The sequence below is a fragment of the Paucibacter sp. DJ2R-2 genome (assembly GCF_025717675.1).
Taxonomy (GTDB): domain Bacteria; phylum Pseudomonadota; class Gammaproteobacteria; order Burkholderiales; family Burkholderiaceae_C; genus Paucibacter_A.
Genome location: NZ_JAJIRT010000004.1, coordinates 283,106 through 395,780 on the forward strand (window position 1 = coordinate 283,106; position 112,675 = coordinate 395,780).

General features: G+C 67.5%; 101 protein-coding genes (2 of these 101 cut by a window edge). 51 read left to right on the forward strand and 50 right to left on the reverse strand.

Features of this window, described 5'->3' with window-relative positions; genetic code table 11:
- A protein-coding gene (locus tag LNV28_RS12590) for a M16 family metallopeptidase (protein WP_263517891.1) crosses the window boundary here: on the reverse strand, window positions 1–658 show its 5' end (the start). 725 nt of this gene lie to the left of the window's left edge; 658 of the gene's 1,383 nt are visible here — the first part of the coding sequence; its start codon is at window positions 656–658; the stop codon falls past the left edge of the window.
- A gap of 260 nt (window positions 659–918) precedes the next feature.
- On the opposite strand from LNV28_RS12590, the gene LNV28_RS12595 reads away from it, so the two are divergent.
- The 3 genes from LNV28_RS12595 to LNV28_RS12605 are packed head-to-tail and all read left to right on the forward strand — an operon-like array spanning window position 919 to window position 2,176.
- On the forward strand, window positions 919–1,308 hold the full coding sequence (locus tag LNV28_RS12595) for a VOC family protein (RefSeq protein ID WP_263517892.1): 390 nt from the start codon (window positions 919–921) through the stop codon (window positions 1,306–1,308).
- Window positions 1,309–1,313: 5 nt separating this feature from the next.
- The gene (locus tag LNV28_RS12600) at window positions 1,314–1,562 is read left to right on the forward strand and encodes a TfoX/Sxy family DNA transformation protein (RefSeq protein ID WP_263517893.1); all 249 of its coding nucleotides are present in this window, start codon (window positions 1,314–1,316) and stop codon (window positions 1,560–1,562) included.
- Window positions 1,563–1,579: 17 nt separating this feature from the next.
- Window positions 1,580–2,176, forward strand: coding sequence for a DinB family protein (locus LNV28_RS12605; protein ID WP_263517894.1), 597 nt, complete (start codon window positions 1,580–1,582; stop codon window positions 2,174–2,176).
- A 12-nt stretch (window positions 2,177–2,188) separates the two neighbouring features.
- Here the strand turns inward: LNV28_RS12605 and LNV28_RS12610 are convergent, their stop codons facing one another.
- Window positions 2,189–3,766 carry a hypothetical protein gene (locus tag LNV28_RS12610; protein WP_263517895.1) on the reverse strand — a complete coding sequence of 526 codons (1,578 nt, stop codon included), beginning with the start codon at window positions 3,764–3,766 and terminating at the stop codon, window positions 2,189–2,191.
- A gap of 64 nt (window positions 3,767–3,830) precedes the next feature.
- On the reverse strand, window positions 3,831–4,526 hold the full coding sequence (locus LNV28_RS12615) for a glutathione S-transferase family protein (protein WP_263517896.1): 696 nt from the start codon (window positions 4,524–4,526) through the stop codon (window positions 3,831–3,833).
- Window positions 4,527–4,784: 258 nt separating this feature from the next.
- On the opposite strand from LNV28_RS12615, the gene LNV28_RS12620 reads away from it, so the two are divergent.
- Entirely contained in the window at window positions 4,785–6,863 is a 2,079-nt protein-coding gene (locus LNV28_RS12620; protein ID WP_263517897.1) for a S9 family peptidase, read from the forward strand.
- A gap of 739 nt (window positions 6,864–7,602) precedes the next feature.
- Here the strand turns inward: LNV28_RS12620 and ureG are convergent.
- The 8 genes from ureG to LNV28_RS12660 are packed head-to-tail and all read right to left on the reverse strand — an operon-like array spanning window position 7,603 to window position 12,956.
- Window positions 7,603–8,277: an urease accessory protein UreG gene (gene ureG, locus LNV28_RS12625; protein WP_263517898.1), complete on the reverse strand. Its 675-nt coding sequence runs from the start codon at window positions 8,275–8,277 to the stop codon at window positions 7,603–7,605.
- A complete protein-coding gene (locus LNV28_RS12630; RefSeq protein ID WP_263517899.1) occupies window positions 8,274–8,948 on the reverse strand; it encodes an urease accessory protein UreF in 675 nt (224 codons plus the stop codon). The genes ureG and LNV28_RS12630 overlap by 4 nt, the downstream gene beginning before the upstream one ends.
- The gene (ureE, locus tag LNV28_RS12635) at window positions 8,945–9,496 is read right to left on the reverse strand and encodes an urease accessory protein UreE (RefSeq protein WP_263517900.1); all 552 of its coding nucleotides are present in this window, start codon (window positions 9,494–9,496) and stop codon (window positions 8,945–8,947) included. Before ureE ends, LNV28_RS12630 begins: the two co-directional genes overlap by 4 nt.
- A complete protein-coding gene (locus LNV28_RS12640) occupies window positions 9,493–9,981 on the reverse strand; it encodes a GNAT family N-acetyltransferase (protein ID WP_263517901.1) in 489 nt (162 codons plus the stop codon). The genes ureE and LNV28_RS12640 overlap by 4 nt, the downstream gene beginning before the upstream one ends.
- 14 nt (window positions 9,982–9,995) lie before the next feature.
- On the reverse strand, window positions 9,996–11,726 hold the full coding sequence (ureC, locus tag LNV28_RS12645; protein ID WP_263517902.1) for an urease subunit alpha: 1,731 nt from the start codon (window positions 11,724–11,726) through the stop codon (window positions 9,996–9,998).
- A complete protein-coding gene (locus LNV28_RS12650) occupies window positions 11,726–12,031 on the reverse strand; it encodes an urease subunit beta (protein ID WP_171828416.1) in 306 nt (101 codons plus the stop codon). The genes ureC and LNV28_RS12650 overlap by 1 nt, the downstream gene beginning before the upstream one ends.
- Window positions 12,028–12,609, reverse strand: coding sequence for a HupE/UreJ family protein (locus LNV28_RS12655; protein WP_171828415.1), 582 nt, complete (start codon window positions 12,607–12,609; stop codon window positions 12,028–12,030). Before LNV28_RS12655 ends, LNV28_RS12650 begins: the two co-directional genes overlap by 4 nt.
- 44 nt (window positions 12,610–12,653) lie before the next feature.
- A complete protein-coding gene (locus LNV28_RS12660) occupies window positions 12,654–12,956 on the reverse strand; it encodes an urease subunit gamma (protein WP_102769195.1) in 303 nt (100 codons plus the stop codon).
- A gap of 98 nt (window positions 12,957–13,054) precedes the next feature.
- On the opposite strand from LNV28_RS12660, the gene LNV28_RS12665 reads away from it, so the two are divergent.
- Together LNV28_RS12665 and LNV28_RS12670 are read left to right on the forward strand one after the other, a co-directional pair.
- The gene (locus tag LNV28_RS12665) at window positions 13,055–16,537 is read left to right on the forward strand and encodes a hybrid sensor histidine kinase/response regulator (protein WP_263517903.1); all 3,483 of its coding nucleotides are present in this window, start codon (window positions 13,055–13,057) and stop codon (window positions 16,535–16,537) included.
- The gene (locus LNV28_RS12670) at window positions 16,531–17,520 is read left to right on the forward strand and encodes a response regulator (RefSeq protein ID WP_263517904.1); all 990 of its coding nucleotides are present in this window, start codon (window positions 16,531–16,533) and stop codon (window positions 17,518–17,520) included. The genes LNV28_RS12665 and LNV28_RS12670 overlap by 7 nt, the downstream gene beginning before the upstream one ends.
- A 22-nt stretch (window positions 17,521–17,542) precedes the next feature.
- On the opposite strand, the gene LNV28_RS12675 is transcribed toward LNV28_RS12670, so the two are convergent.
- The 3 genes from LNV28_RS12675 to LNV28_RS12685 form a co-directional block, all read right to left on the reverse strand.
- Window positions 17,543–19,699: a putative bifunctional diguanylate cyclase/phosphodiesterase gene (locus tag LNV28_RS12675; RefSeq protein ID WP_263517905.1), complete on the reverse strand. Its 2,157-nt coding sequence runs from the start codon at window positions 19,697–19,699 to the stop codon at window positions 17,543–17,545.
- Window positions 19,700–19,821: 122 nt separating this feature from the next.
- The gene (locus tag LNV28_RS12680) at window positions 19,822–20,763 is read right to left on the reverse strand and encodes a glucosamine inositolphosphorylceramide transferase family protein (RefSeq protein ID WP_263517906.1); all 942 of its coding nucleotides are present in this window, start codon (window positions 20,761–20,763) and stop codon (window positions 19,822–19,824) included.
- Window positions 20,756–21,856, reverse strand: coding sequence for a glycosyltransferase (locus tag LNV28_RS12685; protein ID WP_263517907.1), 1,101 nt, complete (start codon window positions 21,854–21,856; stop codon window positions 20,756–20,758). The genes LNV28_RS12680 and LNV28_RS12685 overlap by 8 nt, the downstream gene beginning before the upstream one ends.
- Window positions 21,857–22,175: 319 nt before the next feature.
- On the opposite strand from LNV28_RS12685, the gene LNV28_RS12690 reads away from it, so the two are divergent.
- The 5 genes from LNV28_RS12690 to gtfA all read left to right on the forward strand — a co-directional run bounded on the left by LNV28_RS12690 (window position 22,176) and on the right by gtfA (window position 29,661).
- Window positions 22,176–23,291 carry a LacI family DNA-binding transcriptional regulator gene (locus LNV28_RS12690; RefSeq protein WP_263517908.1) on the forward strand — a complete coding sequence of 372 codons (1,116 nt, stop codon included), beginning with the start codon at window positions 22,176–22,178 and terminating at the stop codon, window positions 23,289–23,291.
- A gap of 221 nt (window positions 23,292–23,512) precedes the next feature.
- Window positions 23,513–25,813: a TonB-dependent receptor gene (locus LNV28_RS12695; protein WP_263517909.1), complete on the forward strand. Its 2,301-nt coding sequence runs from the start codon at window positions 23,513–23,515 to the stop codon at window positions 25,811–25,813.
- Window positions 25,814–25,826: 13 nt separating this feature from the next.
- Entirely contained in the window at window positions 25,827–26,843 is a 1,017-nt protein-coding gene (locus LNV28_RS12700) for a PfkB family carbohydrate kinase (protein ID WP_263517910.1), read from the forward strand.
- A 5-nt stretch (window positions 26,844–26,848) separates the two neighbouring features.
- Complete coding sequence (locus tag LNV28_RS12705; RefSeq protein WP_263517911.1) at window positions 26,849–28,171, forward strand: MFS transporter; 1,323 nt, start codon at window positions 26,849–26,851, stop codon at window positions 28,169–28,171.
- Window positions 28,168–29,661: a sucrose phosphorylase gene (gtfA, locus tag LNV28_RS12710; protein WP_263517912.1), complete on the forward strand. Its 1,494-nt coding sequence runs from the start codon at window positions 28,168–28,170 to the stop codon at window positions 29,659–29,661. The genes LNV28_RS12705 and gtfA overlap by 4 nt, the downstream gene beginning before the upstream one ends.
- Before the next feature lie 214 nt (window positions 29,662–29,875).
- Here gtfA and LNV28_RS12715 read toward each other — a convergent pair whose 3' ends face one another.
- Window positions 29,876–30,667, reverse strand: coding sequence for an alpha/beta hydrolase (locus LNV28_RS12715; RefSeq protein ID WP_263568957.1), 792 nt, complete (start codon window positions 30,665–30,667; stop codon window positions 29,876–29,878).
- Window positions 30,668–31,115: 448 nt separating this feature from the next.
- Here LNV28_RS12715 and LNV28_RS12720 point away from each other — a divergent pair, with 448 nt between their 5' ends.
- A complete protein-coding gene (locus tag LNV28_RS12720; RefSeq protein ID WP_263517914.1) occupies window positions 31,116–31,268 on the forward strand; it encodes a DUF3149 domain-containing protein in 153 nt (50 codons plus the stop codon).
- A gap of 386 nt (window positions 31,269–31,654) precedes the next feature.
- Here the strand turns inward: LNV28_RS12720 and LNV28_RS12725 are convergent, their stop codons facing one another.
- Both LNV28_RS12725 and LNV28_RS12730 read right to left on the reverse strand, forming a co-directional pair.
- Window positions 31,655–33,112, reverse strand: coding sequence for a hypothetical protein (locus LNV28_RS12725; protein ID WP_263517915.1), 1,458 nt, complete (start codon window positions 33,110–33,112; stop codon window positions 31,655–31,657).
- 126 nt (window positions 33,113–33,238) lie between these two features.
- Window positions 33,239–33,718 carry an SRPBCC family protein gene (locus tag LNV28_RS12730; RefSeq protein ID WP_263517916.1) on the reverse strand — a complete coding sequence of 160 codons (480 nt, stop codon included), beginning with the start codon at window positions 33,716–33,718 and terminating at the stop codon, window positions 33,239–33,241.
- Between the two features lie 229 nt (window positions 33,719–33,947).
- Here LNV28_RS12730 and urtA point away from each other — a divergent pair, with 229 nt between their 5' ends.
- The 5 genes from urtA (at window position 33,948) to urtE (ending at window position 40,002) form a co-directional block, all read left to right on the forward strand.
- Window positions 33,948–35,240, forward strand: a complete 1,293-nt coding sequence (gene urtA / locus LNV28_RS12735; protein ID WP_263517917.1) for an urea ABC transporter substrate-binding protein — start codon at window positions 33,948–33,950, stop codon at window positions 35,238–35,240.
- A gap of 75 nt (window positions 35,241–35,315) precedes the next feature.
- Window positions 35,316–36,944 (forward strand): urea ABC transporter permease subunit UrtB, encoded by a 1,629-nt coding sequence (gene urtB, locus LNV28_RS12740; RefSeq protein ID WP_411969970.1) that lies wholly within the window; start codon window positions 35,316–35,318, stop codon window positions 36,942–36,944.
- A gap of 343 nt (window positions 36,945–37,287) precedes the next feature.
- Window positions 37,288–38,385 carry an urea ABC transporter permease subunit UrtC gene (gene urtC, locus LNV28_RS12745; RefSeq protein ID WP_263517918.1) on the forward strand — a complete coding sequence of 366 codons (1,098 nt, stop codon included), beginning with the start codon at window positions 37,288–37,290 and terminating at the stop codon, window positions 38,383–38,385.
- Window positions 38,382–39,239: an urea ABC transporter ATP-binding protein UrtD gene (gene urtD, locus LNV28_RS12750; RefSeq protein WP_102769179.1), complete on the forward strand. Its 858-nt coding sequence runs from the start codon at window positions 38,382–38,384 to the stop codon at window positions 39,237–39,239. The genes urtC and urtD overlap by 4 nt, the downstream gene beginning before the upstream one ends.
- Window positions 39,240–39,288: 49 nt before the next feature.
- Window positions 39,289–40,002 carry an urea ABC transporter ATP-binding subunit UrtE gene (gene urtE, locus LNV28_RS12755; protein WP_263517919.1) on the forward strand — a complete coding sequence of 238 codons (714 nt, stop codon included), beginning with the start codon at window positions 39,289–39,291 and terminating at the stop codon, window positions 40,000–40,002.
- Window positions 40,003–40,021: 19 nt separating this feature from the next.
- On the opposite strand, the gene LNV28_RS12760 is transcribed toward urtE, so the two are convergent.
- From LNV28_RS12760 to LNV28_RS12785, 6 genes are all read right to left on the reverse strand, one after another.
- Window positions 40,022–40,969 carry a hypothetical protein gene (locus tag LNV28_RS12760; RefSeq protein WP_263517920.1) on the reverse strand — a complete coding sequence of 316 codons (948 nt, stop codon included), beginning with the start codon at window positions 40,967–40,969 and terminating at the stop codon, window positions 40,022–40,024.
- Window positions 40,970–41,044: 75 nt separating this feature from the next.
- Window positions 41,045–41,878: an urease accessory protein UreD gene (locus LNV28_RS12765; protein ID WP_263518146.1), complete on the reverse strand. Its 834-nt coding sequence runs from the start codon at window positions 41,876–41,878 to the stop codon at window positions 41,045–41,047.
- 139 nt (window positions 41,879–42,017) lie between these two features.
- Window positions 42,018–42,701: a PEP-CTERM sorting domain-containing protein gene (locus LNV28_RS12770; protein WP_263517921.1), complete on the reverse strand. Its 684-nt coding sequence runs from the start codon at window positions 42,699–42,701 to the stop codon at window positions 42,018–42,020.
- Between the two features lie 184 nt (window positions 42,702–42,885).
- A complete protein-coding gene (locus tag LNV28_RS12775) occupies window positions 42,886–45,102 on the reverse strand; it encodes a phosphocholine-specific phospholipase C (RefSeq protein WP_263517922.1) in 2,217 nt (738 codons plus the stop codon).
- 40 nt (window positions 45,103–45,142) lie between these two features.
- Complete coding sequence (locus LNV28_RS12780; protein WP_263517923.1) at window positions 45,143–45,721, reverse strand: PEP-CTERM sorting domain-containing protein; 579 nt, start codon at window positions 45,719–45,721, stop codon at window positions 45,143–45,145.
- 347 nt (window positions 45,722–46,068) lie between these two features.
- Window positions 46,069–46,725: a GNAT family N-acetyltransferase gene (locus tag LNV28_RS12785; protein ID WP_263517924.1), complete on the reverse strand. Its 657-nt coding sequence runs from the start codon at window positions 46,723–46,725 to the stop codon at window positions 46,069–46,071.
- 153 nt (window positions 46,726–46,878) lie between these two features.
- Here LNV28_RS12785 and LNV28_RS12790 point away from each other — a divergent pair, with 153 nt between their 5' ends.
- From LNV28_RS12790 to LNV28_RS12800, 3 genes are all read left to right on the forward strand, one after another.
- On the forward strand, window positions 46,879–47,583 hold the full coding sequence (locus LNV28_RS12790; RefSeq protein ID WP_263517925.1) for a helix-turn-helix transcriptional regulator: 705 nt from the start codon (window positions 46,879–46,881) through the stop codon (window positions 47,581–47,583).
- Window positions 47,584–47,676: 93 nt separating this feature from the next.
- The gene (locus LNV28_RS12795; protein WP_263517926.1) at window positions 47,677–47,871 is read left to right on the forward strand and encodes a YgaP family membrane protein; all 195 of its coding nucleotides are present in this window, start codon (window positions 47,677–47,679) and stop codon (window positions 47,869–47,871) included.
- A gap of 61 nt (window positions 47,872–47,932) precedes the next feature.
- Window positions 47,933–48,481, forward strand: coding sequence for a lipocalin family protein (locus tag LNV28_RS12800; protein ID WP_263517927.1), 549 nt, complete (start codon window positions 47,933–47,935; stop codon window positions 48,479–48,481).
- Window positions 48,482–48,489: 8 nt separating this feature from the next.
- Here LNV28_RS12800 and LNV28_RS12805 read toward each other — a convergent pair whose 3' ends face one another.
- From LNV28_RS12805 to selD, 3 genes are all read right to left on the reverse strand, one after another.
- Window positions 48,490–49,602: an acyltransferase family protein gene (locus LNV28_RS12805; RefSeq protein WP_263517928.1), complete on the reverse strand. Its 1,113-nt coding sequence runs from the start codon at window positions 49,600–49,602 to the stop codon at window positions 48,490–48,492.
- 198 nt (window positions 49,603–49,800) lie between these two features.
- Window positions 49,801–51,672, reverse strand: coding sequence for a S8 family serine peptidase (locus LNV28_RS12810; RefSeq protein WP_263517929.1), 1,872 nt, complete (start codon window positions 51,670–51,672; stop codon window positions 49,801–49,803).
- Between the two features lie 151 nt (window positions 51,673–51,823).
- Window positions 51,824–52,912: a selenide, water dikinase SelD gene (gene selD / locus LNV28_RS12815; RefSeq protein ID WP_263517930.1), complete on the reverse strand. Its 1,089-nt coding sequence runs from the start codon at window positions 52,910–52,912 to the stop codon at window positions 51,824–51,826.
- A 145-nt stretch (window positions 52,913–53,057) separates the two neighbouring features.
- Between selD and LNV28_RS12820 the strand changes: the two genes are divergently transcribed.
- The 8 genes from LNV28_RS12820 (at window position 53,058) to LNV28_RS12855 (ending at window position 60,790) form a co-directional block, all read left to right on the forward strand.
- On the forward strand, window positions 53,058–53,933 hold the full coding sequence (locus LNV28_RS12820; protein ID WP_263517931.1) for a putative selenate ABC transporter substrate-binding protein: 876 nt from the start codon (window positions 53,058–53,060) through the stop codon (window positions 53,931–53,933).
- Window positions 53,930–54,766 carry a phosphonate ABC transporter ATP-binding protein gene (locus LNV28_RS12825; protein ID WP_263517932.1) on the forward strand — a complete coding sequence of 279 codons (837 nt, stop codon included), beginning with the start codon at window positions 53,930–53,932 and terminating at the stop codon, window positions 54,764–54,766. Before LNV28_RS12820 ends, LNV28_RS12825 begins: the two co-directional genes overlap by 4 nt.
- Entirely contained in the window at window positions 54,757–55,617 is an 861-nt protein-coding gene (locus LNV28_RS12830; protein ID WP_263517933.1) for a PhnE/PtxC family ABC transporter permease, read from the forward strand. The genes LNV28_RS12825 and LNV28_RS12830 overlap by 10 nt, the downstream gene beginning before the upstream one ends.
- Window positions 55,614–56,447, forward strand: coding sequence for a phosphonate ABC transporter, permease protein PhnE (gene phnE / locus LNV28_RS12835; protein WP_263517934.1), 834 nt, complete (start codon window positions 55,614–55,616; stop codon window positions 56,445–56,447). Before LNV28_RS12830 ends, phnE begins: the two co-directional genes overlap by 4 nt.
- Window positions 56,448–56,703: 256 nt before the next feature.
- Window positions 56,704–57,399 carry a tetratricopeptide repeat protein gene (locus LNV28_RS12840; protein ID WP_263517935.1) on the forward strand — a complete coding sequence of 232 codons (696 nt, stop codon included), beginning with the start codon at window positions 56,704–56,706 and terminating at the stop codon, window positions 57,397–57,399.
- Window positions 57,400–57,529: 130 nt separating this feature from the next.
- Window positions 57,530–57,841 (forward strand): hypothetical protein, encoded by a 312-nt coding sequence (locus LNV28_RS12845; protein ID WP_263517936.1) that lies wholly within the window; start codon window positions 57,530–57,532, stop codon window positions 57,839–57,841.
- Between the two features lie 331 nt (window positions 57,842–58,172).
- Window positions 58,173–58,724: a class I SAM-dependent methyltransferase gene (locus LNV28_RS12850; RefSeq protein WP_263517937.1), complete on the forward strand. Its 552-nt coding sequence runs from the start codon at window positions 58,173–58,175 to the stop codon at window positions 58,722–58,724.
- 1,325 nt (window positions 58,725–60,049) lie between these two features.
- Entirely contained in the window at window positions 60,050–60,790 is a 741-nt protein-coding gene (locus LNV28_RS12855; RefSeq protein ID WP_263517938.1) for a GAP family protein, read from the forward strand.
- Between the two features lie 216 nt (window positions 60,791–61,006).
- On the opposite strand, the gene LNV28_RS12860 is transcribed toward LNV28_RS12855, so the two are convergent.
- Window positions 61,007–63,136: a TonB-dependent receptor gene (locus tag LNV28_RS12860; RefSeq protein ID WP_263517939.1), complete on the reverse strand. Its 2,130-nt coding sequence runs from the start codon at window positions 63,134–63,136 to the stop codon at window positions 61,007–61,009.
- Window positions 63,137–63,523: 387 nt separating this feature from the next.
- Here LNV28_RS12860 and LNV28_RS12865 point away from each other — a divergent pair, with 387 nt between their 5' ends.
- From LNV28_RS12865 to LNV28_RS12905, 9 genes are all read left to right on the forward strand, one after another.
- Entirely contained in the window at window positions 63,524–64,882 is a 1,359-nt protein-coding gene (locus tag LNV28_RS12865; protein WP_263517940.1) for a cyanophycinase, read from the forward strand.
- A gap of 291 nt (window positions 64,883–65,173) precedes the next feature.
- Entirely contained in the window at window positions 65,174–65,908 is a 735-nt protein-coding gene (locus LNV28_RS12870; protein WP_263517941.1) for a DUF4386 domain-containing protein, read from the forward strand.
- Between the two features lie 310 nt (window positions 65,909–66,218).
- Window positions 66,219–66,644, forward strand: coding sequence for a Fur family transcriptional regulator (locus tag LNV28_RS12875; protein WP_263517942.1), 426 nt, complete (start codon window positions 66,219–66,221; stop codon window positions 66,642–66,644).
- Between the two features lie 10 nt (window positions 66,645–66,654).
- Window positions 66,655–67,080, forward strand: a complete 426-nt coding sequence (locus LNV28_RS12880; RefSeq protein WP_263517943.1) for a DUF2946 family protein — start codon at window positions 66,655–66,657, stop codon at window positions 67,078–67,080.
- Between the two features lie 154 nt (window positions 67,081–67,234).
- Window positions 67,235–69,367, forward strand: coding sequence for a TonB-dependent siderophore receptor (locus LNV28_RS12885; protein WP_263517944.1), 2,133 nt, complete (start codon window positions 67,235–67,237; stop codon window positions 69,365–69,367).
- 19 nt (window positions 69,368–69,386) lie between these two features.
- A complete protein-coding gene (locus LNV28_RS12890; RefSeq protein WP_263517945.1) occupies window positions 69,387–70,178 on the forward strand; it encodes an ABC transporter ATP-binding protein in 792 nt (263 codons plus the stop codon).
- Window positions 70,175–71,602, forward strand: coding sequence for an ABC transporter permease (locus LNV28_RS12895; protein WP_263517946.1), 1,428 nt, complete (start codon window positions 70,175–70,177; stop codon window positions 71,600–71,602). Before LNV28_RS12890 ends, LNV28_RS12895 begins: the two co-directional genes overlap by 4 nt.
- Window positions 71,599–72,963 carry an ABC transporter permease gene (locus LNV28_RS12900; RefSeq protein WP_263517947.1) on the forward strand — a complete coding sequence of 455 codons (1,365 nt, stop codon included), beginning with the start codon at window positions 71,599–71,601 and terminating at the stop codon, window positions 72,961–72,963. The genes LNV28_RS12895 and LNV28_RS12900 overlap by 4 nt, the downstream gene beginning before the upstream one ends.
- Before the next feature lie 629 nt (window positions 72,964–73,592).
- The gene (locus tag LNV28_RS12905) at window positions 73,593–73,802 is read left to right on the forward strand and encodes a hypothetical protein (protein WP_263517948.1); all 210 of its coding nucleotides are present in this window, start codon (window positions 73,593–73,595) and stop codon (window positions 73,800–73,802) included.
- A gap of 371 nt (window positions 73,803–74,173) precedes the next feature.
- Here the strand turns inward: LNV28_RS12905 and LNV28_RS12910 are convergent, their stop codons facing one another.
- On the reverse strand, window positions 74,174–75,175 hold the full coding sequence (locus LNV28_RS12910) for a LysR family transcriptional regulator (protein ID WP_263517949.1): 1,002 nt from the start codon (window positions 75,173–75,175) through the stop codon (window positions 74,174–74,176).
- 199 nt (window positions 75,176–75,374) lie between these two features.
- On the opposite strand from LNV28_RS12910, the gene LNV28_RS12915 reads away from it, so the two are divergent.
- The 4 genes from LNV28_RS12915 (at window position 75,375) to LNV28_RS12930 (ending at window position 78,854) form a co-directional block, all read left to right on the forward strand.
- Window positions 75,375–76,328 (forward strand): alpha/beta hydrolase family protein, encoded by a 954-nt coding sequence (locus LNV28_RS12915; protein ID WP_263517950.1) that lies wholly within the window; start codon window positions 75,375–75,377, stop codon window positions 76,326–76,328.
- Between the two features lie 73 nt (window positions 76,329–76,401).
- Window positions 76,402–76,965 (forward strand): DUF3617 domain-containing protein, encoded by a 564-nt coding sequence (locus LNV28_RS12920; protein WP_263517951.1) that lies wholly within the window; start codon window positions 76,402–76,404, stop codon window positions 76,963–76,965.
- Window positions 76,966–77,178: 213 nt separating this feature from the next.
- Window positions 77,179–78,183 (forward strand): XdhC family protein, encoded by a 1,005-nt coding sequence (locus tag LNV28_RS12925; RefSeq protein ID WP_263517952.1) that lies wholly within the window; start codon window positions 77,179–77,181, stop codon window positions 78,181–78,183.
- Window positions 78,171–78,854, forward strand: coding sequence for a hypothetical protein (locus tag LNV28_RS12930; RefSeq protein ID WP_263517953.1), 684 nt, complete (start codon window positions 78,171–78,173; stop codon window positions 78,852–78,854). Before LNV28_RS12925 ends, LNV28_RS12930 begins: the two co-directional genes overlap by 13 nt.
- 6 nt (window positions 78,855–78,860) lie before the next feature.
- Here LNV28_RS12930 and LNV28_RS12935 read toward each other — a convergent pair whose 3' ends face one another.
- The 7 genes from LNV28_RS12935 to LNV28_RS12965 all read right to left on the reverse strand — a co-directional run bounded on the left by LNV28_RS12935 (window position 78,861) and on the right by LNV28_RS12965 (window position 85,546).
- The gene (locus LNV28_RS12935; RefSeq protein ID WP_263517954.1) at window positions 78,861–79,565 is read right to left on the reverse strand and encodes a transporter substrate-binding domain-containing protein; all 705 of its coding nucleotides are present in this window, start codon (window positions 79,563–79,565) and stop codon (window positions 78,861–78,863) included.
- 130 nt (window positions 79,566–79,695) lie between these two features.
- A complete protein-coding gene (locus LNV28_RS12940; protein ID WP_263517955.1) occupies window positions 79,696–80,301 on the reverse strand; it encodes a GNAT family N-acetyltransferase in 606 nt (201 codons plus the stop codon).
- Window positions 80,302–80,312: 11 nt separating this feature from the next.
- The gene (locus LNV28_RS12945) at window positions 80,313–80,750 is read right to left on the reverse strand and encodes a GNAT family N-acetyltransferase (RefSeq protein ID WP_263517956.1); all 438 of its coding nucleotides are present in this window, start codon (window positions 80,748–80,750) and stop codon (window positions 80,313–80,315) included.
- A 71-nt stretch (window positions 80,751–80,821) separates the two neighbouring features.
- Complete coding sequence (locus LNV28_RS12950) at window positions 80,822–82,555, reverse strand: serine/threonine protein kinase (protein WP_263517957.1); 1,734 nt, start codon at window positions 82,553–82,555, stop codon at window positions 80,822–80,824.
- Between the two features lie 142 nt (window positions 82,556–82,697).
- Window positions 82,698–83,555 (reverse strand): cytochrome c, encoded by an 858-nt coding sequence (locus LNV28_RS12955; protein WP_263517958.1) that lies wholly within the window; start codon window positions 83,553–83,555, stop codon window positions 82,698–82,700.
- A 54-nt stretch (window positions 83,556–83,609) separates the two neighbouring features.
- A complete protein-coding gene (locus tag LNV28_RS12960; RefSeq protein ID WP_263517959.1) occupies window positions 83,610–84,635 on the reverse strand; it encodes a helix-turn-helix transcriptional regulator in 1,026 nt (341 codons plus the stop codon).
- Window positions 84,632–85,546, reverse strand: coding sequence for a GGDEF domain-containing protein (locus LNV28_RS12965; protein WP_263517960.1), 915 nt, complete (start codon window positions 85,544–85,546; stop codon window positions 84,632–84,634). Before LNV28_RS12965 ends, LNV28_RS12960 begins: the two co-directional genes overlap by 4 nt.
- Before the next feature lie 224 nt (window positions 85,547–85,770).
- Between LNV28_RS12965 and LNV28_RS12970 the strand changes: the two genes are divergently transcribed.
- Together LNV28_RS12970 and LNV28_RS12975 are read left to right on the forward strand one after the other, a co-directional pair.
- On the forward strand, window positions 85,771–88,359 hold the full coding sequence (locus LNV28_RS12970; protein ID WP_263517961.1) for a TonB-dependent receptor: 2,589 nt from the start codon (window positions 85,771–85,773) through the stop codon (window positions 88,357–88,359).
- Window positions 88,360–88,361: 2 nt separating this feature from the next.
- Window positions 88,362–89,951: a phytase gene (locus LNV28_RS12975; protein WP_263517962.1), complete on the forward strand. Its 1,590-nt coding sequence runs from the start codon at window positions 88,362–88,364 to the stop codon at window positions 89,949–89,951.
- On the opposite strand, the gene LNV28_RS12980 is transcribed toward LNV28_RS12975, so the two are convergent.
- From LNV28_RS12980 to LNV28_RS13010, 7 genes are all read right to left on the reverse strand, one after another.
- Complete coding sequence (locus tag LNV28_RS12980; RefSeq protein WP_263517963.1) at window positions 89,938–90,591, reverse strand: Vat family streptogramin A O-acetyltransferase; 654 nt, start codon at window positions 90,589–90,591, stop codon at window positions 89,938–89,940. The genes LNV28_RS12975 and LNV28_RS12980 overlap by 14 nt on opposite strands.
- Window positions 90,592–90,708: 117 nt before the next feature.
- Window positions 90,709–91,251 (reverse strand): porin family protein, encoded by a 543-nt coding sequence (locus LNV28_RS12985; protein ID WP_263517964.1) that lies wholly within the window; start codon window positions 91,249–91,251, stop codon window positions 90,709–90,711.
- An 85-nt stretch (window positions 91,252–91,336) separates the two neighbouring features.
- Window positions 91,337–93,094 carry an MFS transporter gene (locus LNV28_RS12990; protein WP_263517965.1) on the reverse strand — a complete coding sequence of 586 codons (1,758 nt, stop codon included), beginning with the start codon at window positions 93,092–93,094 and terminating at the stop codon, window positions 91,337–91,339.
- A 114-nt stretch (window positions 93,095–93,208) separates the two neighbouring features.
- Window positions 93,209–93,814, reverse strand: coding sequence for a response regulator (locus tag LNV28_RS12995; protein WP_263517966.1), 606 nt, complete (start codon window positions 93,812–93,814; stop codon window positions 93,209–93,211).
- 354 nt (window positions 93,815–94,168) lie between these two features.
- On the reverse strand, window positions 94,169–94,870 hold the full coding sequence (aqpZ, locus tag LNV28_RS13000) for an aquaporin Z (RefSeq protein ID WP_263517967.1): 702 nt from the start codon (window positions 94,868–94,870) through the stop codon (window positions 94,169–94,171).
- Window positions 94,871–95,018: 148 nt separating this feature from the next.
- Window positions 95,019–95,657 carry a glutathione S-transferase gene (locus LNV28_RS13005; RefSeq protein WP_263517968.1) on the reverse strand — a complete coding sequence of 213 codons (639 nt, stop codon included), beginning with the start codon at window positions 95,655–95,657 and terminating at the stop codon, window positions 95,019–95,021.
- Window positions 95,658–95,669: 12 nt separating this feature from the next.
- Window positions 95,670–97,091 (reverse strand): amidase, encoded by a 1,422-nt coding sequence (locus LNV28_RS13010; RefSeq protein WP_263517969.1) that lies wholly within the window; start codon window positions 97,089–97,091, stop codon window positions 95,670–95,672.
- A 265-nt stretch (window positions 97,092–97,356) separates the two neighbouring features.
- Between LNV28_RS13010 and LNV28_RS13015 the strand changes: the two genes are divergently transcribed.
- Window positions 97,357–98,247, forward strand: a complete 891-nt coding sequence (locus LNV28_RS13015; RefSeq protein WP_263517970.1) for a hypothetical protein — start codon at window positions 97,357–97,359, stop codon at window positions 98,245–98,247.
- A gap of 4 nt (window positions 98,248–98,251) precedes the next feature.
- Here LNV28_RS13015 and LNV28_RS13020 read toward each other — a convergent pair whose 3' ends face one another.
- Genes LNV28_RS13020 through bufA2 form a run of 3 tightly spaced genes read right to left on the reverse strand, consistent with a single transcriptional unit; the run spans window position 98,252 to window position 100,306 of the window.
- The gene (locus LNV28_RS13020; RefSeq protein WP_263517971.1) at window positions 98,252–99,118 is read right to left on the reverse strand and encodes an HvfC/BufC N-terminal domain-containing protein; all 867 of its coding nucleotides are present in this window, start codon (window positions 99,116–99,118) and stop codon (window positions 98,252–98,254) included.
- Window positions 99,115–100,002, reverse strand: coding sequence for an MNIO family bufferin maturase (gene bufB, locus LNV28_RS13025; RefSeq protein WP_263517972.1), 888 nt, complete (start codon window positions 100,000–100,002; stop codon window positions 99,115–99,117). Before bufB ends, LNV28_RS13020 begins: the two co-directional genes overlap by 4 nt.
- 40 nt (window positions 100,003–100,042) lie before the next feature.
- Window positions 100,043–100,306 carry a BufA2 family periplasmic bufferin-type metallophore gene (gene bufA2 / locus LNV28_RS13030; protein ID WP_263517973.1) on the reverse strand — a complete coding sequence of 88 codons (264 nt, stop codon included), beginning with the start codon at window positions 100,304–100,306 and terminating at the stop codon, window positions 100,043–100,045.
- Window positions 100,307–100,801: 495 nt separating this feature from the next.
- Here bufA2 and LNV28_RS13035 point away from each other — a divergent pair, with 495 nt between their 5' ends.
- Together LNV28_RS13035 and LNV28_RS13040 are read left to right on the forward strand one after the other, a co-directional pair.
- Complete coding sequence (locus LNV28_RS13035; RefSeq protein WP_263517974.1) at window positions 100,802–102,100, forward strand: AmpG family muropeptide MFS transporter; 1,299 nt, start codon at window positions 100,802–100,804, stop codon at window positions 102,098–102,100.
- On the forward strand, window positions 102,097–103,662 hold the full coding sequence (locus LNV28_RS13040) for a glycoside hydrolase family 10-like protein (protein ID WP_263517975.1): 1,566 nt from the start codon (window positions 102,097–102,099) through the stop codon (window positions 103,660–103,662). Before LNV28_RS13035 ends, LNV28_RS13040 begins: the two co-directional genes overlap by 4 nt.
- A 74-nt stretch (window positions 103,663–103,736) precedes the next feature.
- Here the strand turns inward: LNV28_RS13040 and LNV28_RS13045 are convergent, their stop codons facing one another.
- A complete protein-coding gene (locus LNV28_RS13045) occupies window positions 103,737–104,870 on the reverse strand; it encodes a DUF2332 domain-containing protein (protein ID WP_263517976.1) in 1,134 nt (377 codons plus the stop codon).
- Window positions 104,871–104,951: 81 nt separating this feature from the next.
- Between LNV28_RS13045 and LNV28_RS13050 the strand changes: the two genes are divergently transcribed.
- Window positions 104,952–105,650: a Crp/Fnr family transcriptional regulator gene (locus LNV28_RS13050; RefSeq protein ID WP_263517977.1), complete on the forward strand. Its 699-nt coding sequence runs from the start codon at window positions 104,952–104,954 to the stop codon at window positions 105,648–105,650.
- Here LNV28_RS13050 and LNV28_RS13055 read toward each other — a convergent pair.
- Window positions 105,647–106,507, reverse strand: coding sequence for a sterol desaturase family protein (locus LNV28_RS13055; protein WP_263517978.1), 861 nt, complete (start codon window positions 106,505–106,507; stop codon window positions 105,647–105,649). The two genes, LNV28_RS13050 and LNV28_RS13055, sit on opposite strands and share 4 nt — an antisense overlap.
- Before the next feature lie 47 nt (window positions 106,508–106,554).
- On the opposite strand from LNV28_RS13055, the gene LNV28_RS13060 reads away from it, so the two are divergent.
- Complete coding sequence (locus LNV28_RS13060) at window positions 106,555–107,160, forward strand: Crp/Fnr family transcriptional regulator (RefSeq protein WP_263517979.1); 606 nt, start codon at window positions 106,555–106,557, stop codon at window positions 107,158–107,160.
- Here the strand turns inward: LNV28_RS13060 and LNV28_RS13065 are convergent.
- Both LNV28_RS13065 and LNV28_RS13070 read right to left on the reverse strand, forming a co-directional pair.
- Entirely contained in the window at window positions 107,150–107,638 is a 489-nt protein-coding gene (locus LNV28_RS13065) for a glutathione peroxidase (RefSeq protein ID WP_263517980.1), read from the reverse strand. The genes LNV28_RS13060 and LNV28_RS13065 overlap by 11 nt on opposite strands.
- Window positions 107,639–107,660: 22 nt before the next feature.
- Window positions 107,661–108,536 carry a DMT family transporter gene (locus tag LNV28_RS13070; RefSeq protein ID WP_263517981.1) on the reverse strand — a complete coding sequence of 292 codons (876 nt, stop codon included), beginning with the start codon at window positions 108,534–108,536 and terminating at the stop codon, window positions 107,661–107,663.
- 305 nt (window positions 108,537–108,841) lie between these two features.
- Here LNV28_RS13070 and LNV28_RS13075 point away from each other — a divergent pair, with 305 nt between their 5' ends.
- Window positions 108,842–109,780 (forward strand): hypothetical protein, encoded by a 939-nt coding sequence (locus LNV28_RS13075; RefSeq protein ID WP_263517982.1) that lies wholly within the window; start codon window positions 108,842–108,844, stop codon window positions 109,778–109,780.
- 84 nt (window positions 109,781–109,864) lie between these two features.
- Here the strand turns inward: LNV28_RS13075 and lplT are convergent, their stop codons facing one another.
- The gene (gene lplT, locus LNV28_RS13080) at window positions 109,865–111,145 is read right to left on the reverse strand and encodes a lysophospholipid transporter LplT (RefSeq protein WP_263517983.1); all 1,281 of its coding nucleotides are present in this window, start codon (window positions 111,143–111,145) and stop codon (window positions 109,865–109,867) included.
- Between the two features lie 203 nt (window positions 111,146–111,348).
- On the opposite strand from lplT, the gene alr reads away from it, so the two are divergent.
- Together alr and arfB are read left to right on the forward strand one after the other, a co-directional pair.
- The gene (alr, locus tag LNV28_RS13085; RefSeq protein WP_263517984.1) at window positions 111,349–112,464 is read left to right on the forward strand and encodes an alanine racemase; all 1,116 of its coding nucleotides are present in this window, start codon (window positions 111,349–111,351) and stop codon (window positions 112,462–112,464) included.
- Window positions 112,465–112,488: 24 nt separating this feature from the next.
- A protein-coding gene (arfB, locus tag LNV28_RS13090) for an alternative ribosome rescue aminoacyl-tRNA hydrolase ArfB (RefSeq protein ID WP_411969972.1) crosses the window boundary here: on the forward strand, window positions 112,489–112,675 show its 5' end (the start). 212 nt of this gene lie beyond the right edge of the window; the window shows 187 of its 399 coding nt (coding positions 1–187); its start codon is at window positions 112,489–112,491; its stop codon lies beyond the right edge, outside the window.

Here is a 112,675-nt window from a genome sequence, read left to right on the forward strand (position 1 = left end):
TGTCCGGCCGGTAGTACTGGGCATGGAAGGCGCTGACGTCCTGCACGGTGGCGGCGTCCAGCTCCTCGATGCTGCCGATCACCGGGCGGCGGTAGGGATGTTGAAGATAGCCCAGGCGCGGCACGGCATTGAACAGGCGGCCATAGGGCTCGGCCAGCACGCGCTGGCGATACTCTTCCTTGACCACCGCGCGCTCGCTGTCGAAATTGGCCTGGTCCACGGTCAGATTGGACATGCGCTCGGCCTCGGCCCAGAGCAGAGGTTCCAGATGGTTGGCCGGCACGACGCTGTGGTAGGCCGTCATGTCATCGGCGGTGAAGGCATTGTTGCTGCCGCCGACATCCTCGGTCATGCGGTCGAACTGCTCGTTGGCCATGTAGCGGGTGCGCTTGAACATCATGTGTTCAAACAGATGCGCGAAACCGCTGCGGCCGGCCGGGTCGTCTTTGCCGCCGACCCGGTACCAGAGCTGCACGCTGACCGTGGCACCGGCTTGGGGCAAGGCGATCAACTCCAGGCCATTGGCCAGGATGCGCCGCTCGAAGGCCAGCGGGGCGATCTTCAGCGGCGCGGCCGCGCCTTCCTGGGCTGCCGCAGCCTGAGCCCAGAGCACGGGGCTCCAGGCGCTCAGCAAAGCCAGGCTGATACCAGCGCTCAAGCAGCGGCGCCGCGAGTGTCGCGCCAGCCCCTCCTCGCCCCCCATGTTTTCCGTTCTGTACTTGCTGCTCACGCTGATCCCATCGTCTGATGCTCTTTTCGCTGCGGCGCCTCGCGCCACCGCCCATGCTGCCACAAGGGCGCCCCGGCTCCGTGAAAGCCGGCAGGTGAATACAGCCACGGCCGCTGCTGACAGCCCATGTCAGCAGCATCCTGGCAAGATGCCCAGGCCCTGTTGAGCAGCCTTGAGGAGACCCTTGCATGAACTATGCCTACACCATTGTCTACGTGGCCGATGTGGCTGCTTCTCTGGCCTTCTTCGAGGCCGCCTTTGGCCTGAAGCAGCGTTTCTTGCATGAATCGGGCGCTTACGGCGAGCTGGATACTGGCGCCACGGCCCTGGCCTTTGTCGACCACGAAACCGCGCTGGACAGCGTCGGCCAGCCCTATGTGGCGGCGGCTGAGAGTGCCCGGCCGCTGGGCATGGAGATCGGCTTGAGCACCGACGATGTGCCAGCCGCCTTCGCCCGCGCCGTCGCCGCCGGCGCCACGCCGCTAAAGGAACCGGTCACCAAGCCCTGGGGCCAGACCGTCGCCTATGTGCGCTGCCCGGACGGCAGCCTGGTCGAGCTTTGCACGCCGATGGCGTGACGCGCATGCGCGGCCTCGGTCCCCGCAGCCAGGAGCAACTCGCAGCGCTGGGCATCCACGACCTGGCCCAGCTGCGCCAGCAGGATGCCTACGCACTGTATGCCGAGCTCAAGTCACGATGGCCCGGGGCCAGCCTCAATCTTCTGTATGCCCTGATGGGTGCGCAGGAAGACCGCGACTGGCGCGACATCGCCCGCGAGCGCCGCAGCGAAGCCCTGTTGCGCCTGGACGACCTGGGTCTGGCACCCCGCTGAAACCTGAGGAGACACGCATGAAGCCCGATACCCACACCGATCCCCTGTCTCACCATTTGCTCAGCATGGCCTACAACAATGCCTGGGCCAACCACCGTCTGCTGGCGGCCTGCGCCCGGCTGAGCCAGGCCGAGCTGCAAGCCAAACGCTGCAGCTTTTTTCCCAGCATCCAGGCGACGCTGAACCACAACCTTTGCGTGGACTGGTTCTATGTCGACGCGCTGGAGCGCGAACTGGCGGGCCAGGCGCCGCACCCGGACTGCTACCAGTTCTTTGCTGTCGACGAGCCGTTTCAGAGCGCCGCCGAGCTGCAGCGCGAGCAGGCCGCCGTCGACCGGCGCCTGCTGGCCTACTGCGCGGCCCAGCGCGACGGCGAGCTGGGCCGCATCGTCACCATCGCCCGGCCCGGCGGTGCGCAGCAGGACAGCCGCACGCGCCTGCTTTCCCATCTGCTGCAGCACCAGATCCACCACCGCGGTCAGGTCCACGCCATGCTGTCCGGCACCGCCGTCAAGCCACCTCAGCTGGACGAGTTCTTCTGCGCCGGCGAGGCGGATCTGCGCGCCGAAGAGTTCCGCGCGCTGGGCTGGAGCGAGGCCCAGGTCTGGGGCTGACCCGACCCTGGCTCAGACCTCTGGCGCGGCCGGCGCGCCCAGGGCCTGCAAGGCCTGGCGGGTGTCGTTGAGCACGCGCTGGGCGACTCTGCGCTCGGTCTCGGGCAGCTGGCGCGCCGCTTCTGCCTCCAGCAGCAATGGCCGCAACAAAGCGTTGGCGCTGGCGCGGAACTCCTGCCCCAGGGTGTCGAGCTGGGCAAAGCTGTCGGCACGCATGGCTGTGAGGCGCTCGCGCAGCGCCGCCTCGAAGGCCTCGCGCTTGTGGCGCAGCTCCTCGTCCTTGCGGCCGGCCTTGTCCATCATCCACTTGAGCAGGCCTGCCACCAACAAAGCCCCGCCGGCCAGCGGCACGACCGGCGCGATCACCGGCAGCACGGCCGCTGCACCCAAGGCATAGACGGCCACGCCCGAGCCGGCCGCCGCCACGGCACCGGCGCCCAAGGTCAGCTCGGCCGCGCTCTCCGTGGAATTCTTGAGCCGCGTGCTGATTTGCAGCGCCGGCATCAGGCGGCGCAGCTGGCTGTGGTGCGGACGCTCCAGCACGCTGGCATGGACCAGGCTGAACTCCTCGCGGAACAGGCGCAGCTCTTCCTTCAGCAGGCGCAGCTGCCCTTCCTGGCGGCGGGCGGCGCGGTCCAGGCGGCGCTCGAGTTCCTTGGCAAAGGTCGAACGCGCCATCTCGGCCCAGACCTTGTGCTCGGTCCAGTCGTCGGTGCGCAGGCGCTCCAGCATCTGCAGCTCGACGGCATTGCCGGCGTCGTGGATCAGCTCCTCGAAGTCCTCCTCGAAGCTGCGTTTCTCATGGGCGATGCGCGCCTCCACCATGGCGAGGCGCTGGCCCACCTGCTGGAACAGCTGCTCCACCCGCTGCGCATAGGCGGCCGCCGAACCCGCATCTGGAACCGGCGCCAGCAAGCCGCGCTCGAACTCGCTGAGCCGCCGAGCCAGCACGCTCAGGCTGGAGCTCATGCCCTGTTGCAAGACCTGCTCACTGCTGGCGCCGTCCAGATAACGGCCCACGCCCAAGGCCAGATCCACATCACCCGAGAGCCGCGCCGCCGTCTGCGCTGCCGGCAGCAAGGGCCGGCCGCCGAACAGGCGAGCCGACTGGCGGCTGACGGTCTTCCACAGCGAAGGCGCGGGGCCCAGCGATTCCGCCAGGCGCGGCAACTCCTCCCCGGGCAAGAGCAAGGCCTGGGCCAGCTCCTGGGCAAATTTGTAGGCCTGCTCACCCTGCAGCTGCAGCAAGGGCCGGGCATCGAGAAAGGCCTGGCGGCGCTGCGCCTCAGGCGCCTCGGCGCTGGCCCGCCTGAGCTGGGCGAACGCCGCCTTCTGCTCCAGCGGCGACTCCAGCGCGCGCAAGGCCGCATGGGCACCCAAGGCCGAGTCCTGCAAGCGCGCCGCCAAGGCCGACACCAACTCGTACTCTCCCAGGGTGACAAATCCATCGGCCGCAGCCAGCGCCGCCAGGGCGCGGATGAAGGCGGCGGAGAAGCCGCCGTCCGCGCGAGCGAACTGCTCCAGATCAGGGCGATCCAGCGCCGTGCTGCTGGGCGCTACGAGAGGGTTGAGGGGCTGAGAAGAACTCACAGGCATGGGGCTCCGGGCTGATCGATCAGACCCGCATCGTCCCAGATTCTTCCGTGCGCGCGCCTCAGGCTTGCGCCGGCGCGCGCAAATCCTGCAAGCAAAGTCCGGCCGCGCGGGCCTCGGCCTCGTGTGCTTCATCGCGCCAGGTCTCGGCCAGAGCGGCGCGGTACCAGGCTTGCATAGCGGGCAGACCCAGCAGGCGCTGGGCATAGGCTTGCGCGGGCTCGCTCAAGGCCGGTGTGTAGCTCTGCACCCGGAAGGCCACAGGGGCGAAAAAAGCGTCGACTGCGGTGAAGGCTGGGCCGGCGAGAAAGGGGCCGCCAAAGCGCCTCAGGCCTTCCAGCCACAAGGCTTCGATGCGCTGCCAATCGGCCAACAGGGCAGGCGACCAGTCGCCCACCTGAACACGCAAGCCGCAGTTCATGGTGCAGACGTCGCGCAGGCGCTGAAAGCCGGAATGCATCTCGGCGCAGGCACTGCGCGCCCAGGCGCGGGCCGCGCGGTCCTGGGGCCAGACCCGCGGGTCCAGTTCGGCCAAGTATTCGACGATGGCCAGTGAATCCCAGACCGTCAAGCCTTCATCTTGCAGACAGGGCACGCGGCCGGTCGGCGAAAACAGGCGGTAATCACCGGCGCTGCCCGGCGCCTGGCCAAAAACCACCAAGCGCTCCTCGAAAGGAATCGCCAGCTGCGTCAACAGCAGCCAGGGGCGCAGAGACCAGGATGAGTAGTTCTTGTTGGCGATATAGAGCTGCAGCATGGCGAAAACTCGTGGGCAAAGTGGCGGGTGCCAGCATAAGCCAGGGCGCAGCGCCACGGGATGCGAACAGTCTGCAACGCTGGCCACTCCAACCATGCCGATCCGCAGCTCATCGCGGCCAAGCTTCCGTCTGTCCCGGCAGCTGGGTGAAGGCTATGCAAGTGTGACTATGCTGCGAGCCTGCAGTTCCCCGTCGGGCCCGGCGCCGCGCCAGGATTCGACCCCAACGTTTCTGCCATTCTTTTTTCTGAGGTGCACATGACATCGTCTGTTTCTGCTTCTGTTTCTACGGTTCGCGCATTCGGTCCCTCCTTGCTGACCCTGGCCAGTCTGGCCCTGGCCGCCACCTTGTCCCAGAACGCCATCGCGGCGGCTGCAGTCAAGGCCAGTGTTGAAACGCCGCTGATTGCGCGCTCCGCCCTGTTCGGCAACCCCGTCAAGAGCGGCGCCCAGCTGAGTCCGGACGGCCAATGGCTGTCCTGGATGGCGCCTGTCAATGGCGTGATGAATGTCTGGGTGGCGCCGGCCGACAAGCCCGAGGCGGCGAAGTCCATCACCGAATCCAAGGACCGCCCGATCCCCGGCCATTTCTGGTCGGGCAACAGCCAGCAGGTGCTGTTCGTCAAGGACAACGCCGGCGACGAGAACTTCCACCTCTACGGCGTGGACATCAAGACCGGCGCACAGCGTGACTACACGCCCTTCGACAAGGTGCGCGTGCGCCCCACTGGCTTCTCGACCCGGCGAGTCGATGAGATCCTGGTCGGCATCAACAACCGCGACCCACGCTGGCACGATGTGCACCTGCTCAACCTCAAGACCGGTGAGCTGAAGCTGGTCATGCAGGCGGATGGTTATGCCGGCTTCCAGGCCGACAACGATCTGAACCTGCGCCTGGCCCTGCGCCCCAACGCCGCCGGCGGCATGGACTTCTTCAAGGTGCAAGACGGCAAGGTCGAAGACAAGCCCTATCTGAGCACCAATCTGGAAAACAGCAGCACCTCGCCCCTGGGCTTCACCCATGACGGCAAGACCCTGTACTGGATGGACTCCCGCGAGAGCGACACCACCGCCGTGATCGCCGAGGACGTGGCCAGCGGCAAGCGCACCGTGCTGGCGCAGGACGCCCGCGCCGACCTCGGCGATACCTTGCGTGACCCGGCCAGCGGCGTGGTGCAGGCCTATGCCGTCGAGTACCTGAACAGTGAGTGGAAGTTCCTGGACAAAGCGCTCAAAGCCGACTTTGACTGGCTGCAAAAGCAGCTGGGCAAGGGCGAGGTCTATGTCGCCAGCCGCACCCGCAATGACGACAAATGGATCGTCGGCATCGACCCGGTGTCGAAGGTCGCCGCCACTTACCTCTACGACCGCAAGGCCAAGAAGCTGCAGGCGCTCTACGTCGCCCGCCCGGAGCTGCAGGGCGCGCCCCTGGTGGACATGCACGGCGTGGAGATCAAAGCCCGCGACGGCCTGATCCTGCCCAGCTACCTGACCCTGCCCAAGGACGCCGACAAGAACGGCGACGGCAAGGCCGACAAGCCGGTGCCCATGGTGTTGTTCGTGCACGGCGGCCCCTGGGCCCGTGATGGACATGGCTACAACGGCTACCACCAGTGGCTGGCCAACCGTGGCTATGCCGTGCTGGCGGTCAACTTCCGCGCCTCAACGGGCTTTGGCAAGAAATTCCTCAATGCCGGCAACAAGCAATGGGGCCTGGCCATGCACAACGATCTGCTGGACGCTGTGGACTGGGCGGTCAAGCAAGGCGTGACGACCAAGGACAAGGTCGCCATCATGGGCGGCAGTTATGGCGGCTACGCGGCCCTGGCCGGCGTTGCCTTCACCCCCACCACCTTTGCCTGCGCCGTGGACATCGTCGGCCCCTCCAACCTGGAAACTCTGCTCAGCACCATCCCGCCCTACTGGGAAGCCGGCCGCAAGCAGATGTACAGCCGCATGGGTGACCCGACCACCGAGGAAGGCAAGGCCATCCTGCGCGCCGCCTCGCCGCTCTACAAGGCCGACCAGATCGTTCGCCCCCTGCTGATCGGCCAAGGTGCCAACGATCCGCGCGTCAAGCAAGCCGAAAGCGACCAGATCGTCCAGGCCATGCAAGCCAAGAAGATCCCGGTCACCTACGTGCTCTACCCCGACGAAGGCCACGGCTTCAACAAGCCCAACAACCGCATCGGCTTCAACGCCGTGGCCGAGGCTTTCCTGGGCCAATGCCTGGGTGGCCGTGTCGAGCCCCTGGGCGAGACCGTGCGCCAGTCCACCGCGCAAGTCGTGACCGGTGCGGAGCATGTGCCGGGTCTGGAGGCGGCCGCGAAGAAGTAGACCGCTGAACCGCTGGCTCACTCATCGCCCGATCCTGGGCGGTGATCTGCGCCCTGGAGTCTGTCATGGCTCTGGGGCGCTTTTCTTTGCCGGGACGGCGAGAACCACCTGGGCCCAGTGGCGGGGAGCAGAACCCTGCGGTCGACCCGTGTGCGGATCGCTCACGCTGCGGTGGCTCGTCCCGCCGCCGGGCTCATGGTTCGCGGGTCGGCTCTGTGAGCCGACTCCCCTCGGTGCTCACTGCGCGGCTCAGCGGCGCCAAACTCCCTCCGTTCGCTGCGCTCACTGTGGTCAAACAGTGGCGCCGAGTCAGAACTTGAAGCGCGTGAGTACACGCGCCTGAGCCGCTCCGCTGCGCCCTCGGCCGCGCACAAATCGCTCGTCGGCGGGCCGAGCCACCTTCGGATGTGGCGCGCTCCACCGTTGATGGGGCACATCGCCCGCGATGCAAGCGCCCTGCAGCCCGGGCCGCTGCCGGGCGATTTGTGCAGGGCCGAGCAGCACAGTGCCTCGGGGCGCGCGCGTACCCGCGCGCTTCAAGCTCTGACTTGTCGCGTCTGTCTGAACGAAGCGAACGCAGGGAGCGGAGTGAGTTATGCGCCAGCCCCGAGGCGCGAGCAGCGCAGGGAAGTCGGCCCGGCAGGGCCGACCCCGTAACCATGAGCCCGGTGGCGGCGCGGGCTGCAGGGCCTCACGAGAACGACCCAAAGCTTGTTTCGTACCGAATATGTGCCCTCGCTCAGCCGCCAGACCCCAACATCCCCCGCTCCTCGATGAAACGCACCACCTCGGCCACGCCGGCCAGGGTCTTGAGGTTGCTCATCACGAAGGGCTTGCTGGCGCCGCGCATGCGGCGGGTGTCGGCTTCCATGATCTCGAGATTGGCGCCGACATGCGGGGCCAGGTCGGTTTTGTTGATGACGAAGAGATCGCTCTTGGTGATGCCCGGGCCGCCCTTGCGCGGGATTTTTTCGCCAGCGGCGACGTCGATGACGTAGATGGTCAGGTCGCTCAACTCGGGGCTGAAGGTGGCGGCCAGGTTGTCACCGCCCGATTCGACGAAAACCACATCGGCATCGGGGAACTGCGCCAGCATGCGGTCGATCGCCTCCAGATTGATGGAGCAGTCTTCGCGGATGGCGGTGTGCGGGCAGCCGCCGGTCTCCACGCCCAGGATGCGCTCGGCCGGCAGGGCGCCGCTGATGGTCAGCAGGCGCTGGTCTTCCTTGGTGTAGATGTCGTTGGTGATGGCCACCAAGTCCCAGCGCTCGCGCATGGCCTTGCACAGCATCTCCAGCAAGGTGGTCTTGCCCGAACCGACCGGGCCGCCGATGCCCACGCGCAGGGGCGGCAGGCGCTTGCTGCGACCGGGAATGTGGTGCAGCGGGGTCAGGTGCGAGGTGCTTGGATTCATGATCGGAACAGGCGGGAGTACTGGGTTTCGTGGCGGGCCGAGAGAATCGCCAGCATGGGAGAAAAAGCCTGACGCCGAGATCCATCGGTGGTGATCGCCTCGGCCACCGCCGCGGGAATCTCGGCGGCCAGGCGGGCCAGGATGCGCTGACCGGCGCTCTGCCCCAGCGGCACCGACTTGATGGCTGCGCCGACCATGGCCTCGGACCAGGCGAAGGCGTAGGCCAGCAGCGCATCCTCGGGCGCGGCCTCGCTGGCCGCCAGAGCCAGGGCCATCACCAGCGGGTAGCAGGGCTGACCCAAAGCCTGGCACTGGGCGATCTGCGCCGGGGTGGCGGTGTCGTGGTTGCGCAGCCAGTCCAGCAGCGAACGGCCCATCTGCTCGGACTGCAGGCGCAGCTCGGCGCTCTCGCGGGTCTGCAGCAGCCAATCGTTCAGGCGGCGCAAAGTGGCCAGGTCGTCTTCGCGCCAGGCGCGCAAGGCCTGGGCCGCCAATGACAGGTCGCCGCGCGCCTGGCTCAGGCGCAGCTGCTGCGAGAGCCAGTGGGCGGTGCTGGCTTCGTCATGCACCCAGCCATGGGCCACGGCCGATTCGATGCCCTCGGAATAGGAGAAGCCGCCGATCGGCAATGCCGGCGAGGCCAGCCAAAGCAGTTGCAGCAGGGCGCTCATGGATGATCGTGATGATGATGGTGAGGGTGGTGAGCATGAACATGGTCGTGCCCATGGTCATGGCTGTGCCCATGCGCCGCCGTATAAGCCCCGCCCTCCGGCTCGAAGGGCGCGTCCAGCGCCTGCACCTGCAGATGCGGCTGGGCGCGCAGCATGTCGGCCAGCACATGGTCGGGCTCGATCTGCAAATAGCCGGGCTGCAACTCGATGGGCACATGGCGGTTGCCCAGGTGGTAGGCCGCGCGGATCAGGTCAAAGGGCGAACCGTGCTCCGCGCAAGCGCTGATGCGCAGCAGCGCCTGGGGCGCCGCCTCGACGCGGATCAGGCTGCCATCCTCGGCCAGCAACACATCGCCGCCGCGCAGCTGGCTGCCGCGCGGCAGGAACACACCCAAGGCCCGGCCGCTGGAGTCCTCGGCCTGAAAGCGGCTCTTCTGCCGCGTGTCCCAGTCCAAGCTGAGGCTGGCCGCACGGCGCAGCAGCGCTGGTGCCAGTCCCTGGCCTTGCGGGATCAGGCGGGCCACTTGCAAGTGCGCTGCGGCGCTCATGCCAGCACCAAGGTCATATAGCAGCTGTGGGGGTCGAGCTGGTAGCGGCCGAAGGGCTCGCAGACGATAAAACCCTCGCTGGCATAGAGCTGGTGGGCCGGCTCGAAAAAAGCCTGCGTGCCGGTTTCCAAGCTCAAGCGGCGATAGCCGCGCTGACGAGCCTCGGCCAACACATGGCGCAGCATGCGTCGCGCCAGGCCGCGGCCACGCAGCGCGGCGGCGGTGCGCATGGATTTCAGTTCAGCGTGCTCCTCATCCATGCGCTTGATCGCGGCGGTGGCAGCCAGAATCGGGCCCGCCGGCTCGTTCAACCACGCCGTCCAGAAGGCGATGTCCGGCTGGCGCAGCTTGTTCATGTCCAGCGCATGCACGCTCTCCGGCGGCGAGGTGGCGCGCATGTCTTGAAGATGCTCTTCCATGAAGGCGGCAATGCGCGGGTCGCTGAGGTCATCGAGGCGGATCAGCAGGTCGGTTTCGGTGGGCATGGCAAGTGGGGGTATCAGAACAAGAAATAGCGTTGGGTCATAGGCAGGCTCTGCGCCGGCTCGCAGCTGAGCAGCAGGCCGTCGGCGCGCACGGCATAGCTTTGCGCATCGACCTCCATGCGCGGCGCGTAATCGTTGTGAATCATGTCGCGCTTGCCCAGGCCGCGGATGCCGCGCACGGCGGACAGCGTCTTTTGCAAACCATAACGCTGGCCCACCCCGGCCGCCAGGCCGGCCTGCGACACAAAACTCAGCGAGCTGCGCGCCAGGGCGCCGCCGAAGGCCGCGAACATGGGCCGGTAGTGCACCGGCTGGGGCGTCGGGATGGAGGCATTGGGGTCGCCCATGGCGGCCAAGGCGATGCTGCCGCCCTTGAGGATGATGCTGGGCTTGACGCCGAAGAAGGCCGGTTTCCAGAGCACCAGATCGGCCCACTTGCCGACCTCGACGCTGCCCACCTCGTGGCTGATGCCATGCGCAATCGCCGGGTTGATGGCCAGCTTGGCCACATAACGCTTGACCCGCGCGTTGTCATTGCCAGGCCCATCACCAGGCAAAGGCCCGCGCTGCACCTTCATCTTGTGCGCCGTCTGCCAGCAGCGCAGGATCACCTCGCCGACCCGGCCCATGGCCTGGGAGTCGGAGCTGAACATGCTGATGGCGCCCAGGTCGTGCAGGATGTCTTCGGCCGCAATGGTCTCGCGGCGGATGCGGCTTTCGGCAAAAGCCAGGTCCTCGGCAATCGCCGGGTCCAGGTGGTGGCAGACCATGAGCATGTCGACATGCTCGTCCAGGGTGTTGATGGTGTAGGGCCGAGTCGGGTTGGTGGAGCTAGGCAGCACATTCGCCTCGCCCACCACCTTGAGGATGTCGGGCGCATGGCCTCCGCCGGCCCCCTCGGTGTGGAAGGTGTGGATGGTGCGGCCTTTGAAAGCGGCCACCGTGTCCTCGACAAAGCCGCTCTCGTTGAGCGTGTCGGTGTGGATGGCGACTTGGGTGTCCGTGGCCTCGGCCACGTTCAGGCAGTTGTCGATGGCGGCCGGCGTGGTGCCCCAGTCCTCGTGCAGCTTGAGGCCGATGGCGCCAGCCTCGATCTGCTCCTGCAGGGCCAGGGGCTGGCTGGCATTGCCCTTGCCGAGAAAGCCCAGGTTCATGGGAAACGCATCGGCCGCCTGCAGCATGCGCTCCAGATGCCAGGCACCGGGCGTGCAGGTGGTGGCCAGGGTGCCGGTGGCCGGGCCGGTGCCGCCGCCCAACATGGTGGTCACGCCGCTGGCCAGGGCTTCCTCGATCTGCTGCGGGCAGATGAAGTGGATGTGGGTGTCCACCGCGCCGGCGGTGACGATCAGCCCTTCGCAGGCGATCACCTCAGTGCCGGGGCCGATGATGATGTCCACGCCGGGCTGGGTGTCGGGGTTGCCGGCCTTGCCGATGGCGACGATGCGGCTGTTCTTGAGGCCGATATCGGCCTTGATGATGCCCCAGTGGTCGAGGATCAGGGCGTTGGTCATGACCGTGTCGACCGCGCCTCCGTCCTTCCCATCACCGCGGCCGCGCTGCGACTGCGCCATGCCGTCGCGGATCGTCTTGCCGCCGCCGAACTTGACCTCCTCGCCGTAGCCTCCCGCGCGCAGGGTCAGGTCTTGCTCGACCTCGATGATCAGTTCCGTGTCGGCCAGGCGCAGGCGGTCGCCCACGGTGGGGCCGTACATCTCGGCATAGGCGCGTCGTCCCAGCGTGGCCATCACAAGCTCCCTTGCACCAGGCCGCGAAAGCCGTGAACGATGCGCGCGCCGGCCAGGTCCACCAGCTCCACGGTGCGCTGCTGGCCGGGCTCGAAGCGCACGGCCAGGCCGGAGCCGATGTTCAGCCGCATGCCGCGCGCCGCGGCGCGGTCGAACTGCAAGGCCGCATTGGTTTCGGCGAAATGGTAGTGGGAGCCGACCTGGATGGGCCGGTCGCCCGCGTTCTGCACCACCAGGCTCAGCGTGCGCCGGCCGGGGTTGAGCAGGTGCTCGCCCTCGGGCGTGAACAGCTCGCCGGGAATCATGCGCCGACCACCCGGGTCATCAAGGCCAGGCCCAGCAGCGCAATGCCGCCACCCAGCACGCGGCTCAGCGGCAGGGCCCAGCGCGCCTGCGTGCGGCGCAGCCACAGGCCCAGGCCCAGGCCGGCCACATGGAGCAGCCAGGTCGCCAGCACCATGCCCAGCAAGGCCAGGCCGCCGTCCAGCTCAGCACCATGGGCCACGCCGTGGAAGCAGGCAAAGAAGCCCACCAGACCCATGGCCAAGGCTGGCGCCAGTGCGCGCCGGGTGGCGGCGAGCAGGCCCAGGGCCAGCACCGAGGCGGCGATCATGGGCTCGACGGCCGGCAGCTCCAGGCCGCTCAAGCCCAGCAGCGCACCGACCAGCAGCAGCACGGCAAAGGCCAGCGGCGCCTGCCAGGGCCGACGCAGGGCCAGGCCGCTCCACAAGCCCACGGTCAGCATGGCCGCCAGGTGATCGGCCCCGCTCAAGGGGTGGAAGAAGCCGGTGATGAAGTCATGGCCGTGGGCGGCATCGCCGGTGTGCGACACGGCCACCAGGGGCAGCAAACCAGCGAGGGCGGAGACGAGAGCGCGTTTCATGAGGGCGGATTCCTGTCGGTGTCGTGGAAATGGATGAGGGGCGATCAAACAATCGGTTGGTGGACCGTGACCAATTTGCTGCCATCCGGGAAGGTCGCTTCCACCTGGATGTCGGGAATCATCTCGGCCACGCCGTCCATCACATCGGCGCGGCCGAGCAGTTCACGGCCCTCGCTCATCAGTTGGGCGACGGTCTTGCCGTCGCGGGCGCCCTCCATCACGGCGGCGCTGATGAAGGCCACGGCCTCGGGATAGTTGAGCTTGAGCCCGCGGGCGCGCCGGCGTTCGGCCAGCAGGGCGGCGGTGAAGATCAACAGCTTGTCCTTCTCTCTCGGCGTCAGTTCCATGGTGTCCTGCTCGGGTGTTGCGAGGGCTGTTTGCAAGTCCCGTGCCGACTTGGAGACCGCAGCGCGCAGGCGGCACGAAACCTGCTCGCAGTTCGCCCATGAGCGCCCTGCCCCACGATGTGCCGCTGCCCCTGCATCCGCCCCTTCATCCGCCCGAAGCCGGCCCGGCGCCGCAGCGCGTCATCAAGATCCGACGCGACTACAACGCCTGGGTGGCGCGTGAAACGCTGGAGGACTACGCCCTGCGCTTCACGCCGCAGCGCTTTCGCCGCTGGTCGGGCTTCCGGGTGGCCAACACGGCCTTCGGCGCGGCCTCCTTCCTGATCCTGGAGGCCGTGGGCGCCACCTTGCTGCTGCAGTACGGCTGGGCCAATGCGGCCTGGGCCATCGTCGCCACCGGCCTGATCATCTTTCTGGCCGGCCTGCCCATCAGCATCTACGCCGCCCGCTACGGCGTGGACATGGACCTGCTGACCCGCGGCGCCGGCTTCGGCTACCTGGGCTCGACCCTGACCTCGCTGATCTACGCCAGCTTCACCTTCATCTTCTTTGCGCTGGAAGCGGCCGTCATGGCCTACGCCCTGGACTTGGCGCTGGACATCCCGCCGCGCTGGGGCTACCTGATCTGCGCCCTGCTGGTGATTCCCCTGGTCACCCACGGTGTGTCGGTCATCAGCCGCCTGCAGCTGATCACGCAACCGCTCTGGCTGGTCCTGTTGCTGCTGCCTTTCGCGGCGGTGCTGTGGCAAGAGCCGCAGGCCTTTGCCGGTGCACTGCACCATGCTGGAGCACTCTCGGGCACGGCTGGCTTCGAGTTGCGCCACTTTGGTGCAGCGCTGACCGTGGGCATCGCCCTGATCACGCAAATGGGCGAACAGGCCGACTACCTGCGCTTCATGCCCGCCCTGCCGGCCGATGCCGCGCCGGCGCAGCGGCGGCGCTGGTGGGCGGCGGTGCTGGTGGGCGGGCCGGGCTGGGTGCTGCTGGGCGTGCTCAAGATGCTGGGCGGCGCCTTGCTGGCCTGGCTGGCCCTGAGCCACGCCGTGCCGGCCGAACGCGCGGTGGACCCCAACCAGATGTACCTGGCCGCCTACGAGTATGTGTTCCCGCACTACGGCTGGGCGGTGGCGGCCACGGCGCTGTTCGTGATCGTGTCGCAGCTCAAGATCAATGTCACCAATGCCTATGCCGGCTCGCTGGCCTGGAGCAATTTCTTCTCGCGCCTGACGCACAGCCACCCGGGGCGGGTGGTCTGGGTGGTGTTCAACACCTTGATCGCCTTCTTGCTGATGGAGATGAATGTCTTCGAGGCCTTGAGCGCCGTGCTGGGCCTGTACGGCAATGTGGCCATCGCCTGGATCATGGCCGTGGTGGCCGATCTGGTGATCAACAAGCCCCTGGGCCTGTCGCCCCCGGGCATCGAGTTCAAGCGCGCCCATCTCTACGACGTCAACCCGGTCGGCGTCGGTGCCATGGCCCTGGCCTCGGCGCTCTCGGTCAGCGCCCACCTGGGACTGTTCGGGCCGGATGCCCAGGCCTTCTCGGCCCTGATCGCCCTGGTGACGGCCTTGCTCGCCTCGCCCTTGATCGCCTGGGCCACGCGCGGGCGCTACTACTTGGCGCGTGCACCGTTCGGTGAAGACCAAGACGATGGCCGCCCCCTGCGCGCGCGCCGCTGCGTCATCTGCGAGCGCGAGTACGAAGGCCCGGACATGGCCCAATGCCCCGCCTACCAGGGCGCCATCTGCTCGCTCTGCTGCAGCCTGGACGCGCGCTGCGGCGATCTCTGCAAACCCCAGGCCCGGCTCTCGGCGCAATGGTCGGGCGCGCTGCGCCGCCTGCTGCCGCGGCCGCTGTGGCCGGTGCTGGACAAAGGCCTGGGCCATTTCCTGCTGCTGATGGGCGTGCTGCTGCCCCTGCTGGCGGCGCTGTTCGGCCTGCTCTACCACCAGGAGCTGCAAAGCCTGGGGTCCGGCGAAACGCCGGCCAGCCTGCGCGCCGGCTTCCTCAAGGCCTATGTGCTGCTGAGCCTGGGCCTGGGCATTGCCGCCTGGTGGCTGGTGCTGGCCCACCAGAGCCGCGAGGTGGCACAGGAGGAATCGAACCGCCAGACCGAGGCCTTGATGCGCGAGATCGCCTCGCACCGCCGCACCGACGAGGCCTTGCAGGCCGCCCGCGTGTTGGCCGAGCGCGCGCAAGCCGCGGCCGAGGCCGCCAACCAGGCCAAGAGCCGCTACGTCAGCGCCATCAGCCACGAGCTGCGCACCCCCCTCAACAGCATCCTCGGCTATGCCCAGCTGATGGCCGAGGACACGCACGAGCTGCCGCCGCGCCGGCGTCAGGCCGTGCAGGTGATCAAGCGCAGCGGCGAACACCTGCTGAGCCTGATCGACGGCACCCTGGACCTGGCCCGCATCGAAGCCGGCCGCCTGAGCCTGGAGCTGGCGCCCCTGCGCTTCGAGGACTGCATGCACGAACTGGCCGAGATGTTCGAGCCCCAGGCTGCCGCCCAGGGCTTGCAGTTCCGTTTCGAGGTGCAGGGCGAGCTGCCGGCCTGCGTGCGCGGCGACGAGCGGCGGCTGCGCCAGATCCTGATCAATCTGATCGGCAATGCCATCAAGTTCACGCCGCGGGGTCAGGTCACCCTGCGCGTGCGCCATGCCCGCGAGCTGGCCCTGATCGAGGTGGAGGACAGCGGCCCCGGCCTGGACGCGGCCGAGCTGGCGCGCATCTTCGAGCCCTTCACCCGCGGCAGCAGCCGCGGCACCGGCGCCACCGTCGGCGCCGGCCTGGGCCTGACCATGGCGCAGATGCTGGCCCGGCTGATGGGCGGCGAGTTGAACGCACGCAGCACGCCGGGCCAGGGCTCGGTGTTCAGCGTGCGCCTGTTTCTGCCGGCCTTGCCGGACAGCACCCTGCCGCCGGCGCGCGCGCCCCGCCCGCGCCTGGGCTATGCCGGGCCGCGCCGCCTGCTGCTGCTGGTCGACAACGAAGAGGCCGACCGCCAGCTGTTGATCGAGCTGCTGGCGCCGCTGGGCTTTGAGCTGCGCAGCGCCAGCAGCGGCCATGATGCGCTGGACCTGATCGTCAGCGGCGGCCTGCGGCCCGACGCCGTCCTGCTGGACCTGGCCATGCCCGGCATCGACGGCTGGGAGACCCTGCGCCGCCTGCGCGCCCTGAACCTGCCCCAACCGCCACGCGTGGCCATCGTCTCGGCCAATGCCTTCGAGAAAGGCCAGGAACATGAGGGCGGCATCAGCGCCGCCGACTTCATCACCAAGCCGGTGCGCCATGCCGAGCTGCTGGACTGGCTGGGCCAGGCTTTGGCGCTGCAATGGTTGGATCAAGCCACGGAAGTGCCGGAAGCCTTGCCGCTGAAGCAGACGCCCCTGCCTGCTGAACACCTGCCGGCCCTGCGCGAGGCCCTGGAGCTGGGCCACTACCGCGGCGTGCTGGCCGCGCTGGACCGCATGCGGGCCGGCCAACCCGACTGCCAGCCTCGTGTGGAGCAGCTGCGCGAGCAGGCGCGGCAGTTCCAGTTCGAAGCCATGCTGCTGAACCTGGAGGCCACGCCATGCTGACCACGACATTCAGCAGCACTGAGGGGTCGCGCAGCGAGCGCGTGCTGATCGTCGACGATGTGCCGGACAACCTGGCCCTCTTGCACGACGCGCTCGATGAATCGGGCTACACCGTCTTCGTCGCCACCAGCGGCGAGGCGGCCCTGGCCCGCGCGCGCCAGGCCCAGCCCGACATCGTGCTGCTGGACGCGGTGATGCCGGGCATGGATGGCTTTGAGCTGGCCCGCCGGCTCAAGGCCGCGCCGGCCACGGCCGGCATCCCGCTGATCTTCATGACCGGCCTGACCGAGACCGAGCATCTGGTGGCCGCGCTCGAAGCGGGCGGCGCCGACTATGTGACCAAGCCCATCAAACCCAAGGAGGTGCTGGCGCGCATGCAGGTCCATCTTCGCGCTGCTGCCCAAGCGCAAGGCGCTGTGCAGACGCGGCGCGCGCTCGATGCCTTCGGCTACGCCAGCGTCACCGTGCGCCTCAGCGACGGCCGCCTGATGTGGCAGACACCGCTGGCGCGCGAACTGCTGCAGCGCCACTTCCCGGCCGAGCCCGGCGGCCTGCTGCCAGCGCCGGTGCGCACATGGCTGGCCCGGCAATCGATCAGAGTCTCGGAACTGTCGCGCGAGCCGCCGCGCTTTCAGCACGAACAAGGCGCCTGCCGCCTCAGTTTTGCCCTGCACCCCTCGGGCCTGGATGCCTTGGACGAAGGCGACGAATGCCTGCTGGTCATGCGCGAGCACAGCGACGCCGCCCTGATCGAAGCCATGGGCCTGAACTTCCGCCTGACCGCGCGCGAGGCCGAGGTGCTCTACTGGGTGGTCAAGGGCAAGATCAACCGCGACATCGGTGACATCCTCGGCGCCAGCCCGGCCACGGTGAAGAAGCATCTGGAGCGCGTCTTCGCCAAGCTGGGCGTCGAGACCCGCACCTCGGCGGCGGCCATGGCCTTGAACCGCCTGCGCCAGCTGCACCCGCAGTGGGAGTTGTGAGGCCGCCCTCGGGCTGGCTTGATCAGCGCCGCGCGGCCAGCCAGTCCTGCAGCTCGGCCGGCGGCATGGGTCGGCCGAAGCAATAACCCTGAGCCTCCTCGCAGCCGAGCTCGATCAGGATCTGGCGCTGGCCCTCGGTCTCCACGCCCTCGGCCACCACGGCCAGGCCCAGGGCCCGGCCGATGCCAAGCACGGCGCTGGCCAGGGCGCGGTCGTCGGCATCGGTTTCCAGGTCGCGCACAAAGCTGCGGTCCAGCTTGAGCTCGCTGACCGGCAGGCGTTTGAGGTAGCCGAGGCTGGAATAGCCGGTGCCGAAATCGTCGAGCGAGAGCCGCACGCCCATGGCGAAGAGCTTGGCCAGCTGCCCGGCGGTGCGCGGATCGTGGTCCAGCAGCAGGCGCTCGGTCACCTCCAGCGTCAGCTGCTCGGGCCGCAGGCCATGCCGGCTCAGCAGGGAGGCCACATGCGCGGCCACATCGTCCTGCTGGAAACGGGTGGGCGAGACATTGACCGAGACTGCGCGGATGCCGGCCCCTTGCTCCTGCCAAGCCGCCAGCTGCTCGCAGGCCGCCTCCAAGACCCAGGCGTCCAAGGCATTGACGAGGCCACACTCCTCGGCCACCGGGATGAATCGATCGGGGGGCACCGGGCCGCGCTGCGGGTCGGTCCACCGCAGCAAGGCCTCGGCGCCGACCACCGCGCCGTCGCGCAGTCGCAGCTTGGGCTGGTAGTGCAAGCGCAAGGCCTGGGTCGACATGGCCAGGCGCAGCGCGCCTTCCAGCGCCACGCGCTCGTCCAGGGCTTGGTTCATGGCCGGTAAAAAGAAGCGCGCGCAATTGCGACCGGCGCGCTTGGCCTCGTACATGGCAATGTCGGCGTCCTTGAGCAGCTGTTCCGGGTCCTGCCCGTCCTCGGGGAAGCAGCTGATACCGATGCTGGCGCTCATCAGCAGCGGCGCCTGATTGGGCAATTGCAGCGCAGGCTCCAGGGCGGCCAAGAGCTTGTCGGCGACTTGCATGGCCTGCGTGCCGCTGCAACCGGGCAGCCAGGCCACAAACTCGTCGCCGCCAAAACGGGCCAGGGTGTCGGCCTCGCGCAGACAGGCTTGCAGACGTGTGGCCACCTGGCGCAAGACCTCGTCACCGATGGCATGGCCGAAGCTGTCGTTGACGGTCTTGAAGCGGTCCAGATCCAGCAACAATAGGGCGGCCGGGCTGCCGCTGAGCATGGCCACCGGCAGGGCCTGGCCCATGCGGTCGTGGAAGAGGCTGCGGTTGGGCAAGCCGGTGACGCCATCGAAGTAAGCCAGGCGTTCGATCTGGCGCAGATGCTCGTCGTGCTTGAGCGCCACACTGCAGAGCTGGGCACAGGCCTCGACCATGCGCCGGTGGAAAGGCGCCACTTCGCGCGCCTCACGGTAGTAGAGCGCGAAGGTGGCCGCGACACGGCTGCCGTCGAGCAGGATGGGGGTGGACCAGCATGCGCCCAGGCCGGCCGCCAGCGCCAGCTCTTTGTAGTCGGCCCAAAGCGGATCCGTGGCGATGTCGCGCACCTGCACCGCCTGCTTGCGCCAGGCAGCCGTACCGCAGGAACCCACGGAAGGGCCGATCTGCACGCCCTCGAGTGCGCTGCTGTAACTGAAGGGCAAGCTCGGCGCGGCCAAAGGGTGCAAATGGCCCGGTGCGTCCACCGCCAGCACCGAGCAGATCACATCGGGCGCCAGCGCCTCGACCCGCCGACACAAAAGGTCCATCACCACCGGCAGGGGCCGGCCCATGGCCACGGCTTCCAGCACCTGGTTCTGCAGCTGAGCCACGCTCTCTCTCTCGCTGCGCTCGTCCATGGGCCGCAAGGCCAGCACAGTCAGGGGCGGCGCATCGTCGCTGTCATGGGCCTGGAACTGCAACTCGAAGCTGGCCAGACCGCCGGTGGCCAGGCGCAGCTGGGCATGAAAACTCTGGCGCTTCGGGCTGCGGCTTTGCGCCAGCAAGGCTTGCCAGCGGGTCGAACTGATGTCGGGAAAGCAATCGGAGAGGCTGTCGGCGGCCACCGCCTGATCGAGAAAGAATCGGTTGGCATGGCAGATGCGGCCCATGCCATCCACCCAGACCAAGCCCAAGAAGGCCTGGTCCAGCGATGCGCAGAGGGCTTGGGCGTCAAGCGACGCGAGTCGGGTCAAGGATTGCACATCAGCCTGCTCGCTCCGGGTGGATCCACAGCCATGGTACGCCCCGCCCTGAGCCGAGGTGCGCCGCAGTGTTGTCCCTGCGCCGCACTCGGGGACTCACAGGGCCCGGGCGCTCACACCGTCTGGGGAAGCGGCTGCGGACGACCGAACAAACGGCGGGCGCGCCGCTTCAGGTCCAGCCATTGCTTGGCACGCGAGCGATCGATACGCTTGACATCGATGAGGGTCAGGTCTTGACAGGCCGAGAGGGTGTGCAGGCCGTCGGGATGATCGGCTCGCGCCATGGCACCTTGCAAGAACAGCCCGGTGGGCGCGTACTGCACGCGCTCCAGGCTGAGCTGCTCGAAGCGCAGCATGCGGGTTGCGCCGCCATAGGTCTGCGAGCTGTCCTGCACCGGCAGCATCACAGCGCCATCGGCCGCATGGAAGGGCCGACCGGCCGGCCGGGCGCCGCTGCGGTCGACCCGGATGGGGTTGCCCGCATGGAGTGTCCAGGGCCCGGTCAGCGCCGGTGCATGCGCCAGATGCAGCTCGCGTTGGTCGCGCGCACCTTTGCCCACCAAGGAGAAGAACATCCACCAACGGCCCTGATGCTCGATCAGCGAAGCGTCGGCCACCGGCAGATCGCTGAGCAGGGCGCATTCGCGCTGCCAGTGGTTCAGGCTGTCGTCGCCGCGGTAAAGCGCCACCTCGCCGGCTTGGGCGCTCTCGGGCACCATGAAGGTGGCGCCTTCATGCTCGAAGACCTGGGGGTAGGACAGATGAAAAGGCCGGGCCAGCACCGTGCGCTGGCTGCGCCACTGCAGATCGGCCGCGCTCAGCTCATGGCGCTCGATCACCGCGTGCTTGGTCCGGTAGTCGAAGGCTTCGACGAACACATGCAAGGCATCACCGCGGCGCAGTCCAAAAGGATCAGCCAGGTAGCGCCAGGGTCCGGCCGAGGGCAGCCAGACGATGGACGGGGCCAGGGCTTGCAGGCGGGCCGCGTCGAGCTCGGCAATCGGCGCCGGCACGATGCCGACCTGCCAGAAGTCGGTGCGCGGCCGCTTAAACATGGGCCGGACTGCCCTGCAGCTGCGGCTGGGCGCCCGGAGCCTTGGCGCGGCGGCTCAGCACATCGCGGTAGAAAGCGATCACGCGGGCCACGGCCTGCGGTCGTTCATAGGCGCTGAGGCAGTAGTCGACACGCTGGCGGTCGACCGACTGGCCGGGCTGCGGACGCAAGGTAGCCAGGCGTTCGCGCAAGGCGCGGCCCAGGGCCGCCACATCGCCCACCGGCACCAAGGTGGCCGGCTGGCCGGCCAGCATTTCCTGCGGCCCCTGGGTGGCCGTAGAAATGATGGGCAGCCCGGCCCGCATGGCTTCCAAAATCGCCAGCGGAAATGCTTCCTCACGCGAGGCGGAAACAAACAGGTCCAGGGACTGCAAAGCCGCGTCGACCTGAGCTCGGTAGCCCAGCAAGTGGATGCGTGGGTCGGCGCCGCAGAGACGCTGCAAGGCCTCGCGCTCCTTGCCCTCACCCAGAATGACCAGGGCTGCATCGGCCGGCGCTTCGGCCTGGAAGGCCTGGATCAGCAGGTCCATGCCCTTGCTGGGATGCAAACGCCCGACCGAGCCGACCAGGAGCTGATCGGGGCGCAAACCCAGCTCGCGACGCAAGCACAGCGACAAGGGCGCCGGCCCACGTTCGGGCGCCCAGTTGTGGATCACGCTGACGGCACCTCCATAAGCCTGCAGCAGCTGGGCCTGGCTGCGGTTGACGCAAATCAGGCCGTCCTGGCGGGCGTGGTGGTGGGCTTTGTAGCCCACATGGAGCGTGGCCACGCGGGCCGCGCCACGGACCTCGGCCACCGCCTTGCAAGCCGGACCCAGGTGGCCGTGACAGATGTCGGCACCCAGGCGACGGGCCAGGCGGCGCACCCGGCAGCCGCGCAAGAGCGGCAGCGCCAGGCCATGAAACTGGATGCCGGGGCCCAACTCGCCGGCCACGGCCGAGCCGCGGCTGCCGATCACATGCACGCGGTGGCCGAGGGCGGCCTGGGCATGGGCGAGGTCGATGCAATGGCGTTCACCGCCGGCAATGCGCGAGGAAAACACCACATGAACGATGGTGAGCGCGGAGCTGTTGGCGGGGCTGGCGAGGGACATATTGGGGGTCTCGGAGGCGGGCGATCGGTGTATCAAAATGAAACCGCAGCAAATCTTAACAATGCTTAACGTGTCAATTCCACCGTACAGGCCCCGTGTTTGCTGGGGTTTGGGCCGAAGTTGCAGCGGACGGGCTGCCGAGGCGCGGTGTTTGACACGCTTGCCTCGAGTTTGTTCATCGAGCGCACGCAATGAAAGCTTTTGCGCCCTTGGCATTGCTTTTCTGGAGGCGAAGCACAGGCCGTTCTCGATCACCGCGCGCACCGCGTTTCGCCCTGATGCAGCTCCGCCGGTAGGGGCTGCGGCACAATCCCGGCCCATGTCCAAGCGCTCGCCGTCCTCGGCCCCACCGGCACCGCCGCCGACCGGGGCTTCTGCTCCATCGCCTGCCGCCGCCTCGGTGGCACGCCCCGCCGCGGGACCCGCCGAACAGCGCCGCCTGCAGATGGCCGATATCGCCCGCCTGGCCGGCGTCTCGGTGTCTACCGTTTCACGCGCCTTGAGCGGCAGCACGCTGGTCAATGCTGAGACGCGGCAGCGGGTGGCCGAGTTGGCCCGTTCGCTGAACTACTCGATCAACCTCGGTGCGCAGAACCTGCGCCTGCAGAAAAACCGCACCGTGGCGGTGGTCGTGCCCTTCGAGGCGGCCTCGCGCCAGCACATCTCCGACCCCTTCTTCCTGGCCCTGGTGGGCAGCATTGCCGATGCGCTGACCGACCAGGGCTACGACATGCTGCTCTCGCGCGTCGACGCCGAGCACCTGGATCTGGCCGCACAGTTCTACGACTCGGGCAAGGCCATCGGCGTGATCATGGTGGGCCAGTGGCGCCACCACGACCAGCTCAACGCCCTGGCTGCACGCCAACTGCCCTTGGTGGTCTGGGGTGGCGCCCTGCCGCAGCAGCTCTACTGCACCGTGGGCGGCGACAACGCCGACGGCGGCCTGCAGGCGACGCGCCATCTGCTGGCGCTGGGGCGGCGGCGCATTGCCTTCCTTGGCGACGCCCAGCTGCCCGAAGTCTGGCTGCGCCGCGAGGGCTACCATCAGGCCTTGAAGGAAGCCGGCCTGCGCGCCGATCCGGCGCTGGAGTTGGCCCTGCCCTTCGAGCCGGCCGGCGCGCGCCTGGCACTGGAGCGCTGGCTGCCCGAAGCGCCGAACTTCGATGCCGTGGTCGCCTGCAGCGATTTGCTGGCCCTGCAAGCCATTCACACCTTGCGGGCGCGTGGCCGGGTGGTGCCCGATGACGTGGCGGTGGTCGGTTATGACGATATGCCCCTGGCCGCCTACTGCGACCCGCCGCTAAGCACGGTGCATCAGCCGGTGTCGAAAGCGGGCACCGAACTGGTGGCCGCTCTGATGGCCCAGCTGCGCGGTGAGCGCAGCGATTCACGCACCCTGGGCGTGAACCTGATCGTCCGGCGCAGCGCCGCCTGACGATCGATTGCAAGAGTTTTGTCAAAAACCTTGTTGCCATTAGGCAGATACGCGTTTCCCCTTGTTTGCAATCGATTGCAATAAGTTCCAGAATGGTGCCCAAGAAGACGGCAGTGGTGCACGATGCCCTAAAAGGCAGCAAGCCCACCAGCGGTCTCGATGTTCCGCGGGGCACGCCGCCTTCCCTGAGCATGCCCCGCCCCTCCAAGGAGACAGATACCATGCGACAGCACCAGCCATTCTTTTCCCGCCGCCCAGCTTTGGCCGCCATCACCCTGGCCCTGCTGCAACTGCCAGCCCTGGCTCAGCAAGCGGCCGCGCCCGCCGGCGAGGCCGAAGCGGCCCAGGACAGCAAACAAGGGGCTGACAAACAAGACCGGCTGAAACTCAACCAAGTGGTGGTGACCGGCAGCTCGGTGCGCACGACCAAGATGAAGCAAAGCCTCTCGGTCAGCTCCATCGACAGCGAGCAGATCGCCAAGGCCGGCGCCAGCAGCGCGGCCGAGCTGCTGCGCAGCGTGCCGGGCCTGCGCTCGGAATCGACCGGCGGCGAGGGCAATGCCAACGTCACCGTGCGCGGCGTGCCGCTGTCGGCCGGCGGCTCGCGCTATGTGCAGATGCAGGAGGACGGCCTGCCCGTGCTGCTCTTCGGTGACATCTCCTTCGGCACCGCCGACCAGTTCCTGCGCGCCGACTACAGCACGGCCCGCCTGGAGGTGGTGCGCGGCGGTTCGGCCTCCACCCTGGCGTCCAACTCGCCCGGTGGCCTGATCAACTTCATCAGCAAGACCGGCGCCGGCAAGCCCGCAGGTGCCATCGGCCTGAGCGTGGGCCTGGACGACCGCCTGATGCGCCTCGACGCCGACTACGGCGGCAGCATCGGCAATGGCACCAGCTTCCACATCGGTGGCTTCCAGCGCATCGGCGAAGGCGGCCGGCCGACCGGCATGAATGTCGAGAACGGCGGCCAGATCCGCGCCAAGCTGACGCAGAAGATAGCCGCGGGCTATGTGAGCGTCAGCGTCAAGGCCTTGAACGACCGCACGCCCTCCTTCATGCCGGTGCCCGTCACGGTAGACAAGGGTCAGATCCGCACCATCTCCGGCATCGACCCGCGCACCGCCTTCTTCATCACCCCCAGCCTGGCCAAGGACAGCGGCTACAACAAGGACGGCGGCACCAGCACCAGCAACACCCGCGACGGCCTGCGCATCAAGAGCCTGGCCCTGGGCTTCGAGGCCGGCCTGGATCTGGGCAACGGCTTCAGCGTGGAAGAGAAGTTCCGCAAGGCCAGCAACTCGGGCCGTTTCATCGCACTCTTCCCTGCAGACAACGGCAACAACGGCGCCGATAAGTCCTTCACCGGCACCTTGTTCAACACCTCGCTCGACAACTTTGACAACACCTTCAACGACCTGAAGCTGAGCAAGGTGATGCAGAGCGACGGCGTCAAAACCACCCTGGTCGCCGGCCTGTTCTACGGCGTGCAGAACGTGGCCCAGACCTGGTTCTGGAACCAGTACAAGCTGAGCATGCAGGGCGAGGGCTCGCAGGTGCTGAACGCCGCCGGTCAGCCGGGCACCGGCCCGATCGCCGAAGGCTGGACCACCTGGGGCGGCTGCTGCACCCGAACCTTTGACGTGCAGTACACCCAGACCTCGCCCTACGCCGCGGCTGCGGTCGACCTGGGCAGCCTGACACTCGACGGCAGCCTGCGCCGCGATGAGCAAAAGGCCAGCGGCTACTCCCTGTCCGGCAACAACACAGCCAAGACCTGGGACGCAGCCAGCCAGAAGACGGTCAACTACAAGGTCGGCCACACCTCCTACTCGCTGGGCGCCAACTACAGCGTGACGCCCAATCTGGCCGGCTTCGCCCGCGTCAGCAACGGCGTCTCCTTCAGCGCCGACCGCCTGCTCTACGGCAATCCGCTGGACGGCTCGGTGCCCATCAGCGTCAACGAGATCGACCAGGTGGAAGGCGGCCTCAAATGGCGCCAGGCCGGCCTGAGCCTGTTCGCCACCGTGTTCAACGCCCGCACGACCGAAAGCAACTTCGAGATCACCACCCAGAAGTTCAGCGCCAACAAGTACAAGGCCAGCGGCCTGGAGCTGGAAGCGGCCTACAGCTGGGGCGACTTCAGCCTGAGCGGCGGCGCCACCTTCACCAGCGCCAAGATCAAGGCCTCGAACGACGCCGCCATCGTCGGCAAGAAGCCGCGCCGTCAGGCCAACTTCGTCTACCAGCTGGCGCCGAGCGTGATGCTCGGCCAGATCGAGGTGGGCGCCGCCCTGGTCGGCTCGGGCAAGTCCTACGGTGACGATGCCAACACCATCACCATGAAGGGGTACACCCTGGTCAATGCCTTTGTGAACCTGCCCCTGGGTGACAAGGCCCAGCTCTCGCTGTCGGCGAACAACCTGTTCAACACCCTGGCCTACACCGAGATCGAGGGCGACGGCCATGCCGCACGCGCCTTCAACGGCCGCAGCCTGCGCGCCACGCTGAAGTACAACTTCTGATCGCGGCGGCCTCATGCAGCAGCCTAGCTCTGCCGTCTTGCTGGTGGGCGAGGCGCTGGTGGACGAGTTCCACGAGCGCCAGGTCGCCGGCGGCGCGCCCTTCAATTTGGCGCGCTCGCTGGGCGCCTTGCTGGCCGACGGGCCCGGGTCGCAAGCCCCGGTGTGCTTCGTCAGCCGCATCGGCCACGGCGATGCCGGTGGCGCCCTGATCCGCACCAGCCTGCAGCGCTTCGGCCTGGCGACCGAGGGCGTGCAGATCGACCCCACGCATGCGACCGGCCGCGTCACCGTCAGCGAGCAGTTCGCTGCCGACGGCAGCCCGGCCGGCCACAGCTTTCACATCCACACGCCGGCCGCCTGGGACTTCATCGCCTCGGAACCGGCCTTGGCATCACTGGAAGCCCTGCGGCCGCGTTTCCTTTACTTCGGCACCTTGGCGCAGCGTGGCGCGGTCTCGGGCGCCAGCATCCAGGCCCTGGCCAAGCAAGCCCGCAGCCTCGGTTGCACGCGCTACCTGGACCTGAACCTACGCGCCGGCACCGACACGCCCGAGCTGGCCGCCGCCTCGCTGGCCCAGGCCGACTGGCTCAAGGTCAACGACGAAGAGCTGGGCTTGCTCTTCCGCTGGTTCGGCCGCGTCGGCGATGCGGCGCTGAACCCGCTGGGCGACGCCCAAGCCTTGAGCTCGGCCGTGGCGACGCTGATGCAGCGCTTTGGCTTGCAGCGCCTGATCCTCACCCGCGGCAGCGCCGGCTATGCGGCCTTCGCCGCTGACGGTGAACTGCTGGCGCAAGGGTCAGGTCTTGCCATCGCCCAACTGGTCGACACCGTCGGCGCGGGCGATGCCTTCAGCGCCATGCTGCTGGCCAGCCAGATGGGCGGCCATGCGCTGCCGGACAGCCTGCAACTGGCCAATCGCTATGCCGCGGCCCTGTGTGGCGAGCGCGGCCCCATGCCCGAGGACGACGCCTTCTTCCTGCCATGGCGGCAGGCCCTGCAGCAACAGACGCTGACGGAAAACGCCTCATGAGTCATATGAACAAACCCAGACTCAGCTTCTGGCAGATCGTCAACATGAACATCGGATTCTTCGGCATCCAGTTCAGCTTCGGTCTGCAGCAGAGCAATATGAGCCCGATCTACCAGTACCTGGGCGCGGACGAAGCCAGTCTGCCCTTGCTCTGGCTGGCCGGGCCCATGACCGGCCTGCTGGTGCAGCCCCTGGTCGGCGCCTTCAGCGATCGAACCGTCAGCCGCTGGGGCCGGCGCACGCCCTACTTCCTGATCGGCGCCCTGCTCTGCAGCCTGGGCCTGCTGGCCATGCCCTTCAGCCCGACGCTGTGGTTTGCCGCCGGCCTGCTCTGGATCCTGGACGCCGCCAACAACGTGACCATGGAGCCCTACCGCGCCTACGTCTCAGACCGGCTCAACACCAGCCAGCATTCCCTGGGCTTTCTGACCCAAAGCGCCTTCACCGGCCTGGCCCAGACCCTGGCCTATCTCGCGCCCACCTTGCTGGTGCTGATGGGCATGGACAAGGACGCGCTGGGCAGCAACAACATCCCGCAGATCACCCTGACGGCTTTTCTCATCGGCGCCGTGTTTTCCATCAGCACGGTCTGGTGGTCGGTGCGGCGGGTGCCTGAGTTGCCGCTGAGCAGCGATGAGCTGGAGCAGATGCGCCGACAGCCGCGCGGCCTGGGCGCCGCGCTGCGAGAAATCTGGAGCGCGCTGCGCGAAATGCCGCGCACCATGCGCCAGCTCTGGTGGATGAAGCTATTCCAGTGGTACGCCATGATGTGCTACTGGATCTACATCGTGCCGTCACTGGCTCTGACGCTCTTCCAAAGCAGCGACCCGCATTCCCAAGGCTTCCGAGACGCCGGCCTGGTGAACGGACAGATCGGCGGCTTCTACAACTTCGTCGCCTTCCTCGCGGCCTTTGCGATGGTGCCCTTCACCCGGCGCTTTGGCCCCAAGCGCGTGCATGCGCTGTGCCTGGTGCTTGCCGGCGCTGGCATGTGGGCCATTCCCGAAATCCAGAACCGCTGGCTGCTGCTCCTGCCCATGCTGGGCGTGGGTCTGGCCTGGGCCAGCATCATGGGCAACCCCTATGTGCTGCTGGCCGGCAGCATCCCGCCCGAGCGCGCCGGGGTGTACATGGGCATCTTCAATATGTTCATCGTCATCCCCATGCTGATCCAGATGGTGACGCTGCCGCTGATTTATCACAGCCTGCTGGGCGGCCGCCCGGACCATGTGATCCGCCTGGCCGGTGCGCTGCTGGTCTGCGCCGCGATCGCGATGCTGCGCGTGCAGACCACGCCTCAGCCTTCCCCGTCCGAATTGAAATCATGAAGAACCAAGTCCAACTGATCACCTACGTCGACCGCCTCGGTGGCCGCCTCGACGGCCAGGACCTGCAGCGCCTGCGCCGCCTGCTGGGCCAAGGCGGCGCGCTCGGTGAGGTCTTCGGCGGCGTGCACCTGCTGCCTTTCTTCCATGCCATCGACGGCGCCGATGCCGGCTTCGACCCGATCGACCACACCCAGGTCGACCCGCGCTTAGGGACTTGGGACGACATCAAAGACCTGACGGACAGCCTCGACGTCATGGGGGATGTGATCGTGAACCACATGTCGAGCAGCTCGCCCCAGTTCCTGGACTACTCGGCGCGCGGCGACGCCTCGCCCTATGCCGGCCTGTTTCTGACCCTGGATGCAGTCTTTCCGGAGGGCGCCACCGAAGCCGATCTGCTGGCCGTCTACCGGCCGCGCCCCGGCCTGCCGGTGCAGATGGCCACACTGAAGAACGGCCAGAAGAAGCTGCTCTGGACCACCTTCACCGCTGCCCAGATCGACATCGCCGTGCACCATCCGCAGGGCCGCGCTTACTTGCTGAGCATCCTTCAGACCTTTGCCGACAAAGGCATCCGCATGGTGCGCCTGGATGCCGTGGGCTACGCCATCAAGAAGGCCGGCTCCAGCTGCTTCATGATGCCGGAGACTTTTGCCTTCATCGATGAGTTCGCGGCACAGGCGCGCAGCCTCGGCATCGAGGTGCTGGTCGAGATTCATGCTTACTACCAGCGCCAGATCGAGATCGCCGCACGCGTGGACTGGGTCTACGACTTCGCTCTGCCGCCCCTGGTCTTACACGCTTTCTTCTTCGCCCAGTCCGGCCCGCTGCAGCAGTGGATTACGCAGCGGCCGCGCAATGCGCTGACGGTGCTGGACACGCACGACGGCATCGGCATCATCGACATCGGCGCCGACGCCAGCGACCGCGAAGGCCAACCCGGCCTGGTGCCGCCAGCCGAACTCGATGCTCTGGTCGAACGTATCCACAGCAACAGCGGCGGCGAGAGCCGCCAAGCCACGGGCGCTGCGGCCTCCAACCTCGATCTCTACCAGGTCAACTGCACCTTCTACGACGCCCTGGGCCGCGACGATGTGCGCTACCTGCTGGCGCGGGCGTTGCAGTTCTTCCTGCCGGGCGTGCCCCAGGTCTACTACGTCGGCCTGCTGGCCGGCCACAACGATATGGAGCTGCTGGCCCGCAGCGGCGTCGGCCGCGACATCAATCGCCACTACTACGACGAGGCCGAGATTGCCTCCGAGCTGCAGCGCCCCGTGGTGCAGCAGCTGATCCAGCTGATCCGCCTGCGCAACAGCCACCCCGCCTTTGCCGGCGAGTTCAGCAGCGAGGCCAGCAGCCCGCAAGACCTGACCCTACGCTGGAAAGCTGGCACGCAAGAGGCCACGCTGCATGTGAACTTTGCCACCCTGGCCCACGAACTGAGTCACACCGATACGGCCGGGCAACTGCAGCGTCTGCAGTTCCACTGAAGCGCTGCGGGGACGGCTGGAATCGGCGCGGAGCCGTCGTTCGCGGAGAAGTTTCAGCACGCAGAGTTCGCAGAGGACCGCAGAGGACGCTGAGAACACAATCCTCGCCTTTCTTCTCTCTCTGCGACCTCTGCGAGCCTCCGCGCACTCTGCGTTCGTATTCAAAACTCGGCGAACGACGGTTCTGTGCCGACAAACGCCCTTGCCAAGCGACTCAGCGCGGCTCCGCCAACCAGTCGGTGATCAGCCCCACCGCTTCAGCTTCCATGCCGACGAAGCCATGCCAATGCTGCGGCTCGCAGGGCTCGCCGCTGGCGGGTCCGCCGCCGTCGGCCCAGATCAAGCGCTTGACCGGCGCGCCGCTGAAACGCTGCAGCAAGGCCGGCACCTCCTGCGGTTTGCACACCCAGCAGGCATCTTTCTCATGGTGCAAAAGCAGCACGGGCTTGCGTATCGCCGCCAGGTCTAGACTCGGCAGGGCGCCGGGCTTCTTCATGGCAACGATGCTGGAACTGAGCACCAGGCCGGCGATTTGATCGCCTAGGGCGATGGCGCCAGAGGCCGCCGAAATCGTGCCGCGGCTGGTGCCGACCAACCACAGCGGGCGGTCGCTGCGCGCCTTCAGCGCCGCTACCACATCGGCGATGTCAGCCAGGTGCGCGGGCAAGATGCGGTCTTCGTAGCCGAGCTCGGCGCCGTCGGCGCGCCGGCCAAAGATGGCCACCTGGTAGCCTGCGGCTTGAAACGCAGCCGAGCTGCGCACGAGAAAGTTGCCGCCCTGCGGCCGGCCATCGACCAATCGGCCAAAGCCGCCTCCACCGCCCGGGAACAGCAGCACCGTGGCACGCGCCTGCTCGCGCTCAGCCCAGAACACAGTCACGCTGCTGCCGTCCCGGGTGGGTACTTGAAGCATCTGCCCCTGGGCGGGCCCGGCCACACTCCGCGCCGCGAAGCAGAGCAGCATCGGCAGCAAGAGAAGCTGGTACAAAGCGCGAACAAGGGACATGGGCATGGCGGCGCAAGGATCGAGGTGCGCGGATCTTAGAACGGCCATCGCTCACAGTACTGGTGCACCGCCTTGCCCTGAAATGGGGCGCCCGCCCTGGCATGGGCAAAAAAAAGCCCCAGGCACAAGGCCTGAGGCTGGAATCCACCCAGGGGCGGTGGAGGAGACAACTGAAGTTGAGATAGCTATTGCAGCTTCCGTGCCAGCTTCTACCCTCCGATCATGAATTCGGTTCATGAGATGGAGGCAGCTTCGGTCCGCGCTGCGTTCCTCTCGCCAGCCCCAGTCACCAGACATCACGATGTTCGACCACTTCCCCTTGTTCCCATGGCTCCCTACGCGCCCCTCTGTCTGCGCAGGCTTTGCGTCAGCTCAAGTCCGAGCCAGCTCGTAAGGCGCCCAATCCGAGCATGGGCCACCCACACCACCGGCCCACAAGGAGCCAACGATGAGCGTGTTCAAGGATCTGTTCACTTCCGATGTCGGCCTGATGAGTGCCGCCGTGATTGCCATCACCCTGGGCATGGGTGCGTTCTATGTGCGCTACTTTCTGCGCCATATCGCCAGCGACAGCGCTGCTGCTGCACAGAAGCTGCGCTGAAAGGCACGGGCTCGACGGCTCGGACCTGAACGACGAGATAAGCATCGCGCGCCTCGGACTTGACGCGCGCAGTGCGTGGCCGCATCGACCCGCGTCTTCACCGAAAACGGACAGGCCCAGGCTGCGGCGCGGCGCTTCGCCCGCTAGAGGCCGTGACCCACGACTGATCGGCATCGATCAAACTGATCGCCGTCACCGGCGCAGCGCAGCATTTCGCGGCAGCTGTCCAGCAATTCAAGCGCCTGCAGACGTTCACGCTCCTGAGCTGGCAAAGGCTGGGGGGGATCACTCCGCGTGAGGCATGAGCGGCATGGCAGCCGGATGCATCTCTGTCAGGGCAAGAGAACTGAAGCACCCCAATTGCCGTGGCGGTTGCCGGGGTTCGCCTAGGCCACAGCTGCGCAGCGGCGCAAGGGGCGGGCATCCAGCAAGCGCAGCAGCGCTTGGTTTTGGGCTGCGGCTGCCTGTGCCCTCAAGGACACCCGCGCCTGGGTCGGACAGTTGATGCGCTGAAGCTCTTCGTCACTCAAACCCGCCAAGACCGCCAGCAAGGGCGCCGAATAGTCCATCTTCGCCGAGAACAGGCCATGGCCTGCCGCATCGGCAGTGTCGAGCGCCACGCCGCGCTGCAACATATAAGCAAACAAGGCCGCACCTCCGTCGGGAGCTTTGGTATTCAACGTGAACTCTCGGCGCCGAAGTGCCGCTTCCTCCGGCGTCAATGGGCGCATGCGCTTGTCGATGGACGCTATCTCCGCCTCGCTCAGCGGCGGCGGCTTGAACCCGAAACGCTCCGTTGAGTCATGGCCGAATCGGCGCAAGGTCCAGGACTGCAAGGTCGACCAGTTGCTGACTTCGGTCACCGTCGGCTGTCGCTCGCTGGGCCCAGGCAGGCTCCCGTCCGGCTTCGGTAAACGCACATTGATGAGCAAGCGCGTGGTGACATCCGGCGACAGACCGAGATCCAGCGCAAACTCGATCACGTCTGCGGCCTGGGTTTCGACCGCGAACCTCAAGAGGTCCTGGCCCGATGGGCCATCCAGTTTCAGGTTCACACCCTGGGCCTGCAGGGCCCGCAGCCCGTCAAGCTTCAAGGGCGTGTTTTTCTCCTGCAGCTCACGCAAGGCCTCCTGCCAGAGCGTTTGCCGCGCATCGGCCGACAGCGGCAGCTGCTTACGTGCGAGAACTGCCAGCAGGTCTGGGTTCATGCTGCGAAACACGGCCGAAGTGATCGCCGCTGGGCCGCCGGAATGCTCTTCCGCGTAGCTGCTGTCGTCGAGCAGAAGCGCGAGGATCTCGGGATGCGGGCGCTCAATGGCGCACTCCTTGGCGACGCGGAGCTTCACGTCCAGCGTGTAGACAGGCCGTGGTGGTGGCGTCGGCACGCTCATCAAGGCCTCAAGCGCCGCCTTCGTGTCCGCACAGGCGGCCACTCGCAAGGTCTGTTGCTGCCAGGCCTGATTGGCGAACTGCTCTTCTTGCTTTCTCTGCGCCACATGCCGCTCGGCAGAAAGCCGGTCCCGCTGCAGACGTTCGTAGATGAAGCCAGAAATCAGCGCACCCCAAACCACCAGAGCCAAGATGAAGACGGCACCACGGCCGAGCCAAGGTCCCCTCAAGGGCTGGTCCGCCGCGCCCGCGTTGTCACGCAGCCCCTGGGCAATCCATGACTGGATGGTGGGGCTGGCCGCAGCGATCAGCAGGGGCGGCAGAAAAACACCGGCCAGCACCGCCAGCAGGAGCAGCAAGAGCTGCCCTTCAGAAGCATGGGCAAAGGCCCACGCCGGCCCGGCCAGAGACAAGGTAACGCCGGCCACGGCCAGCCGAACAGTGGTTTTGTGCATTCGTTTGGAAGCCTGCTTCATCGGCTCGGTTCGGCTTGGACTCTTTCGCCCCGATACCGGCAGCGCGGGCAGCATAGCGGCCGAACGCCAAGTCTCCATGTGTCCAAAGTCTGCCGCCCGCAAGACTCAGGGCTTGGCCATCAACGCCACCAGCTGATCCAGCGCCGCGCCCCAGCCCTGCTGGAAGCCCATGGCCTCGTGGGTCTGGCGGCCGGACTCGTCGCTGTGCATGACCGTGGCTGTGTAGAGCGTGCCCCCATCGGCATGCGGGGCCAGGCTGATGACAGCGGTGAAGACAAAGGGATGAGCGGCCGCGTCGGCCGGGCGGAAGCCGGCCTTGAGCGCGCCGGTCCAGACGAGGCGCTCGTTCGGCACCAGTTCCAGATAGCAGCCTTCATTGGGGTGCTGCTCACCGGCGGGCGACTGCATCACGGTGCGAAAGATGCCGCCGGGGCGCAGATCGATCTCGCACTCGACGGTCTGCCAGGGCTTGGGGCAGAACCACTGCATCAGCAGGGCCGGCTCGGTCCAGCAGCGCCAAACCTGGGCGACCGGAGTCGGGATGACGCGTTGCAAGACCAGGTCGAGGTTGGGCATAGAGCTCATGGCAGGGTTCCGTTCGGCCAAGTGTGTGGGTGGGGTGGGAAGGCTGCAGGCGATTGTGACCACGCAGTCCAACGACGGCAAACCGGCGGCGGCTTTCCTGCGACAGGGCGTGGCCCGCAGGGCTAGCCATGTACGCCATCCGCCGTATATGCCAGCGCGAGCCTGCTGCCTACATTGGCTTCGTCAGACCGCACCCTCCCACCACCCCGGAACCCTCAGGAGCCCCGCCATGCCCGTCCCTTCCAAGACCCCCAGCCGCCGCGTCTTCTCGCTGAAAGCTCTGGCCGCCGCCAGCGCGCTGGCCGGCCTCAGCGTCACCGGCCTCTCGGCCCAAGCGGCCGACACCATCAAGGTCGGCGTGCTGCACAGCCTGTCCGGCACCATGGCCATCTCTGAAACCGTGCTCAAGGACACGGTGCTGATGGCCATTGACGAGATCAATGCCAAGGGCGGCGTGCTCGGCAAGAAGCTGGAACCCGTGGTCGTGGACCCGGCCTCCAACTGGCCGCTGTTCGCCGAAAAGACCAAACAGCTGCTCACACAAGACAAGGTCGCCGTGATCTTCGGCTGCTGGACCTCGGTCTCGCGCAAATCGGTGCTGCCGGTGGTCGAGGAACTCAACGGCCTGCTCTTCTACCCGGTGCAGTACGAGGGTGAAGAGCTGAGCAAGAACGTGTTCTACACCGGCGCCGCGCCCAATCAGCAGGCCATCCCCGCGGTGGACTATCTGATGAGCAAGGACGGCGGCGCCGCCAAGCGCTGGGTGCTCTTGGGCACCGACTACGTCTACCCGCGCACCACCAACAAGATCCTGCGCGCCTACCTCAAGAGCAAGGGCGTGAAGGACACGGACATCGACGAGAAGTACACCCCCTTCGGCCACAGCGACTACCAGACCATCGTCGCCGACATCAAGAAGTTCTCGGCCGGCGGCAAGACGGCCGTGGTCTCCACCATCAACGGCGACTCCAACGTGCCCTTCTACAAAGAGCTGGGCAATGCCGGCCTGAAGGCCAAGGATGTGCCGGTGGTCGCATTCTCGGTCGGCGAGGAAGAGCTGCGCGGCGTAGACACGAAGCCCCTGGTCGGCCACCTGGCCGCCTGGAACTACTTCATGTCCATCAAGAACCCGGCCAACACCGCCTTCATCCAGAAGTGGAGCGCCTACGCCAAGGCCAAGAAGCTGCCCGGCCACATGGACAAGCCGCTGACCAATGACCCGATGGAGGCCACCTACATCGGCATCAATATGTGGAAGCAGGCGGTCGAGAAGGCCAAGAGCACGGACGTGGACAAGGTCATCGCCGCCATGGCCGGCCAGACCTTCACCGCGCCCTCGGGCATCACCTCCAAGATGGACGAGAAGAACCACCACCTGCACAAGTCGGTGTTCATCGGCGAGATCAAGGCGGACGGCCAGTTCGGCGTGGTCTGGAAGACCCCGGCCCCGGTCAAGGCCAAGCCCTGGAGCCCCTACATCGAAGGCAATGACAAGAAGCCCGATGAGCCGGTGAAAAAGTAACTTTTTTATTGAGCTGACCAAGCGGGCCGCAAGGCCCGTGGTCGGCAGCCTTCCTTTTTGAACCGCGGAGCCCCCATGGCCACACTCGTGCACCGCGCGGCCTCCCTGCTGAGCGCGCTGCTGCTGAGCTTGCTGATGCTGCTACCGACGCCGCCCGCGCAGGCACTGACGCTGGCGCATGCGCGCGCCATGGCCAGCGACGAAGACAGCGAGGCCCGCATCGCCGCGCTGCATGCCGCCTTGCTCGCCGCCGCGCAAGCACCCGACCCACGCCTGCAGGCCTTCATCCAGGCCCTGGCCGCCGAGCAACTGAAGACCAGCGGCACGCGCCTGCTGATCCTGCACGCCGATGGCAGCGCTGAGGACGCCCTGAGCGGCGCCCCGCTCAGCCCGGTGCCGCAAGACCTGGCCGAGGTGATGATCAACAACCGCCTGCGCGGCGAGTTGGATCAAGCCCTGGCCGCGCTGCAATTGTTCAGCGCCAAGCCTGCCGAACGCCTGGCCGCCGCTCAGGCCCTGCAACAGAATGCCAGCGAGCAGCAGCTGCCCTTGCTGGACCGCGCGCTGGCCCGCGAGAGCCATGAAGACGTGCTGGCCGAACTGAGCCTGGCGCGCGCTGCCGCCTTGGCCGGCAGCAGCGACCCGAGCCTGCGTCTCCAAGCTGCGCGCGAGCTGGGCCGCTCAAACCGGCCCGCCACCCAGCTGCTGATCAACCAGCGCCTGGCCGAGGAGACCGACCCCAATGTCAAAAGCGCGCTGGCCGCCTCGCTGCGCAAGCTGGAGTCCAGCCTGGCCTGGGGCGAGCGCCTGGGCGAGCTGTTCACCGGCCTGAGCCTGGGCAGCATCCTGCTGCTGGTGGCCTTGGGCCTGGCCATCACCTACGGGCTGATGGGCGTGATCAATATGGCCCATGGCGAGCTGATGATGATGGGCGCTTACGCCACCTATCTGGTGCAGCTGGCCTTCCGCCAGTGGCTGCCTGCCGCTGCGTTTGACTATTACTTGCTGGCCGCCCTGCCGGCCGCCTTTCTGGCCGCGGCGGCCGTCGGCGCGCTGATGGAGCGCCTGGTGTTGCGCTGGCTCTACGGCCGGCCGCTGGAAACCTTGCTGGCCACCTGGGGCATCAGCCTGGTGCTGATGCAGGCGGTGCGCAGCCTCTTCGGCGCGCAGAACGTCAGCGTCGAGAACCCGGCCTGGATGAGCGGCGGCCTGCAGCTGCTGCCCTCGCTGTCCCTGCCCTGGAACCGGCTGCTGATCATGGGCTTCGCCCTGGCGGTGCTGGCCGGCATGAGCCTGCTGCTGCGACGCACCCGCCTGGGTCTGTTCGTGCGCGGCGTGACGCAGAACCGCGCCATGGCCTCCTGCATGGGCGTCAACACCGCCCGCACCGACACCTACGCCTTCGCCCTGGGTTCGGGCATCGCCGGCCTGGCCGGCTGCGCGCTGAGCCAGATCGGCAATGTCGGCCCCGATCTGGGCCAGAGCTATATCGTCGACGCCTTCATGGTGGTGGTGCTGGGCGGCGTCGGCCAACTGGCCGGCACGGTCTACGCCGCCCTCGGCCTGGGCCTGGGCAACAAGCTGCTGGAAGGCATGGTCGGCGCGGTGCTGGCCAAGATCGCCTTGCTGGTGTTCATCATCGTCTTCATCCAGAAGCGGCCGCAGGGCATCTTCGCGATGAAGGGTCGGGTGGTGGAGGCTTGAATGGGGCTGCTTTTGGCTTCTTCGAGTCTGTGCGTGGGAAGCGGACTCCGGCCGAGTGCCTCCGCTCATGTCCCCCGGGCGGGGCTGCGCCCTGCCCTCCTCCTGATGCCAGTCTCTTTCGCTTCGACACCCGACCGAAGCCCGCTTCCTGCCAACGATGGGCGTTCGCGGTGCATGGGTGGTGGGCTGCCCGAAAGGAAGGGTGGCTGGGTGCTCTGTGGAGCGAAGTCAAGGGGGAGGCACGGGCGCAGCCCGGGCCGGAGGACATGAGCGCAACAGAGCGCCCAGCCACCCTGACCACCCGAACCGAACAAGACCCCACTCAAGCGAGCCGCCAAAGACCATGAAGCCCCAATCCTTCCTCAGCCCCCGCGCCTGGCTGCTCGTTGCCTGCGCACTGCTGCTGATCTGCGTGCTGGCGCCGGTGCTGAACCTGTGGGTGCCCGAGGGTCAGGTCTTGCATCTGAGCGACTACGGCGTGGCCTTGCTGGGCAAGTTCATGTGCTACGCCATCTGCGCCCTGGCCATGGACCTGATCTGGGGCTTTGCCGGCATCCTCTCGTTGGGCCATGGCCTGTTCTTCGCGCTCGGTGGCTATGTGATGGGCATGCATCTGATGCGCCAGATCGGCCGCGAGGGTCAGTACCAAAGCACCTTGCCCGACTTCATGGTCTTCCTCGACTGGAAGACGCTGCCGTGGCATTGGCAGCTCAGCGACAGCTTTCTCGCCACCCTGGTGCTGGTGCTGGCGGTGCCGGGTGGCCTGGCCTTTTTGTTCGGCTACTTCGCCTTTCGCTCGCGCATCAAGGGCGTGTACTTCTCCATCATCACCCAGGCCCTGACCTACGCCGCCATGCTGCTGTTCTTCCGGAATGAGACGGGTCTCGGCGGCAACAACGGCTTCACCGATTTCAAGCGCATCCTCGGCCAGCCCATCCACACGGCACAGACCCGCATGGTCTTGTTCGTGCTCAGCGGCCTGGCCCTGCTCGGCTGCTATCTGCTGGCGCGCTGGCTGACGCAATCCAAATTCGGCCGCGTGCTGCAGGCCGTGCGTGACGCCGAATCTCGACTGATGTTCTGTGGCTACTCGCCCCTGCCCTACAAGCTCTGCATCTGGACCGTCTCGGCCATGATGTGCGGCCTGGCCGGCGCACTCTATGTGCCGCAGGTCGGCATCATCAACCCGAGCGAGATGAGCGTGGCCAATTCCATCGAGATCGCGGTCTGGGCCGCGGTCGGCGGGCGCGGCAGCCTGCTGGGGCCGATCGCCGGCGCCTTTGCCGTCAACGGGGCCAAGAGCTGGCTGACGGTCAGCGCGCCCGAGTTCTGGCTCTACTTCCTCGGCGCGCTCTTCATCGCCGTCACCCTCTTTCTGCCGCAGGGGCTGGCCGGACTGGTCTCCCGAATCAGCACTCAGCGAAAGGCAGGCCAGGCATGAGCCCCGATCTGCTCGAACAAGGCCAGGAACGTCTGGCCGAACAGCAAGGCAAACATGGCGGTGACCGCAGCCCCGGCTACGCCCGCCCGCACCGCGCCGGCGAGCTGGACCTGACCCACGGCCGCATCCTCTACCTCGAAGACGTGCACGTCGCCTTCGACGGCTTCAAGGCCATCAACGGTCTGTCCCTGGACATTGCGCCGGGCGAGCTGCGCTGCATCATCGGCCCCAATGGCGCGGGCAAGACCACGATGATGGACATCATCACCGGCAAGACCCGACCCGACCGCGGCGAGGTCTTCTTCGGCGGCACCATCGACCTGCTGCGCCACAGCGAGGCCGAGATCGCCTCCATGGGCTTGTGCCGCAAATTCCAGAAGCCCACGGTGTTCGAGGCGCTGAGCGTGTTCGAGAACCTGGAGCTGGCCCTGCAAGGCCCGCGCGGCGTGGCGGCGGCGCTGTGGCACCGGCTCAGCGGCGCGCAGCGTGATCGCCTGGCCGAGGTGCTGGAGCTGATCCAGCTGCAGGCCGAGGCGCAGCGCCCGGCCGGCTTGCTCAGCCACGGCCAGAAGCAATGGCTGGAGATTGGCATGCTCTTGATCCAGGAGCCCAAGCTGCTGCTGCTCGACGAGCCCGTGGCCGGCATGACCGACCAGGAAACCGAGCGCACGGCCGAGCTTTTTCTGCAGCTGAAGGGCCGGCACAGCCTGATCGTGGTCGAGCACGACATGGGCTTCATCGCCCGTCTGGGCGGCACCGTCACCGTGCTCTGCGAAGGCCGCGTGCTGGCCCAGGGCCCGCTGTCCCAGGTGCAGGCCGACGAACGCGTGATCGAGGTCTACCTCGGACGTTGAGCGGCATGCAAATCAGTTACTTCAATCCATCTTCATCCTTCTGCCTGCCATGCTGATCGCCCAGAACCTCCAGCAGTACTACGGCGGCTCGCACATCCTGCGCGATGTCTCGCTGCGCGTGCAGCCCGGCCGCATCACCGTGCTGCTGGGCCGCAACGGCGTCGGCAAGACCACCTTGCTCAAGTCGCTGATGGGCCTGGTGCCGGTGAAAAGCGGCGAGGTCCGGCTCAACGGTCAGGACATCACGCGCGCCAAACCCTTCGAGCGCGCCCGCGCCGGCATCGGCTATGTGCCGCAGGGCCGCGAGATCTTCGGCCGCCTGACCGTGGCCGAGAACCTGGCCCTGGGCCTGGCCACGCGGCCGGCCGGCACCCCCATCCCGCCCGAGCTGTTCGAGCTCTTCCCGGTGCTGCAGCAGATGCTGCAACGGCGCGGCGGCGATCTCTCGGGCGGCCAACAGCAGCAGCTGGCCATCGCCCGTGCGCTGGCGGCCGGGCCGCGCCTGCTGATCCTGGACGAGCCCACCGAAGGCATCCAGCCCAACATCATCCAGGACATCGGTCGCGTCATCCGCCGCCTGGCGGAGCGCGGCCTGGCGGCCAATGGCGGCCAGCCCATGGCCGTGCTGCTGTGCGAGCAGTACTACGACTTCGCCGAGGAATTGGCCGACGACTACTTGGTGCTGGAGCGCGGCGCCGTCATCTCGGCCGGCAGCCGCTCAGAAATGGTCAGCCGCGGCGTGCGCCAGCTGGTCTCGATCTGAGCGACGCCCGCAAAGCGGCTCAGGGCCGCGGACCGGGCGCATTGGCGCGCGAGGGCGAGGGCAGCCACTCACGATAGAAGCCCTCGATGCGTGGCCCCTGCTTGCGGATCACCGCATTGATACCCTCGATGGCCCGGGCGCCCAAGGCCGAGCGCGAACAGCCCACATGCAAGGTGGTGGCCGCATCGGCATCGCGCAGGGGCAGCAGGCGCAGCTCGCTGCTTGGAAGACCCAGCTCGCGGGCGGCAAAGCTGAGCTCGGTGGGGAAGGCAATGATGGCATCGACCTTGTCGTCCATCAGCATGCGCAGCAGGCCCGAGACGCTGGGGTTGCCGTGGCGCACGCTCAGGCGGGCGCCGGTGGGCAGGTTCTTGATCATGTGGTCGTAGCGCAAGCCCAGCGAGCGCCCGCCGGCCACACCGACCCGCCAGCCCTCTTGCGGCAGATGGCCAGGCGGCACCCCCTGCAAGAGCTCGGCCAGGTCCACCCGACCCTGGGCATCGAGCGCCAGCCGCAAGCGGCCCGCGCGTTCACGCTGCAAGGTGACCAGCTGGTAAGGCAAGGCGGTCAAATAGGGCTCGCTGTAATGCACGAAGGCCTCGCGCTCGGGCAGACGCAAGAAGGCCGCCACACAGACATTGGGCTTGTTGCGCAGCTCCACCGCGGCGCGGGCGTAGTTCCCGTCCAGCACCTGGTGCTGCAGCTCGGGCAGGCCGGCCTGGAACAGCAGCAAGGCCTTGTCGACAAAGCCCAGACCCTGGCCCAAGCCTTGCAGGATGGCCGTGGGTGGGGAATGCACCATGACCCAAAGCAGGGTCTCTTTCTCGGCCGCAGGGCTGGGCGCTGCCGCGGACAGCGGCGCCTGCGCCCAAGCGGCGGGCAAACCCAGCAGCGCCAGCGCAAGCCCCCAGGCGCCGGCCCGGGCCACTGGCCCTGGTCGATACCTTCCGGCCTTGTACTGCCTCATCTGCTCTGGTCCACGCGCTGTACCCGCTCTCGCCCTCTTCTGGGACCAGCATACCCGAGGCCGGCGGGGCGGTTCTCACATCGCCCAGAGCCGCGGCGAAGCCTCGTCCAGTCCCCAGAGCTCGCGCCGCCAGGCCGCCCGGCACTGGCGCAGCAATTCGAAGGCCGGCTCGACCAGGGGCGCCAGCACGCGCAGCACCAGCAGGCGCTCCTGCGCCGCCGTCACGCCCGCGGTGTCGCGCAGCGGGTGGGCCTCGATGCAGGCGCGCACGGCCTCGAGCGCGCGCTCGCGCCGCTCGCGCGACAGCGCCTCACCGCCAGCAAACACCAGGCTGGCCAGGCAGCGCCGCCCGGCCAGGCCCAGGGAGCCGTCCATCAGCAAGGCGTCGCTGCCGTCGATCAGACCGCGCTCCAGCCAGATGCCTGGAATCTCCAGATGCTGCTGGAACTGCCCCTCCTCGAAGGGCTGGCCGGCTTGGGGCAGGCCCAAGGCGGTGAGATCCCAGGCCATCAGCTCGGCGCCCGGCGCCAGTTCGAAGCGCGCCTCGTTGAGCGCCCGGCAGCCCGGGTAAGCCAGGGCTTCGAGCGGCAGCCATTCCAGGCGCGCGCCCGGGGCCAAGCGGGCGCGCAGGCTTTGCGTGGCCAGGGCGCCGGTGCTGCTGCGGTAAAAGCGCGTGGCACCCGGCGTGCTCAGCAAGGCATGGGCGCCCTCGCCCACGCTCAGTTCAATCTCCAAGCGGTCGCCCGCGACCAAGCCGCTGGGCGGATGGACCAGCACGTTGTGGCAGATCGCATCGCCCTCGGGGTAGAGGCTTTTCAGCACCCGCAGCGGCCCCTCGTGGCGGTGCCGCAGCAGACAGCGGCCGCCCTCCAGCCGGTAGTCCAGCGCCAGCCGGGCGCGCCAGCCCAGGCTGTCGGGCGTGCAGGGCAAGGCCTCGCCGCACTCGGGCTGAGGCATGAAGAGAGTGGTCGGCTCTGGAGAATGAAAAACGGGGATGCGCTGCATCCCCGTCAGGCTCGCAAGAAGCGGGCCAGAGTCAAGCCGACGATCAGCCGCGCTGGCGGCGGCGCACCACGGCCAGCAGGCCCAGACCCAGGCCCATCAGGGCATAAGTTTCCGGCTCGGGCACTGGGGCGGTGTTGATGACGAAGGACAGGTTGTCGGCATAGCCGTCGTTGTCGCTGGAGTTCAGGCGCTCCATGGACAGGCTCAGGTTGATCGTCGTCGTGCCCACGGGCAGGAAGCCCTGGACTTCGCGGAACAGCAGGCCGGTCTGATTGCCGCGGTCGGCCGGGGTGACCGGGCCCAGGGTGGCGGAGCCGATTTCGGTGTTGGCGCCGTCCAGGAAGGACACGTAAACCAGGGCGTTGTCGCCTTGGCTGGTCCAGCCGCCCAGGTAGCCGTCGAGCTTGAAGCTGGCGGTGCCGGTGGCGATCAGGCTGCTCAGATTGCTGACGTCAAACAGCTGGAAACCTGCCGAGGCCGGCGAGGCTTGGCCGGCGAACAGGTAGCTGCCGCGGTCGACCGGGCCCGGCTGGGTGGGCAACACCCAGTTGCTGCCGTAAGCGACCGATTGAAACAGGTCGGTGCCGGCGAAGGCGGTCCAACCGGCGACGCCGCCTTCGGCATTGCCATTGACGATCAGGTTCTGGCCCAGGGAGGCGGCGTGAGCGCCGAAGCCGGCTGCGAACAGGGAAAGCGCCAGGGCGCTGCGGGTGATGAGTTGGTTCATGGGTGGGAGGTGGGTGGGTGAGTAAGTGAATCGTGAATGGTGAATCGTGAATCGTGAGTCGTGAGGCGGAGCTTGGGGGTGAACGGGTGAACGGGTGAAGGCGTGAATTCCGGCGGCCTCCAGCCGACACGATTCACGATTCACCATTCACCCATTCACTTGTTCACCCCAGCTCCTCTGCGCCTCAAGCGCCCAAGCGGTACTGGTCCAGCAAGGCCGCGCCGGACATGGCCGGGTCGCTGATCGAGGCCTCGCCGGTTTCCAGATGGCCGGCGAAGCGGCGGCTGTAGTCGCCCTGACCGGCCACACGCACGCTGAAGTCGTACCAGAAGGCGCTCTCGCGCAGCGGCAGGCGCAGGCTGCTGCTGGTCTTGGCGGCCAGGTGGATCTGCTGGGCCGGCACGTTGTAGTACTTGTTGACCGAGACGATGAAGGTGCAGGCGAAGCTGCCGCTGTTGCTCAGCTCGATCTGCAGTTCGCCGTTGGCGGCATCCGGCGTGACGCGCACTTCGGGGTTGGGCTGGGCGGCCGCGGCCACGCGGCGGGCGTTGCCGGTGAAGTGGCGGTGGTAGCCGTTCGGGCCCAGCACCCAGAGGTCGTAAGCGCCGTTGGCGGCCGGCTGCCAGCTTCCGCTCAGCTGCTTGCCGGCTTCCACCGTGTAGCGGCGCGGCAGGGCGGCCAGGTTCAGGCGGTCGTAGACATGGAAGACGGCGGCCGGGCCGCTGGTGTCGCCCAAGCCATTGCCGGTGTGAGCAAACTGCAGCTCGACACGGGCGGCGCCGACGCGGCCAGCGCTGACCTTGACGGCGGCCGTGGTGTGCAGCTCATAGGGCAGCGCGCGGGCCGGGCGCGGGCCGGCTTCCTGCACCGGCACGTTCAGCGTGGTCGGCGTCGGCGGCGTGGTGGTGCCCGGCAGCGCACGGGCGCGGTTGGCCAGCTCCAGGGTCTTGGGCAGCTGGGCGAAGAAGGCGCTGTCTTCCGGGTCGCGGAAGTTGAAGGCCGAGCTCAGGTCGCCGGCCACGGCACGGCGCCAGGCGCTGATGTTCGGCTCCATCACACCGAAACGCTTCTCGATGAAACGGATCACCGAAGTGTGGTCCGCCACTTCGGAGTTGACCCAACCGCCCTTGCTCCAGGGCGAGATCACATACATGGGCACGCGCGGGCCGAAGCCGTAGGGCTTGTGCTGGTGGGTGGCGGCCGTGCCGTTGAGGATGTGGTGGTACTCGCCCGTGGTGTCCACGGTGGAGTCGCCGGCCAAGTCGGCCTTGGCCGGGTCGGCGTCCCACGTGATGTAGCTGGGGGCGGCCGGCGGCGGCATGTGGTCGAAGAAGCCGTCGTTCTCGTCGAAGTTGATGAACAGAACGGTCTTGCTCCAGACGTCTGGATTGGCGGTTAACGCTTCCAGCACCTTGGCGGTGTAGTCGGCGCCCTGGGCCGGGCTGGACGGTCCGGGGTGCTCGGAGCCTTCAGCCGTGGCCACGATCCAGCTGACCTGCGGCAGCTTGTCGGCCAGAACGTCTTCACGCAGCTTGTCCAGATCGCGGGTGCTGATGCCGCGGTCCTTCAGTTGCTGAGAGTAGCCGGGGCGGCCGTACCAGGCGTCGCGGAAGGGGCGGAAACCGGCCAGGGCGTTGTCGGTGAAGTTGTCCGCCATGTTCTGGTAGACCTGCCAGCTGATGCCGGCCGCTTGCAGGCGCTCGGGGTAGGTGGTCCAGGTGTAGTCGTCCAGCGGGTTCTCGTTGAACCAGTCATGGCTGTTGTCGGTGGACGGGCCATTGCCCTGGCGCAGCGGGTCGTTGCTGCCGGTCCAGATGAACAGGCGGTTGGTGTTGGTGCCGGTCTGGGTGGCGCAGTGGTAGTGGTCGCAGACCGTGAAGGCATTGGCCATCGCGAACTGGAAAGGCAGATCGCTCTGCTTGAAGTAACCCATCGAGTGGTTCTGCTTGGCCTTGGGCCAGGCGTTCATGCGGCCCTGGTCCCAGGCGGCCTGGGCATCGGGCCAGGAGTGCGGCGTGCCCGAGACGCGCATGTGCGCAAAGGTCTGCTGCGTGTTCAGGTGGAAGGGGGCCAGCGCCAGCGGGTTGACCGGCGGGCGGCCGGGCGTGGCGGTCACGGCATTGGGCTGCATCCAGACGCTCTTGCCGCTGATGCCGATCTTGTCGACCACGGGCACCGGGAAGGGGTCGGCAAAACCGCGCACGCCGTTGAGGGTGCCGAAGTAGTGGTCGAAGCTGCGGTTTTCCTGAGTCAGGATGACGATGTGCTCGACATCATGGATGGTGCCGCTGCGCACGTTGGCGGGAATGGCCAGGGCGCGTTGGATGGCGGGCGGGAAGGCGGTCAGGGCAGCGGCGGCGCTGGCGCTGCGCAGAAAGCTGCGGCGGTCTTGGGTGTTCATGGCTGAGGTCCTGCAAATCAGAGGTGGAGACGAACGTCGCTCAGGCCTGGCGGCGGCGAACGAGGGCGGCGATACCGATCAAACCGCCCAGCAACAGCGCGTAGCTCTGCGGCTCGGGCACCGGTGCGGCCGTGAAGCTGAAGTCGTCCATGACGAACTCACCGTGGTTCTGACTCTTCACTTGCACGGCATCGACCAGGCCGGCATAGCCGCTGGCCAGGAAAGTCGGGGTGGCCGAGGGGTCGAGGCTTTGCGAGCTGGCGACGCGCTGGCCTTGATAGAAAAGCTCGAAGCTCAGCACCGCGCCGCTCTGGCCGGCGAACCAGGCGCCGTCGAAGCGCACCGCCTGGCCAAAGCCGATCAGGCTGCTGGCATCGCTGGCCAGGAAGTCGTTGGCGATGCGGCCGGCGCCCGAGTGGGCGGTGTAGGGGTCGGCCGGGGTGGAGAAGGCGATCCAACCGAAACTGGACCAGTCCAGGCCGCCATAGTTGAGCGGCACCAGGCCATCGGCCAGGTCATCGAAGTTCAGCACCTCGGCTTGGGCGCCGCCGGCAAAAGACAGGCTGGACAGCAGCGCGGCGGCGAGCGCCATGCGGCGCAGGGTCGAAGGGCAGGACATGGGGAATTCCTCACAAATGGCAGCAGATGCCGCGCAATCTAGTGAGGGGATTTGCAGACCTGATGACAGTCCCTAGGCCGAACGGCAGGGGGATTCACCCGTCAGCGTGCGAGAGGCGCGCAAGGCGCCCTGGGTTCAGAGCTTGAGAATTTTTGTAGCGAGCGGCTGTCAGGCGAGGCTGAGCTCGGACTGATCCAGTCCTGAGGACTGGATCACCCTAGCGAAGGACTCGGCCTCTGGCCGAGGCGGACGGAGCAGAGGAACCGGAACGTACTTCCTGTACGTGAGGATTCCGAGCATCGGACCAACGACGAATGGCAGTCGCGCAGTAAAAAGTTCTCGAGCTCTCAGTCGGCCGTGAGTTTTTCCATGAACACCGCAAACGGATCGGCACGGTGCGCGCCAAAAGGCCCGCAGCGGCGGAAACCCAGGCGCTCGAACAGGCGCTGGGCCGAGCGCTGCTGCACGCCGACCTGCAGGCGCAGCAAGGGCTGGCCCGCGCGCAAGGCCTCGCGCTGCAGGGCTTGCAGCAGCATTTCGCCGACACCGCGGCCGCGCCAATTCGGCAGCACCATCAGCGCCAGCACTTCGGCGTACTCGTCATGCAGCAGCAGGCCGCCGCAGGCGAGCACGCGCTCCTGGGCATCGCGCAGCACCAGCAGACGCGTCTGCGGGCCGCGCAAGACCTCCAGCTCCGGGGCGCAGGCCGCACGGCTGGCAGGGCAAAGCTGGTGGCGCTCGGCCTCGAACTGTTCGAGCAGCGCCCGCAGCTGCGGCTGGTCGACGCGCTCGCGCTGCAGGCTCAAGCCCTGCAAGCCGGCCACTGGGCTGCGGATGGCGGCTCGCGGCGGCGGGTCGCCGGCACGCGCCACCCAGATCTGGGACGAACCAAGACTGTGGAAGTTCATGGGGCGGGCCTCCGAGTTTGCGGCGACAAAAGCCATGCGCAAGGGCATGGCACCAAGAACTGGCAGGGCGGAACGGGCGTTGGCGAGACGGGGCATGGCAAGAGCCTTTTTGGGGTGACCTGCACCGCGAGCGAGCAGCGGACAGGCCAAAAGCGGGGAATAGGGCGGATTGCAGGGTTTGTACGCAAGCCCCATGCCAAGTGCGGCGGTCCGTCTGCGCCCTGGTCGCGCTGGCCGACAATGCCCGCCATGCGCCGCGCCGACCGCCTCTTCCAGATCGTCCAGTTGATCCGTGGGCGCCGCCTGTCCACGGCCGAATTCCTGAGCCAGCGCCTGGAGGTCTCGGCACGCACCGTCTACCGCGACATCGCGGCCCTGCAGCAGCAAGGCGTGCCCATCGAGGGCGAGGCCGGCGTGGGCTACCGCATGCGCGCCGGCTTCGACCTGCCGCCACTGATGTTCAGCAAGGACGAGGCCCAAGCCCTGGTGGCCGCCCTGCGCCTGGCCCAGGGCCAGCTCGACAGCGTGCTGGGCCGGCAGGCGGAAGAAGCCATGTCCAAGATCCTGGCCGTGCTGCCGGCGCCGGCCCGTGCGGCGGCAGAGAGCCTGGCCCTGTTCGCACCGCTGACGGGTTTGGACGATGCCATGCGTGAGCGCCTGGCGCGCCTGCGCGAAGCCACCGAAGACCGCCGCAAGCTGCGCCTCGATTACCTGGACCTGGCCGGCAGCGCCAGCCAGCGCACCGTGCGCCCCCTGGCCTGCTACTTCTGGGGGCCCAGCTGGACCCTGGCCGGCTGGTGCGAGGTGCGCGAGGACTTCCGCAATTTCCGCGTCGACCGCATCCAGGCCCTGAGCGTGCTGGACGAACGCTTTCGCGACGAACCCGGCAAGACCCTGGCCGATATGCGGCGCGCCTTTGAGCAACGCGATGCCGAGGCGACCGGCCCCGCTTGAGCTGGATCAATGAGGGTGCCGGGATTCAGGCACAGACTGAAGGCTCTGCAGGGCCGGAATCGTCTGCCTCTGCCCACCCAGGAGCACATCACCATGCAAGCCAATGTTGGAACTCTGGACCGCAGCCTGCGCATCGGCGGCGGCCTAATCCTCATCGCCCTGGCCGCCACAGGCACCGTGGGTCTCTGGGGCTGGATCGGGGTGGTGCCGGTGCTCACCGGCGTATTCCGCTTTTGCCCGGCCTACCCCTTGATCGGCATGAACACCTGCGCACGCAAAGACCTCTGAAGCCCCGGGCCCATGGCCGAAGGGCTAGGCTGCCGTGTCTTTGCTGCCTGAACTCCCGACCATGACCCTGCTTCCCAAGTTGACCGTCGCCCTGCTGGCGGCTTGCGCCTCGGCCATCTCCCTGCCCGCTCACGCGGCCGATTCGGCCACGCCTTTGGTGACGGTGGCCCAGGTCGACCTGGCCCGCTACGCCGGCGCCTGGTACGAAATCGCCCTGCTGCCCAATCGCTTTCAAAAGCAATGCGTCGCCGACACGCAAGCGCGCTACCGCCTCGATGGCGAGCGGGTGGAAGTGGTGAACCGTTGCCGCAAAGCCTCGGGCGAGGTGGAGCGCACCGCAGGACACGCCAAGACGGTCGAGGGCAGCGGCAATGCCAAGCTGCGCGTCACCTTCTTCTGGCCCTTTTACGGCAACTACTGGGTGCTGGATCTGGACCCGGACTACCAGCAGGTGCTGGTCGGCGAGCCCAGCCGCAAGTACGGCTGGATCCTGTCACGCACGCCGCAAATGGACGAGGCCAAGCTGCAAGCCTTGCTCGACAAGGCCGAGGCGCTGGGCTACGACCGCAAGGCCTTCCAGCGCACGCCGCAGACGCAGCCGCTGGACTGAAGAAGCTTTCAGGCGCGCAGGGTGCGCGGCAGCAGGCGCGCCAGCAGCGCCCCCAGGCGCAGGCGCCCGGCCGGCGCTTCGATCCAGCGATGGAAGGGCAAGGCCGCCAGATTGCTCAAGCCCCAGGCACCGACAAAAGCCAGCAGGCCCGAGGCCGGCTGGCTCAGATCGTGCCGCTCCAGCAAGGCATTGCAGAGCAGGCAGATCGGGAAATGCACCAGGAAGAGCGCATAGGAATGCGTGCCCAGATGGGCCAGCCAGGGCCGGGCCGCGGCCGGCGACAGCGGTGCGCGCTGCTCGGCATGGCGCTGCTGCAACCAAGCCAACAGCAAAGCGGTGGCCAAGGCCAGGGCGATGCGCTCGCGGAACTCCAAGAGCAAAGCCACCAGGCCCAGAGCCGTCAGCAGCAGCACGCCGAGGCGGCGCTGCGGCCCGACCAGACCCAGCCAATGCACCAGGGCGCCGAGGCCGTAAGCGCCGAAGAAATACGGCGCCCAGTTGTCCAGCCCGGACTGGCGATTGAAGAACAAGAGCGAGGCCGCCATCAGCAAGGCCACCAAGGCCGGCCCGATGACACGGCGCCAGCCGCGTGGCAGGGCCAGGCCGCGGCTGAACCACAGCAGGCCCAACAAGACGGCGAACAGCTGAAAGTCGATGGCCACATACCAGGCGCCCACGGTCAGGGCTTCATAGCCCAGCACGCCCTGGGTCAGGGTCAGGTGGGCCAGCAGCTGGGCCAGGCTGACTTGGAACGGCACCAGCTCCGGCAGCCAGCGCGCCACCAGGGCCGAGCAGCACAGGGTCAGCAGCACCGCGGCCATGAAGGGCAGAGCCAGGCGCTGATAGCGGCGCCAGAGCAGCTCCGGCACGGCGCCTTCGAGCAGCTGGCCGCGCGAGGACAAGGCCCGTGCCGACAGAAAACCACCCACCACCAGGAACACCTGCACCGCCATGCGACCGTACTGGTAGGCCCAGGCCATCAGCTGCGGCAGCAAGGCCTGCATGGCCTCCGCCACCGGGCCGTAGGCGGACAGGTGGTGCAGCACGATCAGCTGGGCGGCGGCGGCTTTCAGGCCGTCGACATGCAATAGGCGGGCAGTGGTGGTCTTGCTTGAGCTCATGGCCAAGCGCCCGAGGCTTGTGGCTTCGGGCGCAGATTGCGTTCCAGATCCAGGGTTTGGGGCTGCCCGGCCAGCATGGCCAAGGCCATGCGCACAATGCAGCAAGCCCCGGTGCCAGCCCGGGGCCCAGCCGCCCCGAGGCGGGGCGGGCAAATCCGAGAAAACCCTAGATTCTAAACGCCGGCCAGGTTTGAGCGTTTAGAGGCGGATGCCAGCCAGCTCGGCGCTCTTGCGCGGGTGGATCAGTTGCACACGGCCGGGCTTGCCGTCGGCCCCGTTCATGCGCTCGGCACCCTGCAGGATCAGGGCCTTGACCTCGCTGGCCTTGAGCGAAGGCTTGAGCGCGATCAGCTTGGCCGCCAGATTGGCCACCTGGGGGCTGGCCATGCTGGTGCCGCTGAGCTTCATGCGCGCGCCGCCGGGGACAAAGCTGTCCACCTCAAAGCCATTGGCATGCACGACCACGGTCTTGCCAAAGGTCGAGAAGCTGGTCTCCTGGCCGGCCGTGTCCACCGCGCCGGCGGTGATCAGATTGGGCAGCTCAAAGCCAGCCGGAATGTATTCCTGGAAGTCGGCGCTGTTGTCCTCATTGCCCGAGCCGGCCACGAACACGATGTCCGGCGCGCCGGCAATGGCCGCACGCAGGGCGTCGCGCTCGATCTTGAACAGGCGCGCAGCCTCGGCTTTGCGCGCCTCTGGCGTGCCGCCCTGGTTGTGGAAGGCCAGCGCGCCCTCGTAAGCGCTGGGGCCATAACGCCAGCTCATATTGACCACGCGCACGCCGGCCTTCTTGAAGCTCTCGACCATCTGGCCATACGCCGCGGCCGTGGCGCGGGCCTGGGCTTCGGTGGGCAGCTTGGGTTCCAGCTTGGCGCTCCAGAGCTGGGTGGCGGCGAACACGCGGGCAAAGGGGTTGCCCTCGACGGCGATGCCGGCGACATGGGTGCCGTGCACATAGAGGCTGGTCAGGCTCATGTCCTCGCTGAATCCCTTGACCTGCTCGGCCTTGAGGCCGGACATGGTGGCGCGGAACTGGCGCGAATCCGGCGTGTCCAGGGCGGCGCGCTGGTCCATGGCGCCCTTGATCAGGCTGCGCAGCTGCGGCCAGCGGCTTTGCGCTTCACCCAGGGGACGCAGCAGCTCAGGGCTGGGCTTGGCGTCCTCGTCAAACGCCAGGCCGGCCAGCGGCGCGGCTGGCTTGAACAAGGCCATGTCCACACCCGAATCCCAGACCGCCACCACCACCGGCGTGGCCTTCGCCTCGGCCGGGATGGCAAAGGTGCGCGGCGTCCAGAGGTCGGCACGCGCCTGCGTCTTTGTGTTGGCATCGATCACCGCCTGCAAGCCCGCCACGATGGCAGCCTTGTTGGGCGCGAACAGCTCGGCCTGCAAGCGGCTGCTGATGATGGCCAGGGCAATGCTGTCCGGCACCACCATCTTGCCGTTGGTGGCCATGGCGTCGATCTGGCTGCGGAAGGCGCCCAGCACCAGCTCGGGGTTGTAAGTCTCGGCCCCACCCTTGCCGGACTTGATGCTCTCCTGCACATCGGCCCAGGGCAAGGCGCCATAACGTTTTTCCACCTCGGCGCGCAGCCAGGCGGCGTCGCGCTTCTCCAGGCGCTGCTGCGAGAGCAGGTCGGTCAGCAGGCCGGCGCTGAGCTGGCCACCGATCTTTTCCTGCAGAGCGCGCGATTTGGCCGTCCAGGCCGGCACGGCCGCCCAGTCGCCGCGCAGCTGGGCCAGCGTGGCCAGGGCCGAGTAGTAGGCGCGCAGGGTGGCGGCGTCCTGGATGTCGTAGCGGGCGAGATCGTCCTTGACCTCGGTCTCCAGCTGCGCGCCCATGGCGCTCAGCTCGCTCAGCGGTGCACTCAGGTATTCGCTGGGCAGCTTGGCCAGGGTGACGGTACGGCGAGGCAGCTGGTCGGCGCGGGTGATGGGCTGGCGGGCGGAAGTGGCGGCAGTGGCGGCAGTAGCGGACTCAGGCGCGGCAGCGGCGGCTGCATGGCTGTCCATGGCCAGCGGGCTCAGGGCGGCTGCGGCGGCCAGGGAAATCAAGGTCTTGGCGTTCATGTCTCAGGTGCTCCAGTTCGGCAAAAAGTGACGAGTGGGGGCACGATAGACAGGCAGCCCGGCCTCGGCCGAGGCCAAGCGACGAGCTGCGGAATGGCCGACATGACTGGCGGGCGGGCGGAGCCCACCCGGTAAAACTCTAGATCAAGTGCTACCGCAGACGCACACGCGGCTGCGCACTCGCCTCGGCCATGCGGCCGACCACGGCCGCGCGGGCAAAACCATGGCGTGCGAACACCGCCTGCACCGCCGCCACGTCGGCCGGCGCGCAGGCCACGAGCAGGCCGCCGCTGGTCTGCGGGTCGCTCAGCAAGGCCTGGTCCTCGGGCGCGAAGCCGTTCGGCAGCTCCACCTCGGCGCCATAGGCGGCCCAGTTGCGGCCCGAAGCGCCGGTCACAAAACCCTGGCCGGCCAGGGCACGCACGCCGTCCAGCAGGGGCACGGCCGCCCAGTCCAGCTCCAGGCTGCAGCCGGCGCCGCGCGCCATCTCCAGCGCATGGCCGGCCAGGCCGAAGCCGGTCACATCGGTCAGCGCGTGGACGCCATCCAGGGCCGCCAGATCGGGGCCGGGCGTGTTCAGGCGGGTGGTGCTGTCCAGCATCTGCGCATAGCCGCTGGCGTCGAGCGCGCCTTTCTTGAGCGCCGCGCTCATCACGCCCACGCCCAGGGGCTTGCCGAGCAGCAGCACATCGCCGGGCCGGGCATCGGCATTGCGTTTGACCCGCTTGGGGTGGATCAGGCCCAGGGCCACCAGGCCGTAAATGGCCTCGACCGAATCGATGGTGTGGCCGCCGGCAATCGGGATGCCGGCCGCGCGGCAGATGGCCGCGCCGCCTTCCAGCACCCGGCCAATGGTGGCGACGGACAGGCGCGCAATCGGCATGGCCACCAGGGCCAGGGCCATGATGGGGCGGCCGCCCATGGCGTAAACATCGCTGATGGCATTGGTGGCGGCGATGCGGCCGAAGTCGAAGGGGTCGTCGACGATGGGCATGAAGAAATCGGTGGTGGCGATCAGCGCCTGCTCTTCGTTGAGCTGGTAGACCGCGGCATCGTCGGCCGTCTCAATGCCCACCAGCAGCTCCGGCGGCAGAGCCATGCCGGCCGTGCCACGCAGGATCTCCGACAGCACGCCCGGCGCAATCTTGCAGCCGCAGCCGCCGCCGTGCGACAGGGAGGTCAGGCGGGGTTCTTCAGTCGAGGTGTCGCTGGGCGAAACCGGGGCGGTGCTGGCGCTCATGGCGGGCTTTCTGGCGGGAGGGTCAAAGACAGAGACAAACAGACAGAGACAAACAAAGCGGCGCGCAGCATAGCCGCTGCAAGAAAGCAAACGGGCGCCCAGGCCCGAGAATAGCGGCCTTGCCAACCCGCACACCCACCCCACCATGAAACCGATGACTGCCCTGCCCCGCCGCGCCCTGCTGGGCTCCGCCCTGAGCGTCTTGCTACTGGCCGCCCTGCCCGGAGCCAGCCAGGCCCAGCAAGTGCTGCGCGTCACCGCCATCCCCGACGAGGCGCCGACCGAGCTGGCCCGCAAGGCCGCGCCCCTGGTCGCCTACCTGGAAAGCCGGCTGGGCATGAAGGTTGAGTTCACCCCGGTCACCGACTACGCGGCCGCGGTGGAAGCCCTGGCCAGCAAAAAGGTCGACCTGGCCTGGTTCGGCGGCTTCACCTTCGTGCAAGCGAATGTGCGCTCGGGCGGCAAGGTCATCCCCCTGGTGCAGCGCGAGGAGGACGAGAAGTTCCGCTCCGTCTTCATCACCAGCGAGCCGAGCGTCCAGAAGCTGGCCGACCTGAAAGGCCGCGACCTCAGCTTCGGCTCGCAGAGCAGCACCTCGGGCCATCTGATGCCGCGCAGCTTCCTGCTGCAAGCCGGCCTGGACCCCGACCGGGACTTGAAGCGTGTCGCCTACAGCGGCGCCCATGACGCCACCATCGCCGCCGTCGCCTCGGGCAAGGTCCAGGCCGGGGCGCTGAACATCTCGGTCTGGGACAAGTTCGTGGCCGAGAAGAAGGTCGACAGCGCCCGCGTGCGCGTGTTCTTCACCACCCCGCCCTATTACGACTACAACTGGAGCGTCCACGCCGACATGCCGGCCGCGCTGCGCGACAAGCTGAGCCAGGCCTTTCTGAGCCTGAGCCGCGACACCGCCCAGGGCAAGGACATCCTGGACCTGCAGCGCGCCACCCGCTTCATCCCGAGCAAGGCCGAGAACTACAAGGGCATCGAGGCCGCGGCCCGCAGCGCCGGCCTGCTTTGAAACTGGAGCTGCAAGGTCTGGCGGCCCGCCACCCGGCGGCCGCCGCTGGCCGGGCGCCCGCCCTGGCGCCGCTGAACCTGAGCGTCAGCGCCGGCGAGGCCCTGGCCGTGATCGGCCCCTCGGGCGCCGGCAAGACCACCTTGCTCCATGCCCTGGCCTGCGCCCTGCCGCCCAGTGCCGGCCGCCTGCAGTTGGACGACGCCGAGCCCTGGGCCTTGCCGCGGCGCGAGCTGCAGCGCCTGCGCGGCCGGCTGTTTCTGGCGCCGCAGACGCCGCCGCTGCCGCCGCGCCAGCGCGTGGTCACCGCCGTGCTGGCCGGCGCCCTGCCGCGCATGAGCCTGCTGCAAAGCCTGCGCTCGCTGATCTACCCGCAAGATCTCGCGGCGGCCCATGCCGCCCTGCAAAGTTTCGACCTGGCCGACAAGCTGTTCGAGCGCGTCGACCGCCTCTCCGGCGGCGAGCGCCAGCGCGTGGCCCTGGCCCGGGCCCTGCTGGCCCCGGCCCAGCTCTGGCTGCTGGACGAGCCGCTCTCGGCCCTGGACCCCAACCGCGCCAGCCAGGCCCTGGCCTTTCTGCGCGCCGAGGCCGGCCGGCGCGGCGTCACCCTGGTCGCCTCGCTGCACCAGGTGGAGCTGGCCCTGGCGCAGTTCCCGCGCATCATCGGCCTGCGCGAAGGCCGGCTGCAGTTCGACCTGCCGGCCGCGCAGGTGAGCCCTGAACTGCTGGCCAAGCTCTATGCCCAGCATGAGGACGAGTTGCAGGCCTGGGCGCCGGCAGACCATGAAGAAGACCTGCCGGCCACCGCGCCAGCGGTGCTGATGCAATGCCGGTGAGCGCGCCTTCCCCTTTTTCTCCTTCTGCTTCGCAAGCGCCCCAGCTGCGCGACCCCGCCTGGCAGGGCCGCTTGTTCTGGAGCCTGGCCGGCTTGGCCCTGCTCTGGCCCTTGCTGCAGGCCAGCGAATTCCGCCCCTGGCTGCTCTGGCAGCCCGACAGCCTGCGCGCCAGCGGCCAGTTCCTGGCCGACTTCCTGCCACCGGCCCACAGCGCCGACTTTCTGGCCCTGCTCCTGCGCGAGACCTGGCGCACCGTGGCCATGGCCACCGTGGGCATCAGCCTCGCCTTGTTGCTGGCCGTGCCGCTTGCGCTGCTGGCCACGCGCAGCCTGTCGATCTCGGCGCTGGCCGGACGCATGGCGGGCGGCCCGTTCTGGCTGCGCCAGTTCCTGCGCGGGCTGATGGTGCTGCTGCGCAGCGTGCCCGAGCTGGTCTGGGCCCTGGCCTTGGTGCGGGTGCTGGGCCTGGGGCCGGCGGCCGGCGTGCTGGCGATTGCGCTGAGCTACGGCGGCATGCTCGGCAAGGTCTATGCCGAGATCCTGGAAAGCGGCGACAGTGCCGTGGCGCAGAACCTGCTGCGCAATGGCTGCTCGCGCCTGCAGGCCCTGGCCTATGGCCTGCTGCCGCAGAATGCCGCTGAGCTGGCCAGTTACACCGTCTACCGCTGGGAATGCGCGGTGCGCAGCTCGGTGGTGCTGGGCTTTGTCGGTGCCGGCGGCCTGGGACAGCAGATGGACAACTCGATGAAGATGTTCCGCGGCGACGAGGTCTGCACCCTGCTGCTGGTCTTCGTCGCCCTGGTGGCCCTGGCCGACCGGCTCAGTGCCGCGCTGCGCAAGGCCTTGGCATGAGAACAACAAGGACAACGGAAAAAACGCCCGCGCCGCTGCTGGCTTTGCCGCCGGAGCTGCGCGCCGCGCGCCGCCGCGCATGGGTATTGCTGCTGGCCCTGGCCGGCTTGGTGGTCGCCAGCTTCGCTTCGTTGGACCTGCCCTGGGGACAGCTGCTCTCGCTGCCGGCCTGGCAAAGCATGGCGCGCTTTGGCGGCGAATTCTTCCCGCCCGAGACGCGCCCCGACTTCCTGCTCAAGGTCGCACGCGGCGCCTGGGAGACCTTGGCCATGTCGGCCCTGGGCACCCTGCTGGCGGTGGGCCTGGGCCTGCTGCTGGCCCTGCCGGCTGGCGCCCCGAGCGCCTCGGGCGCCCTGCGCGTGCCCACCCGCTGGCTGCTCAACGCCTTGCGCGCGGTGCCCGAGCTGGTCTGGGCCAGCCTGCTGCTGATCTCGGTCGGCCTGGGCCCCATGGCCGGCACCCTGGCCCTGGCCCTGCACACCGGCGGCGTGCTCGGCCGCCTGTTCGCCGAGGCTCTGGAGAACCTGCCCACCGGCCCAGCGCAAGCCCTGCGCAGCCAGGGCGTGAGCGCGCTCAAAGTGTTCTTCTACGCCCAGCTGCCGCAGGCCCTGCCGCAGTGGCTGAGCTACACCCTCTACCGCTGGGAGAACAACATCCGCGCAGCGGCGGTCTTAGGCGTGGTCGGCGCTGGCGGCCTGGGCCAGCAGCTGGCTTTTCATCTGGGCCTGTTCCAGATGGGCAAGACCGCCACGGTCTTGATCGCGATGTTGGGGCTGGTGGGGCTGGTGGATGGCTTGAGTGGGGTGTTGAGGTGGAGGTTGGGGCGGTGACGACAGAGGGGCCTGGGAGCGCATAAGCGATTTAAGAAATGCCTGGGCCGGATCTCTTCTTTTCACCCGCAAAAGGTGGAAAGTCACCTCCAGATTGTGCGGACTTTGATGGCTCTATACGCGTGGTACAAACCTCGGAAATCGACGGATCGGCACGCTCGCTGCGGTGCCCGGGCGAAATTCCGGAACTGAAAGTGGGTGCGATCTCGGCAGTACGCAGGACTTGAGTCGCCCGAAAACAAAGTTAGATCCCAAAATGAAATACATCTTCCGCCTACTCTCCTGCTTTGTCTTTTCCGCGACAGCGATTGCTCAGCCCGCGGCCAACTCTTCTCTCGCTGAAGCCGCAAGACTGATGTCACAGGGCCAACTGACGCAGGCGATTGCAGTTCTTGAGCCGCTTGCCAGTCAAAGGAACGTGGCTGCGCAGCACAACCTGGCAATGATCTACGCCCGTGGCGGTCCCGGAGTGTCGGCGGATCTTCCAAAGGCACTGGAGCTCTACCAAGCCGCGGCAAAGGAGCGATTTCTACCTTCCATTCATAACCTTGGCGTGATGTATCAGCTCGGGCAAGTCGTTCAGCAAGACTACGGTCGTGCCATGCAAAACTATCAAGTCGCAGGCCGCATGGGCTATGCACCGGCGCTTTCTAGCATCGCCTATCTGCATGCTAACGGCCTAGGACACCCGCGCGATCTCGTCGCGGCCTACGCCTACTTGCTCATCGCCGATACCTTCGGAGATGCAAACGCCAAGCCAAGCGTTGCTCGAGTCAAGGCCGCACTGACGCCAGACGAACGGGAGCAGGGAGAAATCATCGCGGAGAAGCTGTCACAGCGGTTCATTGCGAACATCAAGAACTGCCAGCGGGAGATTGCCAAAAGGAACAACCTTCCCTTTGATGAGGCCGCCCCTCCCACGTCTGGCTTGATGGTGTGGTGTGGGACCTAACCTGTCCGTCGAAGCGACACCCAACGGCGAGCAATTTCTTGGCTTTCCTCCCAGGTTTGTGCCGCCGTTGTGCGCGCCTCATGTCCAACACTAGTCCTCACGAAACGCGCACCATCTCCCTTGTAGAACGATGTTCAACGTCACTTTCATCAAGAACACCTTCGACGCTCCGTCACCGGACTCGAACGCGCGATTCGCGGCCCTTCGTCGTGACGACCAGCTGCCTTTCGCACCAACAGTTGGCCAAGAGTTCTTCTGGGCCACAGAGAAGGCTCAGAAGGTTGTTGCGGTCACCTGGAACTTCGAGGAATCATCCTTCACCTGCAAGGTCGAAGACGAGTTTGTTGATGCCCTTGGCATTGACGCATTTGATTTCGATGAACTCGTCGAAAACGCACCCTGTCGAGGTTGGAAGGTGGTCAGGATCTTCGATGCCAAGTAGTGGGAACTCCGCTCCGGCCGCGGCGCACACATCCCGTGCCGGGGCCGAGGTCAGGCCTTTAGTTTCAAGGCAAGACCTGACCCTTAGCGTATATACGTGGACTCATCAGGCACCGAGTCTGCACCAGCAGGAACAAAGTCAGGCCTGAACTTTCCTGAGGCTCTCCTTCGCATACATACGCAAGCACTAAACGGTGACGCGCCCTGTGAACTTCAGGCTGTTGGACAGCCTCCTGGATTTTCAAAGTAGCGAAAACGAAATGCCGAGCGACATCCCCAGCCCCATCGACCTTCGTCTCATGCGCGATGCCCGCGAGTGGGAAGAAACTGCGATGTCCAAGCGCCCGTGGCGCACCGAGTTCTTCGAGGCCTTCGCTTCGGAGATCCGTTCCCTTGGCCCCATCGGCCAGCGCATTCTGGAGCTGGGCTCCGGCCCCGGCTTTCTGGCCGAACACCTCTTGCTGCGCGAAGTTCCATCCCTCGAATATGTGGCGCTGGATTTTTCCCCGGCCATGCACGAACTGGCAGCCCAGCGCCTGGGCCCCTTGGGCTCTCGCGTTCACGTTCAGTTTGTCGAGCGCAGCTTTCGCGAGCCCGGTTGGTCAGACGGGCTCGGGCAGTTCGGCTGCGTGCTCACGAATCAGGCCGTTCACGAGTTGCGTCACAAACGCCATGCCGCCGAACTTCATCGTCAGGTCAGGTCCTTGCTCTTGCCGGGCGGCGTCTATCTGGTCTGCGACCACTTCGCCGGCGAAGGCGGCATGAGCAACAACCAGCTGTACATGAGCGTGGCCGAACAGGCCGCCGCTTTGGAAGCCGGCGGTTTCGCCAAGGTTGAACAAGTCTTGCTCAAAGGGGGCCTGGTGCTCCACCGGGCAAGCTAGGGAAGCTCTTCGGCTGTGCTGGGCCATACCTGCGAACTCGGGGTCAAGTCTTAAATGTTAAATCCTCACCCTTCACCCCTTCATCCATCTTTCCCGCCTGTCCGCTCAGCTTCGCTCACCATTTGGCTCATCCGCGACACTGCGACTGTTTGCCGTCACGTGTGGAATCCAACACTGACAATACCGCCCATCGTTGAGGCCATGCGGGCCGGTAGCTGAGCGGTTGCTGATAGCGGAATGATCAGGAGAACTTAAGGTTTAAGGCTTGACCCCGAATTTCGCGAATTTCGTGGAGCTTCAGAAGCCATGCCGCGCGCCGTGATTCCTAGCATGGATTCCAACTGGACACGCCACGGAGTACGGCCTGGCCCGGGAGCCCTCCAGGTACATCATGCCCCTCGCGGGCCTGGCCGCATGCCGCCGCTCGCCGGTTAACTCTACGTTTGGCTTCATCCATGCCGCTGATTCACGAGAGAACGAACGCTAAGGACGACTGTCACCATTTCAGATCGGATCGATCCGTGACGGTGCAAATTGGCCGAAGCACTACGCCAGGCATGTACATCTGGACCGTGTTCCATCCTGATATCAAGTGCGCCATATGGGGCGATGAGTGTGAAACGGTTGAAGTTGCAAAGGAGCAAGCTTGGCAATGGGTAGTGCAGTGGGTCGTGCCAGATGAAGCCTAAGCTGTATCTCAACCGGACCCGCAACTGCACTCCGCCTTCGAGCCTCATATCATTCTGGCCCTTCGGCATCGTTCCGGTCACGTGCCGCTTAGATTCAACGTTGAAGTAGTTTTTGCACCTTGCGGACCAACCGCAGATTGGAGAGTTCCATGTCACACCCGAACAAGCCCATCAAGGTTGCTCTGTGGATCAGATTCCTAGCGCTTCTGTATCTTGCTTGCGTGGCCTTCGCAATCCTTGTGCTTGTACAGCGGGTGCTTCAAGGTCAAACAGTTTCACTGCCAGGCCTCTCAGAGGACTTGCTTGGGTCGCTGCTCTTTGCCTATATGAGCCTTCTTTTCTTCTATGTTGCAGTCACTGGCTGGGTGCCCGTGAGGTACTTTCCGGTAGGGGCTGTGACCTGGCCGTACTTGCGCGATCGTGTACTCAGATCCGAGCAGCGAAAGCAGTAGTTTGATTGAGGCAACCTTCGCTCGCCTCCAGTCGATTGGGCTGCTTGCAAGAAACACGAGTTGAGTTCTGTTGTTTGCCAAAAAAAGGAGACTCTGCTTTGAAGCGATTCATGTTTGTTGCTTTCACCGACCAAGATGACCGTGTAGTTCAGGCGCTAGCAGACGCGTTGACGGGCGACTCGCGTTGAACTTCGAACTGCTCGCCCCGCTGGCCGTACTGGCGCTGATCGATAGCACCAGCTTCGGCACCTTGCTCATCCCCCTGTGGTTGATGTTGGCTCCCGTCCGCCCGAGACCGGGGCGGATTCTCTTGTTCCTTGGCACGGTGGCCGCGTTCTATCTGCTGCTGGGGATTGCCTTGCTACTCGGAGCTTCGTCGCTGCTCGACTCTTTGCAGAAGACGGAAAACATGCAAGCGCTACGGGTCGCTCAATGGATTGCCGGTATCGGGCTGATGGTGCTCGGTGTGCTGATGGAACCTTGGACCCAAGCGGGCAAGGAGCGTCGCGAGGCCCGCCGCGCGGAAAAACTGGCCCGTCACGGACCCAGCCTGCACATGCGGATGCGGGAGCGTGCATCCGATGCATCGGCCCCCGTCGGTGCGGTCATCGTGCTGGCCTTGACGGCAGCCGTCATCGAGGCGGCATCGATGATCCCGTATCTGGCTGCGATCGGCGTCTTGATCGCATCGGAGTTGTCGCTGGCGGGGCGCGCTGCGGTGCTGTTCGGCTATTGCCTGGTGATGATCGCTCCAGCATTGCTGCTGCTGGCGGCGCGACTTTTTCTCCACGAGCATGTCGCGCCCATCTTGACCAAGGTGGAGGCATTTCTGTCCCGCAATGCCAACGAGGCGACGGCTTGGGTGGTGTTTTTGCTCGGCCTGTATCTGGTGAGCGACGGCTGGAACGCGCTCGACGGGCCTTGAAGTTTTGTGTCGTCGCACGTAGTGCCGGGGCAGGGGTCAAACACGGTGCCGCAGGGCCGGGGTCAGGCCTTCAGTTTCAAGGCAAGACCTGACCCTCAGCACCGGCGCTGAGGCATATCAGCCTTCGAATTGCCTGTGTCGATTCGGAGCTGGTTTGCGAGCCTGCAGGGCAGCAAGCGCCTGACTCGCCTGAACGAAGCCGCAAGCATTCCAAGTTCAGAACGACATCCTCAGCGTGAAGCGGAAGGCGCGCGGCTCGGCCGGATGGATGTGTCGGTCGGCCACCGGTGCCGGCTCGCCCGGCAACTGCGACTCGTAGTGATACTCGATGTCGTTGAGCTTGCGGTCCAGCAGATTGAACACATCCATGCTCAGCTCGGCACGGCTTCCCAGCCAGCGGCCAAGCTGGCGACTGATGCGAAGGTTGGTCGTCAAGGACGAACGCGAGCGCACGCTGTTGTCTTCTGTCAGTGGGCCGGAGCCAAGGTAGCGCCACTGGACGCTGGCCGACCACGGCCCCAGCTCGCGCACCGTCACGGCCACCGAACCGACCTTGTCGACCGCATTGGGAATGCGAGGGCCGACCGGGTCGGCATCCGAGAAGCGGGCATGGGTCCAGGCCAAGTCGGCATCGACCAGCAGCCAGGGCAGCGGAATCCAGCGGTTGTTCCATTCGATGCCGCGGCGTGTGCTGGGTCGGGTCGGTTCGGTGGCGCCGGCGTCGCCCACGTAGACCAGTTCAGAGTTGAAGTCCAGCGTCCACAGGGCGAGCGAACTCTGCAGGCCCGGGATCCACTCGCTGCGGGCGCCCAGCTCCATGCCGCGTGAGGCGACCAAGCCGGGCACCTTTTCAACGGCGGCCCCGGTCTTGGGATCGACGGTGGCCGTGGTGCCGCGGGCGTCGTTGCTGTGGAAACCACGACCGGCGTTGAAGAAAAACTCGGTCTTCGCCCACGGCCCGGCGATCAGGCTCAGCTTCGGCGAAACCAGGTGGTCGCGGCTGCGGCCCGAGTTGGCGGCATGGGCCAGGCTGTCCACCGAGAAGTGGGCCGCATCGGCGCGCAGGCCCAGCACGGTGCGCAGCCAGGGCGTCACTTCAAGCGCGGTCTGCGCATAGAAGCCATACAGGCCTTCGCGGACCTTGTCGTCGCGGGTGGTGCGCATGAGCTGCCGCTGGACCGTGTCGAACAAGCCCACGCGGATGCGGTCCTGACGCAGCTGCAGGCCGACTTCGGAACGCGCAGGCAGCGAGCCGATGTGGTGCTCGACCGCGCGGCTCGCGCTGAAGCCATAGACCTGTCGACGGTCCTGTTGCGAGAACTGGTCACCCTCGTCGGGCCGCTCCAAGGCGTAGCTGAAGTTGGAGAACAGCTGGAGCTGGTAGTCGATGAGGTAGGCAGCGACGCGCGTGGCGCCGGACTCCGTGCTCTCATGCCACTCGCCGGAGAGGCTGTTGCGATGCGTCTTGCCGCCGTCGCTCGGGTCGAGCGAGTCGAAACGGCCGAAGGCTTGGCCCGGATCGCGGCCGGCGCCGAGCAGCCGCTCAGGGATCTGGTCGGTCGAGGTCCAGCGCGCCGCGTAGCCCATCAAGCTCGCGCTCCAGCCGCGGGCAGCTGTGCCGTTGCTGAGGGTGAGCAGGCCGTTACTCTTGCGCAGGCCTTCAGGCACCGTCCAGGGGCCGTCATTGCCTTGCAGCTCGACACCCGCGAGTAGATGCAGGCTGCCGCCCAGATCTGTGGACCCGGCGGCGATGGCCCGGCGATAGCCATGGCCGCCGAGCGAGATGGCGGCGAATGGAGCATCCAGTCGGCTGCGGTAGGCGATATCGGTCGAACCGGCAGAGGCGAAGTCGGCGTTCTGGGCAAAGTACGGGCCTTTGCGGTATTCGATTCGGTCGACCAACTCGGGCATGAGGAAGTTCAAGTCCGAGTAGCCCTGGCCATGGCCGTGTGTCGGCATATTGACCGGCAAGCCGTTGACGGAGGTGGCGAAGTCCGTGCCATGGTCGAGGTTGAAGCCACGCAGGAAGTACTGGTTGGCCTTGCCGTCACCCGAATGCTGGGTGACGATCAGCCCAGGGATGAACTCCAGCAACTCGCCCGGGCGCAGCGCGGGGCGGCTCTTCAGCAACTCGGCGCGGATGACGCCCTGCGAGGCCGCATCGGAGCTGCCGATGGCGTTGTCGTAGTGGCGGCCCGCCACCTCGACACGGTCCAGTTGTTCTGCATCGACGGTGACGGCGGGGGCGTCGGGGCCCGCGCCGGCCGGGGCGGATTGACCCAGCGCGGCAGAGGCTTGCAGGCACAGGCAAGCCAGGGCCGCCATCGGCTGAAGCAGCCGGCGCATGTCCGGTCTTCTGCGGGTCATTGGGCTGAGTTTGGACATGGTCACGCTGGGGTTCGGCTTAGGAGGAGTTGGCGACTTCACATACGCAAAGCGCTCGCCCTTGGATGCGTCCTGCCGGACAAAACCAAAGCACGGAGCAAACTTCGTGTGAAGACCGCGCGGGCTCCTGAGCACCGTGCGAATGCGGGCGGCCTGAAGAAAAAAGCGCGCGCTTCTGGGGTCAACCCCGACAGGACATTCCCGCAGGCCGTCACAGGCTCGCAAGATCGGGTCGCAAGGCCGCAAGTCGCCATCTGGGCGGCAGGCAGGCGCGGCGCTAGATTGGCATCACGCCACGCAGCAGTTCGCGGGCGCCCCTCACGCCAACCCAACTGGATGCCACGCCCGATGAAATTGCGACTCCTCACTCTCGCCCTGTGCACCCACCTCGGCCTGGCCTGCGCGCCGGCGCAGGCCGGCAAGGTTTTCCTGTCGGGCGGCGGCTATGACGACGCCAACACCAGCCTGTTTGTGCAAGGCCTGCGCAAAGCCACCGGGCGCGACTCGGCGTTCACGCCGCTCATCACCAGCACCGCCAACTGCGGCAGCGACTGGGCCACCACGGTCTGCCCGCGCATCGCCGTCATCACCGCCTCCAAAGCCAGCTACGCCGAGGGCCTGGACGCCTTCACCAACGACATCCCCGCCACCAGCACCAGCTCGCTCAAGCGCGGCTACTACAACCTCTTCCAGACCCACGGCTTCTCGCCCAAGTTCATCACCGCGCACATCGACAACCGCGCGGCGCACAGCAGCGCCAGCACACCCGAAGGCCAGGCCAATATCGCCATCCTCAACCAGGCCGATGCGATCTGGGTGGTGGGCGGCGACCAGGCCAAGGTTTCGCGCACCTTGCTCAACGACGACGGCAGCGACACGCCGCTGGCCGCGGCGCTGCGCAGCCGCTGGAGCAATGGCAACGGCGCCATCGTCATGGCCGGCGACTCGGCGGGCAACCACGCCATGAACGTCAAGATGCACGCCGCCGGCATCAGCTACGGCTACCTCTACTACGGCGCCAATCTGCATGACCGCGCGGTCACCGACTACCTCACCCTGGGTGACACCCGCGACGGCAGCAGCGCACTGCGCTACTTCGAGAACGGCGGCACCATGAAGGGCCTGGGCTTCTTGCCCGCCACGCTGCTGAGCGACACCCACTTCGACGCCCGCTCCGGGCGCCTCGGTCGCCTGGTTTCGGCGCTGCGCCATATGGGCATCCAGCAAGGCCTCGGGGTGGACGAGAACACCGGCGTGCTCGTGGACACTGCCGCACAGACCGCACAGGTTTACGGCGCCGGCACCTTGACCGTGGTCGACACGGCCGGCGCCAGCGTGCAGACCGGCACCTACTACAAGGTCAGCGGCCTGCGCGTGAGCCTGCTGAGCGCAGGCGACCGCTACAACTACGCCAGCAAGGTCGTCACCAGCAGCAAAGCGCTGATCAGCAGCCGCTATTACACGAGCTTCTACGACTCGCCCGACATCTTCGCGGCCTACGAGACTTCGAAGTCACTGACCCGCGTGGTCGATCAAACGCCGACCAGCAATATCGGCACCGCCCCCAAACCGGTCTACAGCAGCGGCCCGGCCTACCCGAGCGGCGCGCCGGCCATCAAGCTGCGTTTCACCCGCGACGCCTCGACCAAGGGCTATTACAGCGGCGGCAAGTACACGGTGGACAAGGTCAAGGTCGACGTCTATTGAGGGGCGTGCGGCACGCACTGACCGATCAAAGCCCGGATGCATGGATTTGCGGCATCCGGGCGGCCTGCGCACCGGGGGCGGAGTCTCGGAAACCTGACTTTCGATAACGCTTTCAGTAAGCGGCACAATCGCGCTCGGGCGCTGAGAACAACGACTCACACATCCCAAGCTGCCGATGGCTGCGGCAAATCGATGCCATCGGTGGGTGATCGTGCCGATCCAGGGTAGTGGCTGGAAGTTCGGTGTCTTGGACAGCCTCCTTGGGCAGCACACCACAGCCGGGAGCCAGATATGTCAGCCAGCTCTGCATCGCAGACCGAATCGGACAGAAGAACGCATTTCGCACGCATCGCCGGGGCGATGTATCTCCTCACGGTCGCGAGCGCCCTGTTCGGGGAAGCCTATGTACGCGGCTCCACGCTGGTCAGCGAAAGCGCCGCAGAAACGGCCAGAAACCTGATTGAGGCCAATCAGCTCTTCCGCATGGGCTTGGTGACCGACCTGCTGACCTTCACCGGTGTGGTCGTCCTCGTGTGGGCGCTGTACCAGTTGCTCCGACCCGTGGGCGGGCGACTGGCCGTCCTTGCCGTGTTCTTCCGCCTGATTGAACTGAGCGTGCACTTCTCGGCGGTCGGTCTCGGGATCGTCGCACTCTCCCTGCTGGGTGGCGGTGAGTACACGCGCGGCTTCGACACCGCCCAGCTGCATGGGCTCGTCGGTTTCGCGATTCGCGCGCAGATGACGGGCCTCAGCCTCGGATTCATACCTCTGGGCCTGGGCTCGGCGGTCTTTGCCCTGCTTTTGCTGCGCTCGGGCTACGTTCCCAAGCCTCTTGCAGCCTGGGGCGTCTTCGCCTCCCTGCTCCTGGCCGCCTACTCCTTTGGGATCATCTTGTCCCCCAGCACCAGCGACTTCTTCTATGTGGGCATGCTGCCCATGTTTGTGTACGAGGTATCGCTCGGGGCCTGGCTCCTCTTCAAAGGCGCCGGGGTCCCCGCAGCGCGTGCGGCTTCGGCTGCCTCGTGACCGAGCCCGCATCGGCATGCCACGTTCGGGCCTCATTCGTTTCAGGCCCGCCGGACTCCTGACATCTGGGCCAGGCGGGTTCGGAACGGAGCCACGTAGAACTTCAGGGCAGGACCTGACCCTCATTGCGAATGCCGGGGCCTCGCACCTGGGACTGACTCTGGCCTTCCAGCGCCGTGAGGCTTCACCGCCGGCCCGGGATGGCTTGGCTGGGCTTGGATTCAACCAGACGCATGCCCATTCATCGCAAATGAGAATTCATTTGCAATAATGCGGCAAGCACCCATGCTTGCCACGCCTCATCCAGCCCATGGAACGATCCACCCGCCAACGCACCGCCCTGCGCGCCGTCATCGACGCCGCGGGGCGACCGTTGTCGCCGCAAGAGGTGCTGGAAGCGTCTCAGCTGGAGGTGCCGGCCTTGTCGCTGGCCACGGTCTACCGCAATATCAAGGCGCTGCTCGATGCCGGCGAGATCAGCGCCGTGTCCTTGCCGGGCAACAGCCCGCGCTATGAATCCGCCCGCCATGAGCACCACCACCACTTCCAGTGCACCCAGTGCATGCGTGTGTTTGATGTGCACGCCTGCCCCGGCGATCTGTCCGGGCTGGCGCCGGCCGGCTTCCAGGTCGAGCGGCATGAGCTGACGCTGTACGGCCGCTGCAGCGACTGCGCCGCGCCGAAGAAGGCGTCGGGCAAGAGCAAGGCCCCGGCGGGTCGGCATGCGCCGACTTGATGGGGGACGCTTGGCCACCCAAAGCATGGACCTTGGCGCGCACCTGACTTCGATGATTCGCGGTCAGTGCTTGCCCCTGCGCCAGCTGCTGGTCCGCTTTCTCATGCTGGCCGTGTTGTTCAACGCGGCCGCCGGGAGGCCAGCCCACGAAGGCTCGCATCTGCGGCAGACGCTCGCTGCCGTGGCGACGCTGTCGGCCTCGGCCTCGACCTCGGCAGCGGACCCATCGGCCGACGGAGCCGCACACGGCAAAGCCCTCGAAGGCGCTTGCGCCTGGTGCTTTGCCTATGCCGATCTGGGCGTCGGGCTGACAGCGTCTGCCCCTCCGCACACGCCGGCCTGGTTGGACGAGCTGCCACGGCCGCAGCCGGCACGGGGCTTCGTCCCCAGCCCCGGCCATTGGCCCTTCGCCTCGCGCGACCCGCCCGCCTGCTGAAGCCCGCCGTCCTGGCGGAGCGCTAGACCTCATCACACAGTTCCGTGCCCCGGCGTCCAGCTGGCGGCTCGGCGTCGTCGTTCGTCTTTCCGAGTTTCTCCTCATGCTTTCCACACCCCGCTCCGCGCCCGGCGCGCGCCTTGCCGTTCTTCCCATGCTTCCCCTTCTGCCGCTGTCTCTCGCTGTGGCCGCCCTGTACACCGGACCTGTGAGCGCCGAGCCCGCCAAGACCGGCACCGAGGCGGCACAGCTGCCCGCGGTCGAGCTGGTCGGGCGCACGGAGTCCGGCGCGTATCACGCGGCCGAAGCGGCCGGGGCCAAGACCGATCTCGCCTTGCGGGAGCTGCCGCAATCGGTGCGCATCGTCACACGCCAGGCGATCGATGACCTCGGTGCCACCAAGCTCGACGATGTGCTCGACTACGTCGGCGGCGTCTCGCGCCAGAACAGCTTCGGCGGCCTCTGGGACAACATCGCCATCCGGGGCCTACCCGGCAACGAGAACACCGGCATGGCCACGCTGCTGAACGGCTTCTCCTCGAACCGCGGCTTCAATGCACCGCGCGATCTGGCCGGCGTGGAGCGGATCGAGTTTCTCAAGGGCACGGCTGCCGCGCTTTACGGCAGCAGCGAGCCGGGCGGGACGCTGAACATCGTCTCCAAACGCCCGCGCTGGAGTGCGGCCCATTCCGTCGAGGCCTATCTGGGCAGCTATGGCCTGCGGCGCGGCGCCCTGGACAGCACCGGGCCCATCGGCGAGAACCTCGCCTACCGACTCAACCTGGCCGTGGAAGACCGCGACAGCTTCCGCGATCACATCAGCGCCAAGCGCGAAGTGCTCGCACCGGCCTTTAGCTGGCGACTTGGCCAGGCCACCCAGCTGGACTACGTGGGCGAGCTCTTGCGGCATGCCAGCCCGCTGGACCGGGGCGTCGTTGCAGTCGACAACCGCTTGGGCGCCATCAGCCGCGACCGCTTCCTGGGCGAGCCGGCCGATGGCGAGGTGACGGTCAAGAACCAGACCCACCAGCTCATCCTGTCGCATGAGTGGAATGCCGATTGGCGCAGCCGCTTCGGCCTGTCCTACCGCGAAACTTCGATGGAAGGCTTCTCGACCGAGGCCACCGCGCTGCGCCCCGACAAGACCACGCTCACGCGCCAGCGGCGCTTCCGCGACTACGGCTCGGAAGACGCCGCGCTGCAAGCCGAGCTGCAAGGCCATCTCAAGACCGGCGCCATCGAGCATGAAGTGCTGCTCGGGCTGGAGAGCTTTCGCTTTCGCATGGACTCGGTGATGCGGCGCGTGAACCCGACGGCCACGCAGGCCTACGCCATCGACATCCAGAACCCGGTCTACGGCCAGGCCCAGCCGCTGCCCCTGCCCAACACCGACACGCTGGAGCGCCAGCGCAATACCGCGCTTTACCTGCAGGACGCCGTCAAGCTCGCGCCCGAGTGGCGTCTGGTGGCCGGCCTTCGTTTCGATGACTACCGCCAGTCGCTGCACAACCGGATCAAGGACAGCACCGCACGCCAGCAGCCCTCGTCGAGCTCGCCCCGTGTCGGCCTCTCCTGGCTGCCAACGACGCAATGGACCGTGTATGCCAACGCCGGCCGCTCCTTCCGACCCAATGTCGGCTCGGACTTCGCCTCGCAGGGCTTCGAGCCAGAGACCGGCCGCGCGCTCGAGCTGGGCAGCAAGTGGGAGAGTGCGGACCGGCGCATCGGCGCCACCGCAGCGTTCTTCGACATCCGCAAACGCAATGTGTTGACCGCCGACCCGGTGAACGCGGGCTTCTCCGTGGCGGCGGGCGAGATCCGCAGCCGCGGCCTCGAGTTCGACCTGGCCGGGCAGCTGAGCGCGAACTGGCGTTTGAACGCCAGCCTGGTGCTCAACGACGTCGAGATCACCCAAGACAACAGCCTGGAAGTCGGCGGGCGCCTGCTCAACGTGCCCAAGGTCAATGGCAGTGTGCTGGCGGTCTACGAGAGCGCCTTGGCCAACGGCCAGCGCTTCAGCATCGGCGGCGGGTTCACGCACATGGGCGCGCGGCTGGGTCAAGCGCGCACGCAGGCCGAGGCCAAGGCCGGCACGCCAGCCTTCGAGCTGCCGGCCTACACCACGGCCAAGCTGGTCACCTACTGGCGCATCCAGCCCAAGCTGCGCCTGACGCTCGACATCGACAACCTGTTCGACACCCACTACTACACCAGCTCCTACAGCCGCCTCTGGGTGGCACCGGGCACGGCGCGCAGCGCCACTGTGGGCCTGCAGGCCAAGTTCTGAGGCCCAGCATATGCACACCATGCCAGTGACCGCCACCACGGAGTTTCGCGAAGCTCCCTTGCCGCACGCCACGGCCCCACGCCGGCCCGCCCTCGAAGCGCGCGGCGTGATCGCCGGCTATGGCGCCAGCACCATCTTGCACGGCCTGGACCTGCGGGTCGGGGCCGGTGAGATCTACGCCTTGCTGGGCGCCAACGGCGCCGGCAAGACCACCACGCTGAGCCTCTTCCTGGGCTTTGTTCAGGCCAGCAGCGGGCAGGTGCGGGTGAACGGCATCGACCCCATGGCGGATCCGAGCGCAGCCCGGCGCCAGCTCGCCTACATCCCCGAGAACGTCGCGCTCTACGAGCACCTCAGCGCGCGCGAAAACGTCGCCTATCTGCTGCACCTCGCGGGCCAGCCTGCGGGTGTGGCGGCCATCGACGCCGCGCTGACGGCCGCCGGCCTGGACGCCGCCGCGCATGGGCGGCGCATCTCGGGCTTCTCCAAAGGCATGCGGCAAAAGGTGTCGATTGCTTTGGCGCTGGCGCGCCAGGTGCCGGCGCTCTTGCTGGACGAGCCCACCTCTGGCCTGGACCCGCAAGCCACCAGCGAGTTCAGCCGCCTGCTCGGGCTGCTGCGCGCGCAAGGTGTGGCGGTGTTGATGGTGACGCATGACCTGCTCAGCGCGGCCGATGTGGCCGATCGCATCGGCTTCATCGAAGGCGGGCGCCTGATCGAGGAGGTCGCGGCCACCAGCCACACCGGTGAGGAGCATTTCGATGTGCGCGCCCTGCACCGGCGCTACGCCGGCCAGGAGGCGCGGCGATGAGCGCGGTGCTGCGCATTGCCCGCGAGGAATGGCGCCTGCTGCGGCGCGACCGCGTGGCCGTGCTGGGCCTGACCCTGCTGCTCTTGCTGACGGCCGTGGCCGCCTTCACCGCCTGGGATCAGCGCCACAGCGCCGATGCCCAGCGCAGCCGCCACCAGGCGCAGGTGGATCACGAGTTCGAGGCCCAGCCCGAGCGGCACCCGCACCGGATGGTGCATTACGGGCACTTCGTGTTCCGGCCGCTGAACCCGCTGGCCGCCTTCGACTCGGGCGTGGACGCCTACACCGGCCACACGCTCTATCTTGAAGGGCACCGGCAGAACAGTGCTAACTTCGGCGATGTGCGGCAGTCTTCTCTGCTGCTGCGCTTTGGCCAGCTCACGCCGGCCTTTGTGCTGCAGGTGCTGGCACCTCTGTTGCTGATCTTCATCGGCCATGGATCGCTGGCGCGGGAGCGCGAGTCGGGCACCTTGCGCGTGCTGCTCGCGCAAGGCATTGCGCCGCGGCAGATCGTCGCGGGCAAGGTGCTGGCACTGAGCGCCGTGGCCACCCTGGCCATGCTGCCGGCCTTGCTGGCGCTGCTGTGGATCGGGCTCGCAACAACGGCGCCTTTCAGCCTAGCGGCCCTGCTGGCCGCGGGCTACGGCCTGTGGCTGCTGATCTGGGCGCTGGGCATCGTCGCACTGTCGGCCTGGTTCGCCCGCGCCCGCGACGCCCTGGTGGCCCTGCTCGCGCTCTGGGTGATCAGCGTCGTGCTGCTGCCGCGCCTGGCCCCCGAGTTGGCCACTGCCGCACTGCCGCTGCCGACGCGCTTCGAGACCGACATCGCCGTGACGCGCGATCTGGCGTCGCTGGGCGACAGCCACAACGCCAACGACCCCTACTTCGCTGAGTTCAAGAAGAAGGTGCTCGCGCAGTACGGCGTCGGCCGCGTGGAAGACCTGCCGGTCAACTACAAAGGCCTGCTGGGCATGGAGGGCGAGCGGCTCACCAGCGCATTGTTCCTGCGCTACGCCACGGCCAGCTTCGAGCGCCAGGCCGCGCAACTGCAATGGGTCGACCGCTTCGCCTGGCTGAGCCCGGTGATTGCGCTGCGCCGTCTGTCCATGGCGGCAGCCGGCACCGATTTGGACAACTACCGCCGCTTTGTCGAGCAGGCCGAGCGCCATCGCTACCGGCTGGTGCAGGAACTCAACCGGCTGCAGGCCGAGAAGCTCAGCTATGCCAGCGACCGCTCCAGTCGCGACAGCCGCATCAGTGCCGAGCACTGGCAGGGCATGGCCGACTTTCACTACGAAGCCGCAGCGCCCCGCGAGGCGCTGCGCCGCGCGGCGCCTGCTGCGGGCGTGCTGCTGCTCTGGCTGGCGGGCCTGGCGGCGGTGTTGGCGCTGGCCGCGCGCCGTCTGGGGAGGATCACGCGATGAACTGGTTTGCCCATGAATGGCGTCTGCTGCTGCGCTCGCGACTGGCGCTGATGGCGCTGGCCCTGCTGTTCTTGCTGTCGGCCCTGGCCGTGCTGTCGGGCCTGCGCGAAGTCAGGCACCAGCAGCAGACCATCGCAGAGCTGGCCGAGCTGCAGCAGCAGGAACTGGCCGCACAAGCGCGCAAGTACACGCAGGGCGGCGATGCCGGCTCGGCCGCCTACTACACCTTTCACAAGACCTGGGACCCGCCCTCACCCACCGCCTTTCTCGCGCTGGGCCTGCGCGACGCCGCGCCCTATGTGCTGCGCGTGCGGACCCTGGCGCTGCAAGCGCAGTTGCATGAGGGCGAAAGCGCCAACCCCGAACTGGCACTGGCCGGGCGCTTCGACTTTGCTTTCGTGCTGGTGTATCTGGCGCCGCTCTTCGTGATCGCGCTCTTGTACGACCTGGTTTCAGGCGAGCGCCAGTCGGGCCGCCTCGATACCTTGCTGGCCATGGCCGGCGCCGGCCGGCGGCTGTGGCTGCGCCGCGCGGGTGTGCGCAGCGGGCTGGTCTGGGTCTGCCTCATGCTGCCGGTGCTCGCCGGCGCGCTGAGCAGCGGCACGCCGGTGGCCGCGCTGGCGGTCGTCCTGCTCAGTGCAGCGGCCTACCTCGCCTTCTGGACCGGGTTGGCGCTGATCGTCGCGACGCGCAAGGCCAGCTCCGCCGCCCATGCGATGACGCTGATGGGCTGCTGGGCGCTGCTGACGCTCATCCTTCCCACCCTCGCCAACGCAGCGCTGACGCGTGCCGTGCCGGTGAATCAAGGTGTGGAGCTGATGCTGGCGCAGCGCCAGGCCGTGCACGGCGCTTGGGATCTGCCGCCCGAAGCCACCATGGAGAAGTTCTTTCGCAGCCACCCCGAGTGGAAAGACACGGCGCCGCTGCCCAAGGGCTTTCACTGGAAGTGGTACTACGCCTTCCAGCAACTCGGCGACGAAAGCGTGGCGACGCAGGTGGCGGCCTATCGCGAGGGCCTGCTCGCGCGCCAGCACTGGACCTCGCGCCTGGGCTGGCTGCTGCCCGGTGTTGGCGTACAGGCCGCGCTGCACCGCCAGGCCGAAACCGATCTTCAAGCGCAGCTGGCCTACCAGGACCGCATCGCTGAATTTCACGGCCGGTTGCGCGCCTTCTTCTACCCCTATGTGTTCAATGACCGGCGCTTCGGCAGCCAAGACTTCGACCCGCAACCGCAGTTCAGTGCAGAAGCTCGATCAAGGCCTCAGCTGGGCGCTGAGTTGCTGGGGCTGCTGCTGATGGGGCTGGCGGCCGTGCTGCTGGGCGCCAAGGCAGCCGGGCGGGTTCGGCCGGCGCGAGGCTGAAGAGCGATGGCAGGATCTCAGGTCTGAGTCGCGAATGAACTGAGCACGTGTCAGGCTTTGCTTCCCGCAAAAGGCGGGAAGTAGCGTCCTTAAACTGCTGCTTTTGCAGCGCCAATCGCGTGGCACGAACGCCGAAATTCAGCGGCTCATTCGAGGCACTGCAGTGCTCAAGCAAGAAGCTTCGGCAGCGGCACCTGAGTCTCACGCGTACGCCATAAAGCCCTTATCGGGCCATTCCAAACTGCCAGGTCCCGAGTGGCAAGTAGCTGCTCTTTCCACCGGTCAACTACATCGTGTAGACCCCATCCTGGCTGAAGCCTCGGAGCCGCGGCAGACAAGAGAGCATCTTTGGCGGGACACTTCCCAGCCTGATGCAGGCCGTCACATACACGCTGGTTGTGGATTGAAAGTCTCCGGCATCAAGAAGCTCACAAGAGCTGGGGCGGACAAACCCGGATTCAGTAACGATTAAAACCAGCAGCACAATCGCAGCAAGGCGCAGAAAGCTCCGCGCACCAATCCCACTTCAACGATGCGCCCAGTCATTCTGATCCGTCGCAGCCCTCTCACGCCGACAGGCGGGTGCGGCTGTGCTTTTCGGACTGTCGGACGATTTCACTAGGGCACCAATGCAACCCAAGCGCGGCGGACTCTTTCGCTGGATCGACGCATCGGGCCAGGCGATGGGAGCGCTGGTCCGCTTTGGCCTCGTGTCCTCAGCCGCAGTGGCCGCCGCACTGGGTCAATTCCTTCTCGCTGTGATTCTTGCCATCATTGCCCTCGGCCTCTTCGTTCGCCTGTGGCGAGGCCGCTTGAACGACAGCAAGAAGACGCGATGAAGCCCGGTGTGTTCCGCTGCCCGGTCTGCCAAGGCCCAATTGCCCTCTGGGCTTTGCGCTCTACCTGATTCACTTGCCATCATTGCCGCAGGGTGCTCACCAGCAATATCGCGGCCGTCAGACTTCGTGCCCTGCTACTGGCCGCAGTGGTCGAGCTGCTTCTGCTCTTGGGTGTCTGGCTGTGGCTGGGCGACCTTGCACGCGCGCTCGTCCTGTGTGCCGCCTTGGGCAGCGTGCTCGGCGTCGGCATTTGGTACCTAGCGGTCCACACACTCCTGGACATTGACCCGGTCCGACCACAGCCGCCGGCTGCGCCTCACTAGCCACTGACATGCGCTGTACGCACGAGAAGGCCGCCAGGGCCTTGCAATTTATGCCGGCTCATTGGCCCTAAGGGACGAAGCCCCGCTTTCCCCGCCCCCTGATTCCAACTGCAAAACCTCCCGCATGAAGCGCACCAGGGCCCGCGCTGTCTCCGAGCCGGCCGGCATGGGCAGGGTCAGGGCCTGGATCCATTCGCCTTCCAGAACATCAAGGCGCCAGCCAGGCAGCAGCTCGACCAGGCCGCTGCCCGGCGCCACGCAGAAGTCGGGGCAGAGCACCACGCCGGCACCGTGGCGGGCCATGGCCATCAAAGCGTCGAGATCATTGCCCCAGGCGCCGGCGCGCAGCTCCGTCAGTGTCAGGCGCTCGCCGCTGGGCTCGTGCAGCCAGCTCAGGCTCGTGTTGTCCTCATGCTGGCCGACCAGCAGGCAGTTCAGCCCCACCAGCGCCTGCGGCCCGGCTAGCGGCACGCTGCCGGCCGCTGCATAGGCGCGCACGGCGTAGCGCAGCAGGGGCTGGGCCACCCAGTCCTCGGGCGGGCGGGCGGTGGCGCGCAAGGCCAAGTCCACGCCCTCGGCCAGCAGGTCGACACGCCGATAGGTGAACAGCAACTCGTAGCGCAAGGCCGGGTGCAAGGCCTGGAAACGCGCCAGCAGCGGCGCCAGCACATGGATGCCGAAGACCGGCGGCGCGCTGATGCGCAAGGTGCCGCCGAGCTGGTCGCGCTCGCTGCGCAGAGCCAGGCGGGCGCCTTCGGTGGCCTCCAGCACCACCCGGGCGCGCGCCTGCAGGCGTCGGCCGGCCTCGGTCAGGCCCAGGCTGCGCGTGCTGCGGGCGAACAGGGCCAGGCCGACGGCGGACTCGATGGCCGCCACCCGGCGGCTGACGGCCGCCCGCGTCAGCCCCAGCTCGCGCGCCGCGCGGGCAAAGCTGCCGGCCTGGGCAATGCGGGCGAACAACTCCAGGGCATTGGCGTCCAGGGCCTGGTCGGCCGCCGTGCGGCGGCTCAGGGACAGCCTGGGGGCCTTGGGTTTCGCGGTCTTTGTCAATGAATCAGCACCAATGTGTCGAACCTACGCAGTCTAGTCGCGCGATTGTTGCCAATCTAGACTGGGCCCCAGAGTTTTCCATTGGCCGGCACTTTTTTCCACGCAGTTCCACGCAGTTCCACGCGATTCCACACCGCGCCACCTCACACCACGCCGGACCACCCCACGCCACCTTTCGCCCCAAGAACCGAGCCCGCCCATGAACAGCCCCGCCCGCGCCACCCCCCTGCCCCCGGCCCAAGCCGTGTACCTGCGCTGCGCCGACGGCCGCCTGCTGCACGCCAGCTGGCAGGAGCCGGCCGGCCCGGTGCGCGCCCTGGCCCTGATCAGCCCGGCCATGGCCGTGGCCAGCCCCTTCTACCGTGGCTTTGCCGAATGGCTGGCCGGCCGCGGCTATGCCGTGCTCAGCTACGACTACCGCGGCATCGGCCGCAATCTGCAAGGCTCGGTGCGGGATGAACGCGCCGGCCTGCGCGAATGGGCACAGCTGGACATGGCCGCCGCCCTGCGTGCCATCGAACACCGGCGCCAACGCGAGCAGCGGGCGCAAGGCCAGCCACTGGGCGTGCTGGCCATCGGACACTCCTTTGGTGGCCAGGCCATCGGGCTGGCGCCCGGCTTCGAGCAGCTGGACGCGGTGCTGGGCGTGGCCGCCCAAGCTGCTGACTTCCGTTACTGGGCTGGCCTGCAAAAAGCCAAGGCTGCGCTGTTCTTTCACGCCCTGCTGCCGACCTTGAGCCATCTGTTTGGCCATGCGCCGGGCTGGGTGCTGGGCGGCCGGGCGCAGAACCTGCCCAAGGGCGCGGCGCTGCAATGGGCACGCTGGGGCCGCCGCCGGGGCTACCTTTTCAGCGACCCGGCCGTGCAGGCCGATCTGGGCTACCACCGCTTCACCGGCCCGGTGCATTTGTGGAATGTGACGGACGACACCTTGTTCGGCCCCGGCCCGGCGGTCGACCAGCTGGGTCGGCAGTTCAGCAGTGCCAAGCTGCAGCGCCACACCCTGGACCCACGCCAGCTGGGCCTCCGAGCCATCGGCCACTTCGGCATGTTCCGGCGCGAGCTCGGCGCCAAGCTCTGGCCCCTGCTGCTGGCGCCGGTGGAGCTGGCCACGCCGCGGCTGCGCGACCGCTTGCATGGGGGCCTGCTCTGATCGGCACCGTGGCAGACGGCTGGCTACACTGGCCGTTCCCCAGCCATGGCCCCGCCGGGCCCAGGAGCCGCGCATGAAGCCCTTGAAGACACGCACCTCCCCTCAGCTGCTGTTTGCAGCCCTCTTGCTGGCCGGCAGCGCGCTGGCCCAAGCCCAAAACATCAAACCGGGCCTGTGGGAAATCAAGATGAACCCCCAGCTCAGCCCCGAGCGCCAGGCGGCCATGGCCCAGGCCCAGCAGCAGCTGGCGCAGATGCCGGCTGAGCAGCGCAAGATGATGGAAGAGATGATGGCCAAGGCGGGGGTCAACGCCAACCTGGCCACCGGCGCCATGACGCTCAAGGTCTGCATCACGGCCGAACAGGCGGCGCTCAATCAGCTGCCGGTCTCCAGCCAGGGCAATTGCAAGCACCAGTTGGAACGCAAGGGCGCACAGATCCTGAACCGCTTCAGCTGCAGCGAGCCCGAGCTCAGCGGCGAGGGCACGACCACCCTGAGCAGCCCCGAAGCCTACAGCTCCAGCATGAGCACCGTCAGCCGCGCCGGCGGCAAGACCGAAACCATGTCGGTCCAGAGCCAGGGCCGCTGGCTGAGCGGCGACTGCGGCGGCATCGCGCCGATGAAGACCAGCAAGTGAGTGTGCAGCGGCCGCGCCGCGTCACAGCTTGCCGGTGAAGATGCGGCCCAACCAGCCCAGATACCAAGCCAGCAAAGCCTCGTACCAGCGCGGCTGAGGCTGGGCCGGGGCTGCTTTCTCTGAGGGGGTCGGTTCGGTCATGGCATAAGCCTGGTGCAAGAGCAGAAGCCATTGTGCGCCGCGGGCCCGCCCTGCGGCATTTACCATCGCCCCATGGACAACGTCGATCTGCAAATCTTGCGCCAGGTGAGCGCCTGGCGCCACGAGGGCCGGGGCGTGGTGCTGGGCACCATCACCCGCACCTGGGGCTCGGCACCGCGACCGGTGGGCTCCTTGGTGGCGGTGCGCGATGACGGGCAGATCGCCGGCTCCGTCTCGGGCGGCTGCATCGAGGACGATCTGGTCGCCCGCCTGCGCGAGGGCGCCTTGCAGCTGGCCGCGCCCGAACTCTTGCGCTACGGCGTCGGCGCCGAAGAGGCCACGCGCTTCGGCCTGCCCTGCGGCGGCACGCTCGAACTCCTGCTGGAACCGCTCCATGCCGATTCTCAGATCGACGAACTGCTGGCCCGCCTGGACCGCGGCGAACGCGTGCAGCGCCGGCTCGACCGGCGCAGCGGCCAGGTCGAGCTGCTGGCGCCCGACTCCAGTGCCGATGCCCTGCAGCTGAGCGAGCAGGAACTGCGCAGCCACCATGGCCCGCAATGGCGCCTGCTCATCATCGGCGCCGGCCAGATGAGCCAGTACCTGGCGCAGATGGCCCTGGGTCTGGACTACCAGGTGCTGATCTGCGACCCGCGTGCCGAGTACATGGAGGGCTTCGCCGTGCCAGGCACGACGCTGACGCGCGACATGCCCGACGATGTGGTGCAGGCCTTGCGACCCGACGGCCACACCGCCATCGTCGCCCTGACCCACGACCCCAAGCTCGACGACCTGGCCCTGATGGAAGCCTTGCGCGGGCCGGCCTTCTACATTGGCGCCATCGGCTCGCGCGTCAACCAGAGCAAGCGCCGGGCCCGCCTGGCCGAGCATTTCGGCCTGCAGCCCGAGCAGCTGGCGCGCCTGCATGGCCCGGTCGGCCTGCACATCGGCGCACGCACGCCGCCCGAGATCGCTCTGTCCATCCTGGCACACATGACGGCGGAGCGCTACGGCGTGCAGCTGCAGGGCAGCGCGGCGCTGCCGGCGTCGACCGGGGGCAGCGCTTGCGAGACCTGAGACGCCTGCCCCTGCTGGGGCTGCTGCTGGCGGCTTCCGGCCTGTGCTGGGCCGGGCCCGACCTGGCGCTGCGCGAACAGGAGATCCAGCAATGCCGGCCCGAGGACATCGTCACCTGGGGCGATGGCCAGGACCGACCCGCCCTGGCCTCACCTCTGCTGCTGGCCTATTCGCATGCCGGCGCGCCGGCCTGGTTCACGCCGGCACAGGTGCTGGCCACGCTGGAGCGGGCGGCGCACAGCTGGTCGCGCTGCGGCGTGGCCAGCCGGGTCAGTCTGCTGCAGCCCGGCCAGGCCCTGCCGCCGGGCGGCGTCTTCGTGCAGTGGAGCGAGATCGGCAGCGCCGGCAATTTCGGCCTGGCCAATCTGAGCCGGCGCAGCCTGGCCATGAACCCGGCCATGTTCGCCCTGCTGCGCGAGCGCAAACCCAATTACCCGGCCGAACAGACCCTGCAGATGGTGGTGTCGCATGAGATGGGCCACTTCTTCGGCCTGATGGCGCATTCGCGCCGCTGCATCGACGTCACGTCCTACTACAGCGACGGCAAGGGCGGCGAATGCCTGGTGGCCGACCGGGCCCTGCTCAAGGCCTTCGGCGAGTACCGCTCGGTGCTGCCCACGGCCTGCGATATCGAACGCTGCCGGCGCGCCAACATCCCGCCCCACCCCTGAGAAGCTTCAGTCGGGCGGGAACATCCAGCGCTCGTAGATGCGCTTGGCCGTGCCGTCGTCGACCATGGTCTTGAAGACCGCGTTGACCTGGGCTTCGGCCCCCAGCTGGCTGGACTTCTTCGAGAAGGCCACGGTCAGATAGGTGGTGTTGAGCACCAGCACATCGCCGAACTCGGCCTCGAGCTTGAGCTTGTGGATGATGTGGCCGATGGTGGACAGGGAACCCGCAACGGCCATGGCATCGCGGTCGGCCACGGCCTTGCGGATGGCCAGGGTGTAGTCGAGCACCAGGTCCTTGCGGATCTCGGGGTCGACGTCGAAACGCGGGTCGACCTTGAGGCCACGCGGCGCGCCGACGATGATCTTCTTCAGGTCCTCATAACTGCGAATCCGCACGCCTTTGCGCGCGCGCACGCCAAAGTCAAGAGGCACGAAGGCTGTGCCCCGGTTGGCATAGGCGGCGCGCGCATCGCCCCAGGCCATGATGGAAAAATCGCAATCGCCCACTTCGAGGTCTCGCTCGACACGGGCGTAGGGCGTCAGGGTCTGAATGGTGCTGTGGCCGCTGCGGCGCTCGAACTCGCGCAGCAGGTCGACGATGATGCCGACATTCGGCTCGGCCGCTGTCGGGTCTGGGTTCCTTTTGGCCCAAGGGTCGAACTGGATCAGGTCAACCTTGAACTCGCGCGCCTGAGCGCTGGCTGCCAGCAAGGCCAGACACAGGGCCCAGGTGGCCCACCGAGTTTGCCCACCACCCACAATGCCTGACCCTTTTCCTTTTTACTGCCTTGAACCTGGAAGTTCTTGCCTGCCAATCTAACAGAGCCGCAGCGGTGGGGAATCAGGGCTCGGGCCGGTCGCGTGCCACACGTGCCAAGTAGTCCTGGATTTCGCTGTCGCGCTCCAGCCCGGCCGCCAAGGGCTTGAGCAGCACGCGCAGGCTGTTGATGCGGCGCCCGGCCGGAACGCCCTCGCGGCGGCGCAACTCGACAAAGCCCTGGCGCTGCCAGAAGCGCTCGCCGCGCTGATTGCCGACCACCACCCCGAGGCGCATCCAGCGCGCACCGGCGCGGCGCGCCCAGTCCTCCAGGCCCTGGTAGGCCCGCGCCGCATCGCCCTGGCCGTGGCGGGCGGTGGCGATGATGAAGAGGCCGAGGTGGCAGACGCCTTCCGCCACCATGTCCTCCAGCAAGCTGCCGTAGCCGACCATCGCGGCCTCGCCCTCGGCGTAAATGCCGAAATGACGCACGCGCCGGTAGCTGAGCTCGGGCGGCGGCAGTTCGTCAAACTCCTGCTGCGCTTCGTCAGGTCGCGGCGCCTCGTCACCGACAGTCCAGAAATACTCGGGGTTGGCGTCGAGAAAAGCTTGCACGGCCGGAATGTCGCCGGCATCCAGTTCGCGGCAGGACAAGGAGTCAGACTTGAATTGCAAAGGCGTGTCGCGCATGGTCACTCAGCTCAAACGGCCCGGCTGTAGATCTCGGGATCCAGGCGCTCCATGAAGGCCTGCGGCTTGGCGGACGGCGTGAAGCCGTACTTGGCGTACAGGCCTGCGGCCGTGCTGGTGGCCAGCAGAAAGCGACGCAAGGTCTGGAGGTCGGGGTGGGCCATCACGGCGTCCATCAGCGCCCGACTGCAAGCGCGGCCCTGCTGCTCGGGCAGCACGAAGACATCGCAGAGGTAGGCAAAGGTCGTGCGGTCGGTGACCACCCGGGCAAAGCCGACCTGGGCGCCGTCCAGAAACGCCCCGAAGCACAAAGAATGGGCCAGCGCCTGCGCCAGCGTCGCCTTGGGAATGCCCAGGCACCAGGGCGCCTGTTCGCTGAGGTAGCGGTGGATGACGTCCAGGTCCTGGTCCTGGAGCTTGCTGCTGATGCGGAAAGGGCTGCTGCTCATGGCGCTATTTCAGCAGATGTGCAGCCCGGCGCTGTGCGCGCTGCGGACCTCGCGCCAGGGCGTCACCAGCCTCAACGTTCGCGGCGCTGCTCGCGAATCTCACGCAAGCGCACGCATTCGGCATGGCCGGCATAGGCCGGCTTCTCGCAGCGGCGGTCCACGCACCAGATGCGCAAGAGGATGTTCTCCTTGGCGCAGGCTTGGCGAGGGTCGAGCGGCGCGGCGAGTGCATCCTCCGAAGCAGCTGCGGCCGGCGGCTGTGCCAGTTGGACCTGAGCGCTCGGGGCGGCGGCCGTCAGGCTGGCATCCTGCTGCGGCATGGCCGGCAGCTTGGCCCCGGCCTGGGCCGGCCCGCCATCACGAGGCGGGCGACGGGCCTCGCCTTTGCCCGAAGCTGCTGAGGCCCTTTTGGCCGGCACCGCGGCCTTCTGAAGCGCGGGCGCGGCCGACGCCAGCACCGTGGGCGAACTGGCCGACGGTGCTAGGGCCGGCGTCGACAGTGCTGGTGCCAGCTCTTGATTCAAGGCCAAGGCCGGCACGGCGGCCGAGGCGGGGCCCGAGGCCGGGTCCGCCAGCGCCATCCCTGGAGACGCCGCGGGTGCCACGGGCGCCGCGGGCCGCTGCAACAGCCACGCGCCCAGCGCCAGCAACACAGGCACGGTGATCCAGGCTGCCCAGCGCCAGGCGGCTGGCAGCGCTTGGCGTGCAGCCGGCACGGCTGCTGCTGTTGCTGCAGCTATCGCTGGCCTGGGCTTGCTGCGCCCGGCCGGAGGAGCCGCGGGTGGCGGCGCCGCACTGCGCGGCCGCGGCTCGGGCTCGCTCAGCGGCAGGGGCAGGTCGGCTTCTTGCAAGCCTGGGGGCTCGATGACACCGGTCAAGGCGTCGCGGAAAGCCTCCATGCTCTGGGGGCGCTCGAGCGGGCGCACCGCCAAAGACCAATCGATCGCCGCCAGAAAGGCCCGCGAACACCCTGGCAAGGCCCGGCCTGCCAGAGGCTCGTAGTCGTCGAACACCGCCCGCGCCGTGGCCGGCGGCGGCGGCTGGCCGGTCAGCAGGAAATGCAGCACTGCGCCCAGGGCATAGACATCGGTCCAGGGGCCTTGACGCAGGGCCGTGCTCTCGGCGTACTGCTCGATCGGCGCGTAGCTGGGCTTGAGGATGGCGGTGAAGGTCTGGGTGCGGTCACCGATGGCGCGGCGCGCAGCGCCGAAGTCCAGCAGGATCGGGTCGCCGCCATCGTCGGGCAGGAGGATGTTGTCGGGCGCGATGTCGCGGTGGAAGACCGCGGCCCCATGGAGCAGGCTCAGCGCTTCGAGCAGAGGCAGGAGCAGGCGGAGCAGCGCGGCTTCGTCCAGGGCCGGGGCGCGGCCGGCGCTGATGTCATCGCGGCGTTGACGCAAGGTCTGACCCTGCAGATAAGGCATGGCCATATAGGCCGTGCCATGGGCTTCCCAGAACTGGAAAACTTTGAGCAGGGAGCGGTGGTCGAAGCGGGCCAGCAGACGCGCCTCGTTGACGAAAGAGCGGCGGCCGATCTCGAAGGTCTCGCTCAGCGAGGCGGAACGCACCGACACCGCCGAGCCCTCGCCGCGCTGCGCCAGTTGGCCCGGCATGTACTCCTTGATCGCCAACTCGCGCTCCAGCGCATGGTCGCGCGCCAAGTAGACGATGCCAAAGCCACCGACACCCACGGTGCGCAGAATCTCCAGCGAACCGAAGCGGGTGCCGGGCGGCAAGGCATTGACGTCCTCTACAGGCGCGCCCTGCGCGCGGAGGCCGGTGCGGTCAAAGGGGACGTCCGACATGTCAATTCAAGCTGGCTGGGCAAACAAAGAGGCCGGCTGCATCGCCAGGATGCCGCCGAGAAGTTCGCCAGCCTACCCGATTCAGCGCGCGCTGCGAGTCCAGACGAAACCGAGTGTTAACCAGGGTTCAGCGCGCTCAGACTCAGGGCGCCACCGGCAGCGCCTTCAGGTAGTCGTGCAGCTCGCTGGCGATGCGCTGGCGCTCGGCCAGGCTCAAGCCGTCCGGCAGGGCTGGCATGGCGGTGCCAGGCTTGACGGACTGGGGCTGCAGCAGCCAGCTCTGCCAGGTGCGCGAGTCGATCAGCTTGGCGCGCACGGCCAGATTGAGTGGCATCTTGGCGCCGCCGAAGCCGTTGATCTGGTGACAACTCAAACAGTATTTCTGCACCAGGGCGGCCTGCTCGACCCAGCGGCTGCTGTCCATGCCGGCCGGCAGCAAGGCCTCGGGCTTGACCGCGCGCAGGCTGATCTCGGCCACCTGATAAGGCCAGTGCGTGCCACCCTCGACCTGCAGGCTGGGCGCGGCGAGGTTGTCCCAGATCAGGTAGTAGGGACCGAGCGCCACGTTCTTCTCGTTCTGGGCCAGGTTGTCGACCGTGAAGGCCCGGCCATCGGCCAGGCCGAGGGCCAGAAAGGCGCGGTACTTGAGGAAACGCGACACCGGCATGCGGGCGATGAAGCCGTCCAGGGCTTTGAACTCGAGCTCGCGGTCGGCCTGCGCGTTCCAGTCCGGCCCGAGCACGCGCACCAGCACTTCCTCGATCGGGAAGGCCTGGTAGCGGCGCTGCACCGCATGGTCCTTGCGGCTCAGATGCGGCTCGACCACGGTGATGGTCTGAGGCTTGAGCCCTTGGGCGGCCAGCTGCGCTTGCAAGGCCGGCGGCGTCGGCAAGGCCTCGGCCCGTGCGGCGCAGGGCAGCGAGAGCGCTGCTGCGGCCAGCCACAGAGCGCGCGCGGCGCTGCGCTGGAACCATGAATGCTGCCTTGCCAATGTGCTCATGCCGTGCTCCTGACCCGGGGCGGGTCTGGCCTGCATTGCAGCACAGACCTGCGCTCAGGCGAGCAAACTCGGCACCAGGCCGGTCCAGCGTTTGAAAGAGCGGCGGAAGTTGCTGCGGTCATGAAAGCCCAGGGCCTGGGCCACGCGCTCATGGCTCTGGCCTTGCAAGAGCAGCAGATAGAGCGCCCAGTGGGTGCGCACCTGGTCGAGCTGGGCCTGGAAATGCGTGCCGTGCTGGGCCAGATGGCGCTTGAAGGTGGCGCTGCTGACGCCAAAGGCCTGGGCGCTCTGCTCCAGCGTGGGTGCTTCACGCAGGCGCGGCAGCAGATGGTCGTAGAGCGCCGCCAGCAGGCCGCGGCCGGCGGCGCCGGGGTCGGCGCCCTGGGCCAGGGCCTGGGCGGCCATGCTGTCGGCCACGCCGCGCGGCCAGGGCTCGTCGAGGCAGGCGGCCGGCACGCGCATGGCGTCGACCTGGCAATCGAACTGCAGATCGGCGCCGAGGAACACCGCATGCTGCGAGAGGTCGCGCGGGCGGCTGCGGTTGAAGCTGTAGCGCCAGGGCAGGCGCCGGCCGCCCAGCCACTGGCACAGGGCGGTGACGGCGCTCATCTGCATGTCGACGACGAAATTGCGCTGTGCGGCGCCGACGCCGCAGGCCTCGGTCCAGATCAGCAGCAGCTCGTCCTCATGCCAGAGCAGGCGCGGCGTCAGCAGGGGCGAAAGCCGGGCGCTGTGCGCGGCCAGCAGCTCCAAGGCCTGGCGGCCGTTGCGCGCCTGGCCCAGGGCATGGCTGGCCAGGCCGGCATGGCCGGGCAGGCTGAGCTGGCCCAGCACAAACGCCGTGTCGGGCGCCTGCAGCTGCACTTGCAAGGCGGCCAGCAGATCAAGCAGCTGCTGCGGGCTGAGCAGGCTCGGCACGGTGCTGAAGCCGGCGGCGGCCAGCAGCTCGGACGGCCGCAGGCCGCGGCTGCGTGCGAATTCCAGCAGCAGCACGGCTTGATGCTCCCAGACCAGGCAGCGCGTGCCCAGTTGGTAGACAGCGCCCGGGGCCGGGCTGAGGCCGAGAAGGGCGGCGTTCATAGCCGGGCCGCCAGATGCAGCAGCTGCTGCGCACCGGGCTCTTCAGCATCGACCTCGCACCACACCACCCGCGCCGGCCGCTGGATGCGCTGGCCCTGGCGGCTGTGGTGGGCCAGGCTGCCCAGGGCTTGCTGCAAATGGCCGGCGGTCTGCGCCGCCAAGGCCGGGCCAGCGCCGGGCATCAGCAGGGCGAAGCGGTCACCGGCATAGCGGCAGAGCAGGTCCTCAGGGCGCAGGTTCAAGATCAAGAGATGACCGGCGGCCTGCAGCAGGCGATCGGCCTCGGCCAGGCCATGCTCGCGGGCGATGCTGTCAAAGCCGTCCAGGCTCAGCATCAGCAGGGCCGCGCCGGGCTGGCCCTCGCGCTGCTGTTCCAAGGCGATTTGGCGGGCCAGGTAGTCGGCATCGCCGAGCTGGGTGATGGCATCAAAACTGCGGTGCTCGCGGATCAGGCGCTCGCGCTTGAGCAGTTGATCGCTCAAGGCCCGCTCTTCCTCGCGCCAATGCTGCAGGCCGATGGTGAGCACCAGCATGCCCAGCGGCGTCAGACCCGATTCCAGCCAGTTGTCCCAGACCACGGCCTTGGGCAGGCGCCAGAACTCATCCAGCACATCGACCCATTCGCCCAGCAGGATGCCGGCCAGGCCCAGGCACAGCCAGTTGGTCACGCGGCCGCCGGGCCGGCTGCTGCGCAGCTGGGTGATCCAGATGGCGGCCATCAGCACCATGCCGCCCTCGCCGGCCACATCGATCCAGCGCCAGTCCTGCAGCGGCTTGGCCTCGCCGCCCCAGGCGAAAGCCGCCATCAGGCTGGCCATCAGCAAGGCCAGGAGGTGGCCGAAATGCGCCAGGCCCAGCACAGGAGCCTGGGGCACGGGCTGCAAAGCCTTGAGCAAAGGTGAGATGAGCATGGGCTGGCGATCCTAAAGAGGCTTTGTGACAGGCCGTCATGCAAGGGCTGGATGTGGACGGCGGGGGTCGAAACAGCTCAGTTCGGGGCTGGATCTGCGCTCTTGCAGCCGCTGTGGCCGCCCGGGGCCCAGCCGTCACGGAACTGCCATGCGGCCTGCCTAAGGTGCGGAGCCATTGCCGATCCGGCGCTTGCCTGTGCTCCACTGCGGAGCCCCCACCCACCATGTCCACCTCCTTCCGCCTGCCCTGCCCGGCCCTGCGCCGCCCTCGCCTGACGCCGCTGAGCCTCGGCCTGAGCGCCGCCCTGCTGTCCCTGACGGCGTCGCCCGCTCTGGCGCAAAGCGCCGCGCCCGCCCCGGCCGGTGCCGCCAGCGCGCCCACCACGCTGGAGGCCGTGCAGCTCAACGGCCAGGCGGCCAATCTGCGCAATGCGCTGGACAAGCAGCGCGCCGCCACCGGCGTGCTGAGCGTGGTCCATGCCGACGGCATCGGCCAGCTGCCCGACATCAATGCCGCCGAGGCCCTGGCCCGCCTGCCCGGCGTCTCGGTCGAGCGCGACCAGGGCGAAGGCCGCTTCATCCGCGTGCGCGGCCTGGGCCCCGATCTCAACGCCGTCAGCATCAACGGCACCCTGGTGCCATCGGCCGAAGCCGACCGTCGCGCCGTCGGCCTCGATGTGGTGCCGGCCGGCCTGATCCGCTCGCTGGAAGTGCGCAAGACCCTGAGCCCCGACCAGGACGCCAACTCGCTCGGCGGCTCGGTGGCGGTGAACACCGTGTCGGCCTTCGACCAGCCCGGCCGCGTGCTGAACCTCAGCGCCGGCGCCAGCTACGCCGCACTGAGCGGCAAGACGCGCCCGAACGGCGCCCTGATCTACAGCGACCGCTTCCTCTCCAACAGCCTGGGCCTGGCCCTGGCCCTGAGCAGCGACGAGCGCAGCTTCGGCTCGGACAATGTCGAGACCGGCGGCGCGTGGAATCTCAGCGGCAGCAGCCCCGCCTTGAGCAAGCTGGAGCGCCGCAGCTACACCATCAGCCGCGTGCGCCACGGCGGCGCCCTGAACCTGGACCTGCGCCCCGACCCGAGCCAGAGCTATTACCTGCGCAGCTTCAGCAGCCGCTTCACCGACACCGAACAGCGCCAGGCCCAGACCCTGGAGTTTTCTCCCGCCCTGGCTGCGGGCGCCAGCGGCGGCTCGGCCAAGGCGGCCCGTTCGCTGAAGGCGCGCGAGGAGATCTCGCAGGTCGACTCCCTGAGCCTGGGCGGCGAGCGCCGCTGGGGCGACTGGCAGCTCAGCGCCGCCCTCGGCACCGGCCGCGCCAGCGAGAACAAGCCCGACACCCTGTCCGGCGCCACCTACAAAAACGCCACGGCCTTCAGCGGCCTCAGCTTCGCCGACAGCCAGAGGCCCGTGATCAGCGGCCCGGCCGGCCTGGCCAGCAGCAGCGGCTTCGCGCTCGACAAGATCAAGCTGGAGCAAAGCCGCGCCACCGACCGCGAACGCAATCTGCGCGTCGACCTGCTCAAGGACCTGGACCTGGACGGTGCCGAGCTGGAGCTCAAAGGCGGCTTCAAGATTGCCCGCCGCCAGAAGGACAACGGCCGCGAAGTCTGGAGCTACAGCGGCAAGACACTGGCCAAGGCCCCCTATGGTTTCAGCAGCAGCCAGCTGTCCATGGCCAGCGTGGTGGCCGAGGGCATGCCACGTTATCCCTGGGGCGAGCTGGGCCCGAATCTGAGCGAGCAAGCGGTGCGGCAGCTTGTGGCCGGCCTCAAGCCGGCTGAGTTCCGCGAGGCCAGCGATTCGGCCATTGCCGACTACCGCATCAAAGAAGAGAGCGACGCCGCCTACCTGCAGGCCACCATCGACTGGAAACACACGCAACTGATCGCCGGTCTGCGCCACGAAGCCCTGCGCCTGGAGGCCGACGGCACTGGCAACAGCAAGGGCCAGTTCAGCGCCCAGCACAGCGAGAGCCGCAGCCGCCACTGGCTGCCGGCCCTGCTGCTGCGCCAGCAACTGAGCAGCGAGCAGCAGCTGCGCGCGGCCTACACCCAGTCGGTGGTGCGCCCCACTTTCGGCCAGCTCAGCCCCGGCTTTGTGATCGAGGACAAGAGCGCCGAGTTCGGCAACCCGGCACTCAAGCCCTTGCGCTCGCGCAATCTGGACCTGGGCATCGAGCAGCGCCTGGACCGCGACGGCAGCTTGTCCGCCTATGCCTTCCACAAGAGCATCCGCGACTTCGTCTACCGGACCAATCTGGCCGGCCAAGGCACATGGGCCGGTTTCGATTCGGCCCTGACTTACGCCAACGGCGAGGACGCCAAAGTCAGCGGCCTGGAGCTGGCCTATGGCCAGGCCTTGCGCGGCCTGCCGGCACCTTTCAACGGCCTGGTGCTGGGCGCCAACGCCACCCTGGTGCACTCCAAGGCCACCATCGCCGGCTACAAGAACGGCCAGCTGCAAAGCCGCCAGCTGGCCCTGCCCAGCCAGTCGGACCGCAGCCTCAACCTCAGCCTGGGCTGGGAAGGCCAGGGCCTGAGCACCCGCCTGGCGGTCAACCACAAATCGGCCTATCTGCTGGAGGTGGGCGATGTGCTGAACCCGGCCAAGGACTTGTGGGTGGACGGCCAGACGCAATGGGACTTCTCGCTGCGCTATGACCTCAGCGCCAAACTGCAGCTCAGCCTGGAGCTGCTCAACCTGAACAACAGCGCCTACTACGTCTACGCCGGCCAGCGCGCACTGAACGCGCAGTACGAGCAGTATGGCCGCAGCGTCAAGCTGGGTCTGAAACTGGCGGTGTTCTGAGCATGAGGCAACACACATTCGCACTCTTGATGGCACTTGGCTTGCTGGGCCCGGCCCATGCCACCCAGACAGCCGACCTCAACCCGACCCAGCTCCAGCTCGACAAGAAGGGCCTGCAGCTGCTCGACCGCCAAGGCCGGGAACTGGCGCGTTATGCCGTGCGCGCCAAGCGCTGGGACCAGCGCGCGGACGGCACCCAGGGCCATGTCGCCGTGCTGCTCGATGCCGACCGAGGCCGGCCGGTGCTGCTGCGCAGCGAGGGCCAGGTCTTGCGCGCCCAAGACCTGCCCGAGCCTGGCTTTGCCGTCGAAGCGCTCTGCCTGCACCGCGACCCGCAAGGCCTGCTGCAGCTCTTCCTGCTCGGCGAGGAAGGCCTGAGCGAGCAATGGCTGATCGCCGGCCCCGAGGGCGCGCGCCCGCTGCGCCGCCTGGCCACGGCGCCCGGCGCCAAGGGCTGCGTGGTGGATGACAAGCTGGAGCTGCTGCGCATCGAAGAACCCGGCCTGGGCCTGTGGGAACACAGCACGCGCATCGAGGGCAAGCCGCAGCGCCGCCTGCTGCGTGCGGCGAGCCGCTCGGCCAAATCCGCCCCGGTTGGAAAAACCTGGGACTGGCCGGTGCTGCAGCCCAGCGGGCAGACGGCGCCGGTGGCGCGCTTCGGCGACGCCGCGGACGACCCGGCGATCTGGGTGCACCCCAGTGACGCCCGCCTCAGCCGCATCCTCGGCACCAACAAAAAGCAAGGCCTGCTGGTCTACAACCTGCAAGGCGAGGAGCGGCAGCTGCTAGAGGTGGGACGCATCAACAATGTCGATCTGCGCCAGGGCCTGCAAGTGGCGCCCGGTCAGTCCATGGACCTGGCCGTGGCCACGCAGCGCGATGAGAAGGCGCTCGTGCTCTTCGGCATCGATGGCCAAGGTCAGGTGTCCGAGCTGGCCCGGCTGCCCACCGATCTGAAAGACATCTACGGCCTCTGCGTCGGCCGCAGCGCCGAGGGCGAGCTGGACGCCTACCCCAACGACAAAGACGGCCGCGTGCAGCAGATCCGCATCACGCGCAGTGCCGATGGGCGCTGGCAGTCACGCCTGCTGCGCCAATTCCAGCTGGCCAGCCAACCCGAGGGCTGCGTGGTGGACGAGGCAAACGGTCGGCTCTTTGTCGGCGAAGAGAAACGCGGGATTTGGCAGATCGACATCGGCAGCAAGGCCGGCATGACGCCCAAGCCGCAGCTGATCCTGCCGGTCGGCGGCGCCCTGGTCGCCGATGTGGAAGGTCTGGCGATCTACCGCGCCCGGCCGGGTGACGCCGGCTATCTGCTGGTGTCCTCGCAAGGCAACCACAGCTATCTGGTGCTCGACGCCCAGCCGCCCTACGCCTTGCGCGGCGGCTTTCGCATCGGCATCAATGCCGAGTTGGGCATCGACGGCGCGTCGGAAACCGATGGCCTGGAGGTCAGCGCCGCCAACTTCGGCGGCGTCTACGGCCAGGGCCTGATCGTCGTGCAGGACGGCCACAAGCGCCTGCCCGACGGCCCGCAGAACTTCAAGCTGCTGCCCTGGAGCGAGGTGGCGCGCGCGCTCAAGCTGCCTTGAGCAGGGCGGCGATGTCGCCGCCGGTGATGGCGGACAGGTGGGCGGTGATCTGCTCGACCGGCCAGTCCCACCAGGCGATATCGAGCAGCTGCTCGACTTGCTCGGGGCTGAAGCGGCGCTTGATCGGGCGGGCCGGGTTGCCGCCCACCACGGTGTAGGGCGGCACGTCCTCACAGACCACCGAGCGGGCGGCCACGATGGCGCCGTGGCCGATCTGCACGCCGGGCATGATCAAGGCGTCGTAGCCGATCCAGACATCGTGGCCGATCACCGTGTCGCCCTTGTAGGGCAGATCACCGGGCTGCGGCGCGGCCTTCTCCCAGCCTTGGCCGAAGATGAAAAAGGGATAGGTCGAGATGCCCGAGCTCTGGTGGTTGGCGCCGTTCATGATGAAGCGGGTGCCGCGGGCGATGGCGCAGAACTTGCCGATGATCAGCTTGTCGCCGATGAAGGGGAAGTGATAGAGCACCTGGCGCTCGAAGTTCTCGGCCGGCTGCGGCGCCTGCCCCGGCTCACCGGGATCGTCGTAATAGCTGTAGTCGCCGACGATGATGTTCGGCTTGCGGATCACCGATTTGAGAAAGCAGACCTGGGGAAAGCCAGGCATGGGGTGAGGCTGGTCGGGGTTGGGGCCGTGCATGGCAGAAGGCGCTGCTGCAGCGCGAGGTCAGAACACCGAGATTGTGCCGGCGCAGCCCGAGGCGGCTGGAAGCCATGCCCCGTGGCGCCAGGCGCCCGGGGTCGTCTGCCAACTTGATCAGAACCTGAACTGCAGGCCCAAGGACAGCACGTTGATGTCGTTCTTCAGGAAGCGGTTGTACTCGAGCTGCAGACCCCAGCTGGGGTTGAAGTCATAGCCCAGGCCGGCGCCCAGGCTGGTTTCGCTGACCGAGTCGTGGCGCATATTCACCAGCGTGGCTTTCATCGTCGTGCGGCCCACACCCAGGCGCCCATACAACTGGACCGACTCGCTCAGCGGCGCGCTCAGGCGCAGCGCGGCGCCGACATGGTCCTCGGGGTAGACAAAGCCCTTGGGGTCGAGAAAGCCGACCATGAAATCGAAATTGAGGGAGCGCGCGAACAGCTCGGCCGAAAGGTTCGGGCTGAACTGGTAACCGGCGCTGAAGCCGAAGGACGGATCTGACTTGCCGTCGTAGACCTTGGACTTTCCCTTGGCACTGCCGAGATTGGCACTCAGGTAGAAACCTTTGCCATCGCCGACCGGGCCGGCTTGAGCGGCCGTCTGCATCAGCATGGCCGCAGCGGCGGCCGCCAACAGGGGAATTCCTTTCGCTCTCATCTTGAACACCATGCGCTCCTCACTCGTTTGGGTGAGCGGCAGAATATCAGTGGATGAGGCGTTAGGCATCCCCCAAAAGTAGGCCTCAGTGCGCAGGCAAAGGCCGCGTCGCAAGGGTCAACACGCTCCAATCACGGCGCGCCAGCTGGATCAGCACCAGGCCGGCCAGCAGGGGCAGCAGATAGATCAGCGCGTCGGCCAACATCAGCTGCGGCGAGCTCTGAGCCCAAGGCGCCACGCCTGCTTGCAGACCGTCCACCCATTTGCGGCCATAGATGGCCAGCAGGGGCAGCGCCAGCCAGGCGGAAGCTCGGCGCAGGCCAGAGCTGATGCCGCTGCCCAGCACCTCGCGGCCGGCCAGCAGGAACAGCGGGCTGACCACGAAGAGCATGGTGAAGAAGACATTGGCAATCGGCAGCGCCGCGCCCAACTCGGCGCGCAAGGCCCAGAAGGGCAGCCACAGCAGGCACAGCAAACCCAGGCCCAGAGCCGTCTTGCGGGCGCGTCGGTCGGCCAGCGAATCGCTGACTTGCGCCGCTTCCGAGGCCGGCTTTTTCATCAGATGCATGAGCAGCAGACAGAACAGGCCCACGGTGGCATCAATCGCCAGGGTCACCGGATAACCAAAGGCTTCAATGGACAGCCCCTGCCAGGTGGCGGTGTAGGCGATCGAGAGGTTCATCAGCGCCATATAAGCGGTGAACTGGGTGGCCGCGACCTTGGGGTTGGTCACATCCATGAACAGGGCCGAGCGCACGCCGTACATCAGGCCCATGAAGACATTGAAAGCCAAAACCGCGGCCCACAGCGCCGTGACCAGGGCCGGCTCCACCGCAGCCTTGCTGTCCGCCGCACGCGGCATCACATAGCCATGCTGCTGCAGCACGATGGCCAGGTAGACGACGGGCAGGCTCATCAAAACCACCGAGACGCTGAGCACCAGGCGGCGGCCGATGCGGTCGGACAACATGCCGCCGACCACCATGGCCACACCGCTGAGCACGCTAGTGGCCAGATTCATCCAGGCCACCTGATCATCATCCAGACCCAGCTCCACCGAGAGGTTGGACTGCAGGGCCAGGCTCAGTGACATGGCGCCGCAAGGCAGCAGCGCAAAGAACACGCCTGCATAAGCACCGCGCGTGCCGATGAAGGAACGGAAGGCGTCCATGGCGAAGCTGCGCATCTCGCCCAGGGCGTGACGCAAGCCCCGGCCCGCCTGGCTGGCGGCATCGCCGGCCTGGGCCAGCGCCTCTTTCATGGGCATCACGACGAGGCCGGTGACGGCCAGGATGCTCAAGGCCACAAAAACAAAGCTGTTCTGGAAGCCGATATAGGCCATCAGGAAGAGCACGCCGCTGCCGCCGACCGCCTGGCCCACGGCCGCACCGGCAAACATCAGGCCGTTGGCCAGACCGCGCTCCTCGGGGTGCAGGGTGTTGCAAGCCAGAGCGTCGATGGCCACGTCCTGCATGGCCGCAAAGGTGTTGTGCACCAGCAAGATGATGGTGAACAAGGCCAGTTGCTCAGGCAGCTTGACGAAGACCAGCACCCCCAAGGTGGCGGCCATGACCAGCTGCGTGCCCAAGATCCAGGCGCGGCGATGACCGAAGCGCTGCGAGCGGAACACATCGACCAGGGGACCGAAGGCCCATTTGAAGGCCCAGGGCAGGTAGAAAGCGGCGACAAACGCCCCGATCTCGGCCGGGCCCACGCCCATGCGGCGCAGCTGGGTGGCCACCGCGGTGGCGGCAAAACCGAGGGGGATGCCCTCGGTCATGTACAAGAAGAAAAAGGCCGACAGGCGACCGTTCCGGCTTCCCAGCAGATTGGGCAATCTCATGCGCTCATCCGCGCGCCGGCGGGCGCGCCCCTCATGTTGTTGTGGGGCGGATTATCCCGGTGGGCCGCGGCCGCGGCCATGCAGGCCTACCCGGAGGGTGGGCCCGGCGGATTCCTAGCGCGGGCGCAGGCTGGCCAGGGTTTCCACGCGCTTGAGCAGCTCGCGGTCGTTCCAGGGCTTCTTGAAGATGCCGTAGAGGCCTTGCACCTGGTGCACTCGCGCCTGCATCTCGTCGTGGCCGGTGATGGCGATGATGGGCAGGTCCTCGGTCGCCAGGCTGCCCTGGACATCGGCGATCAGCTCGAAGCCGTCCTTGTTGGGCATTTCCAGATCGGTGATCAAGACGGCAAAGCGCCGCTCTGCCAGGCATTGCAGAGCTTCCAGGCCATCCTTGGCCACGGTCACCTGGTAGCCAGCGCCTTCGAACAAGCGGGACAGCTTGGCACGCGCCACGGCCGAATCGTCAACCACCAGCAGCGGCACCGGGCCGGCCGCTGCCTGGGCGACCGCGATGGGCGCCGCGGCCTGTGGCGCAGCCGCCACGCGGTTCACCGGCGCATAGCCTTCCGGCAGCGGTGGCTGCACGGTGTTGTGGCCGGCCGGGGGGATCTGGTCGTCACCGCGGCGCACGCTGATGATGAAGACCACGATGGCCAGGGGCACGGCGATCAGCAGCGGCAGCAAATAGGGACCCAGCAGATCCGGCACTTCAAAAGGCATGGTGAGTTCTCCGCCCTTCCCCGGCCTGGCCTTGTCAGACCGCAGGGAAAAGCTCGATGCGTCGGTGGAGCGCAGAATCTACCACCGCCGCCGACCCGCCGGCGCGGGAAAAGCCCCGTCGCCGGCCGCCAGAACCGAGACTCAGAGGGTGAGAACTTTTGTAGCGAGCGGCCGTCAGACTAGACTGAGCCCGGACTGATCCAGTCCTGAGGACTGGATCAGTCCGGGCGAAGGACTCGGCCTCTGGCCGAGTCGGGCGGAGCGCAGGAACCGGAACGTACTCTATGTACGTGAGGATTCCGAGCGTTCGGCCAACGACGTATGGCGGCCGCGCAGTAAAAAGCTCTAACCCTCTCAGGCCTTGGCGGGGGCGCTGCCGACGGCCCGATAGGCCACGGCACCGAGCACGGCACCGACAATGGGCGCCACCCAGAACAGCCACAGCTGCTCAATCGCCCAGCCACCCACATACAAGGCCACGCCGGTGCTGCGCGCCGGGTTGACCGAGGTGTTGGTGACGGGGATGCTGATCAGGTGGATCAGGGTCAGAGCCAGGCCGATGGCGATGGGCGCGAAGCCGGCCGGGGCGCGGCCGTCGGTGGCACCGAGGATGACGATCAGGAAGAAGGCCGTCATCACCACCTCGGTCAACAAGGCGGCCTGCAGCGAGTACTGGCCCGGCGAGTGCTCGCCGAAACCATTGGAGGCAAAGCCGCCGGCCAGGTCAAAGCCGGCCTTGCCGCTGGCAATCAGATAGAGCACGCCGCCGGCGGCCAAGCCACCGAGCACCTGGGACACGATGTAGGGTAGCAGCTGGCTGGCCGGGAAACGGCCGCCGGCCCAGAGGCCCACCGACACCGCCGGGTTGAAGTGGCCGCCCGAGATGTGACCGACGGCATAGGCCATGGTCAGCACGGTCAGGCCGAAGGCCAGGGACACGCCATGCAGGCCGATGCCCACGCCGGGAAAGGCCGCGGCCAGAACGGCACTGCCGCAACCGCCGAGCACCAGCCAGAAGGTACCCAGAAACTCCGCGCCATAGGCTTTTGTATTCATGCTTGCATCACTCCATCCGTTGATTTGAGTCGTTCGCACCGGCACCTGGAGCGGCCGGCGGCGCGCCATGATGGACCAGGCCAGATGTCAAAGCAAGCACGGATACCCCTGGCTTTCGGCACCCCCGCGGCCGGCCTCTCCTTGGGTACTAAGCGGCCGGCCAGTGACGCTGAAACACAGCGCGCACGGCCGGCGCGTCCTCGGTGGCCAACAAGCCGGCATGAAACTCGGGCCTCTGCTGCTGCAGATGCGCGCGGCTGCCCGACCATTTCGACACCACCGTGGCCAGCAAGGCCAGGGCGCTGCAGCGGCCCGGGCCCAGGCAAGCGCCGCCGTACTGGTCGGCAAACAGCTCCCAGAGCTGGTGCAGCCGTGCCCGCGTGCCGCGACGGATGCGCTCCTGCACGGCCTCGTCCTGCTCGGCCTCGGCACACCAGCGCTGCGGGTAGTCGATCACGCCGATGGCGGCATAGCAGTTGGCAGCCAGGAAGACCAGGCCGCTCAGGGCCTGGGCGCGTGGCCCCGGCTCGCGCGGCAGCAGGCCGGAATCCGGCGCGGCATCCAGGCCCAGATGCATCAGGATGGCGGCGCTTTCGCTGATGACCTGGCCGCCCGGCAGGCGCAGGGTCGGGATCTGGCGCAGGGGATTGATGCGACCCAATTCCTCCAGGCCGGGCCCTGGTCGCCAGCTGGCGGCCTCGATCAAGCGATGCTCCAGCCCCGCAATGCACAGGGCCGCCTCTACAGCGGCCGAACCGGAACCCTGGCTGCCATACAGCTCATACATCGCTCTGCTCCTTCAAAGCACTGGCCAGGGTCGCTGCGGGCCGCGCAGGCGCTCGAACTCGGCACAGACTTGCAGCACACCCAGGTCATCAAAACGTCGGCCAATGATCTGCAAGCCGATCGGCAAGCCGGCCGCGCTGTAGCCGCCGTTGATGCTGGCCGCCGGCTGCTCACTCATGTTGTAGGGCAAGGTGAAGGCGATGTGCTCGAAGGGCCGCGCCGGGTCATTGAGCGGACTGGCTTGTTCGGCAGCAAAAGCCGTCTCGGGGCTGACCGGGCTGAGCACATAGTCGAAGGGCTGGCAGGCCGCCACGGCCGCCTCGCGCAAGGCCTGCATCTGGCTGTAACCCTGGAACAGCTCGTCCGCCGCCATGCCGGCCGCGCCCTCGACCCAGGCCCTGATGTAGGGCAAGACCAAAGCCTGGCGTTCGGGCGGCAAGGCGCGGTAATCAAGCCAGGAGCGCATGCGCCAGAACTTGTCCAGGCCGTCAATCATGGCGCGGTGGCAGAACGGGGCCAAGGGCTCGACATGCGCACCGGCCTGCTCGAACAGGCTCGCCGCGGCCACCACGGCTGCGCGCATCTCGGCGCTGGCCGGTGTGCCCCAGCCGGCATCAAGCAAAAGCCCCAAGCGCAAGCCCTTGAGCTCGCGGCGCAAGGCCAGCCAGTCCTGCGCAAGCGCGGGCAGGCTGCTGGCATCGCGCCAGTCGGGCCGGCTCAGATGGGCCATCATGCGCGCCGCATCCGCGACCGTGCGCGTCATCGGCCCGGCCACCCGGCCGGCATAGGCGGGTTGGATCGGAATTCGGCCCAGGCTGGGTTTGAGCGTGAAGATGCCGCACCAGCCGGCCGGCAGGCGCAGGGAGCCGCCGATGTCGGTGCCAACATGAAGCGGCCCATAACCCGCCGCCGCAGCGGCCGCCGCACCGGCGCTGGACCCACCCGGGTTCTTGCTCAGGTCCCAGGGATTGCGGCACAGGGCATGGAAGCTGGACAGGCCCGAGCTCAGCATGCCGTAGTCAGGCATGGTGGTCTTGGCCAGCAGCACGGTACCGGTCTCGCGCAGGCGAGCAGCCGGCGGCGCGTCCGCCGGCGCCGGGCTCAACAGGGAAGCGGCGCAGCCCAAGGGCATGGGCGTGCCACGCGTGGCGATGTTTTCCTTGAGCGTGAGCGGCACGCCGTCCAGGGTGCAGGCCGGGTCCAGGCCCGGCGGGCATAAGGGTTCACCGCGCAGCCAGCGTGCCTCGCTGACCCGGGCCTGCGCCAACGCAGCCTCGGCATCAAGGGCATAGAGCGCATGGAGCGCGGGTTCGCGCCGCTCGATCTGCGCCAGCACGGCACGCGTCACCTCGACCGGCGACAGCTGCTTGCTGGCATAGGCCGCAATCAATTCGGACGCAGACCAGAGCTGCAGGGGCTGGCTGGCAATGCTCATGGGCAGACGCCTTTCGCTTCAGGGCCAATATGCTGGGGGGCCAGGGGATTGTGGACCAAGGTGAGGCTCGGCAAACGCGCCGCTCGGGCGCATCTCGCACGACTCCGACGGCGCTCGCCCATCCAAGCCCCAAGGGGGATGGCGCAGCCCCGGCGACCATGCCACAGTGCGCCGGCACCCAAGAGTGAGGGCAGGACCGGCAACGAGGCCAGGCCCATCCAGACAAGTCAAACAGAAGCCCGCGTGGACGGGCACGAGGAACCCCATGAAGCCAAACGACACAAGCACAAGTTGGCGGGCCCATGGCCTGCACGGCGCCGTCACCGCCCTGGCCTTGGCCAGCGCCCTGGTCCTGCAAGCCGGCTGCGGTGGCAGCCCGTTTGTGGATGTCGAGGAAAAGGTCGACTGCGCCGTCTTCAATTGCAAGGACTCCGAACTCATCCAGTCGGACGCCCTGAGCCCGCGCGCCACCATTCTGGGCCAGGATGGTCTGCTGAATGTCAGCGTCAGCGTCGGCCAGAGCGCCAATCTGCTGACGCGCATCCGTCTGACCGGCGCCGACCGCCTCTATGCCCAGACCGACAGCCAGCGCATCGAGCTGCGCGACAGCGACGGCCGCGGCAGCAGCTATACCGGCCAGCTTCCGACGAGCCTGGCACAACCGAGCATCAGCATCATTCTGGAACGCCGGGGCGAGCAGCATGTCAACAGCGTCACCCTGCCGAAAAGCTTCAGCGTGCTCTCTCCCATAGGGCCGGTGAACCTGGGCCGCAGCGCCGGCAAGCTGATGGTGCAGCTCGGCCAGGAGGCCGGCAGCTCGGTGGACAACCGCAGCAATCTGCGCTGCAAGCGCGCCGACGGCAGCAGCTTCTCGGGCGGTATGAGCGACGCGGTCAGCCTGCCCTTTCTGATCGAAAACCAGGCCGGCGCGCCCTGGGTACGCATCAACACCCTGGATCTGGATTTGGCGCTCAACGAGCACAGCCGCAGCCTGGACAAGACCACGCCTAATCTGTCGCCCGTGCAGAGCTGCGAGATCGATGTGAGCTGGCGAGTCTTCCGCTTGGGCAGCACCGCCAGCACCTTGTCGCGCTACACGACGGTGCGCGGCGAGCGTGCCGCCCGACAAAGCATCAGCTACGACGCGCGCTTGTGAGCGCTCAGGCGCTCGGTTCTTCCAGGGGCAGGAGCAGCTGATCGGCCAACCAGGCCTGCAGCATGCCAACCACCGCCGGCGCAGCAGCGGCCTCACACCCAAGCTCCAGGGCGGCTTGCTCGCAAAGGTCGCCAAAGACACGACCAGCAGCCAGGGCCTGGAGCAAGCGCCCTTCCAGCGGCGGCAGCGAACGCCAGCGGGTTTCCAATGCCGGGCGCCAGATCAGGCAGACATGGGTCAGCGGATCGGGCGCAGCCAAGGTGGCCTCGCCTACGGGCTCCTCCGCGCGCAAGCGGCGCCAGGCCGGCGCCACCGCCCAGTCCAGGTTCAGCAATTGCACGCCGGGCCGCAGGCGCAGACGCAGGCCGGGCCAGTCCTGGGGCGCCAGTGCCTGCAGGGCCTCTCGGCCCAGGGCCGGGCTGTCGGCAGCGTCAAACGCCATGCGCAAGGCCCAGTCCATGCGGGCCAGGTCGACCAGGGCCGCATGGGGCAAGACCTGACCCCAGGACGAAGGCGATGCCGGCAGACCCTCAGGCGGCCCGGCCAGCTGGCCAGCCATGAAGTCACCCAGGCGATCGCCCCACCAACGCAAGGACGGCGTGCGCGGCGGATGGGCATGCAGATAGGCCAGGCCCAGGGCCTGGAAATCCTCGTCGCCGAGGGCCCGGTGCAGGACCAGATAGTTGTCGCGCAGAGCGGCCAGCAGACGGGCCTGATAGGCATCCTGGTACACCGCCAGGCCCTGAGCCGCGCCGGGCTCGCGCAACAGGCCATGGCCCGCGCCAAGCTGCCCGCGCACGGCGGCTTGCAAGGCACGTTGCTGGGCAGCCAGGGCCGCCAAGGGCGGGCTCGTGTTCACCATCTTCATCATGCCGCTTCCCGGGTGGGCGCCAGGGCCTGATCGCTGCGTCGCCGGGCTTGGTCCAGCTCATCAAGCAAGACATCCAGGGCCGGGATCTGGTCATCACGTTCGATCATGGTCGGACGCGCACCCAGGCGCTGCACGGTGTAGGCATAGAGCTGCCAGACCGCTTCGCTGACCGGTTGATCGTGGGTGTCGACCAGCAGCCCATCGCGCTGCTCATGGCCGGCAAGATGGATCTGCCGCACCTGCGCGGCCGGCATGAGGTCGATGTAGGCGTGAGCGTCGAAGCCATGGTTGCGGCTGGAGACGTAAACATTGTTGACGTCCAGCAGCAGGCCGCAGCCGCTGCGCCGCAAGAGCTCGGCCACGAACTCGGCCTCGCTCATCTCGTCGCCGGCAAAACAAACATAGCTGGACACGTTCTCCAGCAGCAAGGGGCGCTGCAGGACATCCTGGACCTCGGCCACACGCGGCAGCAGATGCTGCAGTGCCGCCTCGGTGTAGGGCATGGGCAGCAGATCGTGCAGTTGCTGGTGATCCACGCCAGTCCAGCACAAATGGTCGGACACCCAGGCGGGCTGCACGCAGTCGGCCAGGGCCTTGAGCTCGCGCAGATAGGCCCGGTTCAGCGCGTCACTGCTGCCGATGGACAGGGACACGCCGTGCATGACCATGGGGTAGTCGCGCCGCAGGCGGTCCAGGTGCTGCAGCGGAGGGCCGCCGGGCACCATGTAGTTCTCGGAAATGATTTCCAGCCAATCGGGCCGGCGACCGGCGGGCAAAGGCTGGGACAGCGCCGCGTAGTGTTCGCTGCGCAAGCCCAGACCGAAGCCTTGGATGGGAGCTGAAGCCCCGGCCGGGCCCTGCGATCGAGTCAATGGAACAGGCATGGCAGGGCTCCGGTCGATCTTGAGTTGACTTGGGGCCGGCTTACTTCAGCACCTTGCCACCGGCCGTCTTGCATTCCTCGGCGGTCTTCTTCGAAACCCAGCCTTGGCCCTTGCAGCTGTTGTGGCCCTTGCATTCGCTCTTGGCGGTCTTGCACTCCGAGCTGCCCTTGCAGCTGTTGATGCCGGAACACTTGACCATGCCGTCGTCGGCCGCCTGTGCGGCGCCGCTGAAGGCGGTGGTGGCGAACAGAGCTGCGGCGGCGGTGGCGATGCTCAGGCCGGTCTTGAGGGTGCTGTGGTTCATAGGAACTCCTGGTGAAGGTCAAGGGACAAAGTTGGAGGGAAACAAGCTCGACAGATCACGCTGTCCTGGTGTGAGTCGCCGCAGTGGCCTCGGCCTTACAGACGGCATCAAGTTTTTTTCGGCGGCTCAAGGTCTGGAAGATGACGGGCCGGTTGCGGCACCGATCGGTCGTTCGCTGGAATTGGAATACGAGCGCAGAGCGCGCGGAGGACCGCAGAGGTCGCAGAGAAGAGAGCAGGCTTTTTTGGTCTCAGCGTCCTCTGCGGTCCTCAGCGAGCTCTGCGTGCTGAAACCTCTTTGCGAAAGACGGTTCAGTGCCGAAAAGCGAAGGCGCATCGCGCCCACGAGGGTTTGTCTGCAGCACCGGCACGCAAGGGGCTGGCCGGCGACCAAGATAATGGGCGGCGCGCACTGAGTTGGCCGGTTGGGGCTGAGCTCAGCGCGCCTGCCCCAGCCCCGCTGCCCCTGGATTGCCTGCCCTTGCCTGCCGCCCGCATGACCGCCCCTCGTTCGCACGACCTGCCCCGCTCCCGCCAGCCCTGGCTCTGGATCCCTTCGCTCTACTTCGCCCAGGGCCTGCCCTATGTGGTGGTGATGACGCTGTCGGTGGTCATGTACAAGAACCTGGGCTTCAACAACACGGACATCGCGCTCTACACCAGCTGGCTCTACCTGCCCTGGGTGATCAAGCCTCTGTGGTCGCCTCTGGTGGAGCTGCTGGGCACCAAGCGGCGCTGGATCAGCGCCATGCAGTTTCTGATCGGCGCGGCCCTGGCCGGCGTGGCGCTGACGATCCCGGGCGAGCGGGCACTGCAGATGACGCTGGCCCTGTTCTGGCTGATGGCATTCGCCTCCGCCTCGCACGACATCGCCGCCGACGGCTTTTACATGCTGGCCCTGCCGCAGCGCAGCCAGGCGGCTTTCGTCGGCGTCCGTTCCACCTTCTACCGCCTGGCCAATATCGGCGGCCAGGGCGGCTTGGTCTATCTGGCCGGCGAGTTGCAGGAGCGCACCGGCAGCATGGTCACGGCCTGGTCCTGGGTGTTTGGCGTGGTGGCGGCCTTGTTCGGCCTGCTGGCTCTGTGGCACAGCCTGTTCAGCCTGCCGCGCCCGGCCAGCGACCGACCGTCCGGCATCCAGCCAGGCCAGCTGCTGCCCGAATTCCTGCGCGTCTTTGCGCTGTTTTTCCAGAAGCCGGGCATCTGGGTGATCCTCGGCTTCCTGCTGCTCTACCGCTTTCCCGAGGCCCAGCTGCTCAAGCTGGCCACGCCTTTTCTGCTCGACCCGCCGGCCCAGGGCGGCCTGGGCCTGAGCACCAAACAGGTCGGCATCGCCTACGGCACCGTGGGCCTGACAGCCCTGACCCTGGGCGGCCTGGTCGGCGGCTGGGTGATCTCGCGCCTCGGCTTGAAGCGCGCGCTCTGGCCCCTGGTGCTGGCCATGCATGTGCCCAACATCGCCTTCCTGGCCATGGCGCTGTGGCTGCCCGCCAATCTCTGGCTGATCAGCGGCGCCCTGGCCGTCGAACAATTCGGTTATGGCTTAGGCTTCACCGCCTACCTGATGTACATGATTCTGGTGGCCGAGGGCGAGCACAAGACTGCCCACTACGCCATCTGCACCGGCTTCATGGCCCTGGGCATGATGTTGCCGGGCATGTGGAGCGGCTGGCTGCAGGACCAGCTCGGCTACACCGCCTTTTTCGTCTGGGTGCTGGTGGCCACCTTGCCCTCTTTCGCCATGGCGGCCCTGCTCAAGATCCCGGCCGACTTCGGCAAGAAGATCGAAGCATGAGGCGACGTCTGCTCCTCGCCAGCGGCCTGAGCCCGGCCCTCGGCTTGAGCCTGGGCGGCTGCGCCGACACACCGCTGCAAGGCGGCAGCACCCAGGACACGCCGCGCCTGCGCAGCGCGCCCGAGCTGGCTGCCCTGGCGCCGGCGGCGCCGCGCGAGTTCCGCGCCGTCTGGGTGGCGACCGTGGCCAATATCGACTGGCCCAGCCGCAAAGGCCTGAGCACGGCCCAGCAGCAAGCGGAAGCCCTGGCACTGCTCGACCTGGCGGAGCAGCTCAAGCTCAACGCCGTGATCCTGCAAGTGCGGCCCGCGGCCGACGCCCTCTATGACTCGCGCCTGGAACCCTGGAGCGAGTACCTGAGTGGCCGCCAGGGCCAGGCACCCGAGCCCTTCTACGACCCGCTGGCCTTCTGGATCAGCGAGGCGCACCAGCGCGGCCTGGAGTTGCACGCTTGGCTGAACCCCTTCCGCGCCCGCCAAAGCCAGGCCGCCAGCGCGCCGGCGGCTGGCCACCTGAGCCGCAGCCAGCCGCAGTGGGTGAGGAGTTATGGCGATCAGCTCTGGATCGACCCTGGCGAGCCCGCCGCCGCCGAGCACACCCTGGCCGTGGTCGAGGACCTGCTGCGCCGCTACGACATCGACGGCCTGCATCTCGACGATTACTTCTACCCCTACCCGGTCAATGACAGCAGCGGCCGCGAGCTGGACTTCCCGGACGAGCCCAGCTGGAGCCGCTATCGCGAGGGCGGCGGCACGCTGGGCCGCAACGACTGGCGGCGCCAGAACGTCGACCAGCTGGTTCAGCGCCTGCAACAGACCGTGCGCGCGCTGCGCCCCGAAGTTCGCTTCGGCATCAGCCCCTTCGGCATCGGCAAGCCGGCGCTGCGCCCCGAAGGCATTGCCGGCTTCAGCCAGTACGACAAGCTCTACGCCGACGTCGAACGCTGGCTGAGCGAGGGCTGGGTCGATTACCTCGTGCCCCAGCTCTACTGGCCGATCGCACAGAAGGCGCAAGCCTTCGGCCCCCTGCTGGACTACTGGCATGGCCAGAATCCGCTCGGCCGGCATGTCTGGCCCGGCTTGTTCAGCAGCAAGGTGACTGAAAAGGCCGACAGCTGGCCGGTGGACGAACTGGTGCAGCAGATTGCGCTGCTGCGCGAACGCCGCCCGGGCAGCGGCCATGCCCACTTCAGCATGGTGGCCCTGGCGCAGAACCGCCGCGGTCTGGCCGATGCGCTGCGCCGGCACAGCTACCCGCAAGCCGCCCTGGTGCCTGCCACGCCCTGGCTGAAAACCGCGGCGGCCGCGCCGCCGACGCTGGCTCTGGAGCGCGGGCTGGACGGGCTGCTGCGCTTGCGCCTGTCACCGCAGACCGGCGCAGGTCTGCAGCGCTATGCCCTGTGGCTGCAGCGCGAGGGCGACTGGGAATTCCTGGCCACGGCCTTCACCAGCGGCGACCGCGCCCTCGAACTGGTGCTGCCGGCCGCCGGGCTCAGCGGTCTGGTGCTGTCGGCGCTTGATCGTTGCGGCAATGAGAGCGCTCGCCAGGGCTACAGCTTCTAAATCGCCCAGGCTTCCTCAGGCCAGGGGCGCATCGTCATTCAGCGACAGCCCCCACGCGTGAGCAGCGGCGGAGCTCAAACGCGCTGCCCACCGCTCATGCCATCGAGGCTGTGCAGCCAATGGCCATGGGCATGAGACCAGGCCAGAGCGCGCTGGCGCAAGTGCCCCTGTTCGGCCCATTGCAAGGTCCAGAGCGTGGCGCTGTCGGCCGACTCGCCCGCCGGGGCCAGTGGCAGAGCCAGGCCGGCCGGACGTAGATCGGCGGTTTCGGCGCTGAGCCAGAGCAAGCCGTGGCGGTGCATCAAGCCCTCGACCTCGGCGCTGTAGGCGGCCAGGGCCGGCGCGTCGAAGTAAGCCAGCACCCAGCTGTTGAACAACACCGGCTGCGCGTCGGCAGGCAGCGCCTCCAGCCACTCGGCCAAGCGCAACAGCCCCTGTTCGGCCTGCTGCACCGGGTGGCGGGCTGCCCGCGCCTGCACCAGGGCTTGGTTCAGACGACGCGCCCGGGCGCTGTCATGGGGCCAGAGGCAGGCACGCAACCAGCGCACCGCCGCTTCATCCTGCACATCGACCGGCACCAGATCCACTCCAAGCCGGGCTTGCAGGCGCCAGGGCTTGCGCGGCGGCTCAGCGGCGCTGCGCCACTGGCAGGCCACGGTCGGCCGATCGGGTGCCGCCGGGGCGCCGAGCTGGAAGTGGCCGTAGTCATAACGGTAAGCATCGACGCCCAGATTGAGGCCGGCACTGCAGCCGAAATCGAACAGGGCCAGGTCTTGCCTGCCCGTCTGGGCGGCGATGGCGCTGAGCGCCGGCCAGAGCACGGCGCAGCGGCCGATCTCATTGGTCTGGGTGCTGCGCAGGCGCAGATGCTCAAGCAGGCGCGGCCGCTCCGCCCGCACAAAGTGGTGCAGGGCGTCGGCCAGTTCCGCGTCGGGCGCACGCTCGCCACCGACGCTGGGGTAGTAGGCCGCCAGCGCATGGGGCACGCCGGCCAGCACCCGCTCGTGCAGGGCCGCCAGCAGCAGATTGGGCCGGGCCTGCTGCTGGGCCCGCACATGGGCCATCAAGGCCAGCAGCTCGGGTGAATCGGCCACGATCTGGCACAGGGCCACATAAAGCGGGTCGTTCGGACATTCCTGCGCGGCGAACTGGCGGTACTGCCGGGCCCAGCGCTGCAGATCGGTGGAAGGGGTCAGGTCGTCATCCATGGCTCCCAGCTTACGAGGCTGGCGCCCGGCACAATGTCGGGAACCCGACATTCATGCAAAGACGCGTCTTTTGCCTTCACCATGGACCGCCCGCCCCCAGCCACCAGCGCCAACGCCGCCTTGCAAGCCCTGATGTGCGCCAACTTCCCCGAGCTGGACGGCGCGCTGATGCCGGCCGAGGCCGTGCTGCAAGGCAGCGTCAGCCTGCGCCGCCTGGCCCGCGGCCGCACCCTGTTCGCCCAGGGTCAGCCGGCTTTGGCTTTCTACGGCCTGGTGGCGGGCGAGATCGAGGCGCGCTTCACCGGCCTGGACGGCACGGTCTCGGTGCTGGAGCATGTGCAGGCACCGCGGCTGTTCGGCCTGGCGGCCTTTGCGGCCGGCCAGGCCGCCAGCTATGAAACCCTGGCCACGCAGAGCAGCCAGGTCCTGGTGATCGACCCGGCGGCCTATGCCATGCTGATGGACCGCTGGCCCGGCTTTGCCCGCGCCCTGATGGCCGAGTTTGCGCGCCGCTACGACGGCACCTTGCGCCTGCTGGAGGCCTCGCGCCACCGCAGCGCGCCCGAGCGTTTTGCATTGGCCCTGGCCCAGCTGCGCCGTGACCGCGCAGCCGGCCCGCCCGACGCCCAAGGCTGGCAGACCCTGCGCGCTACCCAGGCCGAGCTGGCCGCCGTGGCCAACCTCTCGCGTCAGACCGTCAACCAGCTGCTGCAGCAAGCGCAGGCCGAAGGCCGGCTGCGCTGCAGCTATGGCCAGCTGCATCTGCGCATCGTGAGCTAGCCGCGGCAGCAAGCCGGCAACCAGGTCTGTGGCGCCGTGCTGGCAAACAAACCCAGGCGCGCCGGTGCCCGGCCCGGGCGGTACACAAAGCTGCCGAAGAGCTGGTCCCACAAGGGAATGGCGGTGCCGTAGTTGTGGGCCTCGGCTTCGACCACGCTGTGGTGCCAGCGATGCAGCTCGGCGCTGCCGATCAAGCAGTTCAGCGGCCCCAGGCTGCCACGCAGATTGGCATGCACGGCCAGGCCTTGCACTTGCATGAACAGGGCCGCCCACAACATCACCTCGGCGCTGAAGCCCAGCAGCAGCCAGGGCAAGAGCCGCGCTGCCTGGTTCCAGGCGGCATTGAGCGGATGGGCCAGCACCGCATTGGCAGCATTGAGCTTGGCGGGCTGGTGGTGCAAAGCATGAAAGCGCCAGAGCCCCTCACGGCGATGGGCCCAACGGTGCAGGGCAAAAGGCCCCAGCTCGCCGATGGCGATGGCCAGAGGAAGAGCAACGACGGCCGGCAGTGTCGCCAAAGCGCCGGGCGAATCGGCCTGGCCGGGGGCCCAGCGCAAGACCAGGGCGGTCAGCAAGAAGGCGCTCAGGCTGTCGACCACGGCATTGAGGCCCAAGAAGGCAGCGTCTCGGGCCAGCTCGGGCCGGCGGGCTTGCCAGTCCGGGCTCAGCGGCCACAGGCGTTCGGCCAGCATCAACCAGGCCAGGGCGGCCAGGCCAACCAGGGCAAGGGTCTGCTCATGGGGCCAGCCGCGCAGCGCCCAGGCTGCAGCCGGCAAGGCCGCCAGCAAAAGCAAATGAGGCCAGTTGCTGGCGTGGAGCAGGCGCAGGGCGCCTTGAGTCAAGGTTCGCAGATTCATGCCGCCATGCTGGGGCCGGCAGCGCGCTCATGCATTAACCTCGGTTCATGCCCAAGTTAGAAACTGCCCCGACCTGCCCGATTTGCGGCCCGGCCCTGCTGGCCTATCTGCAGCAGTCGCCCGCGCGTCTGGCGCGCTGGGCCGCCCTGCCCCGCTTGGCGCTGCAACGGGGTCAGGTCTTGCTGCGCGCCGGTGAAACGCCGGCGGCGCTCTGGTGGGTGGAGCAAGGTTTGCTGCGCGCCAGCTTCCTCGACGCCAGCGGCCGCGAACGCAACCACGCCTTTTATCCCGAGCAGCAATGGCTGGGCCTGCCCGACCCGCCCCAGCCCAGCCCGGTGAGCCTGGAAGCGCTGGAAACCAGCCGCCTGTGCGTGCTGCCCTACGCCGCGCTGCAGCAATGGCAGGCCGAAGAACCGGGGCTGGCCGAGCTGCTCTGGCAAGGCCTGAGTGCCCAGGTCCAGCGCCTGACGGCGCGCGAGCAGCAGTGGTTGATGCTGGACGCCGGCCAGCGCTACCGGCGCTTTCTGGCGGAGGAGCCGGAACTGGCGCAGCGCCTCAAGCAGCGCCAGCTGGCCAGCTATCTGGGCATCACCGATGTGGCGCTGTCGCGCATCCGGCGACGCCTGCGGGAGCAGGCCGGACTCAGCCTTTGAGGGCCGCCTCGATATCGGCGCTCATTTTCTCAGGCGCGTCGTTGGGCGCATAACGCTTGAGCACCTGGCCATCGCGGCCAACCAGAAACTTGGTGAAGTTCCACTTGATGCCCTCGGTGCCCAGCAGGCCCGGCTTCTCGGACTTCAGCCATTGCCAGAGCGGGTGGGCGTCGGCGCCGTTGACCTTGACCTTGGCCATCATCGGGAAGCTGACGCCGTAGTTCAGCTGGCAGAAGGAGGCGATCTCGCTGTTCTCGCCCGGGTCCTGGCCGCCGAACTCATTGCTGGGGAAGCCGACCACCACCAAGCCCTGCTCACCGTAGCGCTTCCAGAGTGCTTCCAGGCCCTCGAACTGCGGCGTGAAGCCGCAGGCGCTGGCGGTGTTGACGATCAGCAGCACCTTGCCGCGCTGGCTGGCCAGATCGGCCGGCGCGCCGGCAATGGAGACCGCCTGGAAGTCATAGACGCTTTGGGCCATGGCGCAGATCCTCTCGATGAAATCAAGTTTCTATAGTAGCCGGGCGCGGCCGCTCCAGCGCCGAGAGCAAGGCCGCCGCCAGGATGCAGGCGCCGCCGACCGCGGTCTTGAGGTCCAACTGCCCGCCACCTAGCCAGAGCGCTGACAAGGCAGCCACGGGCACCTCGATCAGCATGACGATGGCGGTGACATTGGCCGGCAGGCGCCCGGCGCCGTACTGCAGGGACAGATTGGAAAAGAAGAACAGCACTGCCATGGCCAGTAAGGGCCAGAGCCAGCCGGCGTGAGGCAAAGCCGGCCAGGTGATCAGGCCGCCCCCGGCCATGAGGATGGCCGCGCCGCCGGCCACAAACACACCGCCGCTGAACATGGCCAAGGCGCGGGCATGGGCGCTGCGCCCGGCTTCGCGGCGCAACATCACATTGTTCAGTGCAAAGCAGAAGCCGCCGAACAAGCCCAGACCATCGGCCAGACTGGCCGGCCAGGGCAGGCCGCCACCCTCGGGCGCCAGCACAAAGGCCGCGCCGCCCAAGGCCAGGGCCATGCGCAGCAGAGCCAGGCCGGTCAGGCGTTCGCCCAGGATGAAGCGCGCCAGCAGCACCGCCCACAGCGGCATCAAATAAAAGAGCAGTACCACCCTCAACACATCACCCAGGGCGACGCCCCAGTTGAAGGCGGTGTTGGTCAGGCCGGCTGCCAGCATCACCAGCCAGAGCGAGGGCGTGCGCAGAAACTCGGCCCAGGCGCGGCGGTCGCTCAGCGACACCACCACGAGCGACAGCAGGTAGAGCGCGACCGTGGTCCAGAGCGGGTGCAGACCGGCGGCTTGGAACTGGCGGAAGGGCCACCAAGACAGGCCCCAGACCAGGGCATTGAACATCAGGGCGAGAACAGGCATGAGCGGAGCAAGCCAAGCGCCGCGCAGCGGCAGCCGGACCAGGAAAGCCAAGGGATGGGGGAAGCGCTTGCAGCCGGCGGCCGCAAGCGGTTGGTCGGCCGCAACAGGGCGGCAAAAAAAGGCCGGGAAAGCGCTTGAAAACACTGGCCTCGATCGGGTCGGCCGGCCAACAATGCCCAGGGTTTATAGCATGGCGAAATAGGGCCGCCTGGCTTTCAATCGCTGCAAACCCGAGGGTGCTGCCCGCCCGGCCGGCCGCCCGCCCATCTGCAACGCTGAGCTTTGTAAAAAAGGGAGAGTCTTCCTTGGATCATCTGGCCTGCTTCAAGCCGGGGGACCTGCTGTCCACCCCGGCGCCTGACCTGACAAGCTACCGCTGGCGCCTGCTGGCCCAAGGCGATTCCTGGTTCTCGAACTCGGCCGCCAAGCTCAACGCCCATGCCAATCTGCTGCAAGAGATGGTCTTCAAGGCCCCGGTCTGCGCCGTCAACTGCGCCGGCTCGGGCGAGGCGCTCAGCCATATGGTGGACCTGGAGTCTGCGGCCGATTTCGTCGGCCTGCTGAGCGGCGAAGCGGCCCTGGCCTGGGACGGCGTGCTGCTCTCGGTGGGCGGCAATGACCTGATCTCGGCGGCCCAGACCCCGGCCCACGGCGCCGACGGCCAGGATGTGCCCCTGCACCTGCGCCTGATCCGTCATCAGACCGAATGGGGCGCGCCCTCCGCTGGCGTGGCCCGTTACTTCTCGGAACCCGGCTGGCAGACCTACAGCGATTACCTGCGCACCAATGTCCGCCATCTGCTGACCCTGCGCGACCAGGGCCCCTCGGCCGGCAAGCCGGTCTTTATGCATTGCTACGCCGTGCCCATGCCGCGCCCGGCCGGCGCCGACGACGGCGGCCTGGGGGCATCCGGCCCCTGGCTCTACCCGGCTCTCAAGGCCTATGCCCTGCCCAGCGCCGATTGGGCCGCGGTCAGCCGCCTGATGGTCTTCCACCTGGCCCAGCTGCTCAAGAGCATGGCGGCCGACAAGGAGCAGTTCCCGGGCCTGCATGTCTTCGACTCGACCACCGTGCCCCTGGCCCCGGCCACACCGGGCACCAGCGGCAGCAGCGGCGACTGGCACAACGAGATCCACCTCAACCACAGCGGCTGCTTCAAGATCGCGCGCGCCTGGTCCGAGCACATCGAGGCCGTGCTCGGCGGTGTCAAGACCGTGGAGCCGGCCGCGCGTCGCCGCAACTGAAGGCCAGGCTGCGGCCGAAGAAAAGCCCGCCGCAAGAGTGCTTGCTGGCGGGCTTTCTTTTTCCGGTCAGAGCGGACCGGCTGCTCAGTGGCACTCGTCGCAACGCGCCAGCACCAGCAGGCGCTCCACCTCTTCACGGTGCTGCACACAGTTGCGCTCATGCCAGCGCTTCACGATCCACATGGTCACGGCCACGATCAGGCCGAGGATGGAGATGGCGATATAGGCCGACAGGCCGAACCGCGTCATGCCGGTGTAGAGCGCGCCCAGGCCCAGGATGCAGGCCTGTTCGTTGAAATTCTGCACGGCGATCGAGCGGCCCGCGCCCATCAGGTTGTGGCCGCGGTGCTGGAGCAGCGCATTCATGGGCACGACCAGATAGCCGCCGATCATGCCCAGCACGATCAGGAAAGGCACAGCCGCCCACAGATGAGTGATGCCGTTCAGCACGATGATGAGTACGCCCATCAAGATGCCCAGCGGAATGACCTTGGTGGCGCGGTCCAGGCGCATATACATCGACGCCACGACCGCCCCGACCGCCGTGCCCACCGCGACCACGCCGCCCAGATTGGAGGCCTGCGTGGTGCTGTAGCCCAGGGCCAGCGCCGCCCAGGAGAAGACGATGATGCGCAGATTGGCCGACACGCCCCAGAACAAGGTGGTGGTAGCCAAGGAAATCTGACCCAGCTTGTCCTGCCAGAGGCGGGAGTTGCAAGAGGCGAAATCACGCACCAATTCCACCGGGCTGTGCGCCAGCGGCTGCAGCGGCGCCTGGGTGCGCGGGATGCTCAGGTTGAACACCGCAGCGATCACATAAAGAATCACCAGGCTGCTGATGGCGGCCTCGGGCGCGGTGTCGATGCCGGTGGTGATGAAGGGCATGTCAATGCCCAGCAGGATGGGCGACAGATGCGGGCCCACCAACTGACCGCCGAGCAAAATGCCCAGGATGATGGATGCAATGGTCAGGCCTTCAATCCAACCATTGGCCTTGACCAACTGCGAGGGAGGCAGCAGCTCAGTCAGGATGCCGTACTTGGCCGGCGAGTAAGCCGCCGCACCCAGGCCCACCACCGCATAGGCCAACAAGGGGTGCGCACCAAACAGCATCATCAGGCAGCCGAAGATCTTGATCAGGTTCGAATAGAACATGACCTTGCCCTTGGGCACGGCATCCGCGAATGCACCAACAAAGGGCGCCAGCACCACATAGAAGAGCGCAAACATCGGGCCCAGCGCGGGAATCTGCCAGGCCGGCGCTGCCGTGCTCTTCAGCAATTCGATGGCGCCGACCAGCAAGGCCTGGTCCGCCAGCGAGCTGAAGAACTGCGCCGACATGATGGAAGAGAAGCCTTTTTTCATGAACCCAATCGGTACTGCGGGGAAATGTCGAGCAAGGCGCAAGGCGACGGGTGCACGCCGACGCTCACGCTAGGACGGTCTGTTCCGGGTTTTCCCCAGGCTGCAGCCACGCCCGTGGCCGCGCCCGGTTTATAGCACGCAGCACTTTCACGACGCTCTCACCATCCCAAGAACAGGGCGGGCGGGGTGCCACAATATCGGGCATGCCACGCCCGATCGAAGCCCTCATCCACCTCCCTCACCTGGCCCACAACCTGGCGCGCGCACGCGCCTGCGTGCCGGACGCCCAGGTCTGGGCCGTCGTCAAAGCCAATGCCTATGGCCACGGCATCGAGAACGTCTTCGAGGCCTTCCGGGCTGCGGACGGCATCGCCTTGCTGGACCTGGACGAAGCGCAGCGCGTGCGGGCCCTCGGTTGGCGCGGCCCCATCTTGCTGCTCGAGGGCTGCTTCGAGTCGCGGGATCTGGAGCTCTGCTCGCGCCTCAAGCTCTGGCATGCGGTGCACTGCGAACAGCAGATCGACTGGCTGGCCATGCACAAGACGCACGAGCCGCACCGCGTCTTCCTGAAGATGAACAGCGGCATGAACCGCCTGGGTTTCAGCCCGCAGGCCTTCCGCGCGGCCTGGACCCGGCTCAACGCCCTGCCCCAGGTGGACGAGATTTCGCTGATGACGCATTTCTCCGATGCCGATGCGCAGCGCTTTGGCAAAGACGGCATCGCCCACCAGGTCGCCGCCTTCCAGGCCGCCACTGCCGACCTTCCCGGTGAGCGCTCACTCTCCAACAGCGCGGCTACGCTGCGTTACAACCAGATCGAAAGCGTGCGGGCCGACTGGGTCCGTGCCGGCATCATGAGCTATGGCGGCGTGCCCGACTACCCCGAGCATGACGCCGCCCATTGGGACCTCAAGCCCGGCATGAGCTTGCGCGCCAAGGTCATCGGCATCCAACATCTGCAGCCCGGCGACACCGTCGGCTACGGCAGCAGCTTCACGGCCGACCGGCCCATGCGCATCGGCACCGTGGCCTGTGGCTACGCCGACGGCTACCCGCGCCATGCCGGCAGCGGCACCCCGGTGCTGGTCGACGGGCAGCGCAGTGCCACGGTCGGCCGGGTGTCCATGGACATGCTCGCCGTCGACCTGACCCTGCTGCCGCATGCCGGACTCGGCAGCGAAGTGACGCTCTGGGGCTTGAGCAGCCGCGGCGCCGTGCTCGGCATCGACGAGGTGGCCAAGGCCGCCGGCACCATTGGCTATGAGCTGATGTGCGCTCTCACCAAGCGCGTGCCGGTCAGCGTCGTGCATGGCGACTGAGCGGCTGCGGGTGGCGCGGTGATCCTGAACTGGACGCCCGCCGACTGGGAGCTGGACTTCAGCTTCATACGCGCCAGCGGCCCGGGCGGGCAGAACGTCAACAAGGTGTCGAGCGCCGTGCACCTGCGCTTCGACATTGAACGCTCCAGCTTGCCGCCCCTGATCAAGCAGCGCCTGCTGGCTCTGTCCGACCAGCGCCTCAACAACGAGG

Coding starts and splice junctions, on each gene's coding strand:
- LNV28_RS12725 (WP_263517915.1), bottom strand. CDS start 33,112: ATGCACAAAACCACTGTTCGGCTGGCCGTGGCCGGCGTTACCTTGTCT.
- LNV28_RS12680 (WP_263517906.1), bottom strand. CDS start 20,763: ATGTTTAAGCGGCCGCGCACCGACTTCTGGCAGGTCGGCATCGTGCCG.
- LNV28_RS12830 (WP_263517933.1), top strand. CDS start 54,757: ATGCCGGTGAGCGCGCCTTCCCCTTTTTCTCCTTCTGCTTCGCAAGCG.
- LNV28_RS12980 (WP_263517963.1), bottom strand. CDS start 90,591: ATGCACGGCCCCAACCCCGACCAGCCTCACCCCATGCCTGGCTTTCCC.
- LNV28_RS12805 (WP_263517928.1), bottom strand. CDS start 49,602: ATGAGCTCAAGCAAGACCACCACTGCCCGCCTATTGCATGTCGACGGC.
- LNV28_RS12810 (WP_263517929.1), bottom strand. CDS start 51,672: ATGAACGCCAAGACCTTGATTTCCCTGGCCGCCGCAGCCGCCCTGAGC.
- LNV28_RS12615 (WP_263517896.1), bottom strand. CDS start 4,526: ATGCTGCAGCTCTATATCGCCAACAAGAACTACTCATCCTGGTCTCTG.
- LNV28_RS12875 (WP_263517942.1), top strand. CDS start 66,219: ATGGAACGATCCACCCGCCAACGCACCGCCCTGCGCGCCGTCATCGAC.
- LNV28_RS12955 (WP_263517958.1), bottom strand. CDS start 83,555: ATGAGCACATTGGCAAGGCAGCATTCATGGTTCCAGCGCAGCGCCGCG.
- LNV28_RS12940 (WP_263517955.1), bottom strand. CDS start 80,301: ATGCGCGACACGCCTTTGCAATTCAAGTCTGACTCCTTGTCCTGCCGC.
- LNV28_RS13005 (WP_263517968.1), bottom strand. CDS start 95,657: ATGTATGAGCTGTATGGCAGCCAGGGTTCCGGTTCGGCCGCTGTAGAG.
- bufA2 (WP_263517973.1), bottom strand. CDS start 100,306: ATGAACCACAGCACCCTCAAGACCGGCCTGAGCATCGCCACCGCCGCC.
- LNV28_RS12960 (WP_263517959.1), bottom strand. CDS start 84,635: ATGAACGCCGCCCTTCTCGGCCTCAGCCCGGCCCCGGGCGCTGTCTAC.
- LNV28_RS12655 (WP_171828415.1), bottom strand. CDS start 12,609: ATGAAACGCGCTCTCGTCTCCGCCCTCGCTGGTTTGCTGCCCCTGGTG.
- LNV28_RS13040 (WP_263517975.1), top strand. CDS start 102,097: ATGAGGCGACGTCTGCTCCTCGCCAGCGGCCTGAGCCCGGCCCTCGGC.
- gtfA (WP_263517912.1), top strand. CDS start 28,168: ATGAAGAACCAAGTCCAACTGATCACCTACGTCGACCGCCTCGGTGGC.
- LNV28_RS12985 (WP_263517964.1), bottom strand. CDS start 91,251: ATGAGAGCGAAAGGAATTCCCCTGTTGGCGGCCGCCGCTGCGGCCATG.
- LNV28_RS12595 (WP_263517892.1), top strand. CDS start 919: ATGAACTATGCCTACACCATTGTCTACGTGGCCGATGTGGCTGCTTCT.
- LNV28_RS13045 (WP_263517976.1), bottom strand. CDS start 104,870: ATGGATGACGACCTGACCCCTTCCACCGATCTGCAGCGCTGGGCCCGG.
- LNV28_RS12925 (WP_263517952.1), top strand. CDS start 77,179: ATGGACAACGTCGATCTGCAAATCTTGCGCCAGGTGAGCGCCTGGCGC.
- urtB (WP_411969970.1), top strand. CDS start 35,316: ATGGCCACACTCGTGCACCGCGCGGCCTCCCTGCTGAGCGCGCTGCTG.
- LNV28_RS12640 (WP_263517901.1), bottom strand. CDS start 9,981: ATGCCCACCGAAACCGACCTGCTGATCCGCCTCGATGACCTCAGCGAC.
- LNV28_RS12800 (WP_263517927.1), top strand. CDS start 47,933: ATGACCCTGCTTCCCAAGTTGACCGTCGCCCTGCTGGCGGCTTGCGCC.
- LNV28_RS12840 (WP_263517935.1), top strand. CDS start 56,704: ATGAAATACATCTTCCGCCTACTCTCCTGCTTTGTCTTTTCCGCGACA.
- LNV28_RS12975 (WP_263517962.1), top strand. CDS start 88,362: ATGAGGCAACACACATTCGCACTCTTGATGGCACTTGGCTTGCTGGGC.
- LNV28_RS12690 (WP_263517908.1), top strand. CDS start 22,176: ATGTCCAAGCGCTCGCCGTCCTCGGCCCCACCGGCACCGCCGCCGACC.
- LNV28_RS12665 (WP_263517903.1), top strand. CDS start 13,055: ATGAGCGCCCTGCCCCACGATGTGCCGCTGCCCCTGCATCCGCCCCTT.
- bufB (WP_263517972.1), bottom strand. CDS start 100,002: ATGCCTGTTCCATTGACTCGATCGCAGGGCCCGGCCGGGGCTTCAGCT.
- LNV28_RS12870 (WP_263517941.1), top strand. CDS start 65,174: ATGTCAGCCAGCTCTGCATCGCAGACCGAATCGGACAGAAGAACGCAT.
- LNV28_RS12720 (WP_263517914.1), top strand. CDS start 31,116: ATGAGCGTGTTCAAGGATCTGTTCACTTCCGATGTCGGCCTGATGAGT.
- LNV28_RS12820 (WP_263517931.1), top strand. CDS start 53,058: ATGAAACCGATGACTGCCCTGCCCCGCCGCGCCCTGCTGGGCTCCGCC.
- LNV28_RS13020 (WP_263517971.1), bottom strand. CDS start 99,118: ATGATGAAGATGGTGAACACGAGCCCGCCCTTGGCGGCCCTGGCTGCC.
- LNV28_RS13060 (WP_263517979.1), top strand. CDS start 106,555: ATGCCCAAGTTAGAAACTGCCCCGACCTGCCCGATTTGCGGCCCGGCC.
- LNV28_RS13065 (WP_263517980.1), bottom strand. CDS start 107,638: ATGGCCCAAAGCGTCTATGACTTCCAGGCGGTCTCCATTGCCGGCGCG.
- lplT (WP_263517983.1), bottom strand. CDS start 111,145: ATGAAAAAAGGCTTCTCTTCCATCATGTCGGCGCAGTTCTTCAGCTCG.
- LNV28_RS12770 (WP_263517921.1), bottom strand. CDS start 42,701: ATGAACCAACTCATCACCCGCAGCGCCCTGGCGCTTTCCCTGTTCGCA.
- alr (WP_263517984.1), top strand. CDS start 111,349: ATGCCACGCCCGATCGAAGCCCTCATCCACCTCCCTCACCTGGCCCAC.
- LNV28_RS12620 (WP_263517897.1), top strand. CDS start 4,785: ATGACATCGTCTGTTTCTGCTTCTGTTTCTACGGTTCGCGCATTCGGT.
- LNV28_RS12965 (WP_263517960.1), bottom strand. CDS start 85,546: ATGCTCATCTCACCTTTGCTCAAGGCTTTGCAGCCCGTGCCCCAGGCT.
- LNV28_RS12700 (WP_263517910.1), top strand. CDS start 25,827: ATGCAGCAGCCTAGCTCTGCCGTCTTGCTGGTGGGCGAGGCGCTGGTG.
- LNV28_RS13035 (WP_263517974.1), top strand. CDS start 100,802: ATGACCGCCCCTCGTTCGCACGACCTGCCCCGCTCCCGCCAGCCCTGG.
- LNV28_RS12775 (WP_263517922.1), bottom strand. CDS start 45,102: ATGAACACCCAAGACCGCCGCAGCTTTCTGCGCAGCGCCAGCGCCGCC.
- LNV28_RS12845 (WP_263517936.1), top strand. CDS start 57,530: ATGTTCAACGTCACTTTCATCAAGAACACCTTCGACGCTCCGTCACCG.
- LNV28_RS12670 (WP_263517904.1), top strand. CDS start 16,531: ATGCTGACCACGACATTCAGCAGCACTGAGGGGTCGCGCAGCGAGCGC.
- LNV28_RS12705 (WP_263517911.1), top strand. CDS start 26,849: ATGAACAAACCCAGACTCAGCTTCTGGCAGATCGTCAACATGAACATC.
- LNV28_RS12950 (WP_263517957.1), bottom strand. CDS start 82,555: ATGTCGGACGTCCCCTTTGACCGCACCGGCCTCCGCGCGCAGGGCGCG.
- LNV28_RS13015 (WP_263517970.1), top strand. CDS start 97,357: ATGAAGCCAAACGACACAAGCACAAGTTGGCGGGCCCATGGCCTGCAC.
- LNV28_RS12865 (WP_263517940.1), top strand. CDS start 63,524: ATGAAATTGCGACTCCTCACTCTCGCCCTGTGCACCCACCTCGGCCTG.
- LNV28_RS12650 (WP_171828416.1), bottom strand. CDS start 12,031: ATGATTCCCGGCGAGCTGTTCACGCCCGAGGGCGAGCACCTGCTCAAC.
- selD (WP_263517930.1), bottom strand. CDS start 52,912: ATGAGCGCCAGCACCGCCCCGGTTTCGCCCAGCGACACCTCGACTGAA.
- phnE (WP_263517934.1), top strand. CDS start 55,614: ATGAGAACAACAAGGACAACGGAAAAAACGCCCGCGCCGCTGCTGGCT.
- ureE (WP_263517900.1), bottom strand. CDS start 9,496: ATGAGCGCCGCAGCGCACTTGCAAGTGGCCCGCCTGATCCCGCAAGGC.
- LNV28_RS12795 (WP_263517926.1), top strand. CDS start 47,677: ATGCAAGCCAATGTTGGAACTCTGGACCGCAGCCTGCGCATCGGCGGC.
- LNV28_RS12760 (WP_263517920.1), bottom strand. CDS start 40,969: ATGAGGCAGTACAAGGCCGGAAGGTATCGACCAGGGCCAGTGGCCCGG.
- LNV28_RS12605 (WP_263517894.1), top strand. CDS start 1,580: ATGAAGCCCGATACCCACACCGATCCCCTGTCTCACCATTTGCTCAGC.
- ureG (WP_263517898.1), bottom strand. CDS start 8,277: ATGAATCCAAGCACCTCGCACCTGACCCCGCTGCACCACATTCCCGGT.
- LNV28_RS12895 (WP_263517946.1), top strand. CDS start 70,175: ATGAGCGCGGTGCTGCGCATTGCCCGCGAGGAATGGCGCCTGCTGCGG.
- urtA (WP_263517917.1), top strand. CDS start 33,948: ATGCCCGTCCCTTCCAAGACCCCCAGCCGCCGCGTCTTCTCGCTGAAA.
- LNV28_RS12990 (WP_263517965.1), bottom strand. CDS start 93,094: ATGAGATTGCCCAATCTGCTGGGAAGCCGGAACGGTCGCCTGTCGGCC.
- LNV28_RS13050 (WP_263517977.1), top strand. CDS start 104,952: ATGGACCGCCCGCCCCCAGCCACCAGCGCCAACGCCGCCTTGCAAGCC.
- LNV28_RS12905 (WP_263517948.1), top strand. CDS start 73,593: ATGCAACCCAAGCGCGGCGGACTCTTTCGCTGGATCGACGCATCGGGC.
- LNV28_RS12945 (WP_263517956.1), bottom strand. CDS start 80,750: ATGAGCAGCAGCCCTTTCCGCATCAGCAGCAAGCTCCAGGACCAGGAC.
- LNV28_RS12860 (WP_263517939.1), bottom strand. CDS start 63,136: ATGCGCCGGCTGCTTCAGCCGATGGCGGCCCTGGCTTGCCTGTGCCTG.
- LNV28_RS12850 (WP_263517937.1), top strand. CDS start 58,173: ATGTCCAAGCGCCCGTGGCGCACCGAGTTCTTCGAGGCCTTCGCTTCG.
- LNV28_RS13010 (WP_263517969.1), bottom strand. CDS start 97,091: ATGAGCATTGCCAGCCAGCCCCTGCAGCTCTGGTCTGCGTCCGAATTG.
- LNV28_RS13070 (WP_263517981.1), bottom strand. CDS start 108,536: ATGCCTGTTCTCGCCCTGATGTTCAATGCCCTGGTCTGGGGCCTGTCT.
- LNV28_RS12900 (WP_263517947.1), top strand. CDS start 71,599: ATGAACTGGTTTGCCCATGAATGGCGTCTGCTGCTGCGCTCGCGACTG.
- LNV28_RS12695 (WP_263517909.1), top strand. CDS start 23,513: ATGCGACAGCACCAGCCATTCTTTTCCCGCCGCCCAGCTTTGGCCGCC.
- LNV28_RS12780 (WP_263517923.1), bottom strand. CDS start 45,721: ATGTCCTGCCCTTCGACCCTGCGCCGCATGGCGCTCGCCGCCGCGCTG.
- LNV28_RS12915 (WP_263517950.1), top strand. CDS start 75,375: ATGAACAGCCCCGCCCGCGCCACCCCCCTGCCCCCGGCCCAAGCCGTG.
- urtE (WP_263517919.1), top strand. CDS start 39,289: ATGCTGATCGCCCAGAACCTCCAGCAGTACTACGGCGGCTCGCACATC.
- LNV28_RS13055 (WP_263517978.1), bottom strand. CDS start 106,507: ATGAATCTGCGAACCTTGACTCAAGGCGCCCTGCGCCTGCTCCACGCC.
- urtD (WP_102769179.1), top strand. CDS start 38,382: ATGAGCCCCGATCTGCTCGAACAAGGCCAGGAACGTCTGGCCGAACAG.
- urtC (WP_263517918.1), top strand. CDS start 37,288: ATGAAGCCCCAATCCTTCCTCAGCCCCCGCGCCTGGCTGCTCGTTGCC.
- ureC (WP_263517902.1), bottom strand. CDS start 11,726: ATGGCCACGCTGGGACGACGCGCCTATGCCGAGATGTACGGCCCCACC.
- LNV28_RS12715 (WP_263568957.1), bottom strand. CDS start 30,667: ATGTCCCTTGTTCGCGCTTTGTACCAGCTTCTCTTGCTGCCGATGCTG.
- LNV28_RS12920 (WP_263517951.1), top strand. CDS start 76,402: ATGAAGCCCTTGAAGACACGCACCTCCCCTCAGCTGCTGTTTGCAGCC.
- LNV28_RS12890 (WP_263517945.1), top strand. CDS start 69,387: ATGCCAGTGACCGCCACCACGGAGTTTCGCGAAGCTCCCTTGCCGCAC.
- aqpZ (WP_263517967.1), bottom strand. CDS start 94,870: ATGAATACAAAAGCCTATGGCGCGGAGTTTCTGGGTACCTTCTGGCTG.
- LNV28_RS12685 (WP_263517907.1), bottom strand. CDS start 21,856: ATGTCCCTCGCCAGCCCCGCCAACAGCTCCGCGCTCACCATCGTTCAT.
- LNV28_RS12600 (WP_263517893.1), top strand. CDS start 1,314: ATGCGCGGCCTCGGTCCCCGCAGCCAGGAGCAACTCGCAGCGCTGGGC.
- LNV28_RS12660 (WP_102769195.1), bottom strand. CDS start 12,956: ATGGAACTGACGCCGAGAGAGAAGGACAAGCTGTTGATCTTCACCGCC.
- LNV28_RS12790 (WP_263517925.1), top strand. CDS start 46,879: ATGCGCCGCGCCGACCGCCTCTTCCAGATCGTCCAGTTGATCCGTGGG.
- LNV28_RS12630 (WP_263517899.1), bottom strand. CDS start 8,948: ATGAGCGCCCTGCTGCAACTGCTTTGGCTGGCCTCGCCGGCATTGCCG.
- LNV28_RS12730 (WP_263517916.1), bottom strand. CDS start 33,718: ATGAGCTCTATGCCCAACCTCGACCTGGTCTTGCAACGCGTCATCCCG.
- LNV28_RS12785 (WP_263517924.1), bottom strand. CDS start 46,725: ATGCCCCGTCTCGCCAACGCCCGTTCCGCCCTGCCAGTTCTTGGTGCC.
- LNV28_RS12970 (WP_263517961.1), top strand. CDS start 85,771: ATGTCCACCTCCTTCCGCCTGCCCTGCCCGGCCCTGCGCCGCCCTCGC.
- LNV28_RS12995 (WP_263517966.1), bottom strand. CDS start 93,814: ATGCCTTTTGAAGTGCCGGATCTGCTGGGTCCCTATTTGCTGCCGCTG.
- LNV28_RS12885 (WP_263517944.1), top strand. CDS start 67,235: ATGCTTCCCCTTCTGCCGCTGTCTCTCGCTGTGGCCGCCCTGTACACC.